At 51.0% G+C, this 115,343-nt stretch carries 83 protein-coding genes (1 of these 83 running past the window's edge); 66 read left to right on the plus strand and 17 right to left on the minus strand.

Going from position 1 to position 115,343, the window contains the following annotated elements:
* Positions 1–552: 552 nt before the first annotated feature.
* Positions 553–1,740, plus strand: coding sequence for an MFS transporter (locus AB1656_06535; protein MEW6235025.1), 1,188 nt, complete (start codon positions 553–555; stop codon positions 1,738–1,740).
* A gap of 137 nt (positions 1,741–1,877) precedes the next feature.
* On the opposite strand, the gene AB1656_06540 is transcribed toward AB1656_06535, so the two are convergent.
* Both AB1656_06540 and AB1656_06545 read right to left on the minus strand, forming a co-directional pair.
* Entirely contained in the window at positions 1,878–3,005 is a 1,128-nt protein-coding gene (locus AB1656_06540) for a porin (protein MEW6235026.1), read from the minus strand.
* Between the two features lie 310 nt (positions 3,006–3,315).
* Positions 3,316–4,464 carry a porin gene (locus tag AB1656_06545; GenBank protein ID MEW6235027.1) on the minus strand — a complete coding sequence of 383 codons (1,149 nt, stop codon included), beginning with the start codon at positions 4,462–4,464 and terminating at the stop codon, positions 3,316–3,318.
* 518 nt (positions 4,465–4,982) lie between these two features.
* Between AB1656_06545 and AB1656_06550 the strand changes: the two genes are divergently transcribed.
* The 3 genes from AB1656_06550 (at position 4,983) to AB1656_06560 (ending at position 10,048) form a co-directional block, all read left to right on the plus strand.
* Positions 4,983–5,216 carry a hypothetical protein gene (locus tag AB1656_06550; protein ID MEW6235028.1) on the plus strand — a complete coding sequence of 78 codons (234 nt, stop codon included), beginning with the start codon at positions 4,983–4,985 and terminating at the stop codon, positions 5,214–5,216.
* A 303-nt stretch (positions 5,217–5,519) separates the two neighbouring features.
* Positions 5,520–8,780, plus strand: coding sequence for a family 78 glycoside hydrolase catalytic domain (locus AB1656_06555; protein ID MEW6235029.1), 3,261 nt, complete (start codon positions 5,520–5,522; stop codon positions 8,778–8,780).
* Between the two features lie 302 nt (positions 8,781–9,082).
* Complete coding sequence (locus AB1656_06560; protein ID MEW6235030.1) at positions 9,083–10,048, plus strand: hypothetical protein; 966 nt, start codon at positions 9,083–9,085, stop codon at positions 10,046–10,048.
* 95 nt (positions 10,049–10,143) lie between these two features.
* On the opposite strand, the gene AB1656_06565 is transcribed toward AB1656_06560, so the two are convergent.
* Positions 10,144–11,145 (minus strand): amidohydrolase family protein, encoded by a 1,002-nt coding sequence (locus tag AB1656_06565; protein ID MEW6235031.1) that lies wholly within the window; start codon positions 11,143–11,145, stop codon positions 10,144–10,146.
* A gap of 26 nt (positions 11,146–11,171) precedes the next feature.
* On the minus strand, positions 11,172–12,902 hold the full coding sequence (locus tag AB1656_06570) for a sodium/solute symporter (GenBank protein MEW6235032.1): 1,731 nt from the start codon (positions 12,900–12,902) through the stop codon (positions 11,172–11,174).
* Between the two features lie 812 nt (positions 12,903–13,714).
* Between AB1656_06570 and AB1656_06575 the strand changes: the two genes are divergently transcribed.
* The 8 genes from AB1656_06575 to AB1656_06610 all read left to right on the plus strand — a co-directional run bounded on the left by AB1656_06575 (position 13,715) and on the right by AB1656_06610 (position 26,879).
* Positions 13,715–14,986, plus strand: a complete 1,272-nt coding sequence (locus AB1656_06575; GenBank protein ID MEW6235033.1) for an ATP-binding protein — start codon at positions 13,715–13,717, stop codon at positions 14,984–14,986.
* The gene (locus tag AB1656_06580) at positions 14,941–15,648 is read left to right on the plus strand and encodes a response regulator transcription factor (protein ID MEW6235034.1); all 708 of its coding nucleotides are present in this window, start codon (positions 14,941–14,943) and stop codon (positions 15,646–15,648) included. The genes AB1656_06575 and AB1656_06580 overlap by 46 nt, the downstream gene beginning before the upstream one ends.
* 798 nt (positions 15,649–16,446) lie before the next feature.
* On the plus strand, positions 16,447–19,215 hold the full coding sequence (locus AB1656_06585) for a PAS domain-containing protein (protein MEW6235035.1): 2,769 nt from the start codon (positions 16,447–16,449) through the stop codon (positions 19,213–19,215).
* Positions 19,216–19,473: 258 nt separating this feature from the next.
* Complete coding sequence (locus tag AB1656_06590; GenBank protein MEW6235036.1) at positions 19,474–20,244, plus strand: hypothetical protein; 771 nt, start codon at positions 19,474–19,476, stop codon at positions 20,242–20,244.
* Positions 20,178–22,478 (plus strand): TonB-dependent receptor, encoded by a 2,301-nt coding sequence (locus AB1656_06595; GenBank protein ID MEW6235037.1) that lies wholly within the window; start codon positions 20,178–20,180, stop codon positions 22,476–22,478. The genes AB1656_06590 and AB1656_06595 overlap by 67 nt, the downstream gene beginning before the upstream one ends.
* A complete protein-coding gene (locus AB1656_06600; protein MEW6235038.1) occupies positions 22,466–23,131 on the plus strand; it encodes a YfiR family protein in 666 nt (221 codons plus the stop codon). Before AB1656_06595 ends, AB1656_06600 begins: the two co-directional genes overlap by 13 nt.
* On the plus strand, positions 23,128–26,055 hold the full coding sequence (locus tag AB1656_06605; protein ID MEW6235039.1) for a response regulator: 2,928 nt from the start codon (positions 23,128–23,130) through the stop codon (positions 26,053–26,055). Before AB1656_06600 ends, AB1656_06605 begins: the two co-directional genes overlap by 4 nt.
* Complete coding sequence (locus AB1656_06610; GenBank protein MEW6235040.1) at positions 26,055–26,879, plus strand: response regulator; 825 nt, start codon at positions 26,055–26,057, stop codon at positions 26,877–26,879. The genes AB1656_06605 and AB1656_06610 overlap by 1 nt, the downstream gene beginning before the upstream one ends.
* 132 nt (positions 26,880–27,011) lie before the next feature.
* Here the strand turns inward: AB1656_06610 and AB1656_06615 are convergent, their stop codons facing one another.
* Positions 27,012–27,449 (minus strand): hypothetical protein, encoded by a 438-nt coding sequence (locus AB1656_06615; protein MEW6235041.1) that lies wholly within the window; start codon positions 27,447–27,449, stop codon positions 27,012–27,014.
* A 176-nt stretch (positions 27,450–27,625) separates the two neighbouring features.
* Here AB1656_06615 and cobA point away from each other — a divergent pair, with 176 nt between their 5' ends.
* On the plus strand, positions 27,626–29,164 hold the full coding sequence (gene cobA, locus AB1656_06620; protein MEW6235042.1) for a uroporphyrinogen-III C-methyltransferase: 1,539 nt from the start codon (positions 27,626–27,628) through the stop codon (positions 29,162–29,164).
* Between the two features lie 119 nt (positions 29,165–29,283).
* Here cobA and AB1656_06625 read toward each other — a convergent pair whose 3' ends face one another.
* Entirely contained in the window at positions 29,284–29,826 is a 543-nt protein-coding gene (locus AB1656_06625) for a DVU0298 family protein (protein MEW6235043.1), read from the minus strand.
* A gap of 772 nt (positions 29,827–30,598) precedes the next feature.
* On the opposite strand from AB1656_06625, the gene aprB reads away from it, so the two are divergent.
* The 33 genes from aprB (at position 30,599) to AB1656_06790 (ending at position 69,620) form a co-directional block, all read left to right on the plus strand.
* A complete protein-coding gene (gene aprB, locus AB1656_06630; GenBank protein ID MEW6235044.1) occupies positions 30,599–31,036 on the plus strand; it encodes an adenylyl-sulfate reductase subunit beta in 438 nt (145 codons plus the stop codon).
* A gap of 13 nt (positions 31,037–31,049) precedes the next feature.
* Positions 31,050–32,954, plus strand: coding sequence for an adenylyl-sulfate reductase subunit alpha (gene aprA / locus AB1656_06635; GenBank protein MEW6235045.1), 1,905 nt, complete (start codon positions 31,050–31,052; stop codon positions 32,952–32,954).
* Positions 32,955–33,069: 115 nt separating this feature from the next.
* On the plus strand, positions 33,070–33,390 hold the full coding sequence (locus AB1656_06640; protein MEW6235046.1) for an ogr/Delta-like zinc finger family protein: 321 nt from the start codon (positions 33,070–33,072) through the stop codon (positions 33,388–33,390).
* 128 nt (positions 33,391–33,518) lie between these two features.
* Positions 33,519–34,352 carry a YkgJ family cysteine cluster protein gene (locus tag AB1656_06645; GenBank protein ID MEW6235047.1) on the plus strand — a complete coding sequence of 278 codons (834 nt, stop codon included), beginning with the start codon at positions 33,519–33,521 and terminating at the stop codon, positions 34,350–34,352.
* A gap of 26 nt (positions 34,353–34,378) precedes the next feature.
* Positions 34,379–35,629: an FAD-dependent oxidoreductase gene (locus AB1656_06650; protein ID MEW6235048.1), complete on the plus strand. Its 1,251-nt coding sequence runs from the start codon at positions 34,379–34,381 to the stop codon at positions 35,627–35,629.
* A 13-nt stretch (positions 35,630–35,642) separates the two neighbouring features.
* Positions 35,643–37,907, plus strand: a complete 2,265-nt coding sequence (locus AB1656_06655) for an FAD-dependent oxidoreductase (protein ID MEW6235049.1) — start codon at positions 35,643–35,645, stop codon at positions 37,905–37,907.
* 77 nt (positions 37,908–37,984) lie between these two features.
* Positions 37,985–39,208, plus strand: a complete 1,224-nt coding sequence (qmoC, locus tag AB1656_06660; GenBank protein ID MEW6235050.1) for a quinone-interacting membrane-bound oxidoreductase complex subunit QmoC — start codon at positions 37,985–37,987, stop codon at positions 39,206–39,208.
* Between the two features lie 24 nt (positions 39,209–39,232).
* Positions 39,233–39,901 (plus strand): hypothetical protein, encoded by a 669-nt coding sequence (locus AB1656_06665; GenBank protein MEW6235051.1) that lies wholly within the window; start codon positions 39,233–39,235, stop codon positions 39,899–39,901.
* Positions 39,902–40,552: 651 nt separating this feature from the next.
* On the plus strand, positions 40,553–41,278 hold the full coding sequence (locus AB1656_06670) for a class I SAM-dependent methyltransferase (protein MEW6235052.1): 726 nt from the start codon (positions 40,553–40,555) through the stop codon (positions 41,276–41,278).
* Entirely contained in the window at positions 41,244–41,444 is a 201-nt protein-coding gene (locus AB1656_06675) for a glycosyltransferase (protein MEW6235053.1), read from the plus strand. The genes AB1656_06670 and AB1656_06675 overlap by 35 nt, the downstream gene beginning before the upstream one ends.
* A 144-nt stretch (positions 41,445–41,588) precedes the next feature.
* Positions 41,589–43,391: an ATP-binding protein gene (locus AB1656_06680; protein ID MEW6235054.1), complete on the plus strand. Its 1,803-nt coding sequence runs from the start codon at positions 41,589–41,591 to the stop codon at positions 43,389–43,391.
* A 122-nt stretch (positions 43,392–43,513) separates the two neighbouring features.
* Positions 43,514–44,038 (plus strand): response regulator, encoded by a 525-nt coding sequence (locus AB1656_06685; protein MEW6235055.1) that lies wholly within the window; start codon positions 43,514–43,516, stop codon positions 44,036–44,038.
* A 48-nt stretch (positions 44,039–44,086) separates the two neighbouring features.
* Entirely contained in the window at positions 44,087–44,497 is a 411-nt protein-coding gene (locus AB1656_06690; GenBank protein MEW6235056.1) for a response regulator, read from the plus strand.
* A gap of 143 nt (positions 44,498–44,640) precedes the next feature.
* Positions 44,641–46,032: a (Fe-S)-binding protein gene (locus tag AB1656_06695; GenBank protein MEW6235057.1), complete on the plus strand. Its 1,392-nt coding sequence runs from the start codon at positions 44,641–44,643 to the stop codon at positions 46,030–46,032.
* Positions 46,033–46,207: 175 nt separating this feature from the next.
* Positions 46,208–47,929, plus strand: coding sequence for an FAD-dependent oxidoreductase (locus AB1656_06700; GenBank protein ID MEW6235058.1), 1,722 nt, complete (start codon positions 46,208–46,210; stop codon positions 47,927–47,929).
* A gap of 411 nt (positions 47,930–48,340) precedes the next feature.
* Positions 48,341–50,026, plus strand: coding sequence for an NAD(P)-binding protein (locus AB1656_06705; GenBank protein MEW6235059.1), 1,686 nt, complete (start codon positions 48,341–48,343; stop codon positions 50,024–50,026).
* A 463-nt stretch (positions 50,027–50,489) separates the two neighbouring features.
* On the plus strand, positions 50,490–51,698 hold the full coding sequence (gene dsrA, locus AB1656_06710) for a dissimilatory-type sulfite reductase subunit alpha (GenBank protein ID MEW6235060.1): 1,209 nt from the start codon (positions 50,490–50,492) through the stop codon (positions 51,696–51,698).
* A gap of 59 nt (positions 51,699–51,757) precedes the next feature.
* The gene (dsrB, locus tag AB1656_06715) at positions 51,758–52,834 is read left to right on the plus strand and encodes a dissimilatory-type sulfite reductase subunit beta (GenBank protein ID MEW6235061.1); all 1,077 of its coding nucleotides are present in this window, start codon (positions 51,758–51,760) and stop codon (positions 52,832–52,834) included.
* 13 nt (positions 52,835–52,847) lie between these two features.
* A complete protein-coding gene (locus tag AB1656_06720) occupies positions 52,848–53,102 on the plus strand; it encodes a hypothetical protein (GenBank protein MEW6235062.1) in 255 nt (84 codons plus the stop codon).
* Between the two features lie 39 nt (positions 53,103–53,141).
* Positions 53,142–54,566, plus strand: a complete 1,425-nt coding sequence (locus tag AB1656_06725) for a cobyrinate a,c-diamide synthase (GenBank protein MEW6235063.1) — start codon at positions 53,142–53,144, stop codon at positions 54,564–54,566.
* Between the two features lie 102 nt (positions 54,567–54,668).
* Positions 54,669–54,986 carry a TusE/DsrC/DsvC family sulfur relay protein gene (locus tag AB1656_06730; GenBank protein ID MEW6235064.1) on the plus strand — a complete coding sequence of 106 codons (318 nt, stop codon included), beginning with the start codon at positions 54,669–54,671 and terminating at the stop codon, positions 54,984–54,986.
* A 177-nt stretch (positions 54,987–55,163) separates the two neighbouring features.
* Positions 55,164–55,730, plus strand: coding sequence for an RsbRD N-terminal domain-containing protein (locus AB1656_06735; GenBank protein ID MEW6235065.1), 567 nt, complete (start codon positions 55,164–55,166; stop codon positions 55,728–55,730).
* Positions 55,727–56,746, plus strand: a complete 1,020-nt coding sequence (gene dsrM / locus AB1656_06740) for a sulfate reduction electron transfer complex DsrMKJOP subunit DsrM (protein MEW6235066.1) — start codon at positions 55,727–55,729, stop codon at positions 56,744–56,746. Before AB1656_06735 ends, dsrM begins: the two co-directional genes overlap by 4 nt.
* Positions 56,747–56,918: 172 nt before the next feature.
* A complete protein-coding gene (dsrK, locus tag AB1656_06745; protein ID MEW6235067.1) occupies positions 56,919–58,553 on the plus strand; it encodes a sulfate reduction electron transfer complex DsrMKJOP subunit DsrK in 1,635 nt (544 codons plus the stop codon).
* Complete coding sequence (gene dsrJ / locus AB1656_06750; protein ID MEW6235068.1) at positions 58,550–58,933, plus strand: sulfate reduction electron transfer complex DsrMKJOP subunit DsrJ; 384 nt, start codon at positions 58,550–58,552, stop codon at positions 58,931–58,933. The genes dsrK and dsrJ overlap by 4 nt, the downstream gene beginning before the upstream one ends.
* 5 nt (positions 58,934–58,938) lie before the next feature.
* A complete protein-coding gene (dsrO, locus tag AB1656_06755) occupies positions 58,939–59,733 on the plus strand; it encodes a sulfate reduction electron transfer complex DsrMKJOP subunit DsrO (protein ID MEW6235069.1) in 795 nt (264 codons plus the stop codon).
* A gap of 10 nt (positions 59,734–59,743) precedes the next feature.
* On the plus strand, positions 59,744–60,895 hold the full coding sequence (dsrP, locus tag AB1656_06760; GenBank protein MEW6235070.1) for a sulfate reduction electron transfer complex DsrMKJOP subunit DsrP: 1,152 nt from the start codon (positions 59,744–59,746) through the stop codon (positions 60,893–60,895).
* Positions 60,896–61,219: 324 nt separating this feature from the next.
* Positions 61,220–62,953, plus strand: coding sequence for an IS1634 family transposase (locus AB1656_06765; protein ID MEW6235071.1), 1,734 nt, complete (start codon positions 61,220–61,222; stop codon positions 62,951–62,953).
* 221 nt (positions 62,954–63,174) lie between these two features.
* Positions 63,175–63,999, plus strand: coding sequence for a cytidylate kinase family protein (locus tag AB1656_06770; GenBank protein MEW6235072.1), 825 nt, complete (start codon positions 63,175–63,177; stop codon positions 63,997–63,999).
* Between the two features lie 109 nt (positions 64,000–64,108).
* The gene (locus tag AB1656_06775; GenBank protein MEW6235073.1) at positions 64,109–64,501 is read left to right on the plus strand and encodes a response regulator; all 393 of its coding nucleotides are present in this window, start codon (positions 64,109–64,111) and stop codon (positions 64,499–64,501) included.
* 13 nt (positions 64,502–64,514) lie between these two features.
* Complete coding sequence (locus AB1656_06780) at positions 64,515–66,068, plus strand: ATP-binding protein (protein MEW6235074.1); 1,554 nt, start codon at positions 64,515–64,517, stop codon at positions 66,066–66,068.
* A 303-nt stretch (positions 66,069–66,371) separates the two neighbouring features.
* Positions 66,372–68,510 carry a SulP family inorganic anion transporter gene (locus tag AB1656_06785; GenBank protein ID MEW6235075.1) on the plus strand — a complete coding sequence of 713 codons (2,139 nt, stop codon included), beginning with the start codon at positions 66,372–66,374 and terminating at the stop codon, positions 68,508–68,510.
* Positions 68,511–68,726: 216 nt separating this feature from the next.
* The gene (locus AB1656_06790; GenBank protein MEW6235076.1) at positions 68,727–69,620 is read left to right on the plus strand and encodes a chemotaxis protein; all 894 of its coding nucleotides are present in this window, start codon (positions 68,727–68,729) and stop codon (positions 69,618–69,620) included.
* A gap of 78 nt (positions 69,621–69,698) precedes the next feature.
* Here the strand turns inward: AB1656_06790 and rbr are convergent, their stop codons facing one another.
* Positions 69,699–70,271, minus strand: a complete 573-nt coding sequence (gene rbr / locus AB1656_06795) for a rubrerythrin (protein MEW6235077.1) — start codon at positions 70,269–70,271, stop codon at positions 69,699–69,701.
* 290 nt (positions 70,272–70,561) lie between these two features.
* On the opposite strand from rbr, the gene AB1656_06800 reads away from it, so the two are divergent.
* Both AB1656_06800 and AB1656_06805 read left to right on the plus strand, forming a co-directional pair.
* Positions 70,562–71,878, plus strand: a complete 1,317-nt coding sequence (locus tag AB1656_06800; GenBank protein MEW6235078.1) for a Gfo/Idh/MocA family oxidoreductase — start codon at positions 70,562–70,564, stop codon at positions 71,876–71,878.
* Positions 71,879–72,042: 164 nt separating this feature from the next.
* Positions 72,043–72,780: a DNA alkylation repair protein gene (locus AB1656_06805; protein ID MEW6235079.1), complete on the plus strand. Its 738-nt coding sequence runs from the start codon at positions 72,043–72,045 to the stop codon at positions 72,778–72,780.
* Between the two features lie 75 nt (positions 72,781–72,855).
* Here the strand turns inward: AB1656_06805 and AB1656_06810 are convergent, their stop codons facing one another.
* Positions 72,856–73,419: a prepilin-type N-terminal cleavage/methylation domain-containing protein gene (locus AB1656_06810; GenBank protein MEW6235080.1), complete on the minus strand. Its 564-nt coding sequence runs from the start codon at positions 73,417–73,419 to the stop codon at positions 72,856–72,858.
* Positions 73,420–74,811: 1,392 nt separating this feature from the next.
* Positions 74,812–76,212: a Gfo/Idh/MocA family oxidoreductase gene (locus tag AB1656_06815; GenBank protein ID MEW6235081.1), complete on the minus strand. Its 1,401-nt coding sequence runs from the start codon at positions 76,210–76,212 to the stop codon at positions 74,812–74,814.
* Between the two features lie 133 nt (positions 76,213–76,345).
* Between AB1656_06815 and AB1656_06820 the strand changes: the two genes are divergently transcribed.
* Both AB1656_06820 and AB1656_06825 read left to right on the plus strand, forming a co-directional pair.
* Positions 76,346–77,842, plus strand: coding sequence for a hypothetical protein (locus AB1656_06820; GenBank protein MEW6235082.1), 1,497 nt, complete (start codon positions 76,346–76,348; stop codon positions 77,840–77,842).
* 60 nt (positions 77,843–77,902) lie between these two features.
* On the plus strand, positions 77,903–79,183 hold the full coding sequence (locus tag AB1656_06825) for a glycosyl hydrolase family 28-related protein (protein ID MEW6235083.1): 1,281 nt from the start codon (positions 77,903–77,905) through the stop codon (positions 79,181–79,183).
* 143 nt (positions 79,184–79,326) lie between these two features.
* Here AB1656_06825 and AB1656_06830 read toward each other — a convergent pair whose 3' ends face one another.
* The 3 genes from AB1656_06830 to AB1656_06840 all read right to left on the minus strand — a co-directional run bounded on the left by AB1656_06830 (position 79,327) and on the right by AB1656_06840 (position 83,069).
* Positions 79,327–80,388 (minus strand): L-rhamnose/proton symporter RhaT, encoded by a 1,062-nt coding sequence (locus AB1656_06830; GenBank protein MEW6235084.1) that lies wholly within the window; start codon positions 80,386–80,388, stop codon positions 79,327–79,329.
* Between the two features lie 146 nt (positions 80,389–80,534).
* Positions 80,535–82,106, minus strand: a complete 1,572-nt coding sequence (locus tag AB1656_06835; GenBank protein MEW6235085.1) for a hypothetical protein — start codon at positions 82,104–82,106, stop codon at positions 80,535–80,537.
* Between the two features lie 42 nt (positions 82,107–82,148).
* The gene (locus tag AB1656_06840) at positions 82,149–83,069 is read right to left on the minus strand and encodes a glycosyltransferase family 2 protein (GenBank protein MEW6235086.1); all 921 of its coding nucleotides are present in this window, start codon (positions 83,067–83,069) and stop codon (positions 82,149–82,151) included.
* A gap of 298 nt (positions 83,070–83,367) precedes the next feature.
* Here AB1656_06840 and AB1656_06845 point away from each other — a divergent pair, with 298 nt between their 5' ends.
* The 3 genes from AB1656_06845 (at position 83,368) to AB1656_06855 (ending at position 93,517) form a co-directional block, all read left to right on the plus strand.
* Positions 83,368–89,091, plus strand: coding sequence for an MG2 domain-containing protein (locus AB1656_06845; protein MEW6235087.1), 5,724 nt, complete (start codon positions 83,368–83,370; stop codon positions 89,089–89,091).
* Positions 89,092–89,191: 100 nt separating this feature from the next.
* The gene (gene pbpC / locus AB1656_06850; GenBank protein ID MEW6235088.1) at positions 89,192–91,525 is read left to right on the plus strand and encodes a penicillin-binding protein 1C; all 2,334 of its coding nucleotides are present in this window, start codon (positions 89,192–89,194) and stop codon (positions 91,523–91,525) included.
* 231 nt (positions 91,526–91,756) lie between these two features.
* Complete coding sequence (locus AB1656_06855; protein ID MEW6235089.1) at positions 91,757–93,517, plus strand: carbon starvation CstA family protein; 1,761 nt, start codon at positions 91,757–91,759, stop codon at positions 93,515–93,517.
* A 23-nt stretch (positions 93,518–93,540) separates the two neighbouring features.
* Here the strand turns inward: AB1656_06855 and AB1656_06860 are convergent, their stop codons facing one another.
* Complete coding sequence (locus AB1656_06860; GenBank protein MEW6235090.1) at positions 93,541–94,533, minus strand: hypothetical protein; 993 nt, start codon at positions 94,531–94,533, stop codon at positions 93,541–93,543.
* Positions 94,534–94,765: 232 nt separating this feature from the next.
* Here AB1656_06860 and AB1656_06865 point away from each other — a divergent pair, with 232 nt between their 5' ends.
* From AB1656_06865 to AB1656_06880, 4 genes are all read left to right on the plus strand, one after another.
* A complete protein-coding gene (locus tag AB1656_06865) occupies positions 94,766–95,347 on the plus strand; it encodes a sigma-70 family RNA polymerase sigma factor (protein MEW6235091.1) in 582 nt (193 codons plus the stop codon).
* Entirely contained in the window at positions 95,344–95,889 is a 546-nt protein-coding gene (locus AB1656_06870; GenBank protein ID MEW6235092.1) for a hypothetical protein, read from the plus strand. Before AB1656_06865 ends, AB1656_06870 begins: the two co-directional genes overlap by 4 nt.
* Positions 95,890–96,041: 152 nt before the next feature.
* On the plus strand, positions 96,042–98,333 hold the full coding sequence (locus tag AB1656_06875) for a M1 family aminopeptidase (GenBank protein MEW6235093.1): 2,292 nt from the start codon (positions 96,042–96,044) through the stop codon (positions 98,331–98,333).
* A 60-nt stretch (positions 98,334–98,393) separates the two neighbouring features.
* Positions 98,394–99,698 (plus strand): secretin N-terminal domain-containing protein, encoded by a 1,305-nt coding sequence (locus AB1656_06880; GenBank protein MEW6235094.1) that lies wholly within the window; start codon positions 98,394–98,396, stop codon positions 99,696–99,698.
* A 157-nt stretch (positions 99,699–99,855) separates the two neighbouring features.
* Here the strand turns inward: AB1656_06880 and AB1656_06885 are convergent, their stop codons facing one another.
* Positions 99,856–100,626 carry a carbon-nitrogen hydrolase family protein gene (locus AB1656_06885; GenBank protein MEW6235095.1) on the minus strand — a complete coding sequence of 257 codons (771 nt, stop codon included), beginning with the start codon at positions 100,624–100,626 and terminating at the stop codon, positions 99,856–99,858.
* A 762-nt stretch (positions 100,627–101,388) separates the two neighbouring features.
* Between AB1656_06885 and AB1656_06890 the strand changes: the two genes are divergently transcribed.
* The 7 genes from AB1656_06890 (at position 101,389) to AB1656_06920 (ending at position 111,584) form a co-directional block, all read left to right on the plus strand.
* Positions 101,389–103,158 (plus strand): LysM peptidoglycan-binding domain-containing protein, encoded by a 1,770-nt coding sequence (locus tag AB1656_06890; GenBank protein MEW6235096.1) that lies wholly within the window; start codon positions 101,389–101,391, stop codon positions 103,156–103,158.
* Between the two features lie 158 nt (positions 103,159–103,316).
* Complete coding sequence (locus tag AB1656_06895) at positions 103,317–104,384, plus strand: radical SAM protein (GenBank protein ID MEW6235097.1); 1,068 nt, start codon at positions 103,317–103,319, stop codon at positions 104,382–104,384.
* 230 nt (positions 104,385–104,614) lie between these two features.
* On the plus strand, positions 104,615–104,830 hold the full coding sequence (locus AB1656_06900) for a hypothetical protein (GenBank protein ID MEW6235098.1): 216 nt from the start codon (positions 104,615–104,617) through the stop codon (positions 104,828–104,830).
* A 313-nt stretch (positions 104,831–105,143) separates the two neighbouring features.
* Positions 105,144–105,746 carry a prepilin-type N-terminal cleavage/methylation domain-containing protein gene (locus tag AB1656_06905; protein ID MEW6235099.1) on the plus strand — a complete coding sequence of 201 codons (603 nt, stop codon included), beginning with the start codon at positions 105,144–105,146 and terminating at the stop codon, positions 105,744–105,746.
* A gap of 454 nt (positions 105,747–106,200) precedes the next feature.
* Positions 106,201–107,310, plus strand: a complete 1,110-nt coding sequence (locus tag AB1656_06910) for a peptidylprolyl isomerase (protein MEW6235100.1) — start codon at positions 106,201–106,203, stop codon at positions 107,308–107,310.
* Positions 107,311–107,865: 555 nt separating this feature from the next.
* Positions 107,866–109,677, plus strand: coding sequence for a translational GTPase TypA (gene typA / locus AB1656_06915; protein ID MEW6235101.1), 1,812 nt, complete (start codon positions 107,866–107,868; stop codon positions 109,675–109,677).
* A gap of 398 nt (positions 109,678–110,075) precedes the next feature.
* Positions 110,076–111,584 (plus strand): laminin B domain-containing protein, encoded by a 1,509-nt coding sequence (locus AB1656_06920; protein MEW6235102.1) that lies wholly within the window; start codon positions 110,076–110,078, stop codon positions 111,582–111,584.
* A 156-nt stretch (positions 111,585–111,740) separates the two neighbouring features.
* Here AB1656_06920 and AB1656_06925 read toward each other — a convergent pair whose 3' ends face one another.
* Both AB1656_06925 and AB1656_06930 read right to left on the minus strand, forming a co-directional pair.
* Entirely contained in the window at positions 111,741–112,001 is a 261-nt protein-coding gene (locus AB1656_06925; protein ID MEW6235103.1) for a type II toxin-antitoxin system RelE/ParE family toxin, read from the minus strand.
* Positions 111,994–112,329 carry a hypothetical protein gene (locus AB1656_06930; protein ID MEW6235104.1) on the minus strand — a complete coding sequence of 112 codons (336 nt, stop codon included), beginning with the start codon at positions 112,327–112,329 and terminating at the stop codon, positions 111,994–111,996. Before AB1656_06930 ends, AB1656_06925 begins: the two co-directional genes overlap by 8 nt.
* A gap of 215 nt (positions 112,330–112,544) precedes the next feature.
* On the opposite strand from AB1656_06930, the gene AB1656_06935 reads away from it, so the two are divergent.
* Entirely contained in the window at positions 112,545–112,856 is a 312-nt protein-coding gene (locus AB1656_06935) for a hypothetical protein (GenBank protein ID MEW6235105.1), read from the plus strand.
* Here AB1656_06935 and AB1656_06940 read toward each other — a convergent pair.
* Positions 112,817–114,247, minus strand: coding sequence for an O-antigen ligase family protein (locus AB1656_06940; GenBank protein ID MEW6235106.1), 1,431 nt, complete (start codon positions 114,245–114,247; stop codon positions 112,817–112,819). The genes AB1656_06935 and AB1656_06940 overlap by 40 nt on opposite strands.
* Before the next feature lie 203 nt (positions 114,248–114,450).
* Here AB1656_06940 and AB1656_06945 point away from each other — a divergent pair, with 203 nt between their 5' ends.
* Positions 114,451–115,343 carry the beginning of an ATP-binding protein gene (locus AB1656_06945; protein ID MEW6235107.1) on the plus strand. 1,279 nt of this gene lie beyond the right edge of the window, so the window shows 893 of its 2,172 coding nt (coding positions 1–893); its start codon is at positions 114,451–114,453; its stop codon lies beyond the right edge, outside the window.

The following is a 115,343-nucleotide window of genomic DNA, read 5'->3' on the forward strand; positions in this document are numbered from 1 at the left end:
ACTTTCGTCTTAAAAACTCCGTCGTATTTCTTTTGGATTCTCTTCATTTCGGAAAACCTCCTTGCCTACTCTCGGCAAGCCGATTTTCCACCTTAACCCCCTGTCTAAATTTTGGGGGACATTATACGACTTCTTCGTCTTTCCGAAGCAGCGCCCTGATCTCCTCTTCCGTACACGGCTTTCCTTGAGTCAGAAGATCGCAGACCTTCTGCTCAATCGTTGAATTGGCCATGGGGACCTCAACCCAAATGGGGTTGTATTTCAAATCAATTAAATTACATCTATAGTAACTTCATTAAATCGCTTCCACCCCATTCTGTAAAGACTCCATTCACTTTTCTACTTCATAGGGCTGACCAATTACAAATGATGAATGATGAATGATGAATGATGAATGATGAAATAATCCGTCAGGCGATTCCCTTAAACCTGCTCTGCTTCGCTGGTTATCTTCTCTTCCCCAGCTCTCGGACAAATAGTACCATGAGACGCTGTCGCCTTGCCGCCTTGTCCGCGGCCAACCGTCGTATTTTTAGGGAGGAGAACGCCTTGATGGAAAATCGCAAACAGTTGTTTTTGGCGAGCTGCGTTGGTTTAGTGTCCACTGCGATGATATTGGTTATCCGCGGGGACATCGCCGCCCAGGTCGAAAAAGCCTTCCAACTGACTCACGAACAATACGGCTTTGTCTCTTCGATGGCTTTCTACGGCGTCGCCAGTTCGGTGCTGCTGGTTTCGCCTTTGTTGGATTGGCTGGGCATGAAGCGGCTGCTGTATATCGCTTTCTTTTTTCATGTCATTGGCATTCTTGCCTTCGTCATGGCCCCCAATTACCCGGTTTTGTATATGTCCATGTTGATCGCCGGATTCGGCAACGGACTCGTCGAGGTGGTCATCAATCCTCTTTGCGCCAGCGTCTACGTTGAAGAAAAAATCCGCCGCCTCAATTTCCTGCACGCCTGGTGGCCGGGAGGCTTGATTATCGGGGGACTGCTTTCCGTAGCCATGGGCAAGTGGGGTTGGCGGTGGCAAGCGCAGATGGGAATGGTTTTGATTCCCGTTCTCGCTTATGGTTTGCTGATCTTCCGCCAAAAATTCCCGGTTACTGAGCGCGTGGAGGCGGGAGTATCTTACGGCGAGATGGTCAAAGAAGCCGTGCGTCCTGGTTTTCTATTGCTGATCGGCTGCATGATGCTGACGGCGGCTACGGAGGTAGCTCCAAGCCAATGGGTCGGTTCCGTGTTGAGCGAGCTGGCGAAGATGTCGGGAACATTGATCTTCGTGTACGGCAGCGCCATTATGTTCGTTTTGCGCTTTTTCGCTGGTCCTCTCGCCAAAAAATTATCGCCGGTGGGAATGATGTGGGCGGCGGCGGCGATCAGCGGCATTGGGCTTTTTTGGCTCAGCAGCGTCTCTTCCGCTTCTTCCGCCTATCTGACGGCGACGGTATTTTATATGGGCGTAACGTTTATGTGGCCGACGATGTTGGGCATCACGTCGGAACGCTTTCCCAAGGGCGGCGCTTTGCTTTTGGGTTTGATGGTTTTTGCGGGCAACGCTTCGATTGGAACTATCGTTTATAAGATGGGAGGCGTTTATGACGCTTGGGGGCCTGCTTCCGCTTTCCGTTTCGTGGCGATTCTTCCGGCGATTCTCTTCTTTATATTCGGCGCGTGGTGGATAATGGATTATCTGGCGGGAGGGTATAGAGCCGTCCGGTTGCAGAAAAAGGTATCGTAAGCAATCGTAGGGTGGGCTCAAAGCGAAGCGTAGCCCACCTTTATAATTTTCAAGAAGCTGGAAGCCTCTTCTACTTGAAAAGAAAGCGGGCGGAGAGAATATCCCCGCCCGGTATTTAATAATGCTAGACGATCCGCTTAGAATTGGTAAATAACTTCCAAAGCGATCGTGTCTTGGGAATCTTGATCGCGAATGGCGTCATCGAAGAAGATATTGCCATCGGCTTCGTCATGACGATATTCAAGCCGGCCCAGTAAATCTTCGGTGATCTGATAGCCGGCCGTGGCCGTGATTTCCCACATGTTATCGCTTGCGCCCACCACAGGTTGAGGCGTGCGCCAACTGTCGTCATCGCCGAAGTATTCGCCGCGCAGAGCCAAGTAAACGTCTTCGTTCACGTCATAGCGGACATAACCGGCGAGAGCCCACCAATTGGCGTCGCTTGTTCCCAAAGCGTCTTCATCAAAACCATAATCGAAGTTGGCGCCGATGGTCCAGTCTTCCGTTACGCTCCAGGTAGCGACTAAGTCGTAAAGGAAAAGATAATCGCTATTGTTGCCAGCTCTTTCCGGACCGTAAGAAATCGCGTTCTGGACGTAGATATCTTCCGTCGGGCGGAAACGAACGGCGAAATGGAAGGATTTACTCTCGTTGATATCTTCTACGGTATCCCAACCTTGGGTAACGCCGCCGCTGACTTCCCACATATCGTTGATGGAATAGGTCGCGCGAATGCCTGTGTGGGTGAAAGGAACCGTCATTCCAAATATACAGGAACGAGAGAAATTATCGTTCTTCACGCTTTCGATGACTTCATAACCATACCAAGTAACGAAACGGCCAACGTCAATGGTCAAGCCATTTCCAATGGGAGCGATGTAGGATACGTATAATTGATATAGATCAATATTATTCGCCCCGATGCCGTCATAACCGCGAGTAATATTCGCGTCTTCGCCATAAGCGAAATCGACGCGGAAGCCGACTTCGCCCGCGTCTTCCGGCAGATTGTCGATATAAAAGTTCAACATATTGATGTTGACGAGGTCTTCGCTATCGACGTCGAAAATGCGGCCAATGTTTCCATTATTAGAGGGATCGGGGGTTTGAAAATTGTAGGTCCAGGAGAGGTCCAGGAAGCCGCCGAATTCGATTCCACCCAGGGCGCTGGAAGTAGCTTCCGCCAAGGCGCCCGCCATCGCGCCCGAACTAATAATGGTTAACGCAATCAATGCAAGACTGGCAGTGAAGATGAGTTTTTTCATTTTCGTTTATTCCTTTTTCATTAGTTAAATTGAATATCAGTTCTTATTAGGGTGCTTCTTGAAGGTCAGCGTTAAATTAAGCAATAACGCTCGGCGAATGATGAGGATGAATTAGTTTTTTTCCGATCACCTCCAGTATGCATAACGCACTTGAAAATGCCCCGGTTTATGCTATTAATCTACTTGAATTTACTTGTTTTACGTAAAATTTCGACATATAAAGGAAAAGCCGGGCATAATTACGCTTAGCCCGGCTTGTTGTTTTCAATGCAATTAAATTAATCCAATACAATCAGATGAAGAGATTCGCTTAGAATTGATAAATGACTTCCAAAGCGATCGTATCTTGCGAATCTTGATCGCGAATGTTGTCATCCCAGAAGATATCGCCATCGGCTTCGTCATGACGATATTCGAGGCGGCCTAGCAGGTCTTCGGTGATCTGATAGCCAGCCGTAGCCGTGATTTCCCACAGGTTGTCGCTTGCGCCAACGCCAGGTTGAGGAGTGGCCCAGCTGTCGTCATCGCCGAAGTATTCGCCGCGCAGAGCCAAGTAAACATCTTCGTTCACGTCGTAGCGGACATAACCAGCGAGAGCCCACCAGGAAGCATCGTCCGTACCAGCGGCAATAGCGTCTTCATCAAAACCATAGTCGAAGTTCGCGCCGATGGTCCAGTCTTCCGTTACGTTCCAGGTAGCGACCAAATCATAAAGGAAGCGGTAATTGCTATTGTCGTTGAATCTTTCTGGACCGTAGGAAATCGCGTTCTGGACATATATTTCTTCCGTTGGGCGGAAACGAACGGCGAAATGGAAGGATTTGCTATCATTGATGTCTTCTACGGTATCCCAACCTTGGGTAACGCCGCCGCTGACTTCCCACATATCATTGATGGAATAGGTCGCGCGAATGCCCGTATGAGTGTGGGGATAAGATAAGCCGAACATGAAGGAACGCGAGAAGTTATCGTTTTTCAAGCTTTCAATGGCTTCGTATCCATACCACGAGGCGAAACGGCCTACATCGATGGTCAGGCCATTGCCGACGGGAGCGATGTAGGATATGAACAGTTGATAAAGGTCGAGATTGTTCGCGCCAATGCCATCGTTACCGGCAATAATATTCGCATCTTCGCCGTAACCGAAGTCAACGCGGAAACCTACTTCGCCAGAGTCTTCTGGCAGATTGTCGATGTAGAAGTTCAACAAGTTGATGTTGACAAGGTCTTCGTTATCGACGTCAAATACGCGGCCAACATTCGAGTTGTTTGATCCCTGTCCGAAAGGAAGATCGGGGGTCTGGAAATTGTAGGTCCAGGACAGATCGAGGAAGCCGCCGAATTCGATGCCGCCCAACGCGCTGGAAGTGGCCTCCGCCAATGCGCCCGCGGACGCACCCAAACTCATGGTGGACAGCGCAATCACTGCCACGCCTACTACGGTTAATACTTTCTTCATCAGAATTGCTCCTTTCTCCTAATAAGAAATGAATTGAAAATTTCTGATTTCGATGATAATTGAACCCTGGATAAGGTCAAGAGAATTTTCCTTAAAAAAGGATTTTTGTGAGGTATATTTACCACACTCTATGGCGTTATTGCCACGCATAAGGGCGGGTTTTGAACCTTTTCCACTTGGGCGCGTTCATCGTAAAGTAATAATATTATACTGATTATACGGTACTTATGAAATTTATTCTTTTCATTTCCACAACAACATAATTTAAGGTCGAATATAAAAGATCGCCGCAAAATTTTCCGACAAAATTTTACTCTTTAAGCGAAATTGGATGGATGGGATTCAGATAGAATGCAAAAAATGCGGGCGGCGGAATAGAGAAAAATGGATCTTGGCGTCGCCGATAAACAGACTTGTGCTCTTTTTGTATTTTATCGATGTTATAATGAAGAACGAGAATTGACTTTAGATTAAAAGTATTTTTTGATTGATTAGGACTAAGAAAGGATGATGAGCCGATGATTATTCAGGCCGAAATTTGCGAAGATGGCGTGGTGAAAGTGAGCGATCCTGAACTGCGAGGGAAGAAGATTTTGTTGACGGCGCCCGACCGAAAAGAAACGCCAACTAAAGGGATAACGAATTGGAATGAGATTTGGAAGATTTTCCAGGAAGCGGATGCCATAGATTTTCCCCGCAGGAGCCATGAGGACATATTGCGCGATCTGAGAGCGTTCAGGGAATCGGAATGATGGCTTACGTGGATTCCTCTCTCCATCCCCAAGTCCCCAAGTCCCCTACTCCCCAAATCCTCTCGTCCCCAAGTCCCCTCCTTTTCTATTTGGGAATGATTAGTGATGAAAGATGAACGGTGAATGAGATTGATGGGTCAAAAAACGCGATCCATCCTACTTTTTTCTAGTCTCCCTGTCCCAAAGTCCCAAAGTCCCAAAGTCTCCGAGCGCCATTTCATCCATTCCGCTTGACATCCCGCCTTGCATCCTTTGTACTTCCTTCATTGCCATTCCACTCTATTTTCATTAACAGGGAGACGTATGATGAGCAGGACAATCCTTCACTTCGTGGCTGCTATCACGATGTTGAGCATGACGATTTGTACCGGATGGTGCGCAGAATCCTCGGCTGGGATTTGGCCATCTTATCTGCGCTGCGAGTATCGCGTCGATCCTTTGGGCATCGATATTCCCCAGCCCCGGTTTAGCTGGGAGTTGGATTGTTCCCATCCCGAAGCGCGAATGCAAAAACAGAGCGCTTATCAAGTGTTGGCGGCCAGTTCGCTTGATCTTTTGAATTCGGGGCAGGGCGATTTTTGGGATTCCGGAAAAACGGCTTCCGATCAAACGTCCCAAGTCGTTTATTTGGGGAAAGCGTTGGAATCCAATATGGATTGCTGGTGGAAGGTGAGGGTATGGGATCAGGACGATAAAGCCTCCGATTGGAGCCGCCCGGCGCGTTGGAGTTCGGGATTGCTTAAGCCGCAGGATTGGAAAGGACAGTGGATCGAAAAACCCTTCCGCATGACCTTCGAACGCTGCAAGTGGGTATGGAATCCCGATGGCGATCCGCGAAACTCTGTTCCGGAAGGAACCTTTTATTTCCGCCGCCGCTTTCATTTGGACGGGACATCGCAAGCCGCAAAGTTTTTGATAACGGCGGACGACCGTTTTGTTCTTTTCATCGACGGGAAAGAGATTGGGAAAAGCGTAGGAGGCGCGGATTCCTGGAAGAAACCGCAAATAATAGAACTAGATTCGTTGAGCGCGGGCGATCACGCCGCCGCCGTTGTCGCCGTCAATGAAAAAGCCAGTCCGGCGGGATTGACCGGCAAATTAATGATCCTCGCCAATAACCATCAATTGGTCATTCCCATCGATGAGACTTGGAAAGTTTCCTCTAAGGAAGCGGATGGATGGAAAACGGCGGGTTTCGACGACGCCAGTTGGAAAAACGCCCGCGTCATCGCCGCCGTAGGCGAAGACGGATCGCCGTGGGGCGTTCCGGGAGACGAGGACGGTCTTATCCTGCCGCCGCCGCCCTATTTTCAAAAAGTCTTCCGCGTCGAAAAACCCGTCAAGCGGGCGTTCGTTTATGCGACGGCGCAGGGCGTTTACGAACTGCGTCTCAATGGCGAGCGGGTGGGAGAGGATTATTTCGCTCCCGGCTGGTCCGATTACCGTAAGCGGCTGTATTACAACGCCTACGATATTACCTGCCAATTGCGTCAGGGCGAGAACGCCGTGGGGGCGATTCTTTCCGATGGCTGGTTCGCGGGCTACGTGGCCTGGGGGCGCATCCGCAACCGTTATGCGGGCGAGCCGAAACTGCGGGCGCAGATCAACATCGAATACGCCGATGGAACCTCGGAAATCGTCGGTACAGATACGTCTTGGATGGCGATTCATCAAGGCCCCATCCAAGAAGCCGACTTTCTCATGGGCGAGGTTTACGATGCGCGTAAGGAATTGAAGGGCTGGGCTACAACCGATTTCGCGTTGAAGAGAGGCGACAGTCCATACATTTTGGGATCGGATTGGAGTTCAGCGGCGTTGTCGACTTCCGGCAAGGAATTGGACGTCGAATTGAACGCCTATCCTGGCGTGACAGTGAAGAAAATTACGGAATTTCCGGCCAAAACGGTCTCCGAACCGCAGCCCGGCGTTTTCGTTTTCGATTTGGGTCAGAATCTGGTGGGTTGGGCGCGCTTGAAAGTACAAGGTCCGGCAGGGACGAAAGTACAACTGCGATTCGCCGAAGTGCTCAATCCCGACGGAACGCTCTACGTTACGAATTTACGCGCCGCACGAGTAATTGACTCATATATTCTCAAAGGCGAGGGCGTTGAAATGTGGGAGCCGAGTTTTACTTTCCATGGTTTCCGCTATGTCGAATTGACGGGTTATCCCGGCCATCCGCCGCAGGACGCCGTCACGGGCGTGGTACTTCATTCCGACATTGCCCCGGCGGGGACGTTCGAATGCTCCAACGGCATGGTTAATCAGTTGATTCATAACATCGAATGGGGAATGCGCGGCAACTACTTGGAAATCCCCACCGATTGCCCGCAGCGCGACGAGCGGCTGGGTTGGATGGGTGACGCGCAAATCTTCATGCGCACGGGAACCTTTAATAAAGACATCGCCGCCTTTTTCACGAAATGGATTCAGGACGTCGTCGATTCCCAGCGCCCCGACGGCTCCTTCACGGACGTGTCTCCCGACGTGGGCTTGGGCAGCGGCGTAGCCGCCTGGGCCGATGCGGGAATCGTGTGTCCTTATACGATGTATCTCGTATACGGCGATACGCGCATCCTGGAAAAGCACTACGGCGCCATGCAGAAATATATCGAGTATCTTAAAAAGAGCTGCAAGGATTTGATCCGGCCAGCCTTTGGTTATGGGGATTGGTTGTCTCTCAATGCGGATACCCCAAAAGATCTGCTGGCGACGGCTTACTTCGCTTACGTTACCAGCCTAATGCAGGAAATCGCTTCCGCCATTGGACGCGAGGACGACGCCAAGGAATACGAAGCGCTCTATCAGGGAATCCGCGCCGCCTTCGCCAAGGCGTTTGTGAAAGCAGACGGCCAGGTGCTAGCGAACACCCAGACCGGCTATGTTCTGGCGCTGCGCAGCAGCTTGATCCCGGAGGATAAGATTCCGGCGGCCATGCGCCACCTTATTCGCGATCTGATGGTGCGCGATTATCACTTCTCCACCGGTTTTGCGGGATTAAAGGATTTGCTGCTTATATTGACGCGCAACGGCCGCATCGATATCGCCTACAAACTATTACTTAACGATACGTTTCCCTCTTGGGGATACGAGATCAAGAATGGCGCTACCACCATTTGGGAACGGTGGGATGGTTGGACGGACGAGTTCGGCTTCCAGGATCCCGGCATGAATTCCTTCAACCATTACGCCTACGGCGCCGTGGGCGAGTGGCTCTATTCCACCGTCGCCGGGATTGATGCGGACGCTCCTGGATACCAAAGAATCGTCATCCATCCTCAACTCGGCGGAGATTTGGATTACGTCAAAACCAGTTATCGATCCATTAATGGCTGGATTGACAGCGAATGGCGCCTGACGGAGGACGAATTTCAATTGAATGCAAGAATTCCCGTCAATACGGAAGCTATGATATTCGTCCCCGCCGAAAAAGCAGACAGCGTAGCGGAAAGCGGAAAACCGGCGGGGGATTCGCTTGGAGTTTCCTTTGTGGATTTGAAGAATGGCGCGGCGATCTACCATGTTGGATCGGGGCGTTATTCGTTCGCGGCGAAAAGGCCATAGGGAATCGTTCAAGAGCCGTAAACGGTTTTTCGGAAATATATTATGCCTTTGAAGGGGGCGCGCCGTTGCGCGCCCCTTTTCGTCTTTGGGCATAGGGATGCGATTTAAGGAGAGTGGTTTCCATCTCTCTCCCGCATTTTTTATGAATGGGAGGTATTTTTTTATCGGCGCAGGTTATATAATTATATAAAATGAAAGAGATTTGCTGATTTTCAATTTGTTATTATATCCGCCGCTTTCGAATTTTTTCTTTTTCGAATCTCGACGGGCCATTGCGTCATAATGGGAATAGAGGAGTTATTATGCCGGAACGGGAAAATAACTGCCTTTCCATTCATTGGCAAATAGGCCGGGAGTTTTTGAAAGCCGAACCTGCGATGAAGCGTTCTTATGCGCTTGATAAGAACGCCCCGATTTTCCCCATTATTGAAAATGAAATTCTATCGATCGTCTCTCTCTCCGAATTGCAAGTTTATAAAGTGCAATGGTTGATTAGCGGAAAAAAAGAGAAGAGAGCCGCTAAAGATTATGTTCCTAGCGAAAGGTTGGAAGAATCTATCCAAAAAGTCGAATATTCGCGATGGATGACGGAGAAAGCGATCGAGATTCTTTTCGAATTGCAGGAAATGGAGTCTTTGGAAAAAAACGAGCAAAGCAAGCGGCTGGTTGAGTTGAACAAAACAATCCGGCAAGCGCTGGCTTTCTATATGGAAGCGGATTTCCAACTCTACAAATTTAAATTCGCCAATCCAAACATTGAGCAAATCGAACGAATCAAGGCCTCGATCGAATACGCCGCGAAAGTGAACGATATGCGATCCGCCGAGGAATTGAAGATTCGCTATGGTTCTTTATTGAGTAAAGAACATTTATACGCCAAGCGCCTGGAACCTCTTTACGAGCCGATCCTCGAAGCGGAAGAGAAAATGGCTTCGGCTTTTTGGGAAATGGAAACGATGCTTTATCAACTAAACGACAAATATTCGCAATATCTTTTTATGGCTTATCAGACATTGCAGGATTATGCCGCTTCATCAAAACAATCTATCACGATCGCGGACCTAATTAAGGAGAACGAGGAAATTCAAAAACAGACCGACATTCTGCACGACCGCGAGATAAACCGCTCCGCCGAGATCAAAGAAAGAGTAAATTTGTTGAATGAAATTAACAGTAATTTGGATACGATTATCAAGCAACAAAATTCCATGAACGAATATATGCAAAACGCCGTATTGGAAATATGCAAATCCGGCCTGTTGTCTTGACAATTCGATTTTGCAGGATGGGTCATGTTGTCTGAGTCATCGAATGTAAAATATGTTAATAATGATGGGTCAAACAACGCAACCCATCCAACTTTTTACATTCCAAAAACTTTCATCCCATTCCCATAAAAAAGCCCTTCGACGAAATCGCGGCCTAATCCCGATCTTTCCACGGCTTTTTTGATGGCGCGCAGTTCTTCGTAAAGAAAGGATGTGAAAACTAACTTCCGGTGATCGTCCGAGATGGAGAGTTCCCACGGAACGGGGGTTACGTAGGTATATTGATCGTTGATCTCTACTGATTTGCCGGGAGCCAGGGCGATAGGGATGTCGGTTCCATAGAGAATTTTTTCCGGGCTGACGTTTTGGAAAAGGTATTCCATCACTTCCCAATGGTTGAGCATGGCAAGGTCGAAATAGAGATTGGGAATGTCCTTCAAATTGTGCAGTTGGCCGACGATGTTTTTGAGATAATAGGCGCGGCCAATATGCGCCAGGACGATGCGGGCGCGGGGATATTTGACGCACAGTTCAATGACCTGCCTCTGATTGAGCGGATCGGCCAGGCGTGCCTTGCGAGGAATGTGGAGCATGACGATCAGTCCGAGTTCGTCGGCGATCTCCATAGCCCAATCGGGCAGCATTTCGGGAATCTCCACGTCGTTGAGATTGGGCTTGCGCACGTAATCCAGATAGGGCTTCAATCCTCGAAAACGGCCGTTCTCAAGATCGCGGCGCAGCAACTCAGGAGCGTCTTCCAAGGGATCGAAGAGGCGGAAAGGAAAGAAGCGGCGGTTGTCGCACTGTTCGGCGAGATAGGCGTTATTACGTTGACGGTCGTACTTGACGTGGGGAAAGCCGAAACAGACGGCCAGCGTACGGCGTCCGGGATAGATTTCTGATAGATCATGCTCCAAATCGGCGAGATCGTAGCGTCCGATAGGATGGCCGCCGCAGGAATAAGGTTCCTCTGCGGGAACAACTCCCTCGTTGAAAACGTGGACATGAAAATCGAGAATAACCGGCGGCAGAAATGCGTCGAATTCTTCTTTGAAAATGATCCGGTTTCGTTCGTGTTTGGTGGTTTCGCGCCACATGGGATTGCCTCGATTTGATAGTTTAATTAGAAAAAGAGTCCGGAGAAAATCAGCATTAGCGATAGAATCATAACGGCGAAAATCGACCACCATAAAACGACGCTGGAATACCAGTTTTCACCCAGTTCGCTGAAGATATTGAGGCGGCGCCAATTGAGCGTCAATTGGTCCGTCACTTGTTCCGGGCGGGGCGGAGCGGTCGCCAGGCTGACGCCGATGCAAACGGCGATGCAGAAGAGCCAATTGATGATGGCTTGGTTGGCGTATGGTTCCAACCATACGAGATGATGGGGCGATTGGACGTAAATTTTCATCAGGATGCCCAAGAGAAAGCCCAGAAGCGCCGCCGTCAACGCTCCCTGGCCGTTGATGCGGCGGAAAAGAATACCCAAGAGGAAAATGGCGGCGAAAGGCGGAGCGAAGAAGGCGTACAGCGATTGGATGTAAACGAAAAGGCTGACCTTGATAAGGCCGATGAAGCCCGCCAATACGATGGAGACGACTAGGATAATTACGGAAGACCACATGCCCATCAACACCAGCGATTTTTCCGAAGCGTCTGGACGAATCCAGCGTTTATAAATATCCAGCGTGAATATTGTGGCGGTGGAATTGAGTACGGAATTGACCGTAGATTGAATCGCTCCAAAAAGAGCCGCTAAGAACAAGCCGCGCAAGCCCGCCGGGACCAGTGTTTGCAGCATCGTAACGTAGCCTTTGTCCGCTGCGGATTTAACCTGCTCCCAAGGCAGGGTCAGCACTTCGGGGTAGCGGGCGAAGAGAATCAAGCCGGGGAAAACGACGATGACCGGCATGATGACTTTCATGTATCCCGCCAAAACGATGCCCATGCGGGCGTGATACATGTTTTTCGCGCCCAAAACTCGCTGGATCATAAATTGGTTGAGCACGTTGTACCAGATGCTGACGGAAAAGATCGTGAAGATCAGGGATGGCCAGGGTACGACTTCGTGAGCAGCTGGTTGAATGACGGAGAGGCGGTTGTAATGATCTGCATGGGCAATCTGCTGGGCGTTGCGCGCCGCTGCTTCCGCCCAGGCGCCCGTCTGGGCGCGATTGCGTTCGATCATGATCTTGAAGCCGTCTAGCAGGGAGTGCGAATCGCCGGAAAGCATATACAAGCCGAGAATGGTAACCATCAGTCCTCCCGCCAGCATGATGATGACGGTGAAGAAATCGGTCCAGGCGACGGACTTCAGGCCGCCGTAGATAGCCCAACTTCCCGCCACGACTCCCAAAGCGATGATTGAGAACCAAAGATTCCAACCGAAGAGCGTTTGCAGCGCCAATCCCCCGCCGTAAAGCACTGCCGCCAGAAAGGCGACCACATTGCTGACGATGGTGACGAAAGCGAAAAATTGGCGCAGGGCGGAGTTGAAGCGCTTCTCCAGAAATTCGGGCGTCGTAAAGACTTTCGCCGTCAAGAGAAAGGGGATGAATATCCAGATCAAGAGGGTGAAGGAGCCAATGTTCAGCCATTCCGAGGTTGCGACGCAGACGCCGTAGACGTAAGCGCTGCCGATCATGCCGATGAAATGTTCGGAACTTATGTTGGATGCAATGAAAGAGCCGCCGACGACATACCAAGGAAGGCTGCGGTCCGCCAGAAAATAATCGCCGGAATTCATCTTCTCCTTGCGTCCAACCCAAAAGCCGATGAAGCATAGAATTACGAAATAGGCTCCGAAGGCGGCGTAATCCAAGGCATCCAGCGGGAAGAAGTTCTCGGCATTCATCGAGGCAGCATCCTTTCATCCTAAAAACAGCGATTAGCGACCAACGATTAGTAAACAATTCAACTAGGGCAATGACCGTCTCTTCATCATACGGCAGGCGCTTCCCAAAAGGGAACCGCCGCAAAGCCAAAGCTGCGCAGAAATATTCTTGTTGGCAACGAGAGTAGAAACGATAAAACTCGTTGTTTTTTTATGGCTTAGGCGATATCGATTGGTTATGAACCAGGGGATATTATCGTTCTATCTGCAGAAATCCGCATAACATCCACCCTCCCCGCGATGAAATGTAATCGCAGTTTTCTTTCTGCCTCGACGTAAAGTTAGATGACAATTAATTTTAGATTAATAATAATTCTTAAACGAACGGAAGACTTTAAAATCCTTTTTTAACATAATAGGATAGACTAAATTTTAAATGGACTGTAATTATAAAGGTCTTAATTATATTGTTTCCAAAGGATTAATGCGATTTCTTCAAGTAGAGAGAGAAAAAGTTTTTGAGTTGGCTAAACGACGGTTCGATGGGAAAAACCGGCGATATCGTGTCCGTAGAGTGTTAGCGTTATATAAATTTGAGCCTCTTGCAAAACTCTATTATTCCTCCCCCAAGCCTGGGAGAGGTTAGGAGGGGGTTGTTTTAAGTCTAATAAAATCAACCCCCCTCTAACTCCCCCCAAACTTGGGGGGAGAATTGAAAGCGGATTTTATTAATTTTGCAAGAGCCTCAAATTTATATGCCGAAATATCGTTTGGAATGAAGATATTCCGTTGCCGGATGGGAAATGAATTTTGTTTGAGGGAATGATTGAGATATGCGGACTTCGGATTTAATGATGAGCAATAATCGCGTCTACTCTGAAATCGGCGAACGGGTGCGCATGGTGGAAGATTGGCTAAAATCGCATGTCGAGCTGGAAGCATTGATAAAGGAGAGAACGGCGGAGCTGCAAAAAGCCAATGAAGAGTTGCGGAAAGAAATCGCCGTACGCAAACGGACGGAAAACGAATTGCGGGTGTCCGAACAAAAGTTGAATTCCATCATCAAATTGTCGCCGGATATTATCTATCGATTGGACGAGAACGGTATTATTACTTTCATCAGCCACGCCGTGCGGGAATATGGATACGCGCCGGACGAGTTGATCGGAACGAGACTACTGGATCTCGTGGTTCCACAATGCCGTGGAAAAGCCTTTCACCGCCTCAATGAAAGAAGAACCGGATTTCGAAGTACGAGGTGTTTTGAAATTCAATTGCTATCGAAGAAAAAGATTAGGAAATATTCCTCCTGCGAAGCGGAAGCCAGCCAGGAATATCCTTATTTTCTTATTTCCGCCCAAGGATTGTATCAAGAGGATGAAGGGGGAATAAAGCGCTTTATTGGAACGCAGGGAACCGCAAGAGACATCACCCAGCGCCGGTGGCTGGAACAGGAGATTTTAGAGATCAGCCATCGGGAGCAGAGAAGATTTGGACAGGATTTGCACGATGGTTTATGCCAGCATCTGAAAAGCGTGGAGTATTTACTCGCTGTTATGAGGAAGAATTTGGAGGGAAAATCGCTGCCGGAAGCGAAAGAAGCCTCCAAAATCGCGGGATTGGTCAATCAAGCCGTTTCTCAAGCCTATGCTCTAGCAAAAGGACTTTGCCCAGTAGACCTCGACGAAGGCGGGCTTATGACGGCGCTGCAACAACTGACCGCCAATATATCCAAGTATTACAGTATTTCGTGTTCATTGGAGTTCGACTGTCCGGCGCTCCTAGCGGATAATTCCGTGGCGATCCATCTTTACCGCATTGCTCAGGAAGCGGTTTTCAACGCCGTCAATCACGGCCATCCGCAAAAAATTTTGATCGGAATATCGAAGATTGGCGATAGGATCGTTCTTTTGATCCGAGACGATGGGAAAGGCATTCCTTCGGAAGAAATCCTAGCTTCCCATAAAGGAATGGGGTTGGATATCATGCGGCATAGGGCGCGCGCTATCGGCGGCGATTTCGATATCCGCCAAGAGCCGGAGGGAGGAACGTCGGTCGTTTGCGCCTTTCCGGCAAGCAACGGTTCGCGTTGGTGGAAGCCATGATGCCGAAAGAGAAGCGTTCGCGCCTATTCATCGTTGACGATCATCCTCTCATGCGAATGGGCATCGCCGCGCTGATCAACCAGGAATCCGATTTAGCGGTTTGCGGAGAAGCGGGAGACGCCGTTCAAGCCTTGAAACTGATATCGGAAATCCATCCCGATCTCGCCATCGTCGATCTATCTTTGAAAGACGCCAGCGGAATCGAATTGATCAAACAAATTAAAGCGCGCAACGATCGGATCGCCATCCTGGTTGTAAGCATGTACGACGAATTTCTCTATGCGGAACGGGCTTTCCGGGCGGGAGCGATGGGATACGTCATGAAACAGGAAACGCCTGAACGATTGTTGGAAGCCATTCGGCGCGTGTTGCGGGGAAGCGTTTACATGAGCGACGGTTTGAATGAGAAAATGGTTTATCAACTCGTTACCGGCCATTCGGGGCTTTCTCCTTCTCCGATGGAGCAGCTCAGCGACCGGGAAATGGAAGTGTTTCATCTGATTGGCCGGGGCTTCAAAATATGTCAAATCTCTCAAGTAATGAACGTCAGCGTCAAAACGGTGGAAACCTATCGCAATCGCATCAAAGAGAAATTGAACATCAAGCAATCCAACGAGCTGTTGCAATACGCCATTCAATGGCTTCAAAACAAATCCGCTTAAAAAAAGCGGCTGGCGGCCGGTAAAGAAATTCGAAGATTTAAGAAACGCGTTTTACTCAGCTTTGGGAAGAGGCTGAGAGTGAGATATTCGAAAAGCGGCTAGTAGAAAAGGGATTGCTATAACTATGAAAATGCCGCGCTGAGCGGATAGGAGTTGGCGATTGTTGGGATTAGATGTAAAATAAATTTACACGAAATGGCAGGGTAACAACAGAGAAACGGCTATATTTTTGGATGGGGTTTTGGGGCTGCGAATCCATGATCTCTACAATTATTGGGTGAATTTAGTCATTCCTCCTGCGCGCTCTAGCGCCGGTCTCTATCTATATTTGATCTTATCCATTCATTTTGTTACGGTTCTGTCATGCTTTTCTTCGACATTTACTATACGGATAATCCATGACACGAAAAACGGGATTTTCCCTGATAGCCCGCCTTTTTAATTAAATGAATAATACTCTCGTTATTTATTTCAATTTTTTAAATTTCTATTATCGGCGAAATTGAAAGAAATATTTAGCATCATTAAGAAAAAAAGACGGTAGAAAGGAGGTTGCGCCATATCCCATTTCGCTGGATGTTTGCTTTCATCGTGCAAAGCGAACGCATATCGGTATGGAGAAGATCGTTAAAGAGCCTTATCGAGAAATGAATCAAAGGAAAGCGGCGATATGGCGAGAGAATGGAATTCCGCAATATGGGCGTATAATTAGGATTCTTTTTTTAGGGGGGGCGGTAATTTCGTCAACAGAAAATTGTTTTGAACGAAAAACTCCAACAAGGAAGGAGGAGTTTCTTGATGTTCGATTTGAATGGAGTGGATGGGGTCGATCCTAACGAAAAATTCAATTTCAAAAAAAACGCCGGCGAAGCGAGCCGGCGCCTATCGCTCTACGGCGCCAAAACGATTCGGCGTCTGTCGGAAGCGGCGGAAAATCACAAGAAGCGAATCCTAAAAACGTTTCGGGAAATCGTCGATTTGCTCCTTTCCGTTCTGGGAAATCCCGAAGGGATGGGAGTGCGCGTCGTTTTTGGCGAATGGACATTCGAGTCGGGCCATTTTTCCGAGTCTTCATTCATAAAGCATTATGGTATGCGGGGGAATAATAAGGAATACGGATTGTTGGAGATTTCCTATTCCGGCGATGAAGCGTCATGCCTGTCTTTTTTTTCCGAAAATAACGAGCGGTTGTTCCAAAAGATCGCCTCTCTTATCGCTGGACTTTACGAGTCGAACGAATGGATCGTCCGAGGCAGAGGGGAGTGGATGGGGATGGAATCCTCTCCGCGGGCCTTTCCGAACGATCGATCCAAAAATTGGGAATGGGAGCTCACCGGGAACCGCCTGGCCTATTCGGAGGAAGCGAAGGAAATCCTTGGACTCGCGCCAGCCGCCGCCGGAAAAGAACCGGAAGCGTTTTCCCGCTTGAATGCTTTTCTGGAAAAGGTGCATCCCGACGATCGGGAAATCGTCGAAACGAGAATCTACGCCGCCGTATACGATGGCGTTCCTTATCGCGTGGAGTATCGCATCCATCCATCGCCCGGCGTCGAGCGGCATATTCGGGACGAAGTGGAAATCTATTTTGGAGAAGACGGGCGGCCGGTTCGACTGGCGGGATTGATTCGCGATGTTACGGATATAAAGAAAACGGAAAAGGAATTGCGCGATTCCGAAGCGCTGTATCAATCTCTCGTCGAAAACCTGCCTCAAAATATATTCCGCAAAGACATGAAAGGGCGTTTCACCTTTGCGAACCGGAATTTTTGTTCCGCGCTGGGCCGATCCTTAGATGAGATCGTCGGGAAGACGGATTACGATTTCTATCCTCCATCGCTGGCGGAAAAATACTCGCGCGACGATCGGCGGGTGATCGAATGCGGCGGAACGTTCGAAACGGTGGAAGAGAATCAAAATCCCGGCGGCGAGACGACTTACGTTCAGGTCGTAAAAACGCCTATTTACAACGCCGTCGGGGAAACGATCGGCGTCCAGGGGATTTTTTGGGACGTATCGGAAAAAAGGCGCGTCGAGGAGACTCTGGCGCGGGGCAAGGAAGAGTGGGAACAGACTTTCGATTCCGTACCCGACTTGATCGCCATCATCGATGAAGAACAGAACATCCTTCGCGTCAATATGGCTTTGGCGGATCGGTTGGGATTGCCGCCGAAAGAAGTAATAGGACGGAAATGCTACGATTTACTGCATCAAACCGGCCAACCGCCAAGTCATTGTCCTCAAAGCGGTTTGAAATCGGCGGAACGAAAATGTTCGATGGATGTGCATGAAGAGCGTTTGAGGGGCGATTTCCATTTCATAGCCGCCGGATTGCTCGATAAAAGCGGCCGGCAGATCGGCAGCGTTCACATTCTGCGGGAGATCACCGAACGATTGAAGCTGGAAGAGCAGCTGCGTCAATCGCAAAAGATGGAGGCGATCGGAAGGTTGGCCGGAGGCATTACGCACGATTTCAACAATCTGTTAACCGTCATCAACGGCTACAGCGAGTTGTTGATTTTGGGGATGGATAAAAACCATCCTATGCGCCGTTATATCCATGAAATCAACAAGGCGGGAATGCACGCCGCCTCCCTGACGAAACAACTCCTGGCCTTCAGCCGCAAGCAAAAGTTTAAAATGGAAATTATCAATCTCAACCATATCGTCGCCGATATGGAAAGCATAATCCGGCGGTTGATTGGATCGGATATCCAGATGAATTTCTATTTGGATTCCCAGTTGGGATATATGAAGGCGGATCCGGGACAGATCGAACAAGTCGTTTTGAATCTGGCGATCAACGCCAAGGACGCCATGCCCAATGGAGGCAAATTGTCGTTCGAAACTTCGAATGTGAACCTTGATGAACTTTTCGTTTCGCAGCATATTGACATGAAGCCTGGTTCGTACGTCATGCTGGCCGTCAGCGATACGGGATGCGGCATGAGCAAAGAGACGGCGTCTCGCATTTTCGAACCGTTTTTCACGACGAAAGAACCGGGGAAGGGAACGGGATTGGGGCTGTCCACCGTCTTCGGAATCGTGAAGCAGAGCGACGGCGCCATCTGGGTCTATAGCGAACCGGGCCGTGGGGCTACCTTTAAAATCTACTTCCCTCAGGCCGAAGCGATTGGCGTAAAACCGATGTCTCAAAGAAAAACATCTTCTATCAATTTGTACGGCAACGAGACTGTTTTATTAGTGGAGGATATCGATTTCGTCAGGACCTTGGTTCGCAGCATTCTTCTGCGTTACGGCTACGCCGTGCTCGACGTGAGCGATGCGGCGGAAGCGTTGACGGCCATCGAGAATTACGATGGCCGGATCCAGATTTTAATCACCGATGTGGAGATGCCCGCTATGACGGGGCTGGATTTAGCCGAACGTCTAAAAGCCAGCCTGCCGGATTTGAAAATCGTTTATATGTCGGGGCATACAGCCAACGATATCTATAATAACCATCATCTCGATCCAGCCGCCCATTTTCTCCAAAAACCTTTTACGCCGATCGATCTTGTCGGTAAAATTCGGGAGGCGCTCGATGAGCCGCCGCCGACCGCCGAGTAGGCGATACACTTTTGAGGCGTCTTCCGGCGAAAGGGATGTTGTTTTCGTTTAATGGAAGCGGCGTTCTTTTGTCTCGCGGCGATAAGACGAACCCCGCCGTATGATTTTTTTGCTTCTCCGACAATTCCATCGAATCCAACGCATCGTTATTCGATAGAGGGATGAAACCGTTTCAATTCGTATATTGAATCGAAGGGCATTCTATTGTAGATTGAATAGGATTAGCGAACGACTAATGAAAGATTACGAGGATTTGGGATGAAAAGGATTGGCTTCTCCCTTGGAGTTATGGTTGCGATGGCCGTTGCTTTCGCTGGGACGTGCTTCTCCCAAACCGTAGATTTCGTTCATTACGCCAGATATGACAATCCTCCCGCCCAAGCGGATTACATAGTAAAAGTTACCGAAGAAATTACGTCCGTCGAACGCTTGGTTTATACGAAGGATTATCCTTTCAATGGAACTACGTCTTTAAAAGTCGAAAGGCTCGAGGGAACGGCAGCGCCGGACAAGAGCCTCAATGCGAATTTCTTTCGCTATGACGACGAAAATCTATATGTGGTAGCTTCCATCGTCAACGATTCCGTGTACGGCAAAATGGAAATTTTGTTGAATCCTTACGTTTCTGTCCCGCGTTTCGCGGCGGCGGGTGTAACGTTTTCCGGCACGGCGGAAACCCTTGTGCATATAGGACCGATTCCAGCTTTGGTTACGGTGACCGTATCCTATTTTTTCGCCGGCTTGGAAACCGTTGAAGTTCCGCTTGGCCGTTTCGAAAACGCCCTGAAAGCGGAAACGTCAAAAACGATCTCACTTGGGGATTTGGAAATGGCGGCGATAAGAACGACGGAATGGTATCATCCTCTGGCCGGTTTGATTAAATCGTATGGGATGGATTCGAAGAAAACGGCGGAACTGCAAGAGATCGCTCCTCCGCTGGAATCGCCGTCGGGCATCGGCGAATGGCGGCATATGGAAGCCGTTATTCCATCCGGCGCTTCCGCCTCCAAGGCCAACTCCCATCCCTAAAAAAGACGGCGGCCGAGAGATCAACCTGGATTTGTCATACCCTGGACGAAACGCCCATCGTCTCGATCATATTCAGCCGGAAAGGAGAGTGGAAAGTGATTTCTCGGATTACCGTCAAACCACTTGTTTGCAGGAAAGAAAGTTTACTCTCCAACGGGGCGCTGTGGGCGTTTTTTTTGGCGTTTTTCCTTTCTATGACGGCGAAGGCGGAGAGCGCCATCGTCAATGAGTCTTCCCCAAAGCCGCCTAAGGACGCCATCGAACTCAGTTTGGAAGAATTGATCAACGTCAAAATCACCTCCGTTTCCAAAAAACCGGAAAAACTGACGAACGCTCCCGCCGCCGTTTTCGTCATTACGCAAGAAGATATCAAGCGTTCCGGCGCGACGAGCATCCCCGAAGCGCTCCGGTTGGCGCCGGGCTTGCAAGTGGCGCGGATCGATGCCAACAAATGGGCGATCTCGGCTCGCGGATTCAACGATCGATACTCCAATAAGTTGTTGGTTTTGATCGACGGCCGCACCGTCTATACGCCGCTGTTTTCCGGAACGTATTGGGAATCGCAGGACCTTCTTTTGGAAGATGTAGAGCGGATCGAGATCATTCGGGGGCCGGGAGCAGCTCTATGGGGAGCGAATGCCGTCAATGGCGTAATCAACATTATCACGAAGAACGCGAAAGATACGCAGGGCGGTTTGTTGACGGCGGGAGCGGGAACGGAGGAACGGGGCTTCAGCGGCGTTCGCTACGGCGGAAAACTGAGCGATGACGCTTATTACCGGATTTACGCTAAATATTTCAATCGCGACGATTCCGTCAATTCCGCCGGAGACAGCCAGACAGACGATTGGGACGCCGCCCGCGGCGGATTCCGGCTGGATTGGGACGAATCGGAAAGCGATTCCCTGACTCTGCAGGGAGATTTTTACAGCGAAGAATTGGGGGGATCTTACATTATTCCCGAATTAATTCCGCCTTATTGGCGCAAGTTCGACGCCGAGGACGATGCGGCGGGCGCCAACGCGCTGGCGCGTTGGCAACATGCGTTTTCCGATACTTCCGATATGGCGCTGCAATTCTATTACGATTGGACGCAGCACGACACGCCTATTTATGGAGAAGACCGCGACATTTTCGACTTCGATTTCCAACATCATTACAAATATGGGGAACGACACGATTTCGTCTGGGGGCTGGGCGCGCGCTACACGAGCGATGATATTGGAGGTTCGGAGATCGTCGAATTCAATCCTGCGACCCGCGAAGATTATCTCTTCAACGCGTTTCTTCAGGACGACATCATGCTGGCGGCGGAGGAACTCTATCTAACGTTGGGTGCGAAATTCGAACACAACGACTATACCGGCTTCGAAATCCAACCCAATGCTCGTTTGCGCTGGTCTCCCCATCCGCATCATACGCTTTGGGCTTCCGTTTCGCGGGCCGTCCGCACGCCCGCTCGCTATGAACACGACGCCAGCATCGTTTTAGGCGTTTTCCCGCCCGGCGATCCGCAAAATCCCTTGCCCTATCCATTTCTCATATGGCCGAAAGGAGACCGGGATTTTACATCGGAGAACTTGATCGCCTATGAAATGGGATACCGCTGCCTGGCGTCGGAGCGGCTGACGCTGGATGCCGCCGCTTTTTATAACGATTACCACGATCTGATCAACACCAGCTTGGGAACGTTAATCTACGAGGATTCTCCGACGAAGCATTTCATTCTTCCTTTATACGCCGATAACCAAATGAAAGGCGAGATTTACGGCGGAGAGCTGACGGCCGATTGCCGTTTGACTTCGTGGTGGCGGATGCAATTGGCCTACACCTATCTGATCATCCAATTGCGGCCGGTCGGGGACAGGGTAGGACTTATTTATTTGCACCGCATTCCGGATAATCCATCGGTTATCCGCTTGGCGTCATTCGAAAGTTTCGAATATCGCAGTCCACATAATCAAGCGTCTCTCCGTTCCTCGTTCGACTTATCGCGAGACGTGGATTTAGATTTTTGGTTTCGTTATGTAGATGCGATGAGCCGCATCGATATTCCCAGTTATGTTACGCTTGACGCCCGCCTGGCGTGGAAACCGCGAAAAAACCTCGAATTTTCCCTATGCGGCCAGAATTTGCTTGACAATCATCGCCGCGAATTCGAAACGTCCGTCGTCCATGTCGTTCCAACCGAGATCGAGCGAAGCGTATACGCAATGGTAACATGGCGATTCTAACTTGGATTCACTCTTGCCCAATCCGAAATCTACTTCCGCCTATCGCCGGAAACAGAGGGAGCCAGGCGGTTTGTTTTGTTCTTTTTGCGGCTGTTACGCTTTTTTCGCCGTTAGCGATCGTGTGGGGAAGCGTCTTCGCCCAACAGGAATCCAATTCGTCCAGTACGTATAAAGAGTATGATGTAAAAGCCGCCTATCTTTACAATTTTTTGTTATTCGTGGAATGGCCGTCCCAATCGTTCGAAAAACCGGAATCTCCCTTTGTTATTGGCGTGCTCGGAAAGGACCCGTTCAATCAAAAATTAGACGATATCGCGGAAAGAAAAACCGCCCGCAAAAGGAAAATCATCATTAAGCGTTTTAAAAAATGGGAGGACTTGGAACCGTGCCATCTTCTTTTCGTTTGCCAAGAAGAAGGGAAAAATTGGGAGAAAATTAGCGATAAAATCAAAGACTGGAAAGTATTGACGGTGGGAGATTACGACAATTTCGCGATTTTGGGAGGAATTGTTCAGTTCATAAGAGTCGAAGACACCGTCCGCTTCGTTATCAACGAAGACGCCGCGCTGTTGAAGGATTTGGAAATCAGCGCGAAGATGTTGGAACTCGCGGTTCGAGTTATCCACCAGGAAAGCCAGGAGGGTAAGAAATGAGACTGGCTTTCAGGAATATGCCGATCAAGCGCAAGCTTAATGCGATCGTTCTTTCGACGAGCGCCGTTGCATTGCTGCTTTCTTCGACGGCTTTTCTTGTCAGCGAACTCGTTTCCATTAAACAATCCATGGTCGACAACATATCGACCATGGCCGTCATCATTGGCAACGACGCGACGGCGATGCTCTCCTTCGACCGCCGGCGAGAAGCGGAAGAAGCCTTATCGGCGTTGGATTCCGTTCCTCAAATCGTTTTCGCCAGCATCCATACAGCGGACGGCGAATTGTTCGCTCAATATATCAGGAATTACGGCGATCCGGATTCTCCTCCCCTTCCCTTAAAATATCCCCTTCCCGTTTTCGCCGGCGAAGAACCGGATGGCCGCCGCTTTCTGCGGGATCGGCTGGATTTGTGGAAGCCGATTCTGTTGGATAACAAGGCGATCGGAACTGTTTTCATCCGGGCGGATTTGGCGAGATTGTATTCACGCGTATGGTGGTTCTTGGGCATCGTGGCGACGGTGATTTCGTTCTCTTTTTTCGTGGCCTATCTCTTGTCCAACCAATTGCAGCGGCTGGTTTCCGAACCGATTTTGAATTTGGCGCAGATGATGGGAACGGTTTCGATGGAGAAAAAATACTCGGTCCGAGCGGCGAAGGAGAGCGAAGACGAAATCGGCGCGCTCATCGACGGCTTCAACGCCATGCTGGCGCAAATCCAAATGCGCGACGAGGAACTCCATAGCCACAGGGAACAACTGGAAAGGCAAGTAGCCGAGCGGACGGACCAGCTGGTCAAAACCAACCGCAATCTGCGGAAGACCGTGCGGGAATTGGAACGGGCGAAAGAGGCCGCCGAGTCGGCCAGCCGCGCCAAATCGCAGTTCCTGGCCAATATGAGCCACGAAATCCGCACTCCGTTGAATGGAATGCTGGGAATGACGGAACTGCTCATGGATACGGAATTGACGAACAATCAGCGGCGTTTCGCGCAAACGGCGCATCTTTCCGGCGAATCCCTTCTCGAAATCATTAACGACATTTTGGATTTTTCCAAGATCGAAGAAGGCAAATTGGAGTTAACCGCCGTCGATTTCGACGTGCGTTCGATCGTCGAGGAAGCGGCGAATCTTCTTTCCCTGCGCGCCTATAAAAAGGGTTTGGAAATGGCGTGCGTCTTCTCCTCCGATGTACCGGCGGTCTTGCGCGGCGATCCGTTGCGTTTGAGGCAGATACTCGTCAATCTGATAGGGAACGCCGTTAAATTCACGCGCAAAGGGGAAATCGCGGTTATGGTCAAATCCGTTATAGAAACGGAATGGGAAACCACGCTGCGTTTCGAGGTGCGAGATACAGGAATCGGCATCGCCCCCAAAATTATTAACCTGATATTCGATTCATTCTATCAAGTCGACGGTTCGACGACTCGGGAATTCAGCGGGACGGGATTGGGACTGGCGATCGCCCGGCAACTGGCCAAACTGATGGGAGGAGAAATCGGCGTAGAGAGTGAACTGGGGAAAGGTTCCATGTTTTGGTTCACGGCTCGCTTTGAGAAACCCACCGTCCCGGTCCTTGCGGAGGACTCCTTCTTTTTGCATCAATTCCCGGAGGCAAAAACGCTGGTTGTGGACGGCAGCGGTCCCAGCTGCGCCATACTTCAAGGGTATCTCGACGACTGGGGAATTCCGAACGACGGCGTCGACAATGGCCTTCAGGCTTTGGAAAGGCTGAGGTCCGCCCAGGAAGCCGGCGCGCCCTACCGCCTTGCCATCATCGATCTCTCCCTGCCTGGAACGGAAGGAATGGAACTGGCGGAGAGCCTAATGGGAGACGCCGACTTTTCGGATTTGCGCCTATTGCTGCTTTCCCCGGCGCGCTTTGAGGAAGGTATTAGCGATTCGGCGCCGCCGAGCCGCCTGCGGCGACTGCCGAAACCAACGAGGCAATCCCAACTCTACGCACAACTCGCCGAATGGTTCGGTCCGACCGCCGAAAGTTCGGAAACGGCGGCGTATGTTTTTTCGGAAGATTTGCGCGAGTTAGCGGTATTCGACGCCAGAATCCTGTTGGCGGAAGACAATCCCGTCAATAAGGATGTTACGATCGCTATGCTTCATCGATTGGGTTGCCGGACGGACGCCGCCGATAATGGAAGGGAAGCGGTTGACGCCATTATGCGCCAGTCTTACGACCTCGTCTTTATGGATTGCCAGATGCCCGAAATGGATGGGTATGATGCCACGCGGCGAATACGGAAATGGGAAGCGCAGTCAAACGATAATCGAATGGCTTCAGATTCGAATCCGCCGCATGTTCCGATTGTGGCGTTGACGGCTTATGCGATGGAAGGAGATAAGGAGAAATGCCTTGCGTGCGGGATGGACGATTTTTTGAGCAAACCATTTAAAATCAAACAACTCTTTGCCGTTTTGGATCGTTGGATTCCGCAAAAACGTTCCGAGAATAAAGCGATGGCGAAGGAGCCAAACTCCGTCGTCTCGCAAAAGACGATTCCCGAAGTTTCTGCGCCGGAGACGGAGCTGTATTCGCGCTGGAGCGAGTTTTTACGTCTCCCAATGATCGATGACAACGTATTGGACGGAATCCGGCAGTTGCAAGCGGATGGGATGCCGGATATCGTCAATAAGGCGATACTCAATTACTTGAACGAATTTCCCGTTGTAAAGCGCCTGTTGGAAGAGGCGTTCCACGCCAGCGACGCCGCCGCTATTGAGAAACTGGCGCATCGACTAAAATCCAGCTGCGCTACGTTGGGAGCGGCGCGATTATCCGAGATGTTCAAACGATTGGAGAAGGGGGGGCTTGGCGATTCTCCGGAAGAATTCGCTGCGGCTATTTGGAAGGAATCCGAAGCGGTTAACGCCGCTTTTCTATCAATGCTCGGCAAGGAAACAAAATAATGGAAAACAATACTCGAGATCGTCAACCCTTAGCGCTCATCGCCGACGATGACGGCAATTTTCGCTTCCTGGCGCGCACCGCTTTGGAGCGTTCGGGATTCGCCGTGGAAGAAGCGGAGGATGGAAATCGAGCGGTAGCGGCGTTTGAACGCCTGCAGCCGGATATCATTTTGCTGGATATAAAAATGCCGGAATTAGACGGATTTTCCGCGTGCCATGCGATCCGCAAATTGCCGGGAGGCGCCCGGGCGCCCATCTTGATGATAACGGGCTTGGACGATATCGAGTCGATCAACCGGGCTTACGATGTGGGAGCGACCGATTTCATCACCAAGCCGATCAATTGGTTGATTCTAGGATTGCGAGTCAGTTTTATGCTGCGGGCGAACCAGGCGTTGATTGAAGCGATCAAGAGTGAGTATCACGACAACGCTTTTTTCGATTCATTTCCCGATAGCGAGGAGAGGAATGGGGAAGAAGCCGCCCTTGATCCCGAAGTGCTGCAAAACATCCGCACGCTGGAAAAAGAGATTGGCAAGAAAATTCTTCCCAAAGTCGCGCAGACGTATCTGGACGATTCTCCCGGAATCATTCAAAACATGAAGGCGGCCATCGCTTCCGGGAATTTAACGTTGATCCATGATTATGCTTTTCAATTCAAATCCAAGAGCGAAATCATTGGAGCCATGAGATTGATTTCCCTTTGCAAAGAATTGGATAACGTTAACCGGCGAGGATCCCTTGAAACGGCGGAAGAGGTAATTCTTGAAATTGAGACGGAATTCGAACGGTTAAAAAAAACGCTGCGGGATTTGTTGGCGTAGAGGGGAAAGTCTCCCGCCAGACGTCGCGCCGACGATTCGTTCACGCGATCCTCCGCTCTGGATGGAGCGCGCGAAACGATCGAGCTCCAACCAGGCGGCAGGAATTGCATTTGAAGCGATGCTGCGGTTCTCTCAACCGTAGGGATACATGCCTTTCTTCACTTTTTCGAGCGATTCCAGCATGTGAGTATGCTTTTCCTCGTCTTCCAGCAGAAAACCTAAAAGATACTGTTGAACGACCATCTTGGAATCTTTCAATGCGTCGAGGGATTCTTTGGCGAGTTGGATGGTCTTGTTTTCAATCTCCAGATGCTTATCGATCAAACTCCACACGTCCGCCATATCTTCGGGGGTGAGGGATATCGCTTTTTTCTTTAGGCTATCGGCGATCAATTCTTGAATACGATAGTGCATTTGCGAGTCGCGCTGGATGATTTCCATTATCAGGCGGATAACGGGATTGGATGTTTTTTCGATAATTTTGCCGGTGGAGACGACGGAAGCGTTCTCGACCTTTTGCCAATTTTCCATATTTTCTACGAGTTTTTCCATGATTTCTTTTTTCTTCATAGCGTTTTCCTCCCCTTATTTGTTGAAGTGGAGCGATTATAAATGAATAGATCGCCGGTTTGAATCCTGGTTGGCCAAATGGACAAGCTATTCGGGCGGCGGCGCTCGCGTGGCGAAAAGATGGCCGCGGGATTATAATCGGTAAAGAGTAGAATCTTGTTCGAGGCGTTGTTCCGATGGCAATAGATAGTTCTCTTAAAGGGAAAGTGTTTTTGGTAGGCGCGGGGCCGGGCGATCCCGGCTTGATTACCGTGCGCGGGCGCGATCTTATCCAACGCGCCGACGCGATCGTTTACGATCATCTGGCGGCCCCGGAATTGTTGGATTATGCGCCGGCGAAGGCGCGCCGCCTCTATGTGGGCAAAAAAGCGGGAAAGCATACGGCGAGCCAAGACGAGATCAACGAGATTTTGGTTCGCGAAGCCAAGGCGGGGAACGCCGTGGTGCGTCTGAAGGGGGGAGACCCTTTTGTCTTCGGACGGGGAGCGGAAGAATGCGTCTATCTGCGCCAATGCGGGGTGGAGTTCGAAGTCGTTCCCGGCGTTTCGGCGGCGGCCGCCGTCCCGGCTTATGCGGGGATTCCCGTCACTTGCCGCGATCTTAGCGTTTCCTTTACGGCCATAACGGGTCATGAATGCGAATCCAAGGGCGGCGCCCAAGTCGATTGGGCCGACGTAGCCCGGTTGAAGGGCGCAATCGTGATTTTTATGGGCGTATTGAATCTGCGCAAAATCGCGGCGGAACTCGTTCGAGGCGGCAAGCCCGCTTCTACGCCCGCCGCCGTCATCCGTTGGGGAACCTGCACCTATCAAAAGACGGTGACGGGGACGCTGGAGACCATCGCCGATCGCGTGGAGCGGGCCGGTCTGCGTCCCCCCGCATTGGTTGTCGTCGGCGAAGTAGTGCGAATGCGGGAGACGTTGAATTGGTTTGAAACCCGGCCCTTGTTCGGACGCGTTATTCTGCTGCCGCGCGCCCGCTCCCAAAAATCGCGGCTGGCGGCGTTGCTCGCCGAGATGGGCGCGGAAGTTTTGGAATTGCCCGCCGCCGCACACGAACTCATTCCGCTGCCGGACCGGCTGGAGGAGATGGCGCGCCAGGCGTTGGATTTCGATTGGATCCTTTTTCCCGGCGCGGAGAGCGTAAAGTCCTTCTTCACCGCGTTGGACGGGATTGGGCGGGATGCGCGCAGCCTGGCGCGGCTGCGGATCGGGGCGCTGGGCGAAGAGACGGCGGAGGCGCTGCGCAGTTTCGGCGTCCGGGCGGATTTTCTGCCCAGCCGTTTTTGTTCCGCTGCCGTCGTCGAGGAACTGTCCCGCCAATTTCCTTTGGATGGAATGCGGATGCTTCTTCCATACGAGGGAGAAACGCCGGAAGGATTGGCTCATGCGCTGCTAGCGGCGGGGTGTCGCGTAGAACGCGTCTTTGTCAGTGTCCATTCCCAACCCGAAACCGGCGCGGCGTTGAATGGAAGGAAAATCGATCTGGCGGCGTTTACTTGCTCCGCCGCCGTAAAGGCTTTCGCGGCCCGTTTGGGAGTGGAAGAGGCGAGGCGCCTCGCAGAACGGACGCTCTTTGCTTCCATCGGTCCGCAAACTACGATGGCTTTGCGATCGTTCGGCCTGCCCGCGAATATCCAGGCGGATCCTTCCGGTCTCCCGGAACTGGCGAATGCCATCGCCGCTTATTATACCAATGATGCGGATAAGGATTGAGGGAATGATAAATGATGAATGGGCGGGTGGCAAAAGCAAGGTTGTTTCTGCCCTTGCATCCTTTTAGAGATTATGGCGATGCTCGCATCGCTCGATCCACCCTGCAATCTATTCACTTTTTACTCGTCGCTGCTTTTCGCGAAACGGCGCATTCCTTCTTCCGCTAGAGACCGAATTTCGGGATGGAGGGATTGGAGATATGGGCGAATGCGTTCTGCGGCTTGCGCGGCGAAGGACGAGTGGATCGGTCCGATGCGGTTGACGGCCCATAACGCGCCCAGAATCGCGAAATTTTCTTTTACGGAATTTTCTTCTTCCAGTTCCAAAACGCCGAGGAGCGGCGCGAGAAATTCCGGCAGCGCCTCATGATTCTCCGCCAGAATAGCGCCAAGGGCTTGAGGCGCCATCCATGCGATGTTGCCCGATTCGTCGTTGAGCGCCCATAAAAGCCTGCGGCAGAAATCCCGCACGTACGCCGGATCCTTTTTCACCCAAACGGAAGCGGCGGCCGCCAAGGCTTCCACTGCGCGCCAGCGAATTTCCTTGTCGGCGTCGAATGTCCGGGCGAATAATAGGCTTAGTATGGTTTTTCGTTTTTCCGCCAGCCGCCGAATGCCGTCCCAATCGCATCCTGCCAAGCAGTCGAGAATTTCGCGTTTCATTGAGAAAAAGCCTCGTTTGTTATTCCGTCTCGATTGATTTTAGCGCGAACCCAGCGTATAATTTATCTATCTTCCCCGTTTTAGGAAATGGAATAAAAAAGCTGTTAACCGAAATCCGCGTTTATCTTCTTTATCGATTCGCCTCAAATTTTAAGATTTTATTGGCGAAATCTCGGAATAGCCCCGTTGATTCCAGGATTTTCGCCGTATGCCTTGACTTGGTGAATTAATTATATTAGCTTGAGCGTAGTTTGCGATAATTTTTTTATGCGATCCAGGGTTTCCGCACGCGATGCTGGAACCTATTAATGAACGCGAATGGGATTTTTTTCCCAACCGGTAACTAAGTCCGGCCTAATTCTATTCTCTTGTTATAACTATGCGCGTTGATTTATCCCCAAGCGAGGGCGTACGGCATAATACCGTATGCCAGACGGAGGAAGGTACGCTTCCTTGGGACGGCATTTGCCGATAAATAGCGAATGAGCCTAGATTATTGATGGATTCTTACCGTCGATTTGGACGGAGGAATATCGAATCTATAGATGTCTATCGTCTGGGAAAGGAGGTAGGGCTTACTCGATGCTTGAGTCGATCGACGCGCGAGGAATAAGCGTTGCTTCGATCTCCTAAAACGATTTTCAAATCTGCGCCTGAACCGGCAATCCAAAGAACCGCGAAATGGATGAGAGTTTCGGTCTACGGGGCGGGCTAATTTGACAATCGTTCCAACTTTGAACAAGAACGATCGATGGATGAGGAGGATTAATTTATGCCAAGCTACGTGATTCCAGAGAAATGCGACGGTTGTAAAGCGCTGGATAAAACGGCGTGCCAATACATTTGTCCCAACGATTTGATGGCGCTCAACAAGGACATCATGAAGGCGTACAACCGCGAACCCGAAATGTGCTGGGAGTGCTACAACTGCGTAAAAATCTGTCCCACGCAAGCCGTGGAAATCCGCGGCTACGCAGACTTCGTGCCGCTGGGCGCCAGCGTCACTCCCCTGCGGAGCACCGACTCGATTATGTGGACCGTCAAGTTCCGCAATGGAATGTTGAAGCGGTTCAAGTTCCCCATTCGGACGACGGCGGAAGGTTCGGCCGTTCCCGATGGCGGTTGGAGCACCGGATCGGACGATCTCTCCAGCCCGTGCCTCTTTACCGAACCTGCATCAAGCGGTCTTCCGGCCGTGGTTACCAAGTGAAGGAGGTGATATTGTGGCGAATTTCGAAACAATCGAGGTTACTACCGATCTATTGATTCTTGGCGGCGGAATGGCGGCCTGCGGCGCCGCCGTGGAAGCGGCCTATTGGGCAAAGAAAAATAACGTCAAAGTGACGTTAGTCGATAAAGCGGCGATGGACCGCAGCGGTGCGGTGGCGATGGGACTTTCCGCCATCAACCAATACGTCGGCTTAAAAGACGGCAAGAACACGTTGAAAGATTACGTGGATTACGTTCGCAACGACCTTATGGGCATTACGCGCGAGGATTTAGTCGCTAACATCGCGCGGCACGTGGATTCCACCGTGCACCTTTTCGAAAAATGGGGGCTTCCCATTTGGAAGGACGAAAAGGGCAACTACGTGCATGAAGGCCGATGGCAACTGATGATCAACGGCGAATCCTACAAGGTCGTCGTGGCCGAAGCGGCGAAGAACGCGCTGGGCATGGAAAACATCTACGAGCGCATCTTCATTGTCGGTCCGCTGATGGATGGCAACCGCGTGGCGGGCGCCGTGGGTTTCAGCGTTCGCGAGAATAAATTCTACGTCTTCAAAGCCAAGGCCGTCATCGCGGCGATGGGCGGCGCCGTTCACGTCTTCAAGCCGCGCTCTTCCGGCGAAGGTTTGGGGCGCGCATGGTATCCTCCGTGGAATTCCGGCTCCAGCGCTTACTTCACGATAAAGGCCGGGGCGGAAATGACCTGCCAGGAAGTGCGCTTCATTCCTGTTCGCTTCAAAGACGCTTACGGTCCCGTCGGCGCGTGGTTCCTGCTTTTTAAATCGCGGGCGACCAACGCTTTCGGCGAAGAATATATGGTCACGCGCAAAACCGAATTGGACAATTGGGTTCCTTACGGCCATGTCAAACCTATTCCCGCCAATCTACGCAACTGGCTGGGCATGATGGATGTCATGGAAGGCAAAGGCCCTATCTACATGAGGACGGAAGAGGCCATCAAGAAATTGTCCGAGGCCGAACCGGACGAAAAACTGCGAAAGAAAAAGCTGAAAGATCTCGAATCCGAAGCGTGGGAAGACTTCCTCGACATGACGATTTCCCAGGCTATTCTCTGGGCGGGCACGAATGTGGCGCCGGAAGAGAAACCATCCGAAATCGCCGCCGCCGAACCGTATTTTATCGGTTCCCACTCCGGCGCTTCCGGCGCTTGGGTCAGCGGTCCCGAAGACTTGGCGCCTCCCGAATACTTCTGGGGCTACCCGAATATGTCCACCGTGCAGGGTCTCTTCTGCGCGGGCGATGCTTCGGGAGCTTCCAGCCACAAATTCTCCTCCGGCTCTCACGCCGAGGGGCGCATTTGCGGAAAAGCGGCCGTCAAGTTCTGCGTGGACAACGCGGATCAGCCGAAAATCGACGCTGGAACAATCGAGAAGTTGAAAGCGGGAATTTTGAAGCCTATCGATCTTTACGAAGAGAACAAGAAAGGCTCCAGCGATCCCGACATCAATCCCAACTACATCAAGCCGAAAGCGTTCATGTTCCGTCTCCAGAAGATTATGGACGAATACGCCGGCGGAGTTTCTTCCCAATTCAAGACTAGCAAGCCATTGTTGGAAAAAGGACTGGAACTGCTTGGCTTCCTGAAAGAAGACTCGGAGAAGCTGGCGGCGGAAAACCTGCACGAACTCATGCGCTGTTGGGAAAACGTCCACCGCATGTGGCAGGCGGAATCGCATGTCCGTACGGTCATGTTCCGCGAAGAGACGCGATGGCCGGGTTACTATTACCGCGCCGATCTTCCGAAAATGGACGAAAAGAATTGGAAATGCTTCGCCAACTGCCTGTGGAATCCTGCCACCGGCGAATGGAAGATGATCAAGCGGGAAATTATTCCCATGTATAAGGAAGCGGGAGATTATGAACTGCTCGGAGGTTGATTCGCCGAGCCGTTAGTTTCATCCCTTTCATGAATTTGCCCTCCGGACGTCTCGCAAGAGCATCCGGAGGGATTCCTTCCCTTGACAGGAAGGACGATTGTTGCCGAGAAAATAGATGAATGAGAGAAATTCGAATCTTACTCCGGCTTGCGCCCCTCCTGTTCAGAGCGCAGCGGAGGGTATTTACGCCTGTCCGCATTGCGGCGCCGCGATGCGGAAATGGACGACTCCAGCCGGCTCTAGTTGGGGGGAGAGCGTTCAATACGTCTGCTTCAACGACGAATGCCCTTACTATGCAAGAGGGTGGAATTGGATGCAATCGCAATACAACGTCCGCGCCTCCTACCGCCATCGCTACGATCCCCTCACCGGCGAAAGCGGCCCTGTTCCGGTATGGTCTGAAGACGCTTTGAAAAGTCATATCGCCGCCGAATAATGACGAAAACGAAAACGGAGCGAAGAGAGGAGATAAAAAAAAATTTACAATTATGACGCCGCTCGCCGGCGAGCGGTGGGAAAACAACTTTGGCTTTAGAACGCAAACGATAGATAGTAGAAAACAACATGAATGAAATTGCGCGCCTCAAGGAAACCATCCTGAAAGATTACGACCGTTTAACGGAGAAGGATTCTTTCTGTTTTCATTGTCATAAACAAATCCCCTGTTTCAACAAATGCTGCGCGGATGTGAATATCTTTCTTACGCCCTACGACATCCTGCGCATGAAGCGGCGGTTGGGCGTAAGTTCCGAAGAGTTTTTGGATCATTATACGATTCTGCCCATCGACCGCAACCAAAAATACCCCATTGTCCTCCTTAAAATGCTCGATACGGAAGACGTTCGGTGTCCTTTCGTGAATCCCGCGGGCTGTACGATCTATGAAGACCGTCCATGGGCTTGCCGCATGTACCCCGTCGGCCTGGCTTCTCCCAATGACAACGAATCTCCGGAAGGGAAGTTTTTCTTCCTCTTGGAAGACCCGATTTGCGAGGGTTTCAAGGAAGGCAAAGAGTGGACGATCGGCGAATGGATCGAGGATCAGGGAATCGAAGAGTACAACGAATTGGGCGAACTCTTCAAACCCATCATTCTTCACGAGCGCATGAGAGACGATTCTCCGCTCGATCCCAAGAAAATCGAATTGTTTCATATGGTTTGCTATAACCTCGACGCCTTCCGGCGCTTCGTCTTCGAGAGCCGTTTTTTGCAAATGTTCGAGGTGGACGAGGAAACGCAAAAACGCATCCGGGACGACGATGTCGAATTGATGAAATTCGGATTCGAATGGTTGAAATTCAGCCTCTTCGGCGAGAAGACGATCGCCGTGAAGCCCGAAGTATTGGAAGCGAAGAAAAAGGAACTCGCGGCGGCGAAATCTTCGCCGCTCCAGAAATGACACTCCGAAGGAATGGGAACCAACCAATGACATCCAACGGGAAAAAAATCGTCGTGATCGGCGGCGGAGTGGCGGGAATGACCGCCGCGTTGGAAGCCGCTGAAACGGGATATGACGTGGTTTTGGTGGAGAAAGAAGCTTATCTGGGCGGACGCGCTGCGCGAATGCATCGCTATTTCCCCAAAATGTGCCCTCCCACGTGCGGCATGGAAATCAATTTCAAGCGCCTGCGCAGTAATCCGCGCGTTACGATCTATACTTTGGCGAAAGTGATTCGCGTAACCGGCCAGGCGGGGGATTACGAAGTAACGATCCAAAAAAAGCCGCGCAGAGTAAAGGATAACGCCGTCATTTCCGCCGAGATTCTGGAAAAATTAACCTCGGAGCGGGATAACGATTTCAATATGGGCATGAATAAAACCAAGGCGTTGTACTATCCCCATCCAATGGCGTTTCCGGCGCAGTACGTCCTCGACGCTGAAGCGTTGTCCAAGGAAGACCGGACGTATTTGGAAACGGAATGCGCCAACGCCGTCGATTTTAACGCGGAGCCGGAAGAGATCGCCGTCAAAGCGGGCGCTATCGTCATCGCAACGGGTTGGCGGCCTTACGATGCCCGCAAAATCGAAAACCTGGGATTCGGGCGCTGCGCCAACGTTATCACCAACGTCATGATGGAGCGTCTCGCATCGCCGGAAGGTCCAACGGGGGGCAAACTCGTCCGTCCTTCCGACGGCAAGGAGATCAAGCGCGTCGCGTTCGCCCAATGCGCCGGATCGCGGGACGAAAAGCATCTTCCCTACTGTTCGGCGGTTTGCTGCATGGGATCGCTGAAACAAGCGCGCTACGTATTGGAGCAATCGCCCGAAGCGTCCGTGACGATTTTCTACATCGACATACGCACCATCAGCCGCCATGAGAAATTTTATTACGAGCTGATGGAAGATAAGCGGGTAACGTTCGTAAAAGGCAAAGCGGCGCAGGTGACGGAGAATCCGGCGACCGGCGATCCTATTGTCGAGTTGGAAGACGCCGTCGCCGGGAAGAAGAAGAAAGAAACGTTCGATCTCGTCGTGCTTGCCGCGGGCATGGAGCCGAATACGGCGGCGGAGAAGATTCCATGCGAAGGGATCGTTTACGACGAATACGGATTCGTGGTGCGGGAGGAAGGAGCGAAGGGCATCTTCGCCGCCGGATGCGCGCAACGTCCCGTTGACGTGGCTCGCGCGGCGCGCCAGGCAACCGGCGCGGCTCTGAAAGCTATACAGTGCATGTGAAAAGGAGGCAGGCATGGCAGACAAGATAGGGGTTTATATCTGCGCGGGATGCGGCATCGGCGAAGCCCTGGATCTCGAAGCCTTGTCCAAGGCGGCGGAATCGGAATACAAAGTTCCCGTATGCAAGACGATCGCTTCTTGCCAAAACGGGGGCTTAGACCTTATACGTCAGGATGTCCAAACGGAAGGATTGAATAAAGTCGTGCTGGCGGCATGTTCCTCTCGTCAGAGTTTCGGCGCCGATCCTTTTGGATCTGGAGTGATCGTGGAGCGAGTGAATCTGCGCGAAGGCGTTGTCTGGTGCCAAAAGCCCAACGATGAAGATACGCAAATGATGGCGACGGATTATCTGCGCATGGGAATCGTCAAGGCGCAAAAATCCCAACCTTTGAGTCCCTTTGCGGAGAGCGCTCAAATCGACAAAACCATTCTCGTCGTCGGCGGCGGCGTAACCGGCATGACGGCGGCGTTCGAAGCGGCGGAAACGGGATATTCTGTGATTCTCATCGAAAAGGAAGCCGAACTCGGCGGATGGATGGCGAAATGGCCCAAGGTCGTTCCCACGCGGCCGCCTTTTCTAGAACTAGAAGATTCCAATATTTCCCACCTCATCCAGAAGGTAAAGAATCACCCGAAGATCGTTGTACGAGTCTCCACCGAAATCGATAAAATCTTGGGCGGCCCCGGCCTCTTCGACGTTTCCTTGAAATCGAAGAATGGCGCTCCATTCGATGAGACGCCCATTCGCATCGGCGCGATCGTTCAAGCGACGGGATGGAAGCCCTTGGAACCGGACGGTCTTGAAAATTGGGGCTATAAGAAATACGCCAACGTCATTACCAATGTTCGGATGGAAGAACTGGCGCGGGCGGGAAAAATCTTGCGTCCGTCGGACGGCAAGGAAGTTCGAAAAGCCGCCTTCATTCAATATGAGGGCAATAAAGACGAGTTCTCCTATTCCTCTTCCGTCACTAGTTTGGTTTGTTTGAAACAGGCGCTCTACGTTCGCCGTCAATCGAGCAACGCCAAGGCGTTTATTTTTTACGATCATTTCCGTACGCCGGGCCAGTATGAGGATTTTTACAAACGGACGCAGCAGGATCCGGGTATATTCTTGACCAAGGGCGCCATCCAGTCCGTGTTGGAAAATGCGGACGGCAGTCTTCGGCTCAACGTGCGCAATACGATGCTCGGCGAACAAATTCGCGTCGATGTGGATATCGTCGTTCTGGCGTTGGGTATGGCGCCGGTCTCCGCCGACGGCGAAGCTATCCGCGCCTGGATCGACGCCCAAGCGGCTGTCAAGAAAGCGCTAGATGAGGGCAATAAGCCGCAGCCGGATATCCTAGCCCTTTCGGAAAAACCCAAGCCGGGCGAGCCGATTCTCAATCTCGCTTACCGCCAAGGCCCCGATCTTCCCGCCTTGGAATACGGCTATCCTGATTCGCATTTCATCTGCTTTCCTTACGAAACCCGCCGTACCGGCGTCTACGCCGCCGGATGCGTCCGCAGTCCGATGGATGCGCCTTCCTGCCGCGAAGACGCCGAAGGGGCCGCGTTGAAGGCGATTCAATGCGTGGAAATGACCTCGCGCGGCGAGGCGGTACATCCCCGCTCCGGCGATAGGTCGTATCCCGAATTTTTCCTGCAGCGATGCACCCAATGCAAGCGCTGCACCGAAGAGTGTCCTTTCGGCGTGCTCAACGAAGACGTGAAGGGAACGCCCCTGCCCAACGCCACGCGATGCCGCCGCTGTGGGATATGCATGGGCGCTTGCCCCGAACGCATCGTCAGTTTCAAGGATTATTCCGTGGATATGGTTGCGTCGATGATTAAAGCTGTGGAGATTCCCGACGAATTCGAGGAAAAGCCGCGCGTTTTGATTCTCGCCTGCGAGAACGACGCCATTCCCGCCTTCGATATGGCGGCGCAAAAGCGATTGACGTACAGCCCCCATGTGCGCGTGATTCCGCTGCGCTGCCTGGGATCGACGAATATCGTATGGGTGGCGGACGCGCTGTCGCGGGGCTTCGACGGCATCATTCTCATGGGATGCAAATTCGGCAAAGATTATCAATGCCATTTCATCCGTGGCAGCGAACTCGCCGACCGGCGCGGAGTGAACGTTAAGGAAAAATTAACCCAATTGGCGCTGGAAAACGAGCGGGTGGAACTGCATCAGGTGGAAATTTCCGATTGCGAAAAAATCCCGGTGATCGTCAACCGCTTCATGGAGACGATCGAAGAAGTCGGCCTCAATCCTTTCAAGGGAATGTAAGCCGGAGCCTAGGGATGGAAAAAGAGACGCCGATGGCGTAAACGATAAATCGACGAAATCATCGGGGAGTATTCAGAATGACGACAGCGGCTGAAGAATGCGTTGAAAAAAAAGAATCCTCCGCCGAGGAGAGCGAGGCGGATCTGTATCTATTGGATCCCGACCTGGAGTTCATTGAGGACTTGTCTTCTCACGGCGGCGATACCTTGAAGAAATGCTACCAGTGCGCCACCTGCTCCGCCACGTGCCCCATCTCGCCGGACGAGAGGCCATTTCCGCGCAAGGAAATGGTATGGGCCATGTGGGGGCTGAAAGACCGCCTGGTGAACGATCCCGATATATGGCTGTGCCATCAATGCAACGATTGTTCGGCTATCTGCCCTCGCGGAGAAAATCCCGGCGATATCCTGGCTGCGCTGCGAAAATACTGCTATCGGCATTACGCCTTTCCCCGTTTCTTGGGGAATATGCTTTACGAACCGAAATTTCTTCCGCTGGTCTTCGGATTGCCCGCCGTCATTCTGTTGATCGTCGTGGGCGCCTTTGGAAATTTCTATCCGGAAGGGGAAATCATTTTCAAGCATTTCCTCCCTCATCCTTTTCCTTTGGACTTTCTTTTCGTCCTCGCATCGATGTTCGCCGCCGTTTCGTCCGTCATAAGCGGCATGAATTTTTGGAAGGGATTGCAAACGGGGCCGCGCCCGCCGCGCAGCGACGCCAAAGGCTTCGTTTCCGGATTGATCGGCGCCGCCAAGGAAATCCTCCCTCACAGCCAGTTCAAAGAATGCGAGAAAGCCAATCCGCGCTATATCTCGCATCTTCTAACCTTTTACGGCTTCCTCGCGCTCTTCGTTACGACGACGGCGGTATTCCTCGGCCTTTATTTATTTCATCTGGAAACGCCGCTTTCGCTGGTTCATCCTGTAAAAATTCTCGGCAACCTGGGCGCGTTCGCCTTTCTGGTTGGAACGGGAATGATGCTGTATCTTCGCATTGCTCAGCCGGATCGCGCCGGACGAAGCAACTATAACGATTGGCTGTTTATCGGCCTGATGTTCGGCTTGGCGGCGAGCGGCGTTCTGTCGGAATGTCTGCGTCTGGCCGGTTTGGCGATTCCAGCCTATACGATTTATTTCGTGCATTTGGTTTTGGTTCTCAGCATGATGTTATATTTTCCTTATTCAAAGTTCGCGCACATGCTTTACCGGGCATTGGCGATTATTTATTATCGCGGCTTCGCCGCTGTTGAAATGCTGGACGTTGTTTCGGAAAATAGGGAAGCGCGCTCGGAGGGTGCGTAAATTAGCGGATTCATGGAGAAATGAATGATGAACGGACTGATTTGGTTTATTGGAAGCGTATTGCCTTATGCGGCGTTGTTGGCGCTGACGGTTGGCATTGTTGGACGGGCTATGCGGTGGAAACTCATGCCTAAATCCGTTCATTGGACCTTCTTCCCGCCTCCTCCGACGTTAATGGCTCAAGCGCGGTTTATGGCGGCGGAGATCTTCACGTTTCACGCCGTATGGAAGCGCAACAAAGTCCTTTGGATCGGCGCCTGGACCTTTCACGTCAGCATGGCGATATTGGTCGTTTGGCTGCTGTTGATGCTCTGCGGCGTTTTTCAAGCGTGGCTTTGTTGGTTGGGAGCGATCTTGATGGGCGTTACGTCTGCCTATCTGATCGTTTACCGGTTGGTTAAGCCGGAAGCGCGGGCGTTGTCCACGCCTGTGGAGTTTTTCAATCTCGGCTTCTTTCTTCTTATTGTTTTGGTTTCGGGAGCGATGGTATTTTTTCAACAGCCGTCCCTGGAAGAGATTCGCCGCTATTTGCTGGACATTCTAGCTTTTCGTTCGCCGACGCCGCCGCAGGCGACGCTGTTTTTCCTCTTGTTGTTTCTCGTTGAATTGCTTATAATTTATTTTCCTTTCAGCCGTATGATTCATATGGTGAGCAAGTATTTCGCTTTTCATACGATTAATTGGGGACATTGATTCTCAAATATGGTCTCGAAGTAATCGTAAAGGCGATCGATGGGGCATAAGAAAAAGCGAAGGTGCATCCTAAGAATGAGTATCAGGGAACAATTAAAAAAAAGTGTTTTCTCCCGCATTTCATTGGATAGGATAAAATCGTTCGCCATTCTTTTTTTTCCCATTATTGTTTATCTTATCGTCATTCTGAAATATTCCGATTTCCATAAAAACCATATTTATATTTCATGCTTCTTGATCGTTGCGATTCTATTCTCCGCTATATCGATAGCGTTTTTTAAGTCGTTATATATTGACGTAAACTCCCCCTCTTCGTCTCTCCACGTTTTGGTAGATGATTTTTTTCGTTTTTGCGCGGGGCCGATGCGCGTCGCCATGGGACTCTTGGGCCTTTATTGCGTTGCTTATTCGCCTCGAATCACGGTGATATCGAATAGATTTTTGATAACGGCGGTCTCGGTATTCTTGATTTCCTTTTTTTACGCATTGGGGCAGCATTACGGCGACGAAAGTAAAGATAGACAATGATTTTAAGATTTGGATGATGGCAAGAGATAGTTAATACGCCGATTTTTCCAATAAATACAATGTTGTCGATGAAGCGCTTAGACTCGAGATTTATTATCCTGATTTTCTTAAAGAAGAATAAATATGTTTGAACAATTTCCCAAAAAACGTATCCCCTTGCCGAAAGCCTATGAAGATATATTTTCTGATTATTGGAAAATAAATCGAGGGGGAAAAACATTCGTTTTGTCGCTATCGAAACGAATGGAATCTTGGATGCATAAGCAAGTAGCAAAAGACCTATTAATTGATAAAGGGGAGCAATCAACGTTAGAGATTGGAGCCGGATCGCTTAATCAATTGCAATACGAAGCGGCGGTCGGTCCCTACGATATCGTTGAACCATCCGTACTGGTAGGCGATGAATCGCCTTTATTAAGACGGATCAGAAATACGTATTCGGATATAAGCGAGATCAATCACGCTCAAAAGTACGACAGGATTACGTCTATTGCTTCATTTGAGCATATATGCAATCTACCATCCGTGATAGCCAAAACGGGGATTTTGCTATCCCCCAACGGCGAGTTAAGAGTTGCGATACCAAGTGAAGGCACGCCTTTATGGGCATTAAGTTATAGAATTACAACAGGATTGGAATTCAGGATTAAGTATGGATTGGATTACAGCGTTCTAATGCGTTATGTACATGTTAATACGGCCATTGAGATAGAGGAATTGCTTCGATTTTTCTATGATTGCGTCAAGGTTAAGTTTTTTGGCATAAGCAAATACATTTCATTTTATCAATTTTTTGAGTGCAGATCTCCGGTGATTGAGAATTGCAAAAACTATCTGGATAGAGAATAAGAATTATAGTAGGACGACAATCTCTATCGTTATTCCTCTGTATAATGAATGCATGAACGTTCGCGCATTGTTTTCACTAATAAATAATGCGTTGAAAGATAGGCGTGAAAACTACGTAATTATATTTGTCGATGACGGTTCGACGGATGATGCCTGGGTTGCGTGAAGCGATCTATCAAAAGAGGGATCCAGCTGCAAGGCGATCAAATTAAGCAGGAATTTCGGCAAGGAGTCCGCCCTATTCGCCAGACAGGATCGCGCCGGAGGAGAGGCCGTAATCGTGATGATAACAGCGGGCGGTTGAATCGCCATGCGAAACGAAGACCTGATACATTGGCTGCACGCCGAGGCGTTCGAGCACGTCTTAAGCAACATCGCCATAATCGATCGAGAATTTAAAATCGTCGAAGCCAATCGCCATTTTGAGGAAACCTTCGGACCGTGGCAAGGACGTTTTTGCTTCGATGTTTACAAGCGGCGCAACGATCCCTGCAAAAGTTGTCCGGCCCAGCAGACTTTTATCGACGGCAAAAGCCGCATTCTTAAAGAGACCGGCGTCGACCGGCATGGAAATTTCGCCTATTACGTCGTGCGGACGGAGGCAATCGTCGATCCGTCGGGCGATGTGCTTTACGTGATCGAATTTTCCGAAAACGTTACCGAGTCCAAGGAACTGCAGCGGGCTTACCGCGCTCTTTTCGACCGCGTTCCATGCTACGTGCAGGTTTTGGACCGCGATCTGCGCATCGTGATCGCCAACGAGAAGCAGCGCGAGACGTTCGGCGAAAGCGAAGGCAAGCATTGCTACGAGGTTTACAAGCGGCGCGAAACCCGCTGTCATCCCTGTCCCGCGCTGAAAGCGTTCCAGGACGGCAAAACGCATTCTTCCGAGCAAGCGGGCGTCAATAAGTATGGACAGCCGACCGTTTACGCCGTCACGGCGGCGCCGCTCTCGCGCGGCGATGACGAAGTGGCGCACGTTATCGAGATTTCCATGGATATCACGGACGTGCGGTCGCTGGAACGTCAACTGCGATGCGCCCACGCTTTGGAAGACAGCCTCATCAACAATTCCACCGGCGGCATCATCGCGTTCGATGGCGAGGGGCGGCTTTCGATTTACAATCCCGCCGCCGAAGCGTTGCTGAAACTGCCCGCAGGCGAAGCGATGTGCGGCGGATTGCGCAAAGAAAGTTTTCCCCCGGAGTTTCAGGACGTATTGGCGGGAAAAAGGCCGTCCTGTTATCTCGAGGACGCGATTCTTCTCGCCCGCGATGGGGAGGAGATTCCCGTTCGCCTTCACGGCGTTTCTCTTTTGTGCGACGACGGCTCGCTGGGCTGGGCGGCGTTCATCGAGGACTTGCGGCCCATCAAACGGCTGGAAGCGGAGAAACTGGAAGCCGAGCGGTTGTCGGCGGTAGGTGAGACGGTCGCGGGTTTGGCTCATAGCGTGAAGAATGTGTTGCAGGCGTTGGAAGGCGGAATGTACGCGCTGCGCTCCGGTCTGGAAAAGAAGAACGAAGACCGCCTTCAGCGCGGATGGCAAGTGGTGGAAAAGAATTTCAATAAAGTAACGGGCCTGGTGAAGGATTTTCTCAGCTTTTCCAAAGGCCGGCTGCCGGAAACGAAAATGACGCAACCGAACGATCTGGCGCGAGAGGTTGTAGCGCTCTACCGGGATGTAGCGAAGAAAGTCAACGTTACGCTTACCGCCGATCTGGCGCCCGGTCTTGAACCGGCGCCGCTCGACCCGAATGCGATAGATACATGCCTGACCAATCTTCTCTCCAACGCCATCGACGCCTGCCAGATGAGCGAAAAGGGGCGCGGCGAAGTGACGCTGCGGACGCGGGAGGAAGACGGAACGCTGATTTTCGAAGTTTGCGACGATGGCTGCGGCATGGATTACGACGTGAAGAAGCGGGTCTTCACGACTTTTTTCACGACGAAAGGCGGCGGTGGAACCGGCCTGGGTCTATTGACGACGCGCAAGATCGTGCAGGAACACGGCGGGAAAATCGTTCTGGAATCCCAGCCGGGACAAGGAGCGACGTTTCGCATCGAATTGCCTCGTCGGCGATTGCCGCCGCCCGCGCCGCCGGATATTTTATAGACAATGACGAGTGATATATGACAAGTGACGAGAGAAAATGGCGGGGCTTGCTTCGCTCGACCCACCCTGCGCCGCTGGATTGCATGGGGCAATCATTTATCCCATAAAAGGAGATCATCCTGATGGCCTCACCGGAAGAAAAAACGATTCTCGTAGTGGATGACGAACAGGAGATCGTGGACTTTCTGTCGATGGCTTTGGAGGACGAGGGCTTCCATGTCCTGACTGCGATGGACGGACGGGAGGCGCTGGACCTTGTCGCTCAGCGCAAGCCGGATTTGATTTCGCTCGATCTGGTCATGCCCAAATATCCCGGAGCTCGCATGATTCGGGAATTGAAGAAAAACAAGGATTGGGCCGATATCCCCATTCTCGTCGTTACCGGCCATGCGAGGGACGAACAAGGCAAAGCCGATTTGGAGGAGTTGTCCCTTCTGGTTTCCGGTTCTCATTTGGAGAAGCCGGTCAAGCCGATCGATTACGTCAACGCCGTGCGCCGCCTGTTGGGAATGGAGGTTTGCGGCGAATCGCCAGCCGTTTTAACTTCATCCTCCGTCAAGGAGGAACTGAAGCGTTTAATGGAGCAGGCGGATGACGAGACGTTGAAGAAAGCGCTGGATTTATTAAAGGTAAAGAAAATGCCGTAAAACCCAAACCGCCGCGATGGAGGGAATGGGAATAGAGAGGAATCGCCAATGTCCGATTTATCCGGGAAAAGCATTCTCGTCGTCGAAGACGAAGAAGACGTTTCGCAATTTTTAAAGATGGCCTTGGAAGACGCCGGTTGCCGCGTGCGCGTCGCCGCCGATGGAGGACAGGCTCTCGCCGCTCTGCAGGAAGAACGGCCCGATGCGATTACCCTTGATCTGATTATGCCCAGCAAGACGGGAATCGGCCTATACGGCGATCTGCGCCGCTCCACTTCGGAATACAAAGATATCCCGATCGTCGTTATCACGGGCGTAGACCGCAACACGAAAGGGACGATTAGCTTTAAAGATTTGTTCGATCATAAAAAAAGCGTCGCTAAACCCGACGCCTATCTCGTTAAACCGGTCAACGCCAAAGAACTGATCGAGGCTGTGAAAAGCGCCTTGCCGAAATGATCGAGCGCCGCCAGACTAAGAGGATAGAGGATAAGGCAAAAAGCCTAACAAGCGCAAACTGGCGCAAGCGGCTTGGCGTCATACAATCTATCTATACGCGATTTTTCATTCGATTTTTTTGCCTTGAATTGGGAGAATAGATTATGGCCGAAAAACAGCCATTCGCCAACAACAATGCCGCGCCCCGATATCCCTTCAAAATCGAACATCCCGTTGAAGCCAACCGGCCGGAAACCATGGTCAAAGCCATGAAAGACATTCTCGATACGGATTTCTTGAAACTGCCCGTATCGATTTATCTGGAAACCTGCGCACGGTGCAACAATTGTTCGGAGATGTGCCACGTCTACAAAGCTACTGGCGACATTAACGATCTTCCGGCTTACCGTTCGGAAAAAGTCCGGCGAATTTACCGCCGCTATTTCACGCGGTCGGGGAAACTGTTGAGAAGATTCGCCGGAGCGCCGGATTTGCAGGAAGACGATATCGATAAACTTCTGGAAAGCGTATATCGCTGCACCATGTGCCGCCGCTGCAACCTGGAATGCCCGATGGGCGTCGACAACGCCATGCTTGCGCGCGTGGGGCGTGTAATGCTTTCTTATCTCAACCTGATCCCTAGCAATTTCGAAATTAGCGTCGATTCCCAATTGAAGGGCGAGACGCGCAACACCTCCGCCATTCCCCGCGCCGCCTTCGTGGATACGGTGGAATTTTTAAACGAGGAAATCGTAGAGTTGACGGGCCGCGATATGGGATTTCCCCTGGATAAAGCCGGAGCGGAAATCCTATTCATCGCTCCGGCGAGCGATTACATGATGGAAGCCGACACCCTGATGGGCAACGCCATCGCCATGAACGCGGCGGGAGCGGATTGGACGGTCGGAACGCAATATTACGACGCCATCAATTACGGACTTTTCTATTCCGACGCCAAGCTGGCTGAGATTCTTCGCTGCGTTCACGAAGAAGCCAAGCGCTTGAAAGTGAGGAAAATCGTCGTCGGCGAATGCGGCCATGCGACGAAATCGCTGAAACTCTTCTCCAATATCGTCTGTCCCGATTCTCCCGTGGAAAGCATAGAGAACGTCTTGGAATTCACCTCTCGCGCCATCCGGGAAGGAAAGTTAAAACTCGATCCCAACCGCGTCGTCGAACGAGTTACGTACCATGATCCATGCAACCTGGGCCGCATGGGCGGAGTCATGGAAGAACCAAGAGAAATCATCCGCGCTTGCGCAAAGGATTTCGTCGAGATGACGCCTACTCGCGAAGAGAACTATTGCTGCGGCGGCGGCGGCGGAACCGTGACCGTTTCCGATATGCACGATTTCCGTATGAATACGGCGGGAAAGATGAAAGTCAATCAGATACGCGCCACCGGCGCCCAATTTGTAGCCGCCCCTTGCGCCAACTGCAAGAAGCAAATTCGCGAATTGATCGATTTTCACAAATTGGACGCCACAGTCATCGGCGTGCATGACTTGATCGTCAAGGCGTTAGTGCTGAATGACGCGCCCAAATCGGCGGATTGATATTCGATGGCCAGGTCTCTTTCGCAAATAAATACTATCGGCAAATAGGATGCTGGATGTTTGTTGAAGAGACGCAGGTTGGGTTGCGTTTTCGCCCCATCGTTTATGCGGAAAATAACAAATTGATGGGTCAAACAACGCGACCCATCCTACAATCCAAAAAAAGGGCAGAGCGATGGGTGAACCATCCCGGCGAATCGTGATCGTTGGCGGAGTCGCTTGCGGGCCGAAAGCGGCGGCGCGAGCGCGAAGGCGCGATCCTAATGCGGAAATCATTCTTTTGGAAAAAGGCCGCTTTCTCTCCTACGCCGCCTGCGGCTTGCCCTATTACATTGGCGGAGCGGTTTCCGGCATCGATGGATTGCGCTCTACGCCTTACGGCGCCGTGCGCGATGAGGTCTTTTTCCAAAAAGTGAAAAACATCGATGCGCGTTTGGGCGCCTTGGCGCTTTCCATCGACCGGCGGGAAAAAAAAGTGACGGCGCGCCGCCTGGATTCGGGGACGACGGAAGAGATTCCCTATGACAAGTTGGTTCTGGCGACGGGCGCCGTTCCCGTCATTCCTCTCATCGAAGGCATAAATCGGGAAGGAGTATATTGCCTCCATCATCCCGACGACGCGCTTCAAATCCGGCAGAGGATCGAAGCGGGCGGCGTCGAACGCGCCGTCATCATCGGGGCGGGATTGGTAGGGGTGGAATTGGTGGAATCGTTGTTCAACCATGCGGTAGACGCCGTCGTATTGGAAATGGCGGATCGCGTTCTTCCCTCCTTCTTCGATGCGGAAATGGCGGCTTCTATTCAAGACGAATTGACGCGGGACGGCATAGAAATCCTGACGTCGCAAACGGCGCTTCGCGTGGAAGGGAAGGGAAGAGTCGAAAAAGTTGTTACGATGGATCGGGAAATCGCCGCCGATATGGTTATCGTGGCGGCGGGCGTTCGTCCCAACGTGGAATTGGCGCGCGCGGCGGGATTGTCTCTCGGAGTTACGGGCGCCATCGCCGTCGATGAACGAATGCGAACCAGCGGCGAGGACATCTACGCCGGCGGCGATTGCGTCGAGTGCTTCCACCGCGTATCCGGCCGCCAGGTTTATGCGCCGCTGGGTTCCACGGCCAACCGTCACGGGCGCGTTATAGGGGAAAATATAGCTGGCGGCGACGATGCGTTTCCCGGCGTTGTGGGAACCGTGATTCTCAAAGCGTTGAACATAAACGCCGCTAAAACGGGTTTGACGGAACGCCAGGCTCTCGATCTGGGATATGATATTATAACCACGATCACGCCTTGCCAGGATCACGTTCATTTTTATCCCGGCAATAAAGCTTTTCTACTAAAACTCATCGCCGAACGCGGGACGCGGCGGTTGTTGGGAGCGCAAATCGTTGGCGCCGGCGACGCCGCCAAGCGGATCGATATTCTGGCTACGGCGTTGCAATTCAGCGCAACCTTGGAACAAGCCGCCAATTTGGACCTGGCCTATTCGCCGCCGTTTTCCCATGCGATGGATGGAACGATCCAAGCGGCGAACCACACCCGCAATCGTCTCGACGGCTTGGCGCAAGGATTGACGCCTATAGAGGCGCGGCGGCTATTGGCCGAGGCGGAAGGATTGATTCTTTTAGACGTGCGCGAAGCGGAGGAAATCGACAAGCAGCCGGTAGGCGATGGGCGGGTGAAGCCGATTCCGCAGGGCCAGTTGCGCGAGCGCTCGCCGGAACTGAACAAAGAGGCGACTATTCTTTGTCTTTGCCAGCAAGGGCTGCGCAGTTACGAGGCGGCGGTATGGCTGAAGGCGGCGGGTTTCGATAAAGCCTTCTATCTTGACGGCGGATTGCGCCTATGGCCCTACGTTTCTCGCGATCCGCAGAGCCGGAAAGCGGATTTTCGATAGATAAATTTCTCTCTTTCTCATGGAAACTCCAGCGAACGGATTGACAGAGAAGAGGGGTAAATGGTATGTTATTAGTGAGATAGTTTGAAATGAATTGGCGCAGCCGGACCTCTCCGGAGGCGATGATTGTGAAATGGCTTGTTTCTAATATAGAATGGGTTTTTTCTTAGTATTTCTCGTAGCGCAGGAATTCACGCTGGTTGGAAATGGCGGCGAATTTTCGAAGGATCGCTAATCCGTCCTCTCAATAGCATGAATGAAACGATGGCTTACGGTTATAGATGTTACAAGACCGGGCGGTCTTTCTTATAAACTGCGGATGATTTGCGAAAATCCAACCCATGAGAATCGATCAGGATTGGCGAATCTGCCCCATATTCCTGTTTAACTTTGTTGTAAAAGGCGGTCGCTATGGCGAAAGTTGTTAAGAAAGAAAAAAAGAAACTAGGTTCCGGCGGCTTCAGCGCGCAAACCACCGGTAAAATTACTTCCAATCTTCGGCCCAAATACGTTCCTAAAACGCCTCCCTGCATGGAGGGTTGTCCCAATAATACGAGTATCCGCGATATTTTGACCACGCTCGCGCAAGCGGAAAAGAAAGGGATCAGCGTGGAGGAGTCGTACCGGAAAGCTTGGGATATTCTCTTGGAAAAAAATCCCTTTCCCGCCGTATGCGGCCGGGTTTGCCCTCATCCTTGCGAATCGGAATGCAACCGCAATCACAAGGATGGCGCCGTCGGCATAAATAATATTGAACGCTTCCTCGGCGATTGGGCGCTTATAAATAATTTGAAGCCCAAGAAACTGACGGAAGAAACTTACTACGAAAAAATCGCCGTAGTCGGCGCCGGACCGGCGGGACTTTCTTGCGCCTATCAACTCGCGCGCCGGGGCTATTCCGTAACGGTATTCGAAGCATTTCCCAAAGCGGGCGGCATGTTGCGTTACGGCATTCCCGAATACCGGCTGCCCCGCGAGGTCCTCGACGAGGAAATCAATCGCATCCTGGAGATGGGCGTCGAGTTGAAATGCGATACGGCCATTGGCCGCGACATTCCTTACGAAGATTTAAAGAAAAACTACAGCGTTATCTTCGTCGGCATCGGGGCGCATAAGGGACTTCCCTTGCGCATTCCCGGCGAAGACGCTTCCAACGTCCTAACCGGCGCCGAGTTTCTGCATCGGGTGAACGCCAAAGAGCCGATCGACGTGGGCAAAAAGGTGATCGTCATCGGCGGCGGCGACAGCGCCATCGACGCCGCCCGCGTCTCTTTGCGCCTGGGCGCCGAACCTGTCATCCTTTATCGCCGCACTATCAACGAAATGCCAGCCATTGAGCATGAAATCAAGGAAGCCCAACTTGAAGGCATCAAGATGGAATTTCTCGCCGCGCCGGTGGAAATGATCGCCGGCGAGAATGGACGCGCCGTGGGGATGAAATGCATCCGCATGGAGTTGGGCGAACCCGACGCTTCGGGACGCCGCCGTCCCGTTCCCATTGCTGGCAGCGAATTCGCGGTGGAGGCGGATACGGTCATTTCCGCTATCAGCCAGGAACCGGACTTTACCGGTTTTGAAAATCTGCGCGAAGGGCGGGATTGGATCAAGGCGGACGAACATGGCGTCACCAAGGAAGAAAACGTCTTCGCCGGAGGCGACGCTATTGCGCTGGGATTGGCGACGATCGCCATCCATCACGGACGCCGGGCGGCGGAGTTGATTCATTGCAACCTGCGCGGGATAACGCCCGAACCGGAATTGAAACTGCCCATCATCACTCACGATAAGATGAAACTCGATTTTTACGAGCCGAAGGAGCGGCATGAAGGTTCTTCCCTTGCGCCCGAAGAACGCATGAAGAATCCGTGGGTGGAAGTGGAAAAAGGCCTAACGCAAGAAGAAACTCTCGCCGAAGCCATGCGCTGTATGAGCTGCGCGTCCTGCTTCGATTGCGGAACTTGTTGGAAATTCTGTCAAGACAACGCCATCGTCAAGCCCTTGGAACCGTTCGGCGTTTATAAATTTAAAATGGAATTTTGCCAGGGCTGCAAGAAGTGCGCCGAAGAATGTCCATGCGGTTATATTGAGATGGAATGACCAGGACGGCGGCGGCAGGGATGGAAACGATTAATTAACTATTGAGGCTCTTGCAAAAATGATAAGGTCCGCTTTTTTAATTCTCCCCCCATGCTTGGGGGGAGTTTAGAGGGGGGTTGATTTTATTAGACGTAAAACAACCCCCTCCTAGCCTCCCCCAGGCTTGAGGGAGGAATAATGGAATTTTGCAAGAGGCTCTATTTGTAGTATGTTTCGAGTGAATTGATTGCGTTTTCGCATCGAATGGAATTTGCATAAAGGGGAGTAGGATTAAGGAGAAAATTCCGTTTCGCAGAGATCGAAGCGGCGGATGATTTCTTCTTTTCCTCCAGCGTTGGTTGCGCGGAATGGGATGGCGCATCGTTCTAATTCTGCGCATTAACCTTCCCTAAGACAATTGTAACGACGAAATCATAATGACGGATCATACCGCCTAAACTCAGCAAGGGAGGTTAGCAAGAATATGGCGAACGGACAAACGCCCAAATTGGACAAACTGGACAAGGGACCTTGGCCCAGTTTCGTTCGGGAAATCAAACGGGCGGCTGAGAAGAGTCCTATGAGCAAGGACCTTCTCGGTCTGCTCGAACTCTCTTATACGGAGAAAATCGGGCACTGGAAGCATGGTGGAATCGTCGGCGTTTTGGGATACGGCGGCGGCGTCATCGGACGTTATACGGATGTTCCGGATAAATTTCCCAATGTGGAACATTTCCATACCATGCGCATCAATATGCCTACGGGTTGGTTTTACACCTCGAAGGCGCTGCGAACCATCTGCGACATCTGGGAAAAGCATGGTTCGGGCTTGACGAACATGCACGGCTCCACCGGCGATATCGTTCTTCTCGGAACTCGGACGGAAGAACTGGAGCCGATCTTTTCGGAATTGACCAAAGAAGGCTTCGACCTGGGCGGTTCCGGCTCCGACGTGCGTACGCCCAGCGCCTGCGTAGGACCTGCGCGTTGCGAATGGGCTTGCTACGATACCCTCGCCCTGTGCTACGACCTCACGATGACGTACCAGGACGAGCTGCACCGGCCCGCTTTCCCCTACAAGTTCAAATTCAAATGCGCGGGCTGCCCCAACGACTGCGTCGCTTCCGTAGCGCGGGCCGATATGTCGATCATCGGCACCTGGAGGGACGACATCCAGGTCGATCAATCCGCCGTCAAGGAATACTCCGATAAAGGCTTGAATATTCAGAAAGATGTTTGCGGCAACTGCCCCGCCAAGTGCATGGATTGGGACGGCCAAAAACTGGATATCGACAATCGCTCCTGCACGAGATGCATGCACTGCATCAACGCCATGCCCAAAGCTTTGCGGCCCGGCAAAGATCGCGGCGCCTGCATTATGCTCGGATCGAAGGCGCCGATCGTCGAAGGCGCGCAACTTTCCTCCGTACTCATCCCCTTCATGAAAATGGAGCCTCCCTACCAGGAACTCAAAGACCTTTGCGAGAAGATTTGGGACCTCTGGTGCGAAGAAGGAAAATCGCGCGAACGCGTTGGCGAGTTCATTAAGCGCGTCGGAATGGGGAACTTCCTCGAAGCGATCGATATCGAGCCTAGCCCCTATCAAGTAGCGTATCCGCGAGACAATCCGTACATCTTCTATGAAGAGTACTTCGAAGAAGGCGACGACGAAGAGGAAGCAGGCGAAGAATAATTCGCCGCAACGGCATCGATGGGAATCGAGCTCGAAAATACTTAGGAGGAATATAACTGATGTCCCAAACGGAACGAATTACCGACATCGGCCCGCCCAAATACGATCAATTTCTTCCCCCCGTTATTAAGAAGAATTATGGGAAGTGGCGTTATCATGAAATTTTGAAGCCTGGCGTCATGGTTCATGTGGCGGAGTCCGGCGATAAAATCTATACCGTGCGCTGCGGCTCTCCGCGCTTGCTCAGCATTTATACGATCCGGGATTTCTGCGATCTCGCGGATAAATATTGCGACGGCCATCTGCGCTTCACCAGCCGCAACAACGTGGAGTTTTTGCTGACGGACGAATCGAAAATCGATTCGTTGATCGCGGATGCGAAAGCATTAGGCTTCCCTGTCGGCGGCATTGGCAACACGATTTCCAATATCGTGCATACTCAAGGCTGGGTGCATTGCCATTCCGCCGCCACGGATGCGTCCGGCATCGTCAAGAACGTTATGGACGCCATGTGCAAACATTTCGAAGCGTTGAAACTCCCTGGCAAGCTGCGCATCGCCTTGGCCTGCTGCCTCAATATGTGCGGCGCCGTCCATTGCTCGGACATCGCCATTCTCGGCGTTCACCGCCGCCCGCCGAAAATCAATAACGAGCGGCTGCCGCAGATTTGCGAAATTCCCAGCGTTGTCGCGTCATGTCCCACGGCGGCTATCCGCCCGGCTGTCATCGACGGCAAAAAGTCCGTCGAAGTGGACGAAGACCGGTGCATGTTCTGCGCGAACTGCTTCACGGTCTGCCCCGCCATGACGTTGAACGATCCCCTCAACGACGGCGTCTCCATCTGGGTTGGCGGCAAAGTATCCAATGCTCGCCACGAACCGATGTTCTCCAAACTGGCGGTTCCGTTCCTTCCCAACAATCCGCCCAACTGGCCGGAAGTCGTGGAAGCGGTTTCGAAGATCGTAGATGTCTGGGCGGCCAACGCCCGCAAATTCGAGCGCATGGGCGAGTGGATCGAACGAATCGGTTGGCCCCGGTTCTTCGAATTGACCGGCTTCGAGTTCCGCAAAGAGCATATCGACGACTTCAAGTACGCCGGTCTCTCTTACAAGCGGTCCGCTCACTTGCGCTTCTAGGAGAGGTGACGAAATGGCAGACGAATTAACGGTGGAACAAGTCGCCGACGCCATGTACAACATGATCAAGAGCGCCATGGGAGAAAAGAAATTGAAACCCATGGATTTGCAGAAGGCCATGATCGAACATTTCGGCGCCGACCGTTGCGACAAAAAACTATGCAAAGAGGCGATCAAGTCGCTCATCGATTCGAGCCGGTGCGTTTATACCTACTTCGGCGGATCGTTCATCGAGATCCCTCATGAAGAAGGAGCGGCGAAAGGCTAAGGCGTCGAATGTCTTGGTTCTTGCCGCTGCGGATTGCAGATGATGGAAAAGCCTCAGGATGGCGCGATGGTTTCTCTTGGCCCTCGCGTCATCCTCTGCGGTTTGCGCGGCGGGTCGGGAAAGACGGTCGTAACGATCGGAATGATTGGCGCGCTGCGGCAACGGGGACTCAGACCTGTCCCTTTTAAAAAAGGACCGGATTATATCGACCCGCAATGGCTCGCTCTGGCGGCGGGCCGTCCATGCCGCAATCTTGACGCTTATCTCATGAGCCGCGAACAAATTCTGGGTTCGATGGCGGAATATGGCCGAGAGGGCGATATCGCAGTCGTCGAAGGCAACCGCGGCCTGTTCGACGGCATGGACGAGAACGGAACGTATAGCGCCGCCGAATTGGCGATGCAATCCGGAACGCCGACAATCCTCGCTGTGGATTGTTCGAAAACCACGCGCACGGCGGCGGCGATGGTTCTAGGCTGCAAACTCATGGAGCCAAGCTTGCCGTTGCGCGGCGCGATTCTGAATCAAATCGCCTCCTCGCGGCAGGAAGCTGTGATCCGGGCGGCGGTGGAAAAAGAAACGGGGCTTCCCGTACTAGGCGCGTTTCCCAGACTGCGCGATTTCGCCTTCGACGAACGCCATTTGGGATTGCACCCGCCCGCCGAGCATTCGACGCCGCAGGAAACAGTGGATCGATTGGCGGAATGCGCAGCGCAGAACATCGATATAGAAGCGATTTTAAAAATCGCCGCCTACGCGCCGCCGTTGGAGGCGGCTGTACGAAAAAGAGAATTATTCGTTTCAACGCAGAATGAAGAAATTCGCATTGGGATCGTAAGAGACGAAGCGTTTCATTTCTACTATCCCGAAAACCTGGAAGCGTTGGAAGAACGGGGTGCGCAACTCGTCGAAATTCACTCCATGCGAGATGCGGCGCTGCCGCCCATCGAGGCGTTGTATATCGGCGGCGGCTTTCCCGAAACGCACGGAGCGCAACTAGCGGATAACGCCGCCCTGCGCTCCGATTTACGGCGGAAGATCGATGGCGGGCTTCCCGTCCTGGCCGAATGCGGCGGATTGATTTACTTGAGCGAAACCCTGATCGCCGAGGGGAGCGCTTATCCCATGACGGGCGTTTTTCCCGTAACTTTCACTGTATCCAAACGTCCGCAAGGGCATGGTTACACTGCGGCGCGAGTAGAAAGGGAGAATCCTTTCTTCCCTGTGGGAACGGAATTGCGCGGACATGAGTTTCGTTACTGCGCCGTTAAAGCAAACCGATACGGCATGACGAACGCCGCCTTTCGCCTGACGCGAGGATTCGGCTTCGACGGCGAGCGGGATGGATTGGTTTATAAAAACTGCCTCGCGTCCTTTTGTCACCATCACGCCCTTGGAACTCGGGAATGGGCGGAAGGATTGATGCGAAGCGCAAGAGCGTTCAAACGAAAAAGTGCGCAATAGAAAAGTGAGAATCGGCCAATCCTTTTACTAAGGAATGGCGTCAAAAACTCATCGCCCGCCTTCGAAGCGGCGAGCCGATGATAGAAACGGGATGGAGAAAAAATGGCAACAGTAGAACTCGCTGGCATACAATTCGAACTTGACGAAGACGGCTTCATTCAAGAATCGGATAAATGGAACGAAGAAGTGGCGAAAGCTCTCGCTCCGATGGAAAGCATTAACGATTTGACGGAAGATCACTGGAAAATCATTCGCTTCATCCGCGAATACTATCTGGAATTCGGCGTAGCGCCGATGATCCGCAAACTCTGCAAATCCACCAACTGTGATTTGAAGAAAATCTACGAACTCTTCCCCTCTGGGCCTGCGAAAGGGGCATGCAAATTAGCCGGTTTGCCCAAACCGACCGGTTGCGTTTAATTCTTTCTATGGGATGCGCCGGGCGATAAGGCAAATGCTTTTAGGATGCGTCATATCGCCCGGCTCTGACAATCCGATAAAAAAAGAGCAGCGAATTATCTTGCGGGCTAACCTAGAAATCAGCGCGAATGCGTTTGTCCTGCGGGATTGCCCTGTCTGAGCGTTAAGAGCCTAAGAATGAAACTGCTTTTGCTTCTCGCATCCAAGAAAAAGCGAATTTTGGAAAAATGGTTCGAACGGATCGTGAACTGTTACCCTTCCGACGCCAACCATTTTCTTACGAAGGAAAGAGACCGTTTCAACAATCCCATCGGCTTTACTCTTCGCGAAGGAATCGGAAAAATTTTGGATGCGCTGCTTCAAGAAAGCGAGCCGGATGCGCCGGAGGAATCTCTCGGCGATATCGTCCGTCTTATGGCGGTTCAGGATTTCACTCCCTCCCAAGCCGTGGAATTTCTCTTTCTTTTAAAGGAGATTCTTTGGGAAGAAGACGAGGAAAAAGACCGTCGCGATGAATGGCGCGAGTTGGAATCTCGAATCGATCGTATGGCTCTTCTCGCTTTCGACGGTTATATGAAATGCCGTGAAGCCATATATGAAATCAAAGCGAACCAGGTGAAAAATAGGACGTTGAAACTTCTGGAACGATCCCATTTGGTTTCCGTATGGGCGGAAGAAAATGAGGACTGCGGTTCCTGTTCGGCGCCCGATGCGCATCGTTGCAATGGAGGACATAATCCATGAGTTCCATGCCGGCCTTCTTCACGTCCAAGCGAAACAACGCGATTCTCGCCATTGCGGCCGTCGTTTTTATCCTTTTGGGAATCTTCACTCCTTTTTTCCGCATCGTTTTCGGAGTGATCGTTCCCTATATGGCGATACTGATTTTTCTTGTAGGCGTTGCCGCCCGCGTTTGGCAATGGGCCAAATCGCCGGAGCCTTTCCGCATCCCCACATCCTGCGGCCAGCAATTATCGTTGAAATGGATGCCATCCAGCAAATTGGATAATCCCAGCACTACCCTGGGCGTTATTGGCCGCATGGCGTTGGAAGTCCTCTGCTTCCGCTCCCTCTTCCGCAATACGAAAGCGGAATTGAAAAGCGGCCCGCGGCTGGTTTATGGAACGAGCAAATATTTATGGCTGGGCGCATTGGCGTTTCACTGGTGCTTCCTGCTTATTATCCTTCGCCATTTGCGTTATTTCGCCAATCCGGTTCCTTCGTTCGTTCTCTTCCTGGAATCGTTGGATGGATTTTTTCAAATCGGCGTCCCCATCCTCTATATCAGCAATTTAATCATCCTGGGAGCGCTGGCTTTTCTTTTATTCAGAAGGCTGCTGGAACCTAAACTGCGTTATATCTCGCTTCCCGCCGATTATTTTCCATTGCTGTTGATCTTGGGCATCGTTTTGACGGGAATGTTGATGCGCTATACGGCGTGGAAGCCGGACATCGTCGGCGTCAAGGAATTGGCGATGGGATTGGTTTCATTCCGTCCAGCGATTCCAGCAGGCATCGGTTGTCTCTTTTATATTCATCTATTTTTGGTGTGTACGCTAATCGCCTATTTTCCCTTCAGCAAGTTGATGCACATGGCGGGGATTTTCCTCAGCCCCACGAGAAATATGGCTAACAACAACCGAATGCAGCGCCATATCAATCCGTGGAATTATCCCGTAAAGGTTCATACCTACGAAGAATGGGAACACGAATTCCGCGATAAGATGAAAGCGGCGGGATATAAATTTGATAAGGAATAAAGAGGGTAAAGCAGGCGTCCCGCCTGCATTCAAAAAAACAGGCGAGACGCCTGTTTTACCCGTAAATTCGGAATATAGAGGCTAAAGAAGGGCGCACCGCGCTCATGTATCTTAAGACATAGGATTTTTATCATAACGCCAAAAAAACGGAATCATCGAGAAACGGTGCAAAATGGCGGAACATTTCAACAAAAAACCCGAAGAAGTCGTCCGAATCGATTACCATCCGCCGCAGAAAGCGTGGATGGATCCGACGATCGATTTCGAGAAGAAGAGAGGCAATTGGTGTTACGGCGCAGCGGCGAAGAACACAAAATACCTCGATCTTCCCCATCCCAGGGACTGGCATCCAACAGATGAAGATTGGAAACTGCCGGAGAATTGGAAAGAAATCATCCTGGAGGGCATCAAGGAGCGTTTGGAAAAATACCGCTCGTTCCGGCTCTTTATGGATATCTGCGTCCGGTGCGGCGCCTGCGCCGACAAATGCCATTATTTTATCGGCTCCGGCGATCCTAAGAATATGCCCGTTCTGCGCGCCGAACTCTTGCGCTCCATCTACCGCAACGATTTTACCACGGCGGGAAAAATCCTGGGGCAATACGCTGGAGGCCGCGAACTGACGGTCGATGTCATTAAGGAGTGGTTTTACTACTTCTTCCAATGCACGGAATGCCGCCGTTGCTCCGTCTTCTGCCCCTATGGCATCGATACCGCCGAGATCACCATGCACGCGCGGGAATTGCTCAGCCTTTTGGGCATCGGCATCAACTGGATCATGGAACCGGCGGCGAACTGCTTCCGCACCGGCAACCATCTCGGCGTTCCGCCCCATGCTTTCAAGGATAACGTCGAATTCGCGGCGGACGATCTTAAGGACGTTACCGGCGTCGAGGTGGAAACGCCGATCCACAAGAAAGGCGCCGAGGTTCTCGTCATCGTCCCCTCAGCCGATTATTTCGGCAATCCCCATTACTACACGTTTTTGGGTTATTTGGCGCTCTTTCACGAAATCGGGCTTGATTTCACTTTCAGCGCCTACGCCTCCGAGGGCGGCAACTTCGGCCTCTTCCATTCCCGCGAAATGATTAAGCGGCTCAACGCCAAAATTTACGCCGAAGCCAAGCGCCTGGGCGTCAAATGGATTCTCGGCTGCGAGTGCGGCCATATGTGGCGCGTGCTTCATCAATATATGGACACCATGAACGGCCCAGCCGACTTTTTGGAGGAACCTGTCTCTCCCATCACAGGAACCCGCTTCGAAAATGCGAAGTCGACCAAGATGGTCCACATTTGCGAATTCACCGCCGACTTGATCCAGAACGGCAAGATCAAACTAGATCCCCGCCGCAACGATCATTGGAAAGTTACGTTCCACGATTCCTGCAATCCGGCGCGGGCGATGGGCTTGATCGAAGAGCCTCGCTATATCCTGCGCAACGCCTGCAATTATTTTTACGAAATGCCGGAAAATACCATCAAAGAACAAACCTTCTGCTGCGGCAGCGGCTCCGGCCTGGGCACGGACGAAAATCTGGAGATGCGTCTGCGCGGCGGCTTGCCCCGCGCCAACGCCGTGAAATACGTGCGCGACAAGCACGGCGTCAACGTGTTGTCCTGCATCTGCGCCATCGACAAGGCCACTCTGCCGGACCTTCTAAAATATTGGGTTCCAGACGTGGATGTTTGCGGCGTTCACGAATTGGTGGGCAACGCCTTGATTATGAAGGGAGAAAACGAACGCGCCACGGACCTTCGCGGAACTCCCATCAAAACCAACGGCGGCCAAGGAGAATCGCAGCCATGATCTACGACAAGGAAAAAATCGTTCCGGGAATCGTCGTCTTCATTGTTCTCTTCACTTTTCCCGTTTGGTACAACCTGGCGTTCGGCAGCGGCGAGGGCGCTCCCAAACCTGAACTCCCGGCGCAAGAGAAGCAGTGCGTGGAATCGAAAGAATACATGCGGACGCAGCACATGGACCTGTTGAACCAATGGCGCGACGCCGTGGTTCGCAGCGATATGCGCCTCTATCTCTCTTCCGAAAACGGCGCGAAGTTCGAGATGAGCCTTACCAATACTTGCTTGAAATGCCATCCCAACAAGACCCGATTTTGCGACCAATGCCACGACTACATGGCGGTCAAACCGTACTGCTGGGATTGTCATATCGCCCCTACGGAGTAAATGCGATGGCTGTCGATCGAAGAAATTTTATCAAAATAACCGGGCTGGCCGCCTTGGGCGGAGCGGCGGGGAAAGAAGCGATGGACGCGCTTGCTCAGAGCGAAGCCAAATTCTCCCCTATGGATAATGCGCTCCACGGCAAGCGATGGGCGATGGCCGTTGACCTAAAGAAATGCAAAAAGGACAACGGCTGCAAAGATTGCATCCACGCTTGCCACAGCGTTCATAACGTTCCCGACTTCGGAAATCCCAAAGACGAAATCAAGTGGATTTGGAGAGAACCTTACGAAAAGGCTTTTCCCGATCAGGAGAACGAATTCGTTCCCGATGATTTGCTCCACGCCTCCGCGCCGCTTCTCTGCAACCATTGCGACAATCCGCCTTGCGTGCGCGTCTGCCCCACCCAGGCTACATGGAAGCGGCAGGACGGCATCGTCATGATGGATTGGCATCGCTGCATCGGGTGCCGCTATTGCATCGCCGCCTGCCCCTACGGCTCCCGCAGTTTCAACTGGCGCGATCCACGCGGCGCGGACGCCGAGGGAAAACCGTATATCAAAGAACAAAATCCCGCCTTCCCGACGCGGATGAAAGGCGTAGTGGAAAAATGCACTTTCTGCGACGAGCGGCTCGCCAAGGGCCTCAAGCCCGCCTGCGTAGAGGGCTGCAAGCAAGCCGCGCTGGTTTTCGGCGATTTGGACGATCCCGAATCGGAAGTGCGCAAACTGCTGCGGGAAAACTTCAGCATCCGCCGCAAGCCCGGCTTGGGCACGCAACCGGAAGTGTACTATATCGTATAGGGAACGAACGATGTTAGAAAATGCTCTTAAAGGCTCACGACGCTATTGGGGATGGATCGCCTTTCTGGCGGCCGTCATCGGAATCGGATTTCTTTGCTACCTGCGTCAGCTTCACTACGGCTTGGGCATCACCGGCATGAGCCGCGACGTAACTTGGGGATTCTATATCGCCCAGTTTACTTTCCTCGTCGGCGTGGCCGCCTCGGCGGTCATGGTCGTATTGCCGTACTATCTTCACAATTTCAAGGCGTTCGGCAAAATCACGATTCTCGGCGAATTTTTGGCGATCTCTTCCGTCACCATGTGCATCCTCTTCGTCCTCGCTGATTTGGGGCAGCCGATGCGGATGGTCAATATGATTTTATATCCCACGCCGAACTCGATCCTTTTTTGGGACTTGATTGTACTCAACGGTTATCTCTTTCTCAACGTAATCATTTCGCGCGTTATGCTGGATTCGGAGCGCAAAGGCTTAGAGCCTCCGAAATGGATCAAGCCGATCATCTACCTTTCCATTCCTTGGGCCGTCAGCATCCATACCGTAACGGCTTTCATCTACTGCGGCCTGGGCGCCCGCCCCTTCTGGCTGACGGCGATTTTGGCCCCGCGCTTTCTCGCTTCGGCGTTCTCGGGCGGTCCCGCCTTGTTGATTCTCCTCTGCCTGATTCTGCGCCGCGTTACCCGCTTCGACGCTGGTAAGGAGCCAATCCAGAAGTTGGCGCTTATCATAACCTATGCGATGGCGGCCAACCTCTTTTTCGTCTTGATGGAAATCTTCACCGCCTTTTACAGCGATATGCCCGAACATACGATTCACTTCCGCTATCTCTTTTTCGGCATCGACGGCGCCCGCAATCTCGTCCCCTGGATGTGGACATCGGAAATTCTGGGCATCGTCTCTCTCGTCCTGTTGATTGTTCCCTCCACTCGTCGAAACGAAAGCATCCTCACCGCCGCTTGCGCCGGGACTTTCATCTCTTTATGGATCGATAAAGGATTGGCGATGGTCGTGGCGGGATTCGTCCCTTCACCGGTAGGGAACGTAACCGAATATTGGCCCACAGCGCCGGAATTAATGATCTCGTTGGGCGTTTGGGCGATCGGATTCTTGATTCTGACTGTACTCTATAAAATCGCTCTTACAGTCAGGGAAGAAATCTAATCGCAAACCTATTCAATCCTGTCATGTTCCATGATTAAAATGGAATATTTTCTTTGATAGATGCAGGATGCCAGCAAATAATCCGTCTTAGCATTGGAAAACAGGGCATCCTTTTGGGGATGCCCTAAATTCTTAACGCAACGGCTTGGCCTCCAGGGAGGGATTCAACCTGAGTTTTCCATTGCGAAATAATTTTTAATAATAACTCATTCTAACAATTGGAGTTAGCGTCTTCATTAGTGTAGTGTTAATAATTAGGCTATTGACAGGCTGCAAATGCAGGTATATTATATAAAATGTAGTGTTATTTATTGGGAGACGAACATGGTCGGACACCTTTACCCCAAAACCATTCGAGGAACCACCTATTACTACTACCAGCGCACTTGGCGCGAAAAGATCAATCCCCGCGACCACGGCAAGGCGCGCGGCTCGGGAAAGAGCCGCGTGCGCACCCAATCCATCTATCTGGGAACCGCCGAATCGATTTTCCGCCAGTTGAAAAGCGGCCGATCGCCCCTGGAAATCCGTCATCGGGAATTCGGCTTTGCGGCGGCGATCTATCAGACCGCCGTCGAGATCGGACTCGTTTCTCTCCTGCGCCAACACATCCCCGGCGAACGCTTCGGCCTCCCTCGCTGGCTGTATTTCCTTCTCCCCATCATCAACCGGCTGCAGCACGCCACCAGCAAGCGGCGCATGGGCGAGTGGGCGCAAACCACCATCTTGCCCGATCTGCTCGGCTTCGATCCTCAACGTTTGACCAGCAAAACCTTTTGGTACGCGGCGGACGACGTCATCAGCGAGCGCGAGTTGCGGGAGCGGCGCAGGAAGGAACCCGACGCGGCCGACGATCTGTTCGCCGGATTGGACGATTCCACGTTCCGAACGATCGAAGAAGAACTCCTGCAAAACTTGCCTTCGCATTACGATCTGTCGCAAGAGATTTTCTTCTATGACACGACCAACTTTTTCACCTATATCGAGGAACCGGTTCGCGCGCTTTTGCCGCAGACCGGCCATAATAAGGATTGTCATCATCATTGCAAGCAGGTGGGCTTGGCTCTGTGCGTCGAGAAGGAATGGGGAATCCCTTTGTTTCACCGATTGTATCGGGGAAACGCGCATGACAGTCAAACCTTCGCGGGCGTTGTGGAGGAACTCCTCGCGCAGCTGCGGGCGGGGTTTCGTCAGATCGAGAAGTTAGTGCTGGTGTTGGACAAGGGCAACAATTCGCCGGAAAATTTCGCCGCTTTGCAGGGAAAACTGCATTGGGTGGGCAGTCTGGTTCCTTCCCATTTTCCCGATCTTCTGCAACTCCCGTTGGGAAATTATACGGGAGAGGCCGAAGCGGTTCGCTATTACCGTTGCCGACGCGCCGTGTTCGGCGTCGATTGCGTGCTGGTGCTGACCTACAATTCCCAACTGGCGAAAAAACAGGAACACTCTCTGCAGAACGGAATCGAGAAACTTAAACGGCGAATTATGGAAAAGTGGGAATCCTACAAACGCAAACCCCCGCGCGTTCCGGCCGGGATCGTTCGCTTGATGGAGGAGAGCCGCTATGGAAAATATCTCGCCGCGACCTATCGCAAAGGAAAACTCGCGATTTCGGAAACAGAGGCGGCGGCGGGCCAGCGCCAACGGTTTGGTAAAAATTTGTTGTTCTGCAGCAATCCGGAGGCCGAGAGCGCGTGGATCATTACGCAATATCGCAGCAAGGATCGGATTGAACAGGATTTCAAACTGTTGAAAAATCCCGAATTGATTCGCTGGCGTCCGGCTCGTCATTGGACGGATACCAAGATTCGCGCCTCTGGATTTTGTTGCGTCATGGCGCTGCTTTTGATCCAAGTCATGCTACAGAAGGTGGAGCGCGCGGGATTGCGCATGAGCGCCGCCGTCTTGAAGGAAGAATTAACCGATCTGCGGGAAATCGTCATGGTGTATGAGGATCAGTCCGCCGAAATGAAAATATCCCGCCGCAGTTCCGTTCAACGCAAACTGTGGAACCTTTTCGATCTCGGCTCTATAGAACAACGGTTACCCTACACCTAATCCCTCTCTATCTTCCTTCCTCTCAACGAGTTATATTCAGAATAAGACGCTTCTTGGAAAACTCAGGTTCAAGTAGAAAGAAAAATTCTTGTTTTTTGCTTGCGCCGGGTATATTTTTTGTGAAATATGGCATAAATAATATTATATAATGGTATCAGATAGATTCTTAACATGCAGCGCTGACGAAGCGAAACAACGCCGGACAGTTAAAGGAAAACAAGATGTCGATCGTAACGATTTCCTATGGCTCCAGCGGCATCCGGGGCGGCTTGGCGGAAAATGCGGCGGAGAAGTTGGGTTATAACTTCGCGGGTCGGGAAACGTTGTCTCTCGCTTCGCAGAAATACGATATCCCGGAGGAAAAACTATCTTACGCTCTCCATCACGGTCCTTCCTTCTTCGGCATGTCCACCGCTGTGCGCAAACGTTATATCGCCTGCATTTTCGCTTCGGCGGCGGAAATTCTGCTGCGGGACAATTTGGTTTACAATGGCCCGGCGGGGCATGTCATCGCCCAAGGCGTTTCCCACATTCTGAAAGTCAACCTCATCGTATCGCTCGAAGCCCGCATCTCTTTCCTCATGGATCGCGATAATATCTCAATGGAAAAAGCGGAAAAAATCGCCGCCAAGGAAGATGCGGATCAAAAAAAATGGTCCTCTCTCTTTTTCGGGATGGACGCTTCCGATCCTAACTTGTTCGATCGGATCATTGATGTCAGCCGGATCGGCGTGGATGAAACCGTCGAACAAATCGCAGAGGCCGCCCGCGAAAAAAAATATCAGCCGATGACCTATTCGATGCAGTGCATACGCAATAAAGAGTTGGCTTACCGGGCGACCGCCTGTTTGATCGATCTCGATCCCGAAATCCGAGCGCACAGCGAAGAGGGCGCTGTTTTTGTTCACGCCAAGACGATGGGGCGGGCGAAAGAGAAGAATCAAGCGCTTATCCGGGAACGCCTCGAAGCCTTTCCGGACGTAAAAAAAATCGAAATTCATATGGATGAAGATTTGATCGACCGCATGGGGGGAGTGTTGCGCTAGACATCGATTTCCATAATAGGATAAAAGAGCTGCGAAATCGCCGTTAACATTGTCGAATCGATCCAGGATCGATAACCCGCGCCATTCGACGCGGCGAAAGGAGGGTGGGATGAGTAAGCCGATGACGATTCTCCTGCTGGACGACGAACCGATCGTTGGGAAACGGTTGCAGCCCGCCTTAGCCAAGGAAGGATACGAGGTTGAGGTTTTTCAAAACTCAATAGAGGCTTTGACGCGGATCGAAGAGAAGGAATTCGATATCGTCGTGACCGATATTTACATGGATGAAGTGGATGGCATTCAAATCCTGGAAAAAGTTCATGAAAAATATCCGAAGACAAAAGTGATCGTAATTACCGGCTACGCCATGATGGAGATGGCGAGGGAAGCGATGGAAAAGGGCGCCTTCGACTTCATCGCCAAGCCTTTCAAGCCGGACGATCTTCGCGACGCGATTCTTAAAGCGGTTAGTTCTCTTCGTTCCGAGTCGGCTCTCCAATAGGCCGCTAATCATCATGACGGAATGGATTGCGGATCGCTTCCAAACGCTTGGGGAAGGGAACGCCGATGGGCCGGATTCGACCAACGGTCCCAACATGAAGGCTTTCGAATCTACCCGCAAAGCCCTCCTATCCCGTCCTAAATTCAGTATCCGCTTGCAAATCTACATCAGTTTCGTCTTTTCTTTTACCGTCATTCTCGGATTCGCCATCGCCCAATTGGCGGCGATGCAGATGATGAAGAAAAAGGTCGTCATCCTGGACGCTGCCAATAACGCTCTATATGAAATCCAACATGCCCTGAGCTTTCAAAACGATTTTTTTTTATATGGCGCCGGTTTGGACGAGGCGTTGGCGAGTCTTCGCCGCGCTCGCAGCCTATTGCAGAATGCGGTGGATTCGTCGCGGGATATTGGCGATATTCTGGGCGATCTCCTGGCGCGCGAAAAAGGGTACGAATCGATGCTGAAAAATCGAGATTCTCTCGAAAAACAGCCTTATTCGGCGGAGAAGGAGGCAGCGATCGAAAAGTTGGATGCGGAGATTCGAACCGAGGGCAAGGGGACGGCAATTTTTGGAAGGGAATTGATTCTACGGGAAAAAAAAGCGTTGCAACGAATGATTGGATTATCTCAAAACATTCACGCCTATTCTCTCTTCTCGCTGCTTCTCATCATTCTCTTCTTCACTTTTTTGCTGACCCGCCGCATTCTGGCCCGCATCAACCGCTTCGTCAAATATACGCAACGCATCGCTCTGGGCAATTATACTCTCATCATCCCCGCTCGTTCCTACCGCGACGAATTTTCCGACCTCGCCGTCGCCATCAACCGCATGATCATGGAATTGAAGCTGCGCCAGGACATCCTTGTGCAATCGCACAAGTTGAAAGCGATAGGCGCGCTCACCGCCGGCGTCGCTCATGAATTGAACAATCCCCTCAATAACATCATGCTCACCGCCCACATGTTCAAGGAAGATTATCCCAATCTTTCCGATGAGGAACGGCAGGAGATGATGGAAGACGTCATCCATGAAAGCGAACGCGCCAAGAAGATTGTTTCCAACCTGTTGGATTTCGCCCGCGAAAGCCATACGGTGATGGCGCCTTTGGATATTGGCGGCGTCATCCGCGAAACCTTGGACCTGGCCGCCAATCAAATCAACTTGAAAGGCGCGCATATCGACCTTCGCATCGAATCCCATCTTCCCGTTGTGAATGGGGATAAGCAGCAATTGATTCAAGTTTTTCTCAACGTCATTTTCAATGCGCTGGACGTAACGCCTAAAGGAGGAAGGATCGTCGTCGATGTCGGTCCCACGAAAACCGCCAAATTTCTAACTGTGAAAGTAACCGATTTCGGCCCCGGCATTCCCGACCATGTCATCCCTTCCATCTTCGATCCCTTCTTTACGACGAAATCGAAACAAGGCGGTACGGGTTTGGGTTTGTCCGTCTCCCAGGGCATCGTCGCCAAGCACGGCGGGGAAATCAGCGCTTACAGCGAACCCAATGCGGGAACGACGTTCACGGTGGCTTTACCCGCCGCTTCGCCGCATGGAGTTTGATGGTGGTTGACGAGAAGGTTGTTTTTTTATGTTTTGGAATGCAGGCGGTTTTCCTTCTCGATGAAATTATGGTATTAGATTTTATAAGTATCGAATGCTATTCGAATGCATTTTTTTCTCCCCGCCTTTTTCCGCAAGAGGGGAATAGAATGGCTTGCCGATTTCATTGAAATGGGATTCGTTTTTCGGATTTGATTTCCGGAACAGAATGCGATTCGCCTGCTACGCGCGCTTAATGAATTGGGCTTTCTCTAGTTGTATGGCGCATGCTGGCGCTTGGAACTCGAATGGGGATTTTATCTTATGTGGAAGAGTTTTTTACCTTTTTTATCCTGGTTTGAAAATTACGATCCGTCCAAATTGCGGTCGGATTTCATCGCGGGGCTTAACGTGGCGCTGGTGTTGGTTCCGCAATCGATGGCGTACGCCCAGCTGGCGGGGCTGCCGGTCTATTACGGCCTTTACGCCTCGTTTTTGCCGCCTATGATGGCGGCCATGTTCGGTTCGAGCCATCAGCTGGCGACCGGTCCCGTCGCCGTCGTGTCGCTGATGACCTCGACCGCCTTGGCGCCCTTGGCCGTGCAAGGAAGCGCCGAGTATATTTCCTACGCTATTTTACTCTCTCTGATGGTGGGGCTGGTTCAGTTCGGATTGGGCGTTTTGCGCATGGGAATCGTCGTCAATTTCCTATCCCATCCCGTTGTAACCGGCTTCACCAATGCGGCGGCGCTGATTATCGCCAGTTCCCAACTCTCCAAAATTTTCGGCGTTTACGTTGACAGCGGCGAATATCATTGCCAGACGATTTACCGCGTGGCGATCGCTGCTTGCTCCTATACCCACTTTTTAAGCATCATCATGGCCGCACTGGCCATCGCCATCATGTGGATGCTCAAACGGTTGTTTCCCCGAGTTCCCAACGTTCTGATCGCCGTCATTATTACTTCCCTCATTTCGTATATCATTGGCTTCGAACGCAACGCCGAAGTTCCTCTTTCCGCCATTTCATCCGAAGAAGCGAGGGAGACGGTCCGCCATTTCAATAAGGCGGTTTGCGAGATGGAAACGTTGTCCGAGAAACGAACCATCCTGAATCCGAAAATCCGAGAGTCGCGCCGGACGGATGGCGTTCGCTCCGTCAAAGCGGCGATGTTGCGCCACGAGGCGGATTTGTTGCAATTGAATATGTCGGAATGCGAAGAAAAATGCGCTCTTTATCGCGATCGGCTGCGGATTTTTCTTTTTGAGTCCGCCATCGGCGAAAACGGAGAGAAGAAATTCTTCTCCCTCGGCGAAGTCCCGCCTCCGTGGAAAAGCGATCGTTCTTGTTGGCGCATGAAAGTAGGCAACCGCCAATTGAAGGAAGAGTCGTTGACGTTGTTCGGAGGCGGCGAAGTCGTCGGCGCGATTCCGCCGGGGCTGCCCACGCTGCAATGGCCTCGAATCAACCTCGGCGTTATGGCGCAACTGCTTCCCATGGCGTTGATTATTTCCCTATTGGGATTCATGGAAGCCATTTCCATCGCTAAAGCCATGGCCGCCAAAACCGGCCAACGTCTGAATCCCAATCAGGAATTAATTGGGCAGGGCGTCGCAAACATCGTCGGCGCCGTGGGACAAAGCTATCCCGTTTCCGGTTCGTTTTCGCGTTCCGCCGTCAATATCCAGGCGGGAGCGACGACCGGCCTGTCCAGCGTATGCGCCAGCGTCATTGTCGTGATCGTTCTGTTATTCCTAACGCCTTGGCTTTATTATCTTCCGCAAGCGGTTCTGGCGGCCATCATCATGTTGGCGGTGATCAACCTTATCGACGTCAGCGCCATCGTGCGCGCATGGCGCACCCAAAAGCACGACGGCGCCATCGCCGTAATCACTTTCGTTTTCACGATCGCCTTCGCTCCTCATTTGGATAAGGGAATTTTCATCGGCGTGCTGCTTTCACTGGCCGTTTTCCTGTACCAGCATATGCGGCCGCGCTTAACCATCCTTTCCAAACATCCAGACGGAAGCTATCGGGATTCTCTCCGTTGGAATTTGAAGCGATGCCAGCATATCTGCGCCATCCGCTTCAATGATGCCCTCTTCTTCGCCAACGCCACCTATTTAGAAGATAAAATCCTAGATTGGGTTTCCGCCCGTCCCCATTTGAAACACGTCCTTATCGTGGGCAACGCCATCAACGAATTGGATGCGTCGGGCGAAGAGATGCTCTCCTCCATCGTCGACAAAATGCACGACGGCGGATACGAAATCTCCTTCAGCGGCTTGAACGACGCCATCCTCGACGTTATGAAGCGCACTCATCTGTTCGAAAAAATCGGCGAGGATCATTTGTTCCGCAATGTTCAGGCTGCTCTCCAATCCATTCACGCCAAAGCGCATGTGGATTCGCAGGAAAAAGTATGTCCCCTGCTGGAAGTATGCTTGCAGGAAGAAAAATGAATGATAAGCGCGATTCAAAGACGCAACTATAAAGGAGACGTCTCTTTAACTCATGATGGAAAGGGACATTATACGCAGTTAACTTGATTGGTTGTGGTTTTGCTTTTAGCCAATCATGAATAATCTTGTCCATTTTTATAGGTTTTTTTGTTATTTGGTTTGGGTTTGAGGTAAAATAAAAGAGTATGGCTTATTCTTCTTCAAAAGGGGATCGCGATGGACGTAAAAGAACAGATACTCATGGAAGCGGGTACGAACGAACTGGAGATTCTTGTTTTTAATGTTGGGGAGGAGAAATTCGGCATTAATGTGGCTAAAATCCGAGAAGTCATCCGCCTGCCCAAAATCACCTATCCTCCAAATACGCATCCCCTGATCGAAGGCGTAATGAATCTGCGCAACTTCATCATCCCTGTTATCAATTTGCGCCGCGCATTGGGTTATCCTTCGCGAAAGACGCAAGAGAGCGATCGGGTTATCGTTTCCGAATTTCACAAGCAATGGTTCGGCTTTATCGTCGATTCCGTGCAAACCATCTGCCGCATATCCTGGAAAGACATTGATCCGCCTCCCGTGGCGCATCAACACGCCAATAACCTAACCGGAATCGCCCACGTAGAAGAAGAGTTAGTGCTTATGCTAGATGTGGAAACGATTACGCAAGTTCTCATTCCCATGAAAAGCCAGGCCGAAGAGACTCATTCCTCCGGCGATTTGATAAAAAAGCGCGGAATGAAGCGCATTCTCACGGCGGACGATTCCGGCATGATCCGTACGGTGGTCAATGAAAAATTGCAAGAGGCGGGTTATACGAATGTGACGATTACGATCAACGGCGAGGAAGCGTGGGATGCGCTTCAACGCGATCGGGGATTCGACGTGGTCATCACCGATATCGAGATGCCCCGCATCGACGGCTTGCATCTCACCAAATTGATTAAAGCGGAAGCGGATTTCAAGAAAATCCCCGTCATCATTTTCTCTTCCATCATCAGCGAAGATAACCGCAATAAGGGAGAAGCTGTCGGCGCCGATTGCCAGATTACCAAACCCGACTTGCCCCTATTGGTGGGAACCGTAGATCGATTGCTCGGTCTCGCTTCCGCATAAAGGATTGTTCTATGGCCAACCAGGGCGTTGGAGTTGCCGCCATTCAGCCCTGGTTGGCGAAAATTCCCGCTGCCCTGCTCACCAATTTTCCGCCAGCAGTTCGAAATGGGCTTGCGGATGGGCGCAGGCGGGGCAGGCTTTTGGGGCTTCTTCTCCTTCATGAAGATAACCGCAGTTGCGGCAGCGCCAAACCGCTTTCTTTTCCTTCTTGAATACTGTCCCCGTTTCTACGTTAGCCAGCAGTCCGTTATATCGTTTTTCATGCTGCTTTTCCGCAATGGAAACGGCGTCGAAGACGTTGGCAATGGCGTCGAATCCTTCTTCCCGCGCGATTTGGGCAAAGCCGGGATACATCTCCGTCCATTCGTGATGTTCTCCCGCCGCCGCCGCTTTCAGGTTTTCCGCCGTAGAGCCGATGACGCCGGCTGGAAAGGCCGCTTGAATCTCCACTTCTCCGCCTTTCAGGAATTTAAAGAAGCGCTTCGCGTGTTCGCTCTCCTGTTTCGCCGTTTCTTCGAAAATATCGGCGATTTGTATTAAGCCTTCCTTGCGGGCGGCGCTGGCGGCGTAATCGTAGCGATTGCGCGCCTGCGATTCTCCGGCAAACGCCGTAAGTAAATTCTTCTCGGTCCGGCTTCCTTTCAGTTCCATGTCCCTTCTCCTTTTTATAGGTTAATAACGCATGTTACGCGCAATAAATTAGGATGGAGTTATTTTACTTATCGTATTGAATCGCGAAACCACATAAAGATGAAAAATTCCAAAAATTTTTCAAATCACGGATTTCGCGGATTCATTTGGATTCCACGAAAAAAAAACTCATTTCAAGGCGCGATTCGTATTTGAAAGATTCAACTAATATCGCTGTCTATACTTGAATCTAGCCTTGTTTTACAATCGTTCCATCCGGCAATCCATTCCATGACAGTGAGAGGTGAATTATGCAGAAGAATAATCCTATTACCCGGCGCCGTTTTTCCAAGCAAGCGGCGGGATGGACGGCGGCCTTCGCGGCGGCGGGTCCGGCGATCAACGTGTTGGGCGCGAACGAAAAAATCCAACTGGGCTGCATCGGACTTGGCGGCCGCGGCAGTTTTCATCTTGGCCAATTCAACGGCTTCGACGATGTCGAGATCGTCGCTCTTAGCGACGCTTATCAACTTCATATCGATAAAAACGCGGAAAAAATCGGACATCCAGTTCAGAAAACGCAGGATTTCCGCAAGGTTTTGGAAAACAAGGATGTGGACGCTGTCGTTGTCGCTTCTCCCGACCATTGGCACGCGCTGCAAGCCATTCTCGCTTGCCAGGCGAGTAAAGACGTTTACGTGGAAAAGCCCATGAGCCGCACCGTTGTGGAAGGGCGGCGCTTGATCCAAGCGGCGGATTATTATAAGCGCGTCGTCCAGGTAGGACAGCAGCAGCGCAGCATAGCCAATTTTCAGAAAGCCGTGGAGATGGTCAAATCCGGCGAGATCGGCAAGGTTACCTCGGCTCGCTGCATCAATATATGGCCGATTTTCGGCTACCTTAGCGGCGGCCCCGAAGGCATCGGCCGCAAGCCCGACGGCGAACCTCCCGAAGGATTGGATTACGATATGTGGCTGGGACCGGCGCCCAAACGTCCTTTCAATCCCAACCGATTTCTCGTCAATTTTTATTTCTTCCTCGAATATTCCGGGGGCATGTTGACCGCCTGGGGCGTGCATCTTTTCGACATCGTCATGTGGGCGATGGGACCGGAAATCCGCAGCGTCGCTTCCATCGGCGGCCATTACGCCCATCAGGACGACCGCGACACGCCCGACACCGCCGATATTCTTTTCGACGCGCCGGGATATACCTTTACCTACTGCCTGCGCCACGGCAACGGCTTTCCCGACGTGCTTGAGGAAGACGGCATCGATCACGGCATTTACTTTTACGGCGACAAGGCCACGCTTCTCGTCAATCGCCGCCATACCGTGGTCTATCCCGAAAAAGACCGCAAAAATGCCAAAGTCATCCCCACCAGCGAGGGCGATAAAGCCCATAAGCGCAATTTTCTGGATTGCATCCGCAGCCGCCAGCAAACCGTCTGCCCGCCCATCGCTGGACACGAGGCCAACCTTCCCGGCCTGCTCGCTCTCATCTCTTGGCAGACGGGGCGGCAAATCAAGTGGGACGGCAAGAACGAAACCATCCCCGGCGACGAAGAGGCCTGCAAACTGTTGACGCGGGAATATCGCAAACCGTGGGAATTGCCCAAGATTTTGTGACGAATGGCGAAGAAATATAGTGAAGGAAAAAGCAGGATGGGCCGTGTTTTTCGTACCATAGGCGTATATGGACATAAAAAAAATTGTTCAAACGGCGCTGCCCATCCTGCGTTTCCAGTAAGAAGATCGATGGCGCAGGAAATTCATAAAAGGGGGAAATTCTCATGGCTGCTCCCAAGAAATTGCAGATCGTCGTAAAAGAAATTCGCGAGTTTTGTTTGGAGAACGCCGATGAAGCGGTGGTGAAAAAATATGCCCGTTTCTTCACGGAAGGATATGACGCCTATGGCTTATCCATGGATTCTTTTATGAAGAAAAAGGACGAGCTGATCGAAAAATACTGCCCCAAATTATCGCTCGAAGACGCGATGCAATTGGGGGAGATGCTGTTGGAAAGCGGAAAATATGAGGAAGCCTCCTTCGCTTTGTATTTTCTCGATCCTTATGCGGACCAATATACGGTGGAAGTATTTCAAAGATTGGGAAGATGGCTGGAATCCGGTTTCCGCAATTGGGGGCATACGGACGTGTTTTGCGGGAAAATCCTGGCGTTGTTTTTCGAGAAGGAGATCGCGCATTTGGAGGATATGGCGGAGTGGCGCGAATCGCTTTCGAAATGGAAGCGCCGCGCCGTCCCGGTAACGATGATCGATTTGTTGAAGGGATGCAAGAGCGTGAAGCCGTTGCTGGATTTCATCGATCCGATGATGATGGATGAAGACCGTTTTGTGCAGCAGGGGATTGGTTGGTTTTTACGGGAAGCCTGGAAAATGCAGCCAGAGCCGGTGGAAAAAATCCTGCTGAAATGGAAAAACGACGCTCCCCGTAAAATCTTTCAATACGCTACCGAAAAAATGAGCAAAGAGCAGAAGGAACGGTTCCGGCGGGAACGGAAAAAATAAAGGCGGCGCGGAATCCGCCGTCCTTTCAATGATGCAAAGATCGAAACTTGGTGGAACGTAATCGTTGAAATAGAGTTAATAAATCGTTCCGCCCGGTCCCAGCCACGCAAGGACTCCTTTGCTGTTGAGACCATTGGATGCGGCGTAATAATTGACGTAGGATGCGTGCGCTAAACTCCAATCCAAGGCCGGTCCGGGACTGCGGACAGTGTATTTGTACGATTGCCCGTACACCACCATCGTATTCCCGCTGCGGCTGACGTCGTCGTACACGTATCCTCCATCCCAGATCGTTCCCAAACTCGGAAGAATTTTTTGCGGATTGTTGGTTTGAAACGGATCGATGGGTACGGATGATAAATAGGCGATGGGCGTCGTCAAGACGTGATAGCGGTACGTATGTTTTTCCCACCATTTCGTCCCGCCCCAAAAACCTTGTCCTCCTGGATAGGAATTATTGTCGATCCCGTACATTTCAATGGCGGTTCCGAGCGCCCGTAAGTCGGAATAGGCGCGGCTGAGTTTCGCTTTCACTTGGGCGTTCAGGAAATTCGGCACGGCGATAGCCGCCAATATGCCGATAATCGCGACGACGATAAGCAGCTCGATCAAAGTAAATCCCATTTTTTTGAAAGACATACGAATCATCCTTCCCTTAATCCATACGTTCGCTTGAACCAGTCTTGCTCGATGCCTTGGCGAAAAAAACGGAACTCCATAGTTTTATTCGATATATCATCCCATAGTATATTGTATTCTCAATCCCGCTGCGTATTATTTTTTCGTTCATCCAAGATTTGAGTACTTTTTCTTTCTCGAGTTGGATTGGTTCAATGTCAGAATCAAGATGTCCAGGATGAATGGATGACCAGGATGGCGCGAGGGAGTTGGTTGGATTGAATCACGAAAGCGCGAAAGGGATGAAAGACGCAATAAAAACATATGGATAAAAAAAGGATAGCGCGAGGGAAAGCATCAAAGAAGATTATCCCCTCGGAATGGAAAATCGAATTTTTAAAAAAGGGCAATACCCTCACCCTAGTCCTCTCCCAAGTGGCGAGGGAATGTGAAAGGGAAATCGTTTATTTTAAAGTGGTAAACCGGGGCGGCAAGGTTGCGGCATTTTGTCTTTTTCTTTCCTCTTTCTTTTCCGAGATGCGATAGAAAAGTTCGAGCAAAGGAAAGATAAAATTTACTTGCCGCCCTGCGGTTCGATCCTGCTTATTTCTCAATGCTCCGATGTCGCCAGGGGGCTTCATGCCCTATAGGCAAGCCGGTTCCCAGGCAATCGCTTCACCATGCCAATCCCAGTCAGGCGAAACGACTGTGAGTTCCACCCCCGCTACTCATTCACCGACGCCCACCCGAAAGGTTGAGCGAGGTTATCGACGATGCCATCCTCTTCCAATTCGCTATTTAGCGGCGAGTACGGCGGGGACTGCTCGGCGCGCGCCGTGAGAAGGTCCCTCTGTTATTATGGAGCAGGGTGCAAATTGGGAACGATAATGGGACTTTGGGGACTTTGGGGAGTTGGGATTGTGGAGGAGAGGCAGGCTGCGCTTTGCTTTTAGCCCGCCACTATGCGACCTATAGTATATAAGAGGTTCATCCAGTATTTGAGCAACTCATATTACGCGCGACGAAAAACAAGATGGAGTTGTTTTTACATCGCATTGAATCACGAAAACGCGAAAGAAAAAAGAGAACCACGAAAAAAACAAATAGCGTAAGGGATTGCTCCATAAAGGGGAGCTTTCTGTGAAATCAACAAAAATTAGTGATATCCCTGATGCGAATATTTCGTGGATATCGAGTTTCTTCGTGTTTTTGTGATTCAAAAACGCAACAATAAATAACGCCTATTCGCCGCTTTGAATAGTTCCTCCTATCTGCGGGCGAGAAGCCCGCGCTCCCAGGCACTGTAACATGAGTTAATAATATCAAGTATGCAATTTCCGGATGAACCGTTTAAATCAAGGGTAAAAACAACTTTTGCCTTTGCCGCCCAACCTTATATTTCATCATTCATCATTAAACCAACTCCCATCCTTTGCGGTATTTTTTGGAAACGTATCGGTTGGCTTCTTTGCAGTTCGTGAAGCGCATATTGGGGCCGTCCCACTCCAATACCTGTTTGGGGAATTTCAACGAGATATTGCCCATGACCACCCATTCCGTCAGCGGGCCGGCGTGATCGAAATTCGTTCCGGAGACGGAGCCGGTTTTGCAGGAGAGAATCCAGTCCAGTTTGTGCATTCGATCCGAATCCTGTCTCTCGTCCCGGCTCTTACTGGAGATGTTGGGGAGGCGGGGGATAATCATGCGGGGTTTTTCGTAGTCGCTGACGATCTCGCCATTGGCCGCCAGGATATTTTTCCCCCTCTGTCCATTCATCACGATGACGCCGCCGTCTCCTACGAACAGGGTCCCCGTTTTTTCCTCGAACAGGTTCATCGCTTCCGTAGTTCCGGCGGGCAGAGGCGGCTTCAGGAGTCCGTCGTACCAAAAAAGATCGAGAGCGCAGAATCCCTTGCGTTCCGGGAAGCGGTAATGCAGGATCGATTCGTTTGGATACGTCTGTTCGTTTCCGTCCTTTCGATGAACGCATTCGACGCTGATAGGATATTCCAGCTGCAGCGCTTTCGCGACGGGGCTTAGGTTATGGCAGGCGATATCGCCCAAGGCACCGCAGCCGAAATCCCACCATCCCCGCCATTTGAAAGGGCAATAGCCGGAATTGTAGGGGCGAACCGGCGCCGGGCCGAGCCATAAATCCCATTGCAGATAATCGGGAATTGGTTCTTTCGCCAGCGGGCCGGGGATTCCCTGCGGCCACCATCCTTGGGGGCGATCCGTCCAGGAATGAACTTCTCGCACCGGGCCGATCAGTCCCGCCCAAACCATCTCGCAGACTTCCCGATGCAAATCGGTGGCCGCGCCTTGATTACCCATTTGAGTCGCCACGCCGTACTTGCGGGCGGTTTGCCGCAGGACGCGCGCTTCGAAGACGGTGTGCGTCAACGGTTTTTGCACGTAGACGTGCTTGCCCGCTTCCATGCAGCGCATGGCAGCGATGGCGTGCATGTGATCGGGCGTGGAGATGGTCACGGCGTCGATCTCTTTGCATTCGTCCAGCATACGCCGGAAATCTTTATATTGTTTGGCCTTGGGATAACTCTTGAAAGCATTGGCGGCGTTGCGCCAATCCACGTCGCAGAGGGCGACGATGTTTTCCGTATTGCAGGTTTCGACGTCGCTGCGTCCTTTTCCGCCGACGCCGATGGAGGCGATGTTCAATTTCTCGTTCGGCGATCGATATCCGCTTTTGGCCAGGGTAGTCTTACGGACTTTCGCCGTGGCGCAACCGGCGGCCGCCATCGATGCGGCGGAGCCGGTCAGAAAAAGACGGCGCGAGATTTTCGTCTTATTCATCGTCTTCTGTCCTTCCCCTTAAATTTGTCTTCCACGGATAGAAATATTTCAATGAATTTCCCAGCCGCTGGCTTTCAAGGTAACAGAATGATATGTTAAAAGCAAGCATATCCTCTTAGGGAAAGGATCGTGAATGATGAAGCCGTTGTTTTTATTCGTACTTTTTGGCGGCCTATTATTGGCTCTCGCCGAAAAATGCTGGAGCCAAAAAAATTCTCTGGGATTGTTCGAAGCCAGTAACGATATCGGCCAGGCAAGGCATCCCGGCGCCGCGCAATTCGATCCGGCGAAGGATGAATATACGATTGCGGGCGGCGGCGAGAATATGTGGTTCGATAAAGACGCTTTTCATTTTGCGTGGAAAAAAATATCAGGCGATTTTACGTTGAGTGCGGATATTCGCTTTCTTGGGCAAGGGGGAAACGCCCATCGCAAAGCCTGCCTGTTGATTCGCCAGACGCTCGATGCGGATTCCGCCTATGTCGACGCCGCCTTGCACGGCGACGGATTGACGTCGCTGCAATATCGCGAGGAATCGGGCGCGTTGACTCGCGAAATCCAATCCAACTGTACCGCTCCGCGAACGCTCGCCATTACGCGGAGAGGAGATGCCGTATTTATGTCCGTTGCTCGAGAAGGGGAAGAGACGGCGCCCGCCGGAGGTTCGTTCAAGATTCGCTTCGCCGATCCGGTTTATGTCGGTCTCGGCGTCTGCGCTCATGACGATAATCGCTTGGAAAGGGCGGTATTTTCAAACGTATCCCTCATTCAAAATAACCCTGGAACCGATCCACCGGTTTTGGAAAGTACGTTGGAAACCATTTCCATTGCGTCGAAAGACCGCCGCGTGGTCTATCGCTCATACGATTGGTTCGAAGCCCCCAATTGGACGCCGGACGGCCAATATTTGGTTTTCAATCGCCAGGGCAAAATTTTTAAAATTCCGGCCCAGGGGGGAGAACCGGCGGAAATCGATACCGGTTTTGCCAACCGCTGCAATAACGATCATGGCGTCTCGCCCGACGGGAAGCAACTGGTTATCAGCGATCAGTCCCAAGAGAAAAAATCGTTGATTTATATTCTTCCCTTTGAAGGCGGCGTTCCTCGAAGAATTACTTCTTTAGGGCCGTCCTATTGGCATGGCTGGTCGCCGGATGGCGAAACGTTGACTTATTGCGCCGAGCGTAACGGCGAATACGACATCTACTCCATTTCCGTCCAGGGCGGGGAAGAAAAGCGCCTGACCCATGCGCCGGGATTGGACGATGGCCCAGATTTTTCGCCGGACGGTCAATATATCTACTTCAACTCGGAGCGGTCGGGATGCATGCAAATCTGGCGCATGAAAAAAAACGGAAGCGATCCGGAGCCAATTACGTTCGACGAGAATAATAATTGGTTTCCCCATCCCTCTCCCGACGGCAAGTGGATTGTTTTTCTTACTTATAACAAAGAGGTCAAGGGGCATCCCGCCAACCAGGACGTCATGCTGCGGCTAATGCCCATCGGCGGAAAGGAAATCCAAGTTCTGGCGAAACTGTTCGGCGGCCAGGGAACGATTAACGTCCCCTCCTGGTCGCCCGATAGCCGCCATGTCGCGTTTGTAAGTTATCGTTTGGAGTACAAGTAAAGAAAGAATATAGATCCGTTCGGTTTGGATAGTACGCTAAAGGAAAGGAGCGGTTAGCCCATGAAAATGTATATTCTTGTTAACAGTATTTGTATGGTAGTTTTTTTTTCGAGCATGGCTTTTAGTTCGGAGAACCCGCTTGTCATCACTTCCGTGTTAAACCACGGAGCGGTCGCCGATGGAAAAACCGATTGCTCCCAGGCCTTCCAAAAAGCCCTCGATTTCGCCGCCGGGAAAGGCGGAGGCATCGTCGCCATCCCCTCCGGCCAGTATTTGTTCAAAGGCAGTCTTCTTTTCCCTCCAGGAGTTACATTAAAGGGCGTTTGGGAATCGTTGCACCACGCCGACATTGGCAGGGGCAGTCAATTATTCGTCGTGGGCGGCAAAGGCGATGAAAATGGAACGCCCTTCATCACGCTGCAACAAAGCAGCTGCCTGAAGGGCGTAACGATTTTCTATCCCGAACAAGACATAAACGACATTCGGCCATATCCCTGGACGATTCGCGGACGCGGCATGTGCTGCGGCGTTATCGATGTAACTCTGGTCAATCCCTATCGCGGCATCGATTTCGGAACGGAAAGCAACGAGTTGCATCTCATCCAAAACGTCTTCGGCTGTCCTTTGCGGGAAGGAATCTATATTAACCGAACGACAGATATCGGGCGCGTGGAGAATGTCCATTTCAATCCCCATTCCTGGGCGCGCGCCGATTATCCGAACAAGCCGATCGAGGGCAAATGGGATGCGTTCATCCAATATCTTAACGAGAATCTGATTGGATTTCGCATCGGTCAAACCGATTGGGAATATATGGTGAATTGCTTCGTTATATTCCCGAAAATTGGATTTCATTTTATCCATACGGACCATGGCGATCCCAATGTGGTATTAACCCAATGCGGATCGGATATCGGTTCTACGGCGGTTCAAGTGGACGCTTCGCAGCGTCATGCGGGATTGGCGTTTAGCAATTGCCAAATGATGTCGCGCGTCATCATCAATCAAAGCAATCGCGGCCCCGTCAAATTTTCGAACTGCGGCTTTTGGGGTATATCGACGACGGATCATCATGCGGAGTTGGACGGCGATGGAACAGCCATTTTTACGTCCTGCCATTTTTACGGCTGGGGAAGAAAGAACAAAGAAGCCCCAGCGATTCTGGCGCATGGCGGCAAGTTGATTTTGAACGGATGCGAATTCATCGACGAAGACAAAAACCACGTAAAACTGGAAGAAGGAATCAAATCCGCCGCCATTTTCGGCAATCATTTCACGGGCGGCGCCAAGATAGAAAATCGATCGAAAGGCAAAGTAGAAATCGGATTGAATATCGATTGATATTGGGATATTTGCAAAGTGGGCGCAAGGCGAAGCGCAATCCATTCCTCAACTTATTTCTCAAAATAGGAATGTAGATTTGGCCGCGTCGTTTGACCCACCGATGGTTTCTAAGCGCTTGTCGCTAATCGCCGCTTTTAAGATTATTCGCCAAGATAGTTTCCATATGTAATTATCAATGTCGCCAGAACGATGATCGCCATGCCGAAATGCAGCGTCCGGCGCGGCGCATGATCGGCGCCTTCCCATTCGCGAAAGAGATAGCCGTAGAGGTTGCTGAATAATATCAGCATGGCCATGTGCAGCGCCCAGCTGGTAAAACCAAAACGCTGCCCCATATTAATATGGCCCATGCCGTAAAAGAAGAACTGGAAATACCAGAAAGCTCCGCTCAGCAGCGCCATAAGGTAATAGAAGGAAAGCGTCTTGCGATTTTCTCCGGGGAGACGGACGAACTGCGAACGAGTACGGTTGCGGGCGATTGTGAACAGACACCAGGCGAAATTGGTCGTCCATGCTCCCCCGTTGGAAAAAGGATAGATGGCGTTCATCCTAAACCATTCGCTCGCTCCGGCGGCGAGCGCCGCTTTCTCCATCGGTTCTCCGGCGATTAAGGCGAAATTGAAGACGGCGGATAAGGTTCCGGCCATAATGGCGAGAGGAACGCCGACTCGGAAAGAGAATTTCGAAAGCGCCGCGCCGCCGGTTTTTTCGCGCAATGCGCCCGCCCAGCCGCAAAAGAAGATGCCAATGAGAGAAAGAATAACGCCGCCAAGGATGATTAATCCAGGCGCGTCGTTAAATTTTTCTGCGATCTGCCAATCGAAGCCGGTATTCGGATTCCAGACGAGCGGAAGCATCGTTCCCAGTCCGGCGGAGATGCCGATGGCGATGGCGTAATTCAACGAAAAGCCGATATACCGGATGCCCAATCCAAACGTCAATCCCCCAACGCCGTAAAGCATGCCCAACAGATAAGAACGCAGCATCGCGTCTTTTGGGCAGGACTGAAGCGCTTCCCAATAGTTGGGAATCGTAAGAAAGGCGCCGAGAATGGGCAGAATCAGCCAGGCGAAGGACGCTTGCGCAATCCAATAGATTTCCCATGACCAAAGATGAGTTTTCTTTTGGGGGGTGTAGCAACTCGCGGCGGAAAAAGCGCCAACGCTGTGAAGGGCGGCGCCGAGAAATGGATTCGCTTGCATAATCTATGGCCTTCCTGGCGGTAATGGATTGATCCGAAAACCTATCATAGATCGTGCGATTCCTGAAGGACGAAAAGAGGTACAATCGGAATATTTTTAGGCGATGCTAATCGACGAGAGGGAATGGCCAGCGAAAAATGGTCAAATTAGCGGTAATATAAAACAAAATATACATTGGGATCTCGGATAAGAAAAACTTTTCGCCGATAGGTGGACAAATCGATATAATCTTTAACGGCGGCGATAAAATCCTCTTCGGCGCCGGGGATAATAAGAATAAAACGGAAGGAATTGTCGCGGCGGTCGATATCGTTCGATACGATCGAAGGGGATTCGAAAGCTCCCTCGCGCAGCGTCATTTCGCGATTAGCGTCGACAAGAGCCGTGAAAAGACGGTTCATGCCGCCAAGGGACTTTAGATAAACGTACGAGGAGACCGCCCATTCGTGCGCATCCCCTTTGTTCGAGGCTATGAGAATGGCGTCGCCGGCTTTGGCTTCGCTTTTGAGATAATGAAAAAGTTCCTGCGTGTTCCGGCCTTCCTGCGCAAAAGCCATGGCGGGCTTGACGGCGTACAAATATCCCGAAATGAAAAGATAGAGAAGAATGACGCCAAGAAGTATTGGGGCGGAATGTTTGCAGCGGTCGCAAACCATGCGATAAATCCATATGGCGGGAATAGAGAGCGACAGAGCGGCGGGCAAATAATACCTTCCAAAGAATCCCGATTTCGCGTATAAGACGATTTGCGGAAACAGAAGCAGAGCGCTGAAGAAGAAAATCCAAACCAAATCTATCATGTATGCAAACGATTTTACGTTGATTTTTTGATTCCGTTCGATCTCGCCAATTAAAAGAGTATAGAAACCGAATAAGACGATCCAAAAACTAGAGGTTAGTAAATAGGACAATAGAGTTTTAATATAATCTTTCATTCCCGTATGCTGATCGATTCCGGCGTAACCGATGGAATTGGATCCTAAATGCAAATAGACGAATAGAAAGCCGGAAAAAAAAGCTAAAGATCCTATAACGATAAGAACGATATTCCTTTTCAAGGCGGCGCCAAAAGTGGACGAATATCCGCCGAGATGCGAAAGCATAGGAAGACAAAATAGCCATGCGGGCATGGTGATAAGGAAAGTCTCTTTGGTAAGCGATGCGCAAAGTAAGAAGAAGAGAAAAAGCATGTTATAAAGGTACGTTTTTGGGGGATTGGAAATGAGAATGGCCATACAAACCAAAGCGATCGAAAGCATAACCATCCCCGTCGTTTCCGCCGGCGCCAGCCGCCACCAGATCGACGCTTGCGGGCCGATCAACGTCAGTAAAGTGAAGAGAATCGATTGCCCGTAAGTGAAATTTAATAAACGGCAAAAAAGGTAGAGAAAAAATGAAACGATGACGCCGAGAAGGCATTTATATATTGACCAAAGATAAAAATGCTCGCCCAAAATCGCGGCCTCTATCGTCCGCATAAAATAGTAAAAAGGCCGGAAGCGAATGGTTAAATCTTTTTGGATAATCTCATAGGCGGCGGCAAGAAAGGATTGATGGGATAATGTTTCCCGAATCGTCATAATTTCATGATCGTCGGTGAGATGAAAGCCGGAGAAAAGAGTTCCCGCGCAAATAAAAAGAAGTAGCCAAAAAATAAGGAAAAAAAGAATCGCATAACTATGGCTGGGACGAAAAGTTCGTTTTTTTATTATGTCCATGCTGCATTCCTCAATGGAAAAATATTATGTCTTTAAAGAAAGTTATTTTAGTTCCATCTCCTCGATGACAAAACTGGATTTCATTCTTAGATGATCGAGAATCGTCGTCGATATCCGTAATAAAAGAGCGAGCAACAACGCAATGATGCTGCACATCCCGCCGAGAAAAACCATAAGATCCGCTTGCCCTGGAATCAATTTATTGGTGAATAATCGCAAATACAAATAATGCAGAGCGAGCAGAAAACTATATATCATCCCCAGGATGGAAGCTCCAAGACCCAGTCTGACGGGAAAGTCGCTAAAACGCAGCAATGTTCGCAGCCCCATCCGAGCCGATTTGTAAAAAGTATAAGAAGGCTGTCCATGCTGTCTTTCTTCGCAAACGTATTCCAGCGTGGATGTTTTCAAATGCAGATGCGGAGCTAGTCCGCGGAGAAATGGCGTCCGGTCGTCGATCGAACGCAGCGCTTCTAAGGCTTTGGCGGAATAAAGGCAGAAATCGGACGCGCCAGGCTCAAGCCGCGCTGTAGTAAACAGGGAAAAAATGCGATAAAAGGTTGAAGAAAATAAGTTCTTGAAAAATCCTTTTTGCAGATTGCTGCGCTTGCCCGCCACGACATGCGCTCCGGTTTGTTTCTGAAGTTCGACAAACTGAGGAATATAACGCGGGGGATGCTGCAAGTCGGCGTCCATAGTGATCGCCGCATCGCCGCCGCAATGCTGCAGGCCGCATAATAAAGCCGTTTGATGGCCGTAGTTGCCCAAAAAACTGATAAATTTCACGCGACAATCTTTGGCGCGAAGCTTCTTGATAACCTCCAAGGTTCCATCGGTCGAACCATCATCGACAAATACGATTTCATAATCGAAAAACTCTTTGACATGTTCTACGATCTCGCGATGCAACGGTTCGATATTCATCTCTTCGTTGTGGCAAGGAATGACGATGCTCAATTTCATAGCGTTAGCTCCGGAGAGGTTCTTGGAAGCAAGAAAGAGGTATTCGCTTGACAGTAAATAACGGCATTCATTCGAAAACAAGAAAAGATAACTTAACTCTTTATTTTAGACGAAAATAGCGTTTCAACCTAGAGATGGATGGGATACGCCTAATAAAACTGCTCAAAAATCTCCGGGGAAAAAAATCCGGTAGACTTCCTTTTCAAAAATTTATATGTAAAAAGGCGTTATTAACAATAATCTATATTCGTTAATTCGATCGTTATTTACGGAAACAACAGCCCACCGGAGAAAAGCCATGAGAATTCCACTCGCCAACCGTATCGTCTCTTCGAGTTTTTCATTCGCCGCTTTCCTGATTTCTTTCTTTTTGAGGTGGATAATATTTGTCCTTCCGCCGCTATGCCAGGCCGACTCTTACCTCGACTCGCGATCGGATCGATATCTCAATCTCGTGGGGAAGATTCCCCTGGAAGACGGCCTGCTTAAGGACTCCATAATCCTCTTCTTTGATGGCCATCTCGCATCTCCAGGACCGGAAAATTCGCAGGAGGGGCGCCTATTTGCATTTGAGCCTCCGTTGGCTGGACGTTTTGAAATCCAGGACAACGCCGCCATCTTTTATCCGGAAAAAGTCGCTTCGGAAACCATCTATCGCGTTGCCGTCAATCCGAAACTAGCCGCGAAAGACGGACGGGAAATCAACCCCGCCCATCGAGAATTCATTTTAGCTACCGACGTATTTAAGCTAAAAAGAATCTGGGAAGTAAAAGCGCCCGCTGGAAAAGTGGAGATGAACGTTCTCTTCACGTTTCCCATAGATAAGGAATCGCTTCGGAAGCATATAAGCGTTAAAACGAAATCCGATAAAGAAGCCTCCTTCGAAATCATGGAGGGAGAGAATCCGCGAATCGTTCGCTTAAGCGTAGAGGAACCCAAAGAATGGCCGATTAAAATCTCCATCGGACAAGGCGCAGCCGATGCCACGGGAAAATTTCATACTCAAACCGATACTGTGCAACTCTATCCCAGCAGCAGCATCGTCGCGATCGATACTATCCGATGGGAGGACGTTCAATCCGCCTCGCAGACGATCTGCGTCTATTTATCGCAAAACGTCGATTCCTCCGAATTGGACAAAAACCTGAAGATTATCGATAGAAGATCGGGAGAGAAGCTGGCTCGCACCATTGCCGAGGGATATGGAAAATGCCATATTATTTTTCTCTCCCTTCCCGATCCAAACGACGCCGAAATCGAAGTCGCCATCGCTCAAGGAGTAACTGGCGAACGCGGAACCACGCTCGCCCATGAATACAGAACCATCCTCAAACGGGCCGATTCTCCCTTATCGATCGAATGGACGTCCTGGGGGAACTATGAAAAAGAAGGCGCGGCCATATACATCGCCTTCAACCAAAATATCAAACAGCGCAATCCCGTGGAGAAGTTGAAAGACCTCGTACAAGTATCGCCTGAAGTCGCCAATTTGCGTTTTCGTTATGAAACTTGGGGCGATAACCAATTTCGAATCTTCGGCGATTGGGATTACGACCGCAACTACGAAGTAACGATCAAGCCCGGCCTGACCTACGCGGAAGCCTCTACGCTGCGCCATCCCATCGTTACGAACCTTAAACTTGATTTTAAGCCCGTTTGGATCGGCTTCGGGCGCGAGGGGCAGTACTATTTTCCTAAGCGCAGCGGCATTCGGCTCCCCATCTCTTCGCGTTTCGTCAAGAACGCCGAGTTGATCCTTTACCGGCTATTTCCCTCCAACATCGCCGTCTGCATCGACGACCTCAACAGTGGCCAGGGCGACAAACGCTTCAACGAATCCTGGAGCGAGAAAATCAGCCAGACCGCTATCGCCATGCCTCGCGAAGATGGAGGATTGGCTGAAGCGTCCATCGATCTCGACGCCGTCCTCCCTCAAAACCGGCGCGGCGTCTTTTGCCTGGAAGCGAAGGGGGGAGATTACGCCCAAGCATCCAAGATTATCCTTTATACCGATATTGGCGTATTGGCTCATTGGCGCGATAACGAATTGTGCGTATTCGCCCACGATCTATTTTCTCTGTCGCCTATCGCCTCGGCCAAAGTAACCGTCTATTCGCACAAAAACCAAGTTCTGGGAACTGGCCATACCGACTATCAAGGCATGGCCCATTTGACGGGATTCAACAATAACCTGGGCCATCCCCTCGTCGTCGTCGTGGAGCAGGGAGAAGATTTCACCTTCCTCGATCTTAAGCCGCGCGAAGATGGAACCCGCGAAATCCCTTCGGGGATGCCTTCCTTCAATTCGGAGGCTTACGACGCTTTCCTCTACGCCGACCGTGATCTCTACCGTCCCGGCGAAACCGTTCATCTCCGTTGGGTAGTACGAAACCATTATGGAGACGCCGTCACCAATACGCCGCTTTTAGTTACGATCATCAAGCCGAACGGCAAGGAATTATTATCTCAACCCACTACTTTGTCCGAACTTGGTTCGGACGGCTTGGAATTGACGACGCAAAAAGATTACCCCACGGGAAAATACCTAGTTCAACTGAGCGTTCCGGGAAGCAATCAGATTATTGGCTCCTATACCTTCCATCTGGAAGAATTCGTGCCCAATCGCATGAAATCCAGCGTGGAATTGGCTCAAGACCGTTGGCTGGCCGGACAGGAATACGAGGTCAAAGTGCGCGCCGAGCATCTCTTCGGCGGTCCCGCCTCCGAACGCAAATGCGAAGCGGAAGTCTTTTTCCAACGCGGCGGCGTCTCTTTCGAAAAATGGAAAGAATATAGCTTCGACAATTCTTCCAAATATGTTCCCGAATCGCAATCGCTCGGCGAGGCGATGACTGATGAAGACGGCGGCGCCGATTTTAAATTTACTTATGCTCCTAATCCCAAGGTTACGTTTCCTCTAACGGCCATCGTCGTGGGCCGCGTTTTCGAACTGGGAGGGAGAGCGGTCTCGTCGCGGAAATACGCCATTCTGTCGCCGTCCGATACGCTTTTGGGAGTCGCCGCTGCGGTTCCGCCCGATGGACGCGGCGTTGAAGTCCACGCCGCCGCCATCCGCCTCGACGAATCCCCGGCGCCGCTGCAAAAAGCATATGTTACGCTCGAGCGTCAGGCCTGGAATTATTACGTCCGCCGCTATTACAACTATAACGAACCCAATTGGACTGAAACTTTCGAAAAGGTCGAAACGCGGGAGATTGAACTTAAAGACGGAAGCGGCTCCACTCGGTTCGAAACCAACGATTATGGTTATTATCAAATCCGAGTTCATTCCGATCAAACTCCTCAATTCAGCACGATGTCGTTTTATTCTTACGGCGGGCGCTGCGAAATCGCCGACGCCGGACGTCCCAGCTTGATTAAACTGACTCTGGATAAAAAAGAATACAGCGTTGGCGAGGAAGCCGTTGCGCGCATCGAATCGCCTTTTGACGGCCAGGGCGTCGTGGTTCTTCAAGGCGAAAAGATTCGAAAGATGTTTCCTGTTAAGATTGAAAACAAAGCGGGAGAAATTCGCATCCCCTTAACGGAAGACGACTATCCCAACATTTGGATAGAGGCGACGGTGATTCACGCCGTGCGCCAAGGCCAGACTTTGGCCTATCCATTCTCTAGTTTCGCTCTGGCCAACATCCGCGTCGCCAATCCCCAGCGAAAATTGCAAGTGGATATTCTCGATAAACCGGAAGAAATCCTGCCCAGCTCTACGGCGCATTTCACCATCGAGGTACGCGGCGCCGACAAAAATCCCGTGGCGGCGGAATTGACTTTGGCGGCGGTGGATGAAGGCATTCATGCCATCAGCGATTATCAAAGTCCCGATCCTTACGCTTGGTTCGCTCGTTCGCGCCAGCCCGATTTTCGCCGCGCTCATTATTACGACCATGTGGTCTACGATTTCGATAAGCCCGCGCCGGGCGGCGATATGGAAGACGAAATGGCCAAACGCGCATCTTCCGATTTGGAAACTTGGATCAAGCCGGTCGCCTTATGGTCGGGAACCGTCCGTACCGACGCCAATGGACGCGCTATCGTCAATATGGAGATTCCCGAATTCAACGGCCAACTGCGTCTGGTTGCTGTAGCTTATACGGATAAAGCTGCCGGTTCCTATAGCCAGCCGATCTTTGTGCGGCGGCATCACATGCTGCGCGTCAGTCTTCCGCGCTTCATGCTTCCTGGCGATTCCTCCCGTTGCCGCGCCGTCGTCTTCAACCGCACGGACGAGCCATGCAAAGCGGTTATCCGTTGGAACGCCAGCGGAGCGCTGATCTCCGCCGCCAGTGAAACATCTCTCGAACTGGCGCCTCAAGGCGAAGCCAGCCTCTTTGCCGAATTCGCCGCCGGAAATCTATCGGGACAAGGAAGCATCGATTGGGAAGCGGTCTTTTACGATTCCACCGGCAAAGAACTCGACCGGATGCAGGAGACGAACCCCTTGCCCGTCAATCCTCCCGCCGCTTATCAATCCTATAGCCAAACGATTGGCGTTAAGCCGGGCGAAAGCGTCGAGATCCGCAACCAGCGTTTTATCGATGACGATCGCGCCGAAATTCAAATCACCGCCGGCGCCAATCCCGCCTTACATCTTCAGGACGCGCTTTCTTACGTCATAGGCTATCCCTACGGCTGCATCGAACAAACCACGTCTCGTTTGATGCCGCTTTATCTGCTGCGCCAAAACGCCGCTTTGATCGGTTCGTCCTATCAAGAAAAAGAACCGCTTCTTTCCTACCTCCAATCGGGAATCGATCGCCTCTTCGCCATGCAAACCGCTTCCGGCGGCCTTAGTTTCTGGCCCGGCGGCGCTGAACCTTATCCATACGGCTCCGTCTACGCTTTTCATTTCTTAACCTTAGTGAAAAACGACCGCGAGTTGGGATTACCTAAAGATAATTACGAATCCTTGAAAAATTACGTGCGCGGAGTAGCGATGGACGGAAACAATCCCTCGCCTTCAACTTATTACCAGCGGGCTTACGCCTTGTATGCGCTGGCGTTGGGCGGCGACCTTGACGCTATTCAACAGATATCCCGTTTCGATGAGATCAATTTGCCCCGCGCCGCCCGCTATCTTCTGGCCGCCGCTATCATGCGCAACACGAAAGACCGCGAGCGCACAGCCATGTATCTAGCCAATACGCCCTCCGAACCTTATCTCGTATCGGAGCAGGATAACACCCTCAATTCCGATATCCGCAATACGGCGGTCGAATTGATCGCCTTGAAGCAAATGGACGGCGATCCTGCCGCGATGGCGGAAAAAGCCAATAAATTGACGACATTTCTGCAAAACAATCGCTACGGCAACACCCAGGAAACAGCCTTCATTGTTACCGCTCTCGGCGAATATTTGAGAGACGTCGCCGCCAATATCGAAGAAGCGGAAGCCCGCATCGTCTATACGGCGGGTGCAGAGACGGAAGAGAAAGTCCTGAAAGGCTCCGAGGTTTACGTCAAGCGCCATCAAGGGCCGAACGGCAAATTTACTATCACGAATACGGGCAAAGCCGACCTTATCGTTAACGCTGTCTCCAAGGGCGTTCCCGAAAAGGTGGAAGCCGAAACCATAATCCGCCAGGGCGTCGAAATCAGCCGTTTATTCTATCGAAATCATGGCGAGGATTGGACGGAACCGTCTTTTCAATGGATGGATAGTTATATCGTCAAGTTGAATTTCGCCTGCGAGCAGGTTGTGAAAAACCTTGTGATCGTCGATCTCTTGCCCGCCGGATTCGAGATCGAAAATCCCCGGCTTGATCCCACGGCGATCCCGCAAGCCTCGTTTAAAGGCGCCGATGCGCCGTCGCATCTGGAGATTCGAGACGATCGCCTCGTGCTGGCTTACGATTCGTTGGATAAAGGAAACCATTGCTTCTATTACATCGTCCGCGCCGTTACGCCCGGCTCCTATCGCTATCCGCCGATAGAGGCGGAGTGCATGTACGATTCCTCCGTGCGCGGCGCGAGCGCTTCTTCGGTAATAGAAATTGAAAAGCAATGATGAGTGATGAATGATGAGTCAGTCGTAAGGTTGGCTCAAAGCGAAACGCAACCCGCAAATCCCTTATCTTGATTTTGGATCAAGAGGGACCGGAATAAGTATGACGATTTCGTGGAATCGTTTTCGGGAATTATCATCCGCCGTTTGGGCGAAAGCCCAATCCTCCTGGCGCATGCTTCTTTGGGGGGCGTTAGGATGCGCGGCTTTGGGATCGTTGATTTTCCTTTGGCCGATGGATGTGGAGTATTATACGAAACTGCCGCCGTCCGGAGAGATGCTGGATCGCTCCGGACGGTTGCTCTACGCCGCCTTGAACGAAAATGGAGATTGGCTGCTTCCCCGTTCTTTAGAAGAAATCGATCCACGCATGATAAACGCCGTTATCGCGGCGGAGGATCAACGCTTTCGCCTCCATCCCGGCGTCGATCCCATCGCCATCTTTCGCGCCGCCTGGCATAATCTAACTAAAAGACGCATTGTATCCGGCGCGTCTACATTGGCTATGCAGGTCGTCAAAATGGCTCATCAGCGGCGCGGGCAATCCTGCGGCAAGATCGGCCAGGCTTTGCAAGCCCTGCGCTTGCAAGCCCGCATTGGCCGCTGGGAAATTCTGTGCGCCTATCTCAACGCTGCGCCCTACGGCGGCAATCTTACCGGCTGCGAAGCCGCCGCCCGCCGCTATTTCGCCAAATCCGCCCTTGAATTGACTCTCTCCGAAGCGGCGCTGTTGTCGGGTTTGCCCAAATCCCCCAGCCGCTATTCGCCCATAAAATATCCTCTGCGAGCATTGCAGCGGCGCGACGCCGTTTTGCGGCGCATGAAAAAAGAAGGCTTCATTTCGGATAAAGAATACGTTGAAGCCAAGAAGCAATCGTTGAATCTGCGCAACGAGCCGTTTCCCTTCATCGCTCCTCATTTAGCCATGCAATGGAAATCGGAATTGGATGGCGGCCGGCGGATTCAAACGACTCTTGACGCCAACATCCAACGCATGGCCGAACGTTCCGTAGCCAACGCTGTGCGGCGAACCTGGGGCGAAATCGATAACGGCGCGGCGATCGTCATCGACTCCGAAACGGCGCAAGTATTGGCTCGCGTCGGTTCCGCCGATTTTTTCCATACCCCCGGCGGCGGACAATTCGACGCCTGCCGCGCCGCTCGCTCTCCCGGTTCAGCGCTTAAACCGTTTACCTACGCATTGGCGATGGAGGCGAATCTTCTCTACGCCAGCGAAATCCTCATCGACGATGCCTGGGATCAAGGACTCTACAATCCCGAGAATTTCAACCAGCAATACCAAGGTTTGGTTTCCGCCAGCGACGCCCTCAAACGTTCACTCAACGTCCCCGCCGTCGCCATTCTCCAACGTCTGGGCGCGGATCGTCTCTGCGCCTTTCTGCAAGATGCGGGACTTTCGACATTGACGCTGCCTGCGGAACAATACGGCTTAAGCCTGACCTTGGGCAATTGCGAAGCTCAGCTGGAAGAGTTGGCGGGCGCTTATCTCATGCTGGCCAATGTGGGAGAATACCGGCCTCTACGATTGCGACAAGACGATCCATCGCCGGCAACCCGCCGCCTGTTGTCGAGGGGTGTTGGCTTGAAACTCTATGATGCGTTGGAGGGGAACTTCCCCTCGGAAGTTCCACGCCAGGTCATCCAAACCGTCAGCGCCGCTCCCCGCGTCTGCTGGAAGACGGGAACGTCTCAAGGATACCGCGATGCCTGGACATTTCTATTCAATCGTCAATACGTCGTAGGCGTATGGCTGGGAAACAATGACGCTCGATCCTCCAATCGACTCATTGGAGCTCGTTCCGCGCTGCCCTTGGCGGCGAAGATCTTCCGCGCTCTTCCGGCGAAGAATTCGCCCGTCTGGCCCGAAGCTCAGAACGATTTGCGCGAAGTGGAAATCTGCGCCGTCAGCGGTTTGCCCGCTTCCTCCTGGTGCCTCAATAGAAAGAAAACGCTCTTTCCCCGCGAACAATACCTGCATCGCCTTTGCGATATGCACTACCCCGCGTCCGGCGTTACGGCTGACAACGCCGCCGCCGCTATCGTCGAACGTTGGCCCGGCGCGGCGTATGGTTGGGATTTAGCCGCCATCCAATCGCCGATCATTTCGTCCCTCGCGCCTCATGATAGCGCCGTTGTCCGCAGCGAAGATTTGCGCATCCTGGAACCGTCACAGCGCGCCGAATATCTCCTGACCGGCGAGCCGGACGGCGACCGCATCCGCTTGCGGACATCGGTGGACGCCCAAACGCCTCTGCATTGGTATCTCGGCGAGCGTTATATAGGCGATTCCACTCCCGAACAGCCTCTCTTTTTGTTATTGGAACCGGGAGAATATAAATTATCTTGCATGACGCCCAACGGCAAAATCGACGCTGTAAATTATAAGGTCTTGGCTTTAGAAGGGGGGATTCGTTAAAAGAAGGGGATGGACTCGGAACAGGATTGGCGTACGCTTAGAAAGGATTCGAAGGCTGGGTTATTATTACAATGCCCCTTTTAAAGGGGCAAACGACAATATCTCGCCGTTTTAACGGCGGGTTGAAACTGATAGGCTATGCATCGGATGACAAAACGGATTTTGGTATAAATCCCCAATCGGACTTTTTTTCGGAGCGTCATTCAAAGTTCAGAACAGGGAGCGCAGGCGATGACTTTATTACCTATTCTATTTTTTTCGGGAGTATGTTTGGGTTTGGCGTATTGGATTTATGGACGGATTCTCTCCCGCTGGTTTCGTCTCGATCCGGAGAAGGAAACTCCGGCGATTCAACTGCGCGATGACGTGGATTACGTCCCCATCGATCCCAAATTTTTGTTGGGTCAGCATTTTTCCGCCATTGCTGCGGCGGGTCCCATCGTTGGTCCCATTTTAGCGGGCGTCATGTTCGGCTGGTTGCCCGCGCTGATTTGGATTTTGATCGGCAGCATCTTGATCGGCGGCGTTCACGATTTCAGCGCTCTGGTCGCCTCCATCCGCCATCGCGCTCAATCCATCACTGAAGTGGTTCGTCAATACATGAGCCGGCGCTCCTATTACCTCTTTCTTGTATTCGTCTGGATCGCGCTGGTCTATATAACCGTCGCTTTCGCCGATGTGGTGGCCGGTTCTTTCGTTGGCGTACAAACCTTAGAAAATGGAACCCAAGTAAACGGAGGAGGCATTGCCTCCTCTTCTTTACTTTATTTAATTCTGCCGATTTTCATGGGGCTGTTGCTGCGGTATACTCGCACTCCCCTCTGGCTGGCGACCTTCATCTTTCTTCCTCTTGTCGGCTTTGCCATCTGGGGCGGGCAATACATCCCCTTCGACCTCGGCGCGTTATTGAATCTTCCGGTTCCCAAAGCGCAAAAAGTTTGGGACGCGCTATTGCTGGGGTATTGCTTTATCGCTTCCATCGTTCCCATGTGGATTTTGCTGCAGCCGCGTGGACACTTGGGAGGATATTTTCTGTATATCGCGTTGATCGGCGGGCTTCTAGGCGTCGCTTTGGGCGGGCAATCCATCCAATATCCGGCGTTTACCGGTTGGTATTGGCAATCGCCCAAAGGGGAATCGATGCCTCTCTTTCCTCTTCTGTTTATCACGATTGCCTGCGGCGCCTGTTCCGGCTTCCATTCGCTGGTTTCGACCGGAACGACATCCAAGCAACTGCGTAAGGAGACCGATGCCCGCGCGATTGGATATGGCGCCATGCTCATGGAAGGGATGGTTGCCATCGTCTCGCTATGCTGCGTTATGATGCTTACTCAACCCGCCGCTAACGCCCTCGCGGGAAAACCCAATTTTATCTACGCGCAGGGAGTCGGGAGGTTTCTGGAAATCCTATACATCCCCGCATCGTTTGGCATTTCCTTCGGCCTATTGGCGTTCACTACGTTCGTATACGACACTCTGGATGTCTGTACGCGCCTGACTCGTTATATCGTCCAAGAACTCACCGGCTGGAGCGGCAGGGCTGGGCGGTATTTCGCCACTCTGATCGCTACCGCGATCCCGCTTTACTTCGTTCTGCAAGATGCGAAAGACGCAGCGGGCAATTCCATTCCCGTTTGGAGAATCTATTGGTCGCTATTCGGCGCGAGCAATCAACTCCTGGCCGCCTTGACCTTAATCGGCGTTACCGTCTGGCTTTATCGAACTTACAATGCGCGTTGGATTTGGTACGCTCTGGGAATTCCCGCCCTCTGGATGTACGCCATAAGCGTCTGGTCGCTCTTCCTCTTTATCAAGAACGGTTTCTTTACGGCGGATTGGCAGTTTAAAGGCGTCCCCTCCGATCCGATCCCTTGGGTGGGACTCGTGCTGGTGGGATTGGCTATCGTGTTGTTTATTGAAGCTGCCGTGATTCTCTCCGGCCTCTCGAAACCCAAACCACCCGAGGCGGAACCCGCGCCGGTCGCCGCGTAAGCCGCCATTCTTCTCATTATTCCTTAAAGTCCCAGCCATGCGGCGAACTTCTCGGAAAATTTTTCGGAGAGAGATAATGTGGCTTTGGAAAGGGATATTTCTTCCTCCGGCTTTTTCGGTTTGTTGGATTCGACGATATTGACCAACGTTTCTTGAAGGAAATCCATGACGTCGCTTAGAATTTCCACTTCTTTTTGCAGGTTCTGTTGATGCCCTTTCAATTCCTCTACAATATCTTCTACGGATTGGCTTTTTAATGTGCCCTTGATGGGGGGAATGTCCAATCCGCGTTTTTTTAAGCCGATAAATACGTGAATGAGAGGTTTTAAGCAAGACGTAACGATCTTGTCTTTGTCGAATTCTCCCTGAAGCAGTTCTTTCAAATATTGGATGAAAAGACGGTTCAGCTCATATTCGCATTGATAGATTTTCTTTTGCGCCAAAAGCAGATCGAGCAACGCTTCCATATAGCTATGAACGAGTTTTTGAATGGAGAAATAGGTTGGATTCCCTTCCATCATCATTCCAACCAACTCTTTTTTGATGTTGAAGAGAGTGATCGATTTATCCGGGCAGATTTTTTCCTGCGTCAGCAAATTGTCGATATATTTGGCTCGTTCCGCCAGGCTGAAGTTGTTATAACGGGATACGAATAAGAAATAACAAGTTCTTCTTGAACAACTTAAGGCCAAAAGGCTGTCGTTGTAACTTTCGGCGTCGCTGGTTGTGAGGTAGGCGGCAATCAGATCAGCGTCATCCAGGGACGATTTCTTGCCGTTTAAAACGCGTTGTGAAAATATTTTGTGTTTGGCGGCGTTGCGGATGACGATCTCGATATTGTCCATCACGGTCCGCGCATTGGGCATCTCTTTCAGGATGCGATTAGGAGCGATATGAGGATTGATTTTTCGGAATTCCTCCATTACGTCTTCTTTTATCTGTTCCGCCGCTTGGATATAACGCTCCATCTCCAAATCCTCGTGGGCTTCCGGCCTTTTTTCTAATAATTGTAACATTCGATCTCAATCTATTGTATCATAATTTCATTTAGGATGATGGCCGATTCTTCAAAATATGACGAATCAGCATTATACGTCGCCCCTTTTTTTCTATCCATCTATACAATCGTCGATTTGATGGGCGGCTTTAGAGTAGAATTAAGAAAAATTTAATTAATGGAACGCTGGAATTTTCATTTTCTATGTGCACCAACCGTCATTTCGCTCCGTTGTTATAAATAACAAGACGATGCGATGGCAAGACAACGATTCGGACGACGTTCTGATCATAGCGGCGGAGAAGGGAAGCGAATCCGCCGCGGCGCAGCTGTACGCCCGGTATGCGGACAAAGTATACCGCATCGCGTATCGGATTACGTTGGACGAGAACCTGGCCAAAGATTGCGCGCAAGAAACATGGATAAAGGCGTTCGCGAAAATCCATCGCTATCGCCTGGGATCGTCTTTCCCTGCCTGGCTCGCCGCCATTGCCGTCCACAGCGCTATCGATCTTCTGCGCCAATGCCGAAAACGGCGCAGCGTGGAATGCGAGAATGGCGAAGAAGAGTATGGACAGCCAGTGGAACCGGCGGCGCGGCTCCGGTTGGAAGAATGCGAAATCCACGCCGCCGTCGATTTGGCGCTGGAACAATTGCCAGCCAACCAGAGAGCGGCTTTCGTCATGCGGCATTATGAAGAACTTCCGCTGAAAACGATCGCCGAAACCCTAGGTTGCCTGGAAGGAACGGTAAAAACCCACATCCATCGAGCGGTGAAAGCCGTGCGCAGCGTCTTGAGAAAAAAACTGGATGGCAGGATGGAGAAGCCATGAACGAACGTCATCTCACCGATGAAGAGTTGCTGGAACTTTTGGACGAATCTTGCGAAGCGCTTTTGGAACCGGAGCATTTGCAGGATTGCCCGGACTGTCAAAAGCGGCGGGATGAACTCGCATGGGTTCTGGACTGCACGAAGAGCGCTCCCGCGCCTCAATGCAATCCAAACAGCCAAGCGGAAATTTTCGACCGCGCCTGGCAGGCGTCAGGCCGGGGAAGCATCAGGCGTTTTTCCTGGCGCTGGCCGATTATCCGCTATGCCTTTTCTTTCGCCACTGGCGCCGTTTGCGGAATGCTGCTTTTGTTCTTCCTCGTCAGAGAACCGGCGGCGGCCAATGGCGTGGCGGATCACATGAAACAAGCCGCCGTTCCAGTGGAAATCCGGGGTACCGATGCGGTAAAGGTTTACGCTCGCCTGGAAAATCCCGTCTTCGTCATTCAGGAGAAAAGCGACAATCCCAACGGCGCCGTTCGAACGATCCAGGGAACGGTGGATCGCGGCGCCATCCAAGTCGTATGGAATTTGCCGCCAAAATGAAAGGGGAGATACGGTTGCATTCTTCACTATTTGGAGGATTGAACTCAAAAGAATAACGCCTCGCGGATTTGGTTTTCTGTACCAATTCCCTTACTTGCCTTTCCAATTAGGAACGCATAAACCGATGAAAAATGCGTTTAGGAGGTAAAGCCATGAAAAATTCTCTTTCTCTTACGCAATGGCTTTGCTTGTTGGCTTTATTATTCGCAAATATAGGCTGCATTACGATCCCTAACAACGCTGCAGCGAATAATCCATACGATACCGATTTATCCGTTACGCATTTGGATATCGTTCTTAAAACCGATTTCCAAAGCAACAGCATGGACGCCGACGTGAAGGCGGTTGTAGAAAATTTCTCTCAAAAAAACCTTACTGAGGCGGAATTCTGGCTTTGTCCCGGAGGGTATAACGATCCTGATTTTGGAGCGGATATCAAACGCATTCGCCTCATGAAAGACGATAAAAATGAAGATTTGCCGTTCACGATCCGCAAAATCGACGAAAAATGGAAAAGCTGCATCGTCGCATTCTCCGCGCCTATGCGTCCGGGAGAAAAACTTGCGCTCCAGTTTGAATACGCCATGACGGGTAAGCCTGACTTTTCCAGTTCTCCCATCCTGAAATCGAAAGATGGATTCAAAGAGGTTTATTTAAGGGGTGGAGATTATCTTTGGTGTCCCACGCCGTATTTCGATATCAAATCTCATCTTAACGTATGTCGGCCCGACTGGACTCTCCGCATGGAATATCCAAGCGGGTATATAGCTATAACGAATGGCGAATTGATGCGGCGGGAAGAAAAAGAAGGCTTATTCGCTGATGAATGGAAATCCATTTCTCTGCTGCCAGGAACGCCGTATCTCTATGTTGGTCCATATAAGGTCGCGAAACAAACCATAAACGGCGTATTGTTCGAAATGTACGTCCCCGATGAAACCATTTTGAAAGAGGCGGCGGAGAGACTCGAAAAATATGGGCGAATGTACGGCTTGTTTACAGAACTCTTCGGCGATCCAGGATATCCAACTTTCAGGATTGTGGGCATCGCCGTAACGGGAGTGGGTGCATCGTTCGGCGCGGGATTGATGACGGACATGAACCGGTTAACGGATGTCCACCATATTGCGCATGAGATGGCGCATACCTGGTGGGGCTGGATGGTTTCCACTACCGGTTCGGGAAGCAAATTTCTTAGCGAAGCAATGGCGGAATTTTCGGCCAGATGGATATTAAAGGTTATGGGAGAGGAGGACAAATACGAAAATCTCAGCGACGAGAACATTCTGGGCTGGAAGCAGCGCGCATTTTGTACGTACTTTGCAGAAAACGAAACGAATAACAGACTCTCCGTTCCCCTCATCTTCCAAGAAGGGTATGACTCTGGAAAGGTTACGGCGCGCAACTATCACTGGGGACCTTTAGCCGTTAATCAAATCCGCCAAATCCTTGGCGATGAGGTCTTCTTTAAGTGCTTGAATGCTTTTCTTGCTGAAAATAAAGGCAAGGAAGCGAATATCGAGGAGTTCGTACATACTATTAATACCGTCTCCGAAAAGGATATGACCTCCGAACTCAAAGGACTTTTATGGAGTACGGGAATAGCCAGTTATTGCTTAGCGGGATTCGAATCCGAAAAGGCCAATGAAGGTTATCGCACGACGGTTCGCATCCAAAACGAGGGTGATTATGGACTGACATGCCCTCTGCTGCTCAAGACGGTAGGAGGCGAGCAGCGGACTATATTTAAAGTGGAAGGCAAGCAAGAGAAGCCATTCGTTTTCTCGACGAAGTATAGAGTTGTAGATGTCGTGATCGATCCCGATTTAACGACGCTAGCGCAATATCATCCCGATCAAAAACTCCGATTATGGCAAGCCATGTTGAAAGCAATGGACGGCTATGGCAACAACGAAGCCTATGGGAAATCCTATATGTACTACGCGCTGGGCGAGTTCGACAAAGCGGTAGAACCGATTTCGGATTATCTGCGCGGCGCCATGAAACGGGAAAAAGTTTATAACATTGAAGAATTATTGAAGAAGGACGACTTTTGCGCAGGATACGTATTCATGCGCGGCGTATTCAATATTGCATCGGACGATCAGCGCCAAGCGGAAGAAGATATCAAAGAAGCGTTCCCCTATATGTTGCGAGCCATGAAGCATAAGGATTCGATAGAAGCGCCCGGCGGATATTGCGATCTGGGAGCGATTCGGCATAAGGATTTGGACGAATACTTGGCGTTGATGAAACTGATTGCGGGAAAGGAGTTACATTTTGAAAAAGGCTTGGACGATGCGGCGAAGAAACGGAAGATCGAAGAATGGGAACAGTGGTGGGAAAAAGAAAGAAAATACCAAAAACTCGATCTCGATCCGCTGAAAGAACGATTCGAAGGATATCGTATGGAATTTCGCAAAACTCTATGTATTGCAGAGTAACAAAGGTCTAAATAGATCGCTTCGATCTATCAAATCCATAAAAACAATAGAAAGGAAACCATGATGAAACGTATCTATCTTCTCGCCTTAGTTTTGCTACTAACCGTAGTAGGCGTCGCTTACAATCGCGCCCAAGAACCGCAGCCCGCCGCTTCGGCGCCGTCAAGCAATGCGCCGTCCTCCTCTCCAGGCGCCTTCGTTGAAATGGCTCCCTCCGCAACTTCGGCCGGAGAATCGTCGTTAGGAAGTTCGAGTTCAAGCCGAAGAAGGGGCGCTTCGGAATCTGGCGTTAATGTTCAACGATCCGTCAGCAGATCCAGATCCGAACCATTTGACAGCGCAAATGTAGATAACGAATCCGATATCATCACGAAAGTATATAAACTCACCTACGCCAAAGCAGCTGAAATCCAGCAACTTTACGAAAGAATCTTTCCAGAATGCCAGGCTGTCGTTGACGTAAGAACCAATTCGATCGTTTTTTCAGGACCTGCATCCGAAGCGAAAAAATTGGATGCCATTCTCGCCCAATTGGATACTGCGCCTGCAGGCCGGTACGCGAATTCGACGCGCTTCCTGAACGCCGATTTCGGACAAGGATTAAGCGATATCGCTTTCCGCGTCATCGCCGTAGAAGCGTGCCTCATTACTGCCGACAAAAAAGAATTCTCACTGGAATTGAGGTTTCCCGGGTGGAAAGAGTTGAATATGGATGAGATTCTTCCCGAAAGCGTGACGGCGAATAATATTCGTTGCGATAGAATCATGAAAAAATCAACGGACGGGAAAGAGTATGAAACGATGATGATGCAAATTCAAGGAGAATCCCAAGGCGGCGACTTCCTGAATGAAATTGTAAAGACCTTAAAAGAGAAAACGGAAACGGACGTCTTGATCGAAAGCGTCAATGTGACTCATAAGGATTCTTCCCAATTGCCGCCTCTGACGCTGAATCTGGATATTGCCAATCAAATCCCCAATAATGTGCGATCGGTCGTTGGGGAATTTCTCGGCAGCTCGTTCCAGCCTGTCGGCTGTTGGATAGGGCAAGCGGCCTGTCCCGGTTTATGCCGCACTACCCTCGGTCCCTGGCAATTGGAAATGGATATCAAAGCGGGAAATGAGGGGTACGATGTTCTATTAAGCTTGATCTTGCGATATCCGAATAATGACGATCTCTTGCTTGATAATACGATCAATATCAAGATCGGGCGGCCTATCGTCGTTGGTTATACGCGAGAGAGTGATGAAACTTTCATTCCCGGCGCGTTGATCGTTATCCCTTCGAATGACTTGTTCGAGAAAACAGACGCCGCTGTTCAACCGGCGAATCCCCAACAAAATCTGCAACCAATGAAGCGATAATAATGTAATTGATGGGTCGAACGGCGCGACCCTTCTTGCAATCCTGTTACCAAATAATAAACAGATAGTAGGGTGGGCTCAAAGCGAAGCGTAGCCCACCTATCCCTTCTAATAGTGTTTCAGAAAAGCCTAGCGGGAGGCCGTCCGGTCTCCCGCTTCATTTTCCGCCGATGGGCTGTTCCACGATAACGATATCCCGGTCCCGATCTCGACCGCGAGCCAGGATATTCCCGCTGCGGTCGGCCGCCGCGCTTTGCCCGCCATAGACGTAGCCCGTCCAAGGTCCGTGCGTAATTTCGCCCACCAGATCGGTTCCGATGAGCGGCGCGCCGATGGCGCGGGCCGCTTTGGAAATCGTATCCGCCAGCGACTTGCCGTGCTGCGGCCATTCTTCTTCTTTCGCCGCCCAACCGTAGGGAACTAAAACCAAATCCGGCTTCAAGTCTTTCATGCGCATCAAGTTCTCTTCCTCGAAGGTGTCGGCGCAGATTAATATCCCGATTCGCCCGTATTTCGTATCCGCCGCTCCGATTTCCGATCCCTTCGCGTAAGGAGGATCCATGAGATGGGTGAGAATGTTGATCTTGCGATGCTTCAATAAAATCTTCCCCTCGTCGTCGATCAACAGCGCCGAGTCGTAGAGATTCTCCTCCTCTTTCTCCGCCAGACCCGCGCATAGAAACAGGCCGTAAGCTTTCGCCAATGCGCACAATCGGCTGGCATCTTCTCCCGGAATGGGATGCGCGCGGCGCCGCGCGTCAGGATTAACCCACCCGTAAATCGCCATTTCCGGAAAGCATGCGATGCGGGCGCCTTTTTCTTTCGCTTCCCGCAAAGCGTTCTCTATGCGGGCGAGATTGCCGCTGCGGTCTCCATCTAAACAAAAGATTTGACATAACGCAATTTTTACGGAAGCCGTTTCCGCCATAGTAGTCTCCATAATCGATACCATCCCCGCGATACATAAAATTAAAGCGCGCATAGGATTATCCATTTCGGTTTTTCGAATTATAGGATCGCAGGATATATCGCCGTTTGAACCATATATTTAAAAACCGATAGGTTGAAAAGCGAAATCTATTCTTCTTCTACTTGCGTTGCTTTTGGTTTCTTCCTGCTATCGCTCAGAGTTTAATATTGGAATGACGGCTCGTCAATCATATGATATTTGCCGTATAAATAGGCGCTTAATGAAATAGGTATGATACCGCATATCAAATTACCCATCTTAACCGCTTATTTTTAGAGAATTTACTATTGATTTATAAAAAAAATATGCTAAAGTAACGTCCATTATGGCGCTCCTAGAAGAGATGGAGTCATAAAAATACGCTATTTGATGTTGTCGTAATGCGTTTAGTTCGGCTGAAACGTTGGGAATTCCTTTCATTGGGTGAGGGAATGTAGGCTTATTTTTTTTATTTTACATAGGCGTAGGATGGGATTGATTAATAAATTCTTTTCTTTGCCGATATGTAATGGGTAGGGAAATACCGGAATAGAAGATTTTCCGTTATTCGTTTTAGGGAAAGGCATGAGTTTTGCATAAGTTGGATTAACGTTATCCAGCAAACCGCTTGGCTTGGGAAAGCGTCTTTTCGGCGGCAAGAAAGGACGAAGCAGGGGTATTGACATGGGTTTTAACGTAATAAGATTATTTCGTTTTTTTGCAGGAATGGCGGGATGCGTCTTGCTTTTTTCTATGGAAGCGCAGAGCGCGCGGTATTCGCCGCTAACGCTTGAAAACGTACGCGTTAGCGATTATCCCTCGTATACCAATATCTGTCTGGAATTTTCGGGCAAGTACGTTCGCGGAGAAATCACTCCTTTGACGGCAAGCCATCTTATGGCGAAACTTTCTGGGGTTCGATTGGGATCGGTCGATAGCGAACTCTCCTTCCGCAGCGAGGCGTTGAGCAAAATCGTTTTTTCTTCGGCAGGCAATTCGCTTATTGTTACCATTCCCTTGAAAGAAAACGTCAATGCAAAAGAAATCCAGTGGCATTTTTGGGATGATATCCTTACGATCGATCTGCCGCTCCTTCGCCCCAATACCAGCGGCGCTCCTTCCTTGGGAAAAATCGAAAGTTTCAAGCAAAGCGGCGGTAAGATCGTCGTCATCGATCCGGGACACGGCGGATTCGATCCGGGCGCCGAGGGCGGCTACGCCGTCGCAGCGCCGCGTATGAACGAAAAAACTCTTGTGCTCGACATGGCGAAGCGGCTGAAAAAACTATTCGACAACGATCCCAATGTCAACGCCTATTTAACCCGCAACGGCGATTATCTCCCCATCCCCTTCGGCGCTCAAGGAAATACGCGCAAAGATTTAATCCGGGAATCTTTGCGTTATCGCGTGGAACTGGCGAAAGAATTCCGGGGGGATGCGTATATCTCCCTGCATCTCAATGCGCCGCCCCCTCGAACCAGCCACCGTTCAGTGCGGGGTTTTGAAATATACTATCTGGGCGACGATTATGTAGATAATGTTCACAACCGCGATCTGGAGGATTTGAAGACGCTGGAAAACGATCGACAATGGGATGACAATCTTCCCGCCATCATCTCCTCCTTGAAGCGGGACAACGTCTCTTATAACAGCAAGGTGTTGGCGATCGATATCACAGAAGAGATGAAAAAAATTTCCGGCGTCGTTTTGCGCGAACCCTCCATCAAGCCCAACCGCTACATCGTCTTGCAGCAACCCAACATGCCTTCCGTTTTGGTGGAAATGGGCTTCATCACCCATCCGGTAGATCATGAGTTTTTCGCAAAAGAGATGAATCGCGATTTAGTCGTGATGGCGATTTTCGAATCCATCGCCAAGAAATTCTTCCATCCAACGGAAGAAATGTCGGCCATCGTTCTTTCTGAAATGGAAAAATTGGAGTCGAAGCGGCCGGCGTCCGCGATGACGGCCAAAGCGGATAATGCTAATACCGAACATCGCGTACAATCCAACGAAACTTTGGATTCCATCGCCCACAAATACGGAACGACGATCGCCGCTCTGCGCAACGCCAATCGCGGCGTCATCGGAAGAAGCAATCTAATCCACAAAGGCGATACGCTGCGCATTCCTACCAATGCGAAGCTCGCAGAATCGGGCGATCGTGCGGCGTCTGCCCCAAAAAGCGACGACGAACCGATCGTCTATACGGTTAGAACCGGGGATTCTCTGGAAAAAATCGCGATTCGATTCCATACCAGCATCGACGACATCAAGCGCTTGAACAATAAAAAATCCAATTCCATTTATCCCCGCGATAAATTGACTATTGTCCCCGGAAAAGAGACCGTCCGACTCGCCGCCGCCAAGCCGCAGCGATATACGGTGCAAAACGGCGACACGCTGGGCAAAATCGCCGACCGTTACAAGACGTCGGTGCGCAGCCTGCAGCAAGCCAATCGCATCAAGGGCACGACGATCCATCAAGGGCAATCCCTCATCATCCCCTAAACGTTTTCCGGACGAAAAATCCAGCGCCTCGCTTTCTTATCCACCCGCCGCGCTCGCGGAGCGGATGCGGGGGGAGTATACTGTCGGCGTGGACATTGATGTTCGTCCGATCCCGTTTTGTTGGGATAAAAAAGGCTCCGAAATCGAGTGAATCCGTTATGCGTCCGCGGCTGCGTTATCTGATTTTTTACGCGACTTCCCGCTGCAATATGCGCTGTGAGCATTGCTTCTATCTGGACGAATTGAATAAGCGCGGCGAATTGTCGGTAGAGGAGATCGAAAAAACGGCGCAAGGGCTTCGGCCGCTCGATTTTCTTCGCATTACCGGAGGCGAGCCTTTCTTGCGCCAAGACCTTCCGGAAGCGGCCGCCGCGTTTTATCGCCTGGCCGACACTCGCCGCATGGGCATCGTTACCAACGGTTCCCGGCCGCCCTGGGTGGAAAAATCCATTGTCCGGCTTTATGAACTATGTCCCGATCTCGTCCTGGACGTTGGCGTTTCCATAGATGGTTTGGAAAAAACGCACGACGCCATCCGCAAAATGCCGGGCGCTTTTCAAAAGGCGAAAGAGACCGTCGCAGTTATTAACGCCTGCCAGCAACGGCATCCCCTCTTAATGTCCTCTCTCGTCATTACGGCGACCTCCCGCAATGAAAACGAGCTGGACGAACTCTACGGCGAAATTTCCGGCTGGGGGGTGGACCGGCTGTCGGTCAATCATGTTCGGGGCAAAGTCCATGATTCCGCTTTGTTGAACGTATCCCATGCGAAGTACCTGGATTTCACTGCGCAATGCGAGCGTTACCATCAGGAAAAAGCGCGGGATTGGAAAGCGGGGATTCAGAGAGCGAAAAACCGGTTGGCGCGAGAGGCGATACGCGAAGTGGTTTCCGGATCCTCGTCCCGCGTGGCCTGCCTGGCGGGCGCGGCTATTGGCGTGCTCTATTCCGATGGGGAAGTCAACGTATGCGAAATGCTGGATCAACCGAATCCGCCGCTGGACGGGACGCCCTCCAGCCAACCGCGGCTGGGGAATATCCGCGAAACGGATTATGATTTTTACCGTCTCTGGCATTCGGAGAACGCCCAACATTGCCGGGATTGGATCGCCAAGACCAACTGCTCCTGCACCCATGAATGCTTTCTTACCGCCAGCATCTTGTTCGGAAAGAAAAACTATCCCGCCTTGGCTCGCGAATGGCTGCGCCTTTCATCTAAAATTTAACTTTCTTTACAGTACTTCTTCTCCATAATTAACCCCTCTTTTTTCCAGTCTCATCGCCCCTGGTACAAAGGTTGCTTTTATTCATTCGTACCTGATCCTCATGAAATGGTTTTATGGAGGATTTTGCATGAATTCGAGGCGGCTCAAGCATGTGTGGAGCGGCCCCTCCGGGATGGGCTGGCTTATAACCCGGAAAAATTTTCACGACGAAATAAGAAAAGGGGAAAAAGATGCCTCGTTCCTTGCAGCTCCGAAACCTATACCGTATGGCGGATAAATTCAAGCGCGTATTTAAATTGGACGGTTTGGCGGAGACTTCTTTCATTTCAACTGCGCGATTGAAAGGATACTCTCCCGACCTGATTCACCAGATCGCGGCGACCTTCTGGCCCGAAGGCTACGCGGCGGGATGCATGAAGGGCAAATGGTGCATCCTGCCTTCGTAATCTAAGCCGGAACGGGCGCGCGAACGGAAAGGCCCCCGACGGGTTGAGGGTAATGAGGAACAGGAGAAAGACCTTTTCAACCTTCCCGCAAAATTCCATGAATCCGCTTCCTTCAAGCCTTAAGAATGGCGGAGACGTAAGCCATAAGTGCAGGCAATCGCATTAATCTTCGCTTTCGGACGGGACGCCCGTATTTCCTGTTTCGTAGTAACCAATATTTTGAAAAGGGATATAGACTCTTTTTCGTTTTTTGGTATATTTTTTATAGTAGCGTCTCTTTAGCGATTGCTATTCGAATTTGGGAGGAATTGCCATGAAAAAAAGAGAATTGGGTTTTACTCTCATCGAACTTCTTATTGTTGTCGCCATTATCGGGATCCTAGCGGCCATCGCCGTTCCGAATTTTCTCAATGCGCAGACGCGAGCGAAAATCGCGCGCGTGCAAAGCGATCAAAAATCCTTCGGTATGGCGATGGAAATGTATCAGTTGGACAACAACGATTATCCCTGGATCGATCTGATCCGGTGGGGAACCAATCCTCTCGAATGCCGCTGGACGGCATTGACAACGCCGATTCCATACATTAACGGCTTTCCGCAGGATCCTTTCGGCGATTACGATACTCCCAATGGCCTAAGCTGGGTTACGCAAACCGGCGGCCAGTGGAAATATCGCACTTATGATCTCTGGGTGGCCAAGCCGGGATTGGCGCATTGGGGGTGGATGACGACGGCGATTAATTCGGTTCCCTTGCCGCAATCGACGCGTTATTATTACGCTTCCCAAGGGCCCGATAAGCGGGCGGAAGCGGATTTCAGCTCGGCGGGCATCCCCTTCGACGCCAGCAATGGCTTAACCAGCCGTGGCGACATCTACTTCGCCGGTCCGGGATTCTTGACGAACGAGAATCATTAAGTTTGCCCTTAAAATAAAGATTTTGGATGAAGAGGAAGCGCCGGAAGATTTCGGCGCTTCTTTGCGTATCCACGATTGACGTTTTTCAACATTCGCGTCATTGACGGAAAAGAAAGCGGCGATTTCCTTGACTATTCGTTTCTATCCAATAACAATATAACGATATCCGGGAATAATCTGGGATTAAAACCATTTCCGCCAACAATGGTTTAGCCTTGTCAAAGGCTCTAGCCTATGCGCGCTTTTTTCTTGCAGCGTTAGGGCGGCTCTTCCTTTGGAAATGGGTTTGCAATCCAACGAGTCAAGAATGGCCGGGAATTATTTATCTGTCTTTCCGCAGGTAATAAACTCCATTCCCTTCTTACCCTCCAGGGAATTCCACGATCGTATCGGAACAAGATAACGAATCGATTCTTAATCGCTTCATCCACCACCCCGCAAAGGAGCTCTTTCCATGTTGTACCTTAAAAAAGGCATTCTCATTGGCGTTATGGCGTTGTTGACGTTTTCTCTTTCCACCTATGGAGCGGAACAGGAGGCCGCCGATAAGGCCGCTCCCGAAAAGAAAACCGACGATCCCGTCGTCTGTAAAGTAAATGCGAAGGAGATAAAAGAATCGCAAATATTGGAACAGATTCAGGCTCAACTTCGTCAAATGGGCGGACAAGTTACTCCCGATGTCCGGGAAAAAGCCAACACGTTGTTGTTCAATGAATCGATGAATACGTTGATCAGCATAAATCTATTGAAACAAAAAGCGGAAGAACAGAAACTGAAAGTCGAGAAGGAAGACGTCGATAAACAAATCGAAGAAATCAAAGCCAGTCTTCCCGCCAACATGAAACTCGAAGACGCTCTCGCCTCCAGCAATATGACGGAAGAAGACCTGCGCAAACAAATTCAAACCGGCGACCAACTGCTTTATAAGAAAGTGATTGATCGAAATATCAAGAAGCCGGAAGCTCCGACGGAAAAGGATATAAAGGATTTCTACGATAAGAATCCCGCGTCTTTCCAAGAAAAAGTCCACGCTTCCCATATCCTTCTGCAATTTCCCAAAGACGGTTCGGTGACCGAGGCGCAGAAAAAGGAACTGAATACCAAACTAGCCGCTATCCGCGCCGACATCCAAAGCGGCAAGATTAAATTCGAAGACGCGGCCAAGCAATACTCCGATTGCCCTTCCAAACAAAAAGGCGGCGATCTGGGATTGTTTCAACGCGGACAGATGGTTCCCGAATTCGAAAAGGCCGCCTTCGACGCCAAAGTCGGAGACCTGACGGATATCGTGGAAACGAAATTCGGTTACCACATCATTAAAGTGACCGACCGGCAAAAACCCAATTTAGAAACGGAAAAAGAGAAAATTGGAAAGTATCTCGAAACGCAGAAATACAACCAAGCCACTCGCGATTATCTGGATCTGTTGAAGAAAGAAGCCAAGATCGAGCGCGTCATGAGCGAAGCGGATTGGGAGGCGCGCAACGCTCCCAAAGAACAAGCGCCCAAACAAGGCGTCCAGATCGATCCCGAAGCCTTAAAGAAAATGATCGATAAACAATAATTCGCAACCGGATAATACCAATCTGCTTTGAGATTGTCGCTTTTCAAATTCCTCTCCCAAGATTGGGAGAGGTTAGGTGAGGGTTGATATTATTAGACTTATTATTCCCTCACCCTTACCCTCTCCCAGAGGGCGAGGGAATATATAAGCAATAATCCTAACGCATACTGGTATAACAGGAAAAAGGCGGTCGATAAGACCGCCCTTTTTTTGCGTGTTTTATTGTCTGTATCTAGATATCAAGGATGAAAGGATGTCCATGATTTTTTTATCTTGAAAATCCTGGAAATCCTGACCATCTTGATTCAGACAAAGATAGAATCGCGCCAATTCGAACTTAACGCACTTCTCATATTAAAAGCATTGCCGATTACAGGAGAGTAAGTATAATCATAAGCTTAGACAATTATTCGGCGGCTTTGCCTCTAGTGTTGGATAGGCCGATTTTTGGGGTCTAACTTTTCAAACTAAACGCATCCTTTTTCGATAGAACGATAAGCATAGATGAAACCCTCGTTCTTGGGCGGGGGTTTTTCTGCGGAATGAGTATTTACGATGAAAACCATGATGCAAAATCCCAATTTGCGCAATATCGCCATCATCGCCCACGTCGATCACGGCAAAACCACTTTGGTCGATTACATGTTCAAGCAAAGCGGCGCCTTCCGCGAGAATCAGGCCGTGGAAGAACGGATCATGGACAGCATGGACCTGGAGCGCGAACGAGGCATTACCATCGCCGCCAAGAATTGCTCCGTCCGTTGGAACAATACGAAAATCAATATTCTCGATACGCCGGGCCACGCCGACTTCGGCGGCGAAGTGGAACGCGCCCTGATGATGGTCGACGGCGCCATTTTGCTGGTGGACGCTTCGGAGGGGCCGCTTCCGCAAACCCGCTTCGTTTTGAAGAAGGCTTTGGACAATAAACTCAAGATCATCGTGGCCGTCAATAAGATCGACCGCAAGGATGCGCGGCCCCAAGAAGTATTGAATGAAATTTACGACCTTTTTATCGATTTGGACGCCAACGAAGAACAAATCGAATTTCCCGTTCTTTTCGCCATTGGGCGGGAGGGAATCGCTCAACGCAGTTTGGAAGAGAAAGGCGAAAATCTTCATCCCCTTTTCGAAACGATCCTGAAGGAAATTCCTCCTCCCGCCTTCGATCCGGACGAGCCGTTTCAAATGTTGGTTTCCGATCTGGATTATTCGGAATATTTGGGAAGGCTGGCCATCGGCAAAATCGCCAATGGCGCCGCTCATTGCAACGATAGTTTGGTCTGCCTTGACGGCAACGGCAAAGCCAAACCGCTGCGCGTAGTCAAACTGGCGGTTTATGAAGGCATCAAACTGAAAGACGTGGAGAGCGTGGAGACGGGAGATATCGCCATCCTGGCGGGAATCGACGACGTTCATATCGGCGATACGATCTGCAACCGCCAAACTCCTAAAGCCTTGAAGCGCATCACGGTTGACGAACCCACCGTCAGCATGAAATTCGCCAACAACTCCTCTCCCTTTTCGGGCAAGGAAGGCAAATTCGTCCAATCCACGAAAATCCGCGAACGGCTCTTCAAGGAGACGCTCAGCGACGTTTCGCTGCAAGTGGAAGAGACGGACGACGCCAACGTATTAATGGTCAAAGGGCGCGGGGAATTTCAAATGGTGATCTTGATCGAAACATTGCGGCGGGAAGGCTTCGAACTGGCCGTGGGCAGGCCGCAGGTGATCTTCAAATACAAAAACGGAATGCTGCAGGAACCGATCGAACACCTTTTTGTGGACTGCGACGAAACGTTCGTCGGCGTAGTGACGGAAAAACTATCTCAACGCAAAGGACGGATGATCAACCTCGTCAATCATGGAACCGGACGGGTGCGCACGGAATTTTCTATTCCTTCGCGCGGGCTAATCGGTTACCGCAACGAATTTCTAACCGATACCAAGGGCACGGGCATCATGAATTCTTACCTGCAAGGCTACGAGGAGCATCGGGGCGATTTCGTTACGCGCCTGACCGGCTCCATCGTCTCCGACCGCCAGGGGGCTGCCGTTCCCTATGCTCTGTTCAATTTGGAGCCGCGCGGAGTGCTTTTCGTCCGTCCAGGCGATCCCGTATACGAGGGAATGATTGTGGGAGAGCATAACCGGGACAACGATCTCAACGTCAATCCTTGCAAGGAAAAGAAACTAAGCAATATGCGCAGTTCGGGAAAGGACGAAGCCGTGGTTCTGACGCCCGTCATTCCCATGACCTTGGAAAAAGCCATCGAGTTCATCAAAGAAGACGAGATGGTGGAAGCGACGCCCAAGTCGGTAAGACTGCGAAAAACCATACTTCCAGCCAACCAGCGAAAACCGTGATTCTTCGATTCAACTCGGCCTAATAACTGGAATTCCTGTCGATTCGTTGGACGAACGAATCGTCAAGTCATTTTTTCCTATTGGTATCCGGTGAAATCAATGGGGATATGGCTTCGTTTATTGCTTGAAGATACAGTGTATCTCTCGTAGTTACATGATTAGCGTTTTTTCTTTCTTCACCGATAAAAATTTGCATCTTTCTCTCCCCCGCATCATCTCTCCTTGAGCCATAAATCCTTCATTGCGAAGTAGTTATCGAAATTATTACTTTTTCGTCTCACAATCGTTTATTATGGTTTCTTTTTTGCTAATATTTATTGCGGAAATTCCGAATCGACGCTCATGATTGAGAATCGTCGTTTTCATGACGCCACTTTCACAAAACAAAGGATGCCGCTATGAAGAGAAATTGGTTCTGTTTAACAGTGTTGGGGATTTTCGTACTCGGCTTGCCGGGCATAACGCGGGCGCAAACAAGTAATCTGGCTGGAAATTGGAAACTTACGACATTTGTGAGCGGTTCCGAATATGGCGTGATGTCCATCGACGCTTCGGGCGTAACCCAGTGCACGGAAGCCATCGTTCATGAGTTGACCGGTGAGGATTTACATTTCGATTTGATTCAACAAGGACGTTTGCAGGTCGGCGAGGAAGGTTCCGTAATCTACGCGGCGGGGGGAATCGCCTCGGCGTCGGAAAATAGCGCTTACCGGGTGACCGTGGAAGCGGCGGGAGCGGGTTTGGTTTCTCCCGCCTCGAATATGATCGCCGGAGTGTGGACGGAAAATCAAGTTTATACGAAACTCATCGTCCCTCTCGAAGTGTTCAGTGCGACGCCGGTTCCATTTCTACTGATAAAAGAAGGCTCGATTCCGGAACTGCCCGGCCTGATCGTGCAGGAGGCGGCGGGTAACTGGAACGTCACGCTGAATGGCTCCACATTGGAGATCGGTTGGACCGGCGGCGTTACTCTCAACACCAACGGGACATTGATCGGTTTTTTGATCGATAAGCGCGGTCCTATCGATCGCACTATTCCCTCGGTAGGATTTTTCACGTTGTCTGAGACAGGCGAGTTCGCTTTCGAATTCTCCGCCACGGTGGATATTCCCAATCTGGGCGGTAAAACCGTTACCATTTCCGGTTCAGGAACGATCGGCGAAGATCGAAAAACCATTCAAGGAACGTGGACATTGACCATTGCTCCCGCAACGGATGGAACCAGCGGCAAAATTCGATCGACGCCATTTGTTTTGGACATTCAAGCGGACGCAACGTATTCCGGCGATTTTACCATGACGAAGGAATCCGTTACGCCGCCTGCAGAGCCTGCGCCCATACCCTCGGAATTGTCGATTCAAATCGCCTCCAGCGCCTTCGACGCCGACCGCGAGGAATGGCTGGTAATCGGCGACGCCCAGGATAATACGCAACTCCCCTTTTATCGCAATGTAGACGGGAATCCCGGAGGGTATATCGAAGCGGTGGACGACGTGTCGGGGGGAACATGGTATTGGTTCGCTCCGGTGAAATTCCTGGGTGACAAATCGGCCGCCTATGGCGGATTGCTGACCTACGATATCCGGCAATCCGATCCCACCGAACAATACGATGAAGCCGACGTTATTCTCCAAGGCGCAGCTGGATTGAGATTGTCCTACCAATTTCATAAATCGCCGGGAGTGAAATGGACCTCGTACATGGTTTCTCTTACAGAAGGGGGATGGAATGTTGTGGGAGCGTATCGAAACGCGACCAAAGCGGAAATGATAGCGGTGCTATCGACGCTGCGCGAATTGTGGATTCGGGGCGAGTATCGCAACGGCGATGACCGCGGCGGCCTGGATAACGTCATGATGATAGGAGTATCGGAATCCACGCCGATCGGAGATTGGACGATTTACTGAACGCGGGTTTTTCGCTGGACAAAAAACATATTCGCGCCTTTGCATGGGATATGCGGAGGCGCGAATTTTTTTTGAATAACATGAAATCTAACGGATAGTCGTAAAAGAGAAGAATGACATATCCATTAATCGCAATTAAAAATTAATAATATGAATTTATCGATACGCATCTCCTCTTGATGAAATCGACTTAATAAATACAACTTGGTTTACGTAATCGATGGTAAAAACGATTCTCCAATCGCCGAAACGATAACGAAGATTGCCAGCCAAAGCCCCATGCAGTGAAATAATATTATTTTTATGGAAATAGCCCTTTTCCATTGAGTCAACTATCTTATTTATTCTTTTTTGAGTTTTAGAATCAAGATGGGAATAGGTGCGATAAGCTTGGGTGGAAAGGCGTACTTCATACATTTTTACGAATATGTCTCCAAGAATGCGTCTCTCCTCGACGGACTTGTTCCATTCCTTCTTCAATCTCTCTTTTCATTTTAGAATCCGAAAGCAATTCCATAGTGGCTTCCCATTCCTCGCGAGATTTCAAATAATCGGCGAAGTCCGCTAAAAGTTCTTGTTGTTTTGAGGAAAGCAAAGGAAGCGCGTCATCCAATCTTTTTTGGATATTCGTTTTGACTTTGGGCATAGTAAATAACTCCCATTCCATCCTATTCGTTTTCCATTGGGATTGATAAAAACTAGGTGAATTTGGATTATTATACAGCCTTCGATCGGTTGCTTCCATAGAAAACAATCGTTCTTTACGGAGTAAAATTTTCCGCTATTTCTGCGAAAAGTCGGTTTTATCTTGTCTTTTTTCCCCTTTCATATTGTCCTATGGGTTGAAAAGTAATAGAATAATACATAGGAAAATTATTGAGAACTCAATAACTTCCCGGATCCTTCATCGTGGCATCGGCTCCGCATGAGAGACAAATTCGGTGAAAAAGGAGAATTTCAATGAAATTCTCGAAAAAATACGATGCGGAAATCCGGGTGCAGGTGACCAAACGCCTTCCCAAGCGGGATATCCGCAGCGTCGTCAAGGATTTCATTCGCCAAGGGCTGACCTTCGCCATTTCCCAACATGACGCCGAGTACGAAGTCTGGCGTCAAATCCTTCCGGGAGACCGCCCGCGCGTGAAAAACCGTAAGGACGGCATGATTCCGGCGGGCATTATCGAAGAGGATCGCAACGATCTGGAAGGACGGAATTTCGTTTGCGTCTGGGATCAAGGCGAGAGAGTCGAGGGAGATTTCGAAGCGATCTGATCGTTGGACGATTCGACATTCTTCCCATCCATGACGGGAAGGGTCATCCCAATTCCCATCATGACGCCCAGCCACGCCGCTGTCCGCATTTGAGCGAACATGGGTGCGAACATTTCCGCCGCGGCGAAAGCGGCGAAGGAGCAGGCGATTCCTTTGGAAACCGCTTGCAGGTATAAGTCTTGCAACGCGCCGTTTTGCCGCAGTAGACGCCTCAGAAAAGCAATATGCAGCAGAACGTAGGAAAAAAATCCGAGAATCCCCATCTTAACCGCCGCCCACAAATAGGTATTATGCACTCCCAGTAGATTCGTGCGCGATAGAAAAATTTCCATCGGCATCACTCCGCCAAGGCCAATGCCGAAGAGGGGATGGCGTTTGATGCTGATGCAGGCGTTTTGCCATTCGACGAGACGGTAATTGGCGCTGCTCTCTTTGGTGGGATGGAGAATGGATTCGAAGCGCATTCCGATAGCCTGCCACTGCCCCATAACCGTAATCAATCCCGCCATGAGAACGCCGCCCAACAGCAGCCACGCCGCCATCCGCATTTTGGCTTTCCGTCCCTGCATCCAAAAGAGCAGTAGAAGGCCCGCCGCCAAGGCGACGTAATAAGCGCGCTTGTAGGAAAAGAGAAAAGTATAGAAAACCACGGGCGTAAATAGCAGATATATCCGCTTAAAGGGAAAAGCGTATTTCCCTATGATAATAACTCCAAGAAACAAGAGATAAGTAACGAACGTCAGGGAGTCTTCCCAACCCGTAAAGATGGCTCGGATTCGCCATTTGATCTCCAGTCCTTCCCCCAAAAGATAGAGATAAGCTCCTTCCAGCGATTTTAAAATCACGGCGAAAAAGAAAAGCGAGAGAAATCCCTGCAAAGAGGCCTTGGTTCGAATCAGGTTCACAGCCAGGAAATAAGAAAGGAAGAAATGAAGCATTCGCCGGGGTTCGAATAGGCGCAGGGGATCGCCGTACAACCGGATGCAGGTGAGATACCCGATCAAGGCGGCCAATCCGAAGAGCAGGACGGAAAAGTCGAGGCGCGTTCCCGCTATTCTCCCTTGGCGTTGAATCAGCGCCGCCAGGATCAAAAAGACGAACGCCAATTCGAAAGCGTTCATGCCGATAAAAGGCAGATTGACGCGATAAATCGTAACGTCCAGTTTTTCCGTCGTAAGAAGGACGTCTTCCGAGAAGAGCGTTTCTATGGCGAAGAAAAGTCCAAAAGCCAAGTCCGGACGAGAAACAAGGAGAAAGACTCCTAAAACCGCCGCTAGAACCGCCGCCGTGGAATAGGGCGGATAGACGATCCCCGCCGCCGCCAAAACCAGGACGGCGGCGGCGAATAGCGGAGTATGGATTCGATTTATAGTATGGGATGAAGCGTCCATAAATTCCGATTCCATCCGCTTGCAAGCCTTTGATTATTCGATGCCCCAAAAGGATTGCATACTTCATGCAAGAATCAAGGAGAAGAAATGGCGCTTTTTTTGCTTCAGCGAAAAAAAGTATTATAAAATATATGATTGAATTTTTCGACATAGAAAGTAGAATTTAATTGATATTCTCAATTGCGATGATGGGGAGCCTTCGCATGTCTAGTGAAATTTTGGCAAAAGATCAATCCATTCCCCTCTGTTCCCATATCAATCATCCATACTTGGATGAGGTTCTCCAGACTTCCCCCATCGGCGTTCTCATTCTGGACGAAGAACGGCGCATTACATGGCTCAATCAGGAAGTAGAACGGATGCTTGGCCCCAGCGGCGTCGTGCGGGGTTGCGAAATATCGGCGTTATGCGAAAGGGGGGAAGACGTTCAACCGTTCAAAGAATATCTTGCGGCGCGCAACGGACGCTGCATGACTCTCGCTCTCAAACAATCGGGAGACGGGCGCATTCATGTGAAGATTCATGCCTTTCCCCGCGGGGCGGAAACGCTTCTTTATCTGGAGAATATAACGGATGTCTCGGCGTTGAGCGAAGAATTGTTCAATTTCAAATCCGCCATCAACTCCGCCGAGGACGCCATTGCGCTCTTCGATAACGATGGATTGATTTTTTATACGAATCCCGCTTTCGAGAAACAGATGCGCTGGTCCGCCGATTGCATCCTTGGCATGAATATCGATCGATTTTGGAAAGAAAGCCTCCCCCGCGAGGCTTGCGAGATCATGTGGCGGCAGATCCGCGAGAAATCCTTCTGGTCGGGAGAGGTCGTTTGCCGACGGGCTAATGGAGAATCTTTCGATGCGGACATCCGCATTACGCCCATTAAGGAGGAATCCCAAGCCGTCGCCGGCTTCATCTGCATTCAACGGGATATTTCCCGGCAGAAGAAGTTGGAAAAAGAACTTTCGATGTATTCGGAAATATTGGAAAGGAAAGTCGACGACCGCGCGACGGCGCTTTCGAAGTTGCATGAGATTTCGAAACTGTTTCACACCGAGGAGACTCTGGAAAAACGTCTTCGCCTTGTTCTCATTGC

The organism is Candidatus Omnitrophota bacterium, assembly GCA_040755155.1.
Classification (GTDB): domain Bacteria; phylum Hinthialibacterota; class Hinthialibacteria; order Hinthialibacterales; family Hinthialibacteraceae; genus JBFMBP01.

Bases quoted from the DNA above. Each gene is read 5' to 3' on its own strand.
- AB1656_06770 (MEW6235072.1), top strand. From the start codon at position 63,175: ATGTCGATCGTAACGATTTCCTATGGCTCCAGCGGCATCCGGGGCGGC.
- typA (MEW6235101.1), top strand. From the start codon at position 107,866: ATGAAAACCATGATGCAAAATCCCAATTTGCGCAATATCGCCATCATC.
- AB1656_06780 (MEW6235074.1), top strand. From the start codon at position 64,515: ATGACGGAATGGATTGCGGATCGCTTCCAAACGCTTGGGGAAGGGAAC.
- dsrM (MEW6235066.1), top strand. From the start codon at position 55,727: ATGAGTTCCATGCCGGCCTTCTTCACGTCCAAGCGAAACAACGCGATT.
- AB1656_06925 (MEW6235103.1), bottom strand. From the start codon at position 112,001: ATGTATGAAGTACGCCTTTCCACCCAAGCTTATCGCACCTATTCCCAT.
- AB1656_06645 (MEW6235047.1), top strand. From the start codon at position 33,519: ATGAATGAAATTGCGCGCCTCAAGGAAACCATCCTGAAAGATTACGAC.
- AB1656_06555 (MEW6235029.1), top strand. From the start codon at position 5,520: ATGATGAGCAGGACAATCCTTCACTTCGTGGCTGCTATCACGATGTTG.
- AB1656_06655 (MEW6235049.1), top strand. From the start codon at position 35,643: ATGGCAGACAAGATAGGGGTTTATATCTGCGCGGGATGCGGCATCGGC.
- AB1656_06565 (MEW6235031.1), bottom strand. From the start codon at position 11,145: ATGTGGCGCGAAACCACCAAACACGAACGAAACCGGATCATTTTCAAA.
- AB1656_06860 (MEW6235090.1), bottom strand. From the start codon at position 94,533: ATGTTACAATTATTAGAAAAAAGGCCGGAAGCCCACGAGGATTTGGAG.
- AB1656_06550 (MEW6235028.1), top strand. From the start codon at position 4,983: ATGATTATTCAGGCCGAAATTTGCGAAGATGGCGTGGTGAAAGTGAGC.
- AB1656_06930 (MEW6235104.1), bottom strand. From the start codon at position 112,329: ATGGAAGCAACCGATCGAAGGCTGTATAATAATCCAAATTCACCTAGT.
- dsrK (MEW6235067.1), top strand. From the start codon at position 56,919: ATGGCGGAACATTTCAACAAAAAACCCGAAGAAGTCGTCCGAATCGAT.
- AB1656_06575 (MEW6235033.1), top strand. From the start codon at position 13,715: ATGCGGACTTCGGATTTAATGATGAGCAATAATCGCGTCTACTCTGAA.
- AB1656_06885 (MEW6235095.1), bottom strand. From the start codon at position 100,626: ATGGCGGAAACGGCTTCCGTAAAAATTGCGTTATGTCAAATCTTTTGT.
- AB1656_06680 (MEW6235054.1), top strand. From the start codon at position 41,589: ATGCGAAACGAAGACCTGATACATTGGCTGCACGCCGAGGCGTTCGAG.
- AB1656_06610 (MEW6235040.1), top strand. From the start codon at position 26,055: ATGGAAAACAATACTCGAGATCGTCAACCCTTAGCGCTCATCGCCGAC.
- AB1656_06830 (MEW6235084.1), bottom strand. From the start codon at position 80,388: ATGCAAGCGAATCCATTTCTCGGCGCCGCCCTTCACAGCGTTGGCGCT.
- dsrA (MEW6235060.1), top strand. From the start codon at position 50,490: ATGGCGAACGGACAAACGCCCAAATTGGACAAACTGGACAAGGGACCT.
- AB1656_06935 (MEW6235105.1), top strand. From the start codon at position 112,545: ATGAAATTCTCGAAAAAATACGATGCGGAAATCCGGGTGCAGGTGACC.
- AB1656_06855 (MEW6235089.1), top strand. From the start codon at position 91,757: ATGACTTTATTACCTATTCTATTTTTTTCGGGAGTATGTTTGGGTTTG.
- AB1656_06880 (MEW6235094.1), top strand. From the start codon at position 98,394: ATGATGAAACGTATCTATCTTCTCGCCTTAGTTTTGCTACTAACCGTA.
- AB1656_06845 (MEW6235087.1), top strand. From the start codon at position 83,368: ATGAGAATTCCACTCGCCAACCGTATCGTCTCTTCGAGTTTTTCATTC.
- AB1656_06665 (MEW6235051.1), top strand. From the start codon at position 39,233: ATGATGAACGGACTGATTTGGTTTATTGGAAGCGTATTGCCTTATGCG.
- AB1656_06625 (MEW6235043.1), bottom strand. From the start codon at position 29,826: ATGAAACGCGAAATTCTCGACTGCTTGGCAGGATGCGATTGGGACGGC.
- AB1656_06595 (MEW6235037.1), top strand. From the start codon at position 20,178: ATGGCGGCATATGGAAGCCGTTATTCCATCCGGCGCTTCCGCCTCCAA.
- AB1656_06920 (MEW6235102.1), top strand. From the start codon at position 110,076: ATGAAGAGAAATTGGTTCTGTTTAACAGTGTTGGGGATTTTCGTACTC.
- AB1656_06790 (MEW6235076.1), top strand. From the start codon at position 68,727: ATGGACGTAAAAGAACAGATACTCATGGAAGCGGGTACGAACGAACTG.
- AB1656_06615 (MEW6235041.1), bottom strand. From the start codon at position 27,449: ATGAAGAAAAAAGAAATCATGGAAAAACTCGTAGAAAATATGGAAAAT.
- AB1656_06725 (MEW6235063.1), top strand. From the start codon at position 53,142: ATGATGGAAAAGCCTCAGGATGGCGCGATGGTTTCTCTTGGCCCTCGC.
- AB1656_06805 (MEW6235079.1), top strand. From the start codon at position 72,043: ATGGCTGCTCCCAAGAAATTGCAGATCGTCGTAAAAGAAATTCGCGAG.
- AB1656_06545 (MEW6235027.1), bottom strand. From the start codon at position 4,464: ATGAAGAAAGTATTAACCGTAGTAGGCGTGGCAGTGATTGCGCTGTCC.
- AB1656_06605 (MEW6235039.1), top strand. From the start codon at position 23,128: ATGAGACTGGCTTTCAGGAATATGCCGATCAAGCGCAAGCTTAATGCG.
- aprB (MEW6235044.1), top strand. From the start codon at position 30,599: ATGCCAAGCTACGTGATTCCAGAGAAATGCGACGGTTGTAAAGCGCTG.
- AB1656_06810 (MEW6235080.1), bottom strand. From the start codon at position 73,419: ATGTCTTTCAAAAAAATGGGATTTACTTTGATCGAGCTGCTTATCGTC.
- AB1656_06775 (MEW6235073.1), top strand. From the start codon at position 64,109: ATGAGTAAGCCGATGACGATTCTCCTGCTGGACGACGAACCGATCGTT.
- AB1656_06820 (MEW6235082.1), top strand. From the start codon at position 76,346: ATGATGAAGCCGTTGTTTTTATTCGTACTTTTTGGCGGCCTATTATTG.
- AB1656_06585 (MEW6235035.1), top strand. From the start codon at position 16,447: ATGTTCGATTTGAATGGAGTGGATGGGGTCGATCCTAACGAAAAATTC.
- AB1656_06800 (MEW6235078.1), top strand. From the start codon at position 70,562: ATGCAGAAGAATAATCCTATTACCCGGCGCCGTTTTTCCAAGCAAGCG.
- AB1656_06765 (MEW6235071.1), top strand. From the start codon at position 61,220: ATGGTCGGACACCTTTACCCCAAAACCATTCGAGGAACCACCTATTAC.
- AB1656_06735 (MEW6235065.1), top strand. From the start codon at position 55,164: ATGAAACTGCTTTTGCTTCTCGCATCCAAGAAAAAGCGAATTTTGGAA.
- AB1656_06600 (MEW6235038.1), top strand. From the start codon at position 22,466: ATGGCGATTCTAACTTGGATTCACTCTTGCCCAATCCGAAATCTACTT.
- AB1656_06685 (MEW6235055.1), top strand. From the start codon at position 43,514: ATGGCCTCACCGGAAGAAAAAACGATTCTCGTAGTGGATGACGAACAG.
- dsrJ (MEW6235068.1), top strand. From the start codon at position 58,550: ATGATCTACGACAAGGAAAAAATCGTTCCGGGAATCGTCGTCTTCATT.
- dsrO (MEW6235069.1), top strand. From the start codon at position 58,939: ATGGCTGTCGATCGAAGAAATTTTATCAAAATAACCGGGCTGGCCGCC.
- cobA (MEW6235042.1), top strand. From the start codon at position 27,626: ATGGCAATAGATAGTTCTCTTAAAGGGAAAGTGTTTTTGGTAGGCGCG.
- dsrB (MEW6235061.1), top strand. From the start codon at position 51,758: ATGTCCCAAACGGAACGAATTACCGACATCGGCCCGCCCAAATACGAT.
- AB1656_06700 (MEW6235058.1), top strand. From the start codon at position 46,208: ATGGGTGAACCATCCCGGCGAATCGTGATCGTTGGCGGAGTCGCTTGC.
- AB1656_06905 (MEW6235099.1), top strand. From the start codon at position 105,144: ATGAAAAAAAGAGAATTGGGTTTTACTCTCATCGAACTTCTTATTGTT.
- AB1656_06650 (MEW6235048.1), top strand. From the start codon at position 34,379: ATGACATCCAACGGGAAAAAAATCGTCGTGATCGGCGGCGGAGTGGCG.
- AB1656_06870 (MEW6235092.1), top strand. From the start codon at position 95,344: ATGAACGAACGTCATCTCACCGATGAAGAGTTGCTGGAACTTTTGGAC.
- AB1656_06785 (MEW6235075.1), top strand. From the start codon at position 66,372: ATGTGGAAGAGTTTTTTACCTTTTTTATCCTGGTTTGAAAATTACGAT.
- AB1656_06590 (MEW6235036.1), top strand. From the start codon at position 19,474: ATGAAAAGGATTGGCTTCTCCCTTGGAGTTATGGTTGCGATGGCCGTT.
- AB1656_06940 (MEW6235106.1), bottom strand. From the start codon at position 114,247: ATGGACGCTTCATCCCATACTATAAATCGAATCCATACTCCGCTATTC.
- AB1656_06540 (MEW6235026.1), bottom strand. From the start codon at position 3,005: ATGAAAAAACTCATCTTCACTGCCAGTCTTGCATTGATTGCGTTAACC.
- AB1656_06695 (MEW6235057.1), top strand. From the start codon at position 44,641: ATGGCCGAAAAACAGCCATTCGCCAACAACAATGCCGCGCCCCGATAT.
- qmoC (MEW6235050.1), top strand. From the start codon at position 37,985: ATGACGACAGCGGCTGAAGAATGCGTTGAAAAAAAAGAATCCTCCGCC.
- pbpC (MEW6235088.1), top strand. From the start codon at position 89,192: ATGACGATTTCGTGGAATCGTTTTCGGGAATTATCATCCGCCGTTTGG.
- AB1656_06815 (MEW6235081.1), bottom strand. From the start codon at position 76,212: ATGAATAAGACGAAAATCTCGCGCCGTCTTTTTCTGACCGGCTCCGCC.
- AB1656_06910 (MEW6235100.1), top strand. From the start codon at position 106,201: ATGTTGTACCTTAAAAAAGGCATTCTCATTGGCGTTATGGCGTTGTTG.
- AB1656_06835 (MEW6235085.1), bottom strand. From the start codon at position 82,106: ATGGACATAATAAAAAAACGAACTTTTCGTCCCAGCCATAGTTATGCG.
- AB1656_06875 (MEW6235093.1), top strand. From the start codon at position 96,042: ATGAAAAATTCTCTTTCTCTTACGCAATGGCTTTGCTTGTTGGCTTTA.
- AB1656_06535 (MEW6235025.1), top strand. From the start codon at position 553: ATGGAAAATCGCAAACAGTTGTTTTTGGCGAGCTGCGTTGGTTTAGTG.
- AB1656_06640 (MEW6235046.1), top strand. From the start codon at position 33,070: ATGAATGAGAGAAATTCGAATCTTACTCCGGCTTGCGCCCCTCCTGTT.
- AB1656_06865 (MEW6235091.1), top strand. From the start codon at position 94,766: ATGCGATGGCAAGACAACGATTCGGACGACGTTCTGATCATAGCGGCG.
- AB1656_06900 (MEW6235098.1), top strand. From the start codon at position 104,615: ATGCCTCGTTCCTTGCAGCTCCGAAACCTATACCGTATGGCGGATAAA.
- rbr (MEW6235077.1), bottom strand. From the start codon at position 70,271: ATGGAACTGAAAGGAAGCCGGACCGAGAAGAATTTACTTACGGCGTTT.
- dsrP (MEW6235070.1), top strand. From the start codon at position 59,744: ATGTTAGAAAATGCTCTTAAAGGCTCACGACGCTATTGGGGATGGATC.
- AB1656_06560 (MEW6235030.1), top strand. From the start codon at position 9,083: ATGCCGGAACGGGAAAATAACTGCCTTTCCATTCATTGGCAAATAGGC.
- AB1656_06825 (MEW6235083.1), top strand. From the start codon at position 77,903: ATGAAAATGTATATTCTTGTTAACAGTATTTGTATGGTAGTTTTTTTT.
- AB1656_06730 (MEW6235064.1), top strand. From the start codon at position 54,669: ATGGCAACAGTAGAACTCGCTGGCATACAATTCGAACTTGACGAAGAC.
- AB1656_06895 (MEW6235097.1), top strand. From the start codon at position 103,317: ATGCGTCCGCGGCTGCGTTATCTGATTTTTTACGCGACTTCCCGCTGC.
- AB1656_06690 (MEW6235056.1), top strand. From the start codon at position 44,087: ATGTCCGATTTATCCGGGAAAAGCATTCTCGTCGTCGAAGACGAAGAA.
- AB1656_06840 (MEW6235086.1), bottom strand. From the start codon at position 83,069: ATGAAATTGAGCATCGTCATTCCTTGCCACAACGAAGAGATGAATATC.
- AB1656_06570 (MEW6235032.1), bottom strand. From the start codon at position 12,902: ATGAATGCCGAGAACTTCTTCCCGCTGGATGCCTTGGATTACGCCGCC.
- AB1656_06705 (MEW6235059.1), top strand. From the start codon at position 48,341: ATGGCGAAAGTTGTTAAGAAAGAAAAAAAGAAACTAGGTTCCGGCGGC.
- AB1656_06720 (MEW6235062.1), top strand. From the start codon at position 52,848: ATGGCAGACGAATTAACGGTGGAACAAGTCGCCGACGCCATGTACAAC.
- AB1656_06670 (MEW6235052.1), top strand. From the start codon at position 40,553: ATGTTTGAACAATTTCCCAAAAAACGTATCCCCTTGCCGAAAGCCTAT.